Raw genomic sequence first — 115,343 nt, forward strand, 5'->3', positions numbered from 1 at the left:
AAAATAAGCCTGTGAAATCCTTCCAACATTTTTATATTGACGGGATAAAAGGTGATAGGATATAAGGTTCTCTTGCTTAACTAAGGTGGCATGGCCAAGTGGTAAGGCAGAAGCCTGCAAAGCTTCGATCCCCAGTTCGAATCTGGGTGCCACCTTAATTTGTTAAGCTTTCAAGCTCTCTCTTAACTTTAACTCATTTTTAAAATCCCTTTACCTTCTCTCCTCGAGGTATTTAATTTGTTATACCTAGTTGCAACGCCGATCGGTCACCTAAAAGACATTACCTTAAGAGCAATTGAAACGCTGCAAGCCTGCGATTATATCTTATGTGAAGACACACGTCATAGCCTAATTCTACTTAAACATTATGAGATTCATAAGCCTTTAATTAGCTTTCATAAATTTAATGAAGCTTACAAAGAAGAACAAGTTATACAGGATTTAAAAAACAACAAAACCATCTGCTTAATCTCAGATGCCGGTACCCCTGGTATTTCTGATCCAGGCGCTCGCCTGGTTAAAAGATGCCTACAAGAAAATTTAAAAGTTTTCTCCGTTCCCGGCGCCTGTGCAGCCATAAGCGCTATCTGCATTTCAGGATTGGAGACTAGCCACTTTTTATTCTATGGCTTTCTGCCGCGTCCACAAGGCGCCTTAATAAATGCTCTTTCAGAAATTTTAAACCAACCTTTTACCTCCATTTGTTATGAATCACCTGAACGTATTCAGAAGGTATTAGAAGCAATCCATCGTCTAGATGCTCATCGAGAAGTGGTTATCGCCCGAGAGCTGACCAAAAAATTTGAAGAAGTAGTACGCGGAACAGCCCAACAATTAATCGCCCGCCATTTAGAGAAAAAATTCAAAGGTGAAATTGTGTTACTCATTGCTAAAAATTCTGGTCCTTCTTATGAAGAATGGGCCGACATACCGATTGAAGAACATGTCTTTAGGCTTCAGCAAGAAAATGCTATCTCTTTACAAGAAGCCATCAAACAAGTCGCCACCCTGCGTTCTATCCCTAAACGACAAGTTTACAATAAAATTCATCATCCTAAAAAACTTTAGTTTTTATTTGATTTTTTTACCTTTATACTCTACAGTACCCACTAAAAACTGCTTTATTTAATTAAAGCAGTCCAAACATAAAGGAGAAAAAGTGGTAAAGTTTTCATTTAAAAAAATGATAGCCTCTCTGTGCTTCGTGCCCTGTCTTGTTCTAACACCTACAAGTGCCCACGCTGTGATTGCTAGCGTAAAAACCTTTGGTATGGCAGCTACAGGCATTGCTTACCCTCAAGATGCTCAAGCAGCTGTTTTTAATCCCGCCGGGATGGCTGATGTGGGAGATCGCTATGATCTAGGATTTGAAGTAGCCCGCACCTCTCGTCAAGCTACAGTTAGGGGTAATCTTTCGCCTCTTCCAGGTGTAAATGGCAAATTTGATGCCAATCATAAGGCAAAATATGCTTACAACGGCGATTTTGGTATCAACAAAATGTTGGGAAACAACATGTCGTTAGGCTTAGTTGTTTATAACCGCAACTTTAGCAAGACCAAATATAAACATGCATTACCTTTATTTGGCACTTCCAAAGTGGGCATGGAATATGCTCATGAAACCATTTCCCCCACATTCTCCATCAAATTACTAGAAAAACACAATTTTGGTGTGTCTCTTAATTATATGATTCAACGTCTATGGGTTCAGGGATTACAAAATTTTGCTAAAGAAGCATTTGGCGTAGGCATTTTCAGCAAATTTCCAAGATATGTGACGAACCATAAATATAGCTATTCGCAAGGGATAGGCTTTACCTTCGGTTATAGATGCCAAGTGGCAGATAGATTAAGCGTCGGTGTCACCTATCAGCCAAAAACTTACATGAGCAAATTCAAAAAATATAAGGGTTTCCTAGCAGGAAAAGGAAGGCTTAATATCCCTCAAAAAATTGGGGCAGGTTTTGCTTGGCGTTTACTCCCCTATGCAACCTTAGCCTTTGATGTCGAATATATCAATTGGCGAAAAGTAAAAGCCCTTCACAGGCCTTTACAAGACAACTTAACTGCTCATAAGCTTGGTGCCCATAACGGTACCGGTTTTGGTTTCCGAGATCAATGGTTTTACCGTTTAGGCATAGATTACGAACTTACCGAATGGTTGACTGTTCGTGCTGGGTATCGCCATACTAGAGCTCCTATCAAGCGTTCTCAAACAGCTGTCAATGTTTTGACTGTTGACACCATAGAAGATTACCTTACATTAGGTGCAACCGCTTGTCTTGATTCGAGTAATGAAATCTCGATATTTTATGGACATGGTTTTAGCCATAAGATTAAGGGTAAAAACTCTATTCCCCCTTCATTTGGCTTAGGAGAAGCCAATATTAAACAGGCTGACGATGTAGTTGGCATCTCTTGGGGCCATACCTATTAGACAAGTTTAATATTGCAATAAATTAAATACTTAAGGGCTAAAACTTCTGTTTTAGCCCTTTTTTATTTAATGCCCTGTTTTAAATTCTTCTGAGGCAAAAGCTTGCGATCATCTCTAAGAAGGCGCCCCCACACTCCTCTTTTTGATAAAATGAAAGCAAATTCAAAAAAGGAAGGGCATCATGCGTGGAAGCTATCCTGATGATTTAAAGTGATAAAGAGTGGGAAGAAATCAAGTATATTTTCTCTGTTTCCTATGAAAAAGAAGGGAGGCATTGTAAATATTTTAAACGAGACTTAATCTAGATGCTATTTTTTATGTGAACCATACAGGATGCCAATGGAGACATCTTCCTCATGATTTTCCTCTTTGGAAGAGCATGTTTAGCTATTTCTCTAGGTGGAAGCTTGTGAGAAATTTGAAGAGGTGAATGCTACCTAAGGAAGAAGAAAAGATATTAGTGGCTTTTGATAAGCGGGGAAGGTTCTCTACATCCTTGGAATCTTTTAAGCATATGATTTGTTCCTTTAACCTATTAGCTGATGAAGACGCAAGCCATTTTGCTACAAGCGAAAACGCTGCTTTATTTTATCTGGAATATTTTCCAGCGGATTTTCTTTCACCTGAAGATTTTCTAAAGCTGGTAGCTGTTTCATCTCGCCAGGAAGAGAGGTAAGGTGGTTGTTGTTTAAGTAAAGACACTCCAGCTCAGAAAGCTGTCCTATCTCGGCAGGAAGAGAGGTTAGCTGGTTGTTATCTAAGTAGAGCTCTTGCAACTGAGACAGCTGCCCTATTCCGGCAAGAAGGCCAGTAAGCTGATTGTTTTTTAAGTAAAGCACTTTTAGTTGCGATAGCTGCCCTATCTCTGCAGGAAGAGTAGCAAGCTGGTTACCTTCTAAGTGAAGATATTCTAGCTGAGAAAGCTGCCCTATCTCTGCAGGAAGAGTAGCAAGCTGGTTACCTTCTAAGTGAAAATATTCTAGCTGAGAAAGCTGCCCTATCTCTGCAGGAAGAGTAGCAAGCTGGTTGCCTTCTAAGTGAAGATATTCTAGCTGAGAAAGCTGCCCAATTTCCGCAGGAAGAGTGTTTAGCTGGTTGCTGCTTAAGTAAAGCTTTTGCAGCTGCGATAGCTGCCCTACCTCTGCTGGAAGAAAGGTTAGTTGGTTATTACTTAAATTAAGCACTTCAAGCCGAGAAAGCCGTCCTATCTCTGCGGGAAAGGCGGTGCGTTGGTTATTACTTAAGTTAAGCACTTTCAGTTGCGATAGGTGTCCTATCTCTGCTGGAAGGGAAGCAAGCTGGTTGCTGTTTAAGTAAAGCTCTTGCAGCTGAGAAAGCTGCCCTATCTCTACAGGAAGAGTAGCAAGCTGGTTACCTTCTAAGTAAAGCTCTTGCAGCTGAGAAAGCTGCCCAATTTCCGCAGGAAGAGTGTTTAGCTGGTTGTATTCTAAGTTAAGCATTTCCAGTTGCGATAGGTGTCCTATCTCTGCTGGAAGGGAGACAAGCTGGTTGCTGCTTAAGTCAAGTTTTTGCAGCTGCGATAGCTGCCCTAACTCTGCAGGAAGGGAGATAAGCTGGTTGCTGCTTAAGTTAAGCGCTTGCAGTCGAAGCAGATGGCCTATCTCTGCAGGAAGGGAAGTGAGCTGGTTGCTGCTTAAGTAAAGGCCTCTTAGCTGTGATATCTGCCCTATCTCTGGGGGTAAAGAAATCAAGCCAGTTCCTGTTAAATTTAAGCTCGTAATATTTTTGCCATATCTTATGATCCACTCTCTAAACAGCTCTCCTTTCTTTTCTAAAGGCAAATACTTGATTTTTTCTTGGTCTAAGTATTTCTCTCCACCAGGAATTTTTTTCCACACTAACAGGCGATTAATATTCACCAGATAAGAAGAGTAATTAGTCAGAGTAAGATATCTTTTTTCCTCGGTTATCCATTTAAATTCTAATTCTAAAGGTGAAAGAGAGCTAGCTAGAGTGAAGGTTTGTTTAAAGATGGCATTTACCTTTGCTGTTTTGGAAAGCTCTTCTTCTAGCTTATAAATCCTATCTAGAACAATAACCTGCTTAGCAACATCTCCTTGAGGAACATGCACTTTACTTATTTGCCAATAAAGAGAAGGCATGACCTCGTTAGTTAGCAGATGGCGCCATCTTCCACATACGCTAAATAAGGAAGGGCTAGCACAAGCCTTTAAAATAGGGACTAGTATTTCATTAGGTAAATGCTCAATGTTGGCAGAAGAGCTAGGGTTCATTGTATAGCCTCTTTAATTGTCATGCATATTTTCAATCGTTTTTTAGGCAATATATAGAAAAGAACACAAAACATACAAGAAAATATTAGAAACAAGACCCTTAGCCTTTAAGTTTGGAAGTAGTGAAATATCAAATGGGTGTAAGCAGAAGTGTTGGCAAAAACAAGATAAGGAAGGATGAATACATACTAAAAGCGTAGCAAAATGAGATTGCATATGCTCGAATAAGTTAATAATGTAGTTAATCGATTAAAGAAGCATCCTAATCTTTTAGAATCCATTAGAAATTTATTAGGTATTACCGCAGAAGTTAAAGGGATTGAAGGAGCGGATGATGCTGAATTTGCTCTTATTCTCGAGGTTTAGAGGCTTAAGGAAAAAATGCGTTGAGGATTGGGAAAGCATCAAACAAAGGGGCCGGAAGCCAAGGATCGAAAACTACAATTAAGACAATACTCAAAAAAAGCTAAGTTGTTACACAACATTTGGGGTAGTAGCTATGGAAGAGAAATGCTTTTTACAAGCAGGAAAATTGATTAAGCCCTTTTCGCTTTCTTCCCAGATTAGATGTAGAGGGGTATTCTTTACTATTAAAGTGAGCGATAACCGACGTTGGAGCAAATGTAGCATTTGGAAAAGTAAGGGGAAAGATGAAGAAGCATGATGGAGTTGGAGCTTCTTCTATGAGTAGGTTGATCACCCATAAATATGCAAGCAAAATAGCTAAGCTAAAAAAGAAGCGTCGATTCAAAAAGCAATCATTATCAGTAAAACAGATGGGAGTATAGTGCCCATCATTTTTTGAGCTCAAAGAATGGTTAGAAGAGAGTAAAGAGAAGTTAAAAACTGGAAAATGCCGAAATGTTTTCAAAGAGATTGAAAATAAGTTCAACACTCTAGATCAATCCGAGCAGGAGAATGGTTTAATAAGATGTTATAGATAGATGGAAAAAAGATTGGATAGGATGAATTATAAAAGTACTTTAGATAAAGGTTTACCGATTGGTTTAAGGCGAGATAGAAAATAGCCTTAAGGTATGCCAAAAGAGACTGAAAAGAGCGGAAGCGTGGCGAAAGATAGAAAATGCTCATGCAATGCTGAACTTAAGAATAGGTAGATTAGATGGTCTCACTGGGAAGCTTACTGGAATTCTTATAAAGCTGCTGCTTAGAAAAAATTGCCAACAATTTTGTTTATACCTTCCGAGAGACTCCAATAAGCTTTTTACTTGCCACACTACTTATGATTTTGCTATGTTGATTAGACTTTTCAACTGGAGATTCTAGCTATGGCCTTCCATCCACATAAAGACCTTAAATACATTCTACACCCTTATATATTCGTGCTTAAAGAAAACCAGGGAATCCAAAATGACCTTTTCGATTATTCACTTTGGATGATGCGTATTTCTCCTGAAACTATACGTTCTCCAAAAGGCGTTGAAGGGAAAAAAGGAATAGTGGGGGACGATTTTGATGCTTTTCAAGCTCATTTAAATTTTTCTTCTCTTCTATAAGAGATTTAGAAAATTGAATTTTCAAGGATAAACTTTGACAGCTAGCACTCTTTTGATTGAAGTGCTAAAAAATTCTAAAACTCCTTGCAAACTTTTCTCGATTCCTATATCTTTTGGTTTTCAAATCAAGGTAGAAAAATGAATTTAACTTCTGCGATTCATCGCCTAGCAAGCTTACTGGTTGGTAAAAATAGGCGTACAGGCAATTTTTTATTTTCAGCTTTTCTAGCTAGCAAATTTAGCAAAACCTATCTTCGCTCGCCGAGTGAAATTAAAACTAGAAATCTTGGTAATTTACAGGGCTTTTTAAAAACTAGAAAACCCCCTTAGAATAGATCTGCCTTTTGATAAATGGGTCTCTATCCTTAGAAAGCTGAAAAAGCAACCAAAATTTAGGCTAAGCTGACATGAAGGTTACTATAATATCTACCTTACAAGGGTAGGATAAAGTATTTAGGATTGATAGATTAACAAGTGAATGGATTCAGTTTATCTACTCCCCTAACTCTATAATAGACAATTAAAATAAACTTATTTTGTATTTTAAATAACTTGTACAATTCGTTGACAACAAGGAGTAAAGAACAATGTCTTCTGCACCAAAACAAATTATATTTGAAGAAGAAGCTCGCGAAAAGCTACTTGCGGGTATTAAAGAACTTTCCACAATTGTAGCATTCACTCTTGGACCACGGGGTCGAAACGTTGGCTTAGAAAAATCCTGGGGAGCGCCTACCATCACTAACGATGGAAGTACGATTGTCAAAGACATTAGCTTAAAAGATCAGTATAAAAACATGGGTGTTTCCATGGCTAAAGAAGTCGTACAAAAGATGAAGGAAACCTGTGGGGATGGAACTACGCGTGCCACCTTACTTTTAGGAGCGATGGTAGAAAATGGCATTAAATTAATTGCTTCTGGAGCAAGCCCTATTAGTGTGAAACGAGGGATTGACAAAGCTGTTGAAGCAATTGTGAACGAAATAGATAAGCAAGCTATCTCTGTACAAAGTGATCGGGAGATACTTTCTATTGCCAATGTGGCAGCTTCTGGCGATGAAGAAGTGGGCAAAATGATTGCTGAAGCCATAAAAAAAGTAGGTAAGAACGGCGTAATTACCATTGAAGAAGCCAAAGGGACAGATACAACTTTAGAGATGGTAGAGGGAATGCGTTTTGACCGCGGCTACTTGAGCGCTTACTTTTGTACTAACAACGACAAAATGATTGTCGAAATGGAAAATCCTCAGATTCTTCTTATCGATCGTAAAATTAATAGCATTCATGAATTGTTGCCCATCTTGCAGTCAGTAGCTACAACAGGTAAAAATCTACTCATTGTTGCTGAGGATCTGGAAGGAGAAGCTTTATCTACGCTGGTAGTAAACAAACTAAGAGGAACTTTAAAAGTAGCTGCTGTGAAAGCTCCAGGCTTCGGGGATAGACGCAAAGCTATGCTAGAAGATATTGCTATCTTAACTGGCGCAGGAGTAGTGTCGGAAGAGACAGGAATTTCCATGAAAGAAATTCCCGATCATGTTCTAGGGTCTGCCGAAAAAGTTATCATCACTAAAGAGCATACAACTATTATGAATGGTGCTGGCCAGCCCGATGCTATCCAAGCAAGAGTAAAGCAAATTGAAAACGAAATTAATAATACCACTAGTACTTATGACAAAGAAAAACTAGAAGAACGTAAAGCTAAATTAAGTGGCGGAGTAGCAGTCGTTCGTGTAGGAGCAGTGACTGAAGTCGAGCTCAAGCCCAAAAAACAACTTTTTGAAGATAGTTTGAACTCTACCAAAGCTGCTATTGAAGGTGGCATTGTGCCTGGTGGAGGGGTGGCTTTTATTCGTGCTAGCCAAATTGTCCCTACCCTTAAACTGGAAGGTGACGAAGCCCTTGGAGCTAAAATTGTGGCCACTGCCTGCGAAGCACCTCTTAAGCAAATTGTATTTAATGCTGGACATGATGGATTAGTGATGTTAGCAGAAGTACGACAAGCGGACACCAACTTTGGCTTCAACGTAATGAGCGAAAAGATTGAAGATCTAGTAGCTAGTGGCGTAGTAGACCCGGCTAAAGTCATAAAAAATGCATTAACTTATTCGGCTTCCGTAGCAGGTATTGTGCTCATTTCTGAAGCGCTTATCGGGGACGCAGAAGAAGAGGAAGAAAAACAGAAATAATAAGGGTGGAGTGTAAGTCAGATATCATATAGAATGAACTAAAATCTTCTATATCACTATCACCTACACTCCTCTTGTTTTTTCAATTTGAGCCTCCTTTTATCTAAAAATGAAAAAAAAATATCTTCTTGGTCCTTTTGCTTTTTATGCCCTTCCAGTTAGTATCATGCTCATCTGGTGGTCTCTAGCTTTTAAGCAACCTAGTGATCAAGCATCCGACCCCTGTCCCCTTTGTCCTTCCTCTAAGCCTCTACCCTCTATATTTAAATATCTCTCTACTCTCCAACGTGAAACCCTACATCAAGCGTTAAATGGAGATTACTCCATGATGAGTAAACTCATCACTGACTGGGACCATGATGCTCAAATCATGGAGCAGTATGGCTATAGGACTGTCAAACGCTTATTAAGGGATGATTTTCTAAGATGCCAACTTTTGGCAAGACAAATTAACAATAGTTCTAAAGAAGAGCTCGATCTTCTTCATGATTACTACCGCCTTTCCTCTATCCAGGATGATAATGGAAATATATTTGATTTATCGACTTCTTATAAACGCTTTCTTCCACAAACTTTTGTGGCAGCAAGCTTTCTGTTAGCGCTTAGTGAGCCCGAATTGATCGTTGCTCTACCCACTGGAATGCGTAAACAAACCTCTATTTATCCTGTCCAGGCCACCCATCTTATTGCTTTAGATGCAGACCGTTACAACACCGAAAAATTGTACAATGCTCGTCCTGATATTGCTTTTGTAGCAGACTACTCAAACCCCTCCACCCTGGAAGCCCTAAACAAACAAGGGATTCCCCTCTTTACTTTAAAACATGTTAACTCGCCTGAAGAAGTTCAAAATGCCTTGCTTCGTATCGGACACATCATCAATCGCCCCATAGAGGCTGAGCTGCTAAATTATTTTGTTGAAGCGGCTATGCTAGCTATTGATAATCGCTTTAACATGATAAGTAGCACTTTCCCTTCTACTCAACAACCCCCTAAAGTTCTTTTCCTTAAACACCATCTGACCTTTTCAACGCCTTCCTCTCATACCCTTACAGGCAAGTTGCTAAACCGTATGGGCGTTAAGCAATTATTGGGCTCTGCGGGAAATCCATCCAAGCACGCTTGGACACTACCCATTCATCACGAGCATATCAGGCAGATGGATCCGGATTATATCATTATTGCTACCTCTGATAAGGATGATAATAAGCGCAGATTCCTTAAAAAACAAATTTTTCAGCTATTAAAAGAAAAGCCAAATAAACCCATTGCTTTTGTAAATGAAGCCCTTCAAGAAAATCCTTCCCAGTATATGGTTTTGGCTTATTATGATTTGTATACAGCGTTAACGCGAGTCAATTAAAATGAATAAGCATCTGTTGTACATTATCCTTTATTTTATCCTCCTTTTATCTGTCATCCTTACTTTAACGATTGGCGAGACAGAATTTATTCAAGTGTGGAAAGATGCGTTAGCACAATTAGCAGGTTCTTCATTCTATTGGAATCCTCTTTTAGACGAAAGGCTTCCAAGGCTTATTGTATTGTTATGTACAGGAGCTTCTTTAGCTGTAGCAGGAACAGTCACTCAAGCCCTTTTCCAAAATCCTCTCGCCTCTCCTGGTGTTTTAGGGATCCCAGCCGGGGGTAGCCTACTTGTCGTGATAATTTTTATTTGTGAATTACACTACAATTATCCCTACGCCATTCCTATTGCCGCATTTATTGGCTGTTTGGGTACCCTGCTTGTAGTTTATTCTCTTTCTCGCAGGAAAGGGTATGTGGAATTAACCCATATGGTCTTAACAGGTATTGCTGTGTCTACGCTCATAGTTACTATTCAAAGCTCTATTATCTATGCTTTTCGAGATCGCTGGCATATTATACAAACTTTAACCGAATGGGAAGCAGGGTCCACCTCTGATCGTAGCTGGATGCATGTGCATCTGCAACTTCCTCTTACTCTTTTTGGTCTCTCAAGCTGCTGGCTCTATAGCAAAGAAATCAATATGATGGCCTTTGGAGAGGAAGAAGCTAAAAATCTAGGGGTAGAAGTGGATAAAATCCGTTGGCGGCTATTTTTAAGCATCTCTTTATTAATTAGCGGCGCTGTGGCCGCGGTGGGAAATATAGCATTTTTTGGTCTTCTACTCCCTCATCTTATTCGCCGCTTTGCAGGTCCTAATAACCAGCAACTGATCCCTCTGGCTATTCTTGGAGGTGGGGCCATTTTGACTGCTATGGATGTAGGATTGCGCTTTTTTTCCTTACAAGCTTTTTCTATAGGCAATATCTCAGGTATAATGGGAGGGATATTTTTTCTTTGTATTTTAATGGGAAGCCGTTATAGGCACGCTTTGTTGGGAAAAGGAGACTATGCGTGTATGCTTCTGCTAGCTTTCATTCTGACTGCTAACTTACAGGAAATTAATGCTTGAATTAAAGAATTTAACTTATAAAGTAGGCCATAAAACCCTAATCGAGAATGTTTCTTTAAAATTCATACCCGGCTTGATCTATGGTATTATTGGTCCTAATGGTGCAGGAAAAAGTACTTTGCTTAAAACTTTGACAGGTATATGGAAAGCTACGACAGGAAAAGTATACTGGAAGCACCAAGAGCTACTTTCTCAGGATAGGACAACCATTAGCCGGACTTTATCCCTCGTTCTTCAAAATCCTCAGCCCCATTTTGCTTTTAGTGTGGCTGAAATGGTGGAGATGGGCACTTATCCTCGCCACGATCTTAGGAAAAAAGAAAAAAAAGCTAAAGTTCAGTGGGCTTTAGAATTAGTCAATGGTTGGCATTTAAGAGATGAACGTATTACTGAAGTTTCGCAAGGAGAAAGGCAAAGAATTTATATTGCTCGCTCGTTAGTCACGCAATCGCCTATATTGGTACTAGATGAACCTACCTCTAATTTAGATATCAAGCATCAACTAGAAATATGGAATTTGCTGCGTCAATTATCTCAAGAAGGTAAATTAATTATTGTAGCTAACCATGATTTATATGCTACCGAACGTTTTTGTGATCAAGTAGCCGTCTTAAAGCAAGGATGTCTTTTCTATCAAGGAGCATTTGCCGCCATGAAATCCTCCTCCTTGCTTTACGAAGTGTTTGAAATAGCCCACCTATGAGAGAATCTTTAAAGGAGTGGCTTTTTTTCTTGCATGAATACCTTAAATTTTAGCTTATGATTTGATCATGCAAGCAATCTTTTATCTTTAAGGCAATAGGCCTACCATAAAACATTTGATAAAACTATAGGTTTTTAGCTTAGATTTTTAATTGCTTTTTTTTCTTTTCAAGCAATTAATATTTTTCACTTTCTATTTATGTTTTTTTATATTAAAATAACTTAATTAAACTAATATCCCTCTATTTTTTTTATTTATGAACAAGACTTTGCAAGTTACCCAGTTTGATGCTGTGACTAATCGTAACATCAATGCCTGGCTTAAAGAGGCTTATGATGAACACACCAAGCTAGCCATACAGAAGTTACTTAAAGAACATCCTGAGGAAATAGCCGATGCATTTTCTACTAACCTCTCTTTTGGCACAGGAGGCTTACGTGGGATCATAGGGGTAGGAACCAATCGCATTAATCAGTATACCATTAGGGCCTGTACGCAGGGCTTGGCTAATTACTTAAATAGCCAGCCTACCCCTGCTTCTCACCTTTCTGTATTGATTGGATACGATTGCCGCCATTATTCGCGCGAGTTTGCAGAAGAATGCGCTAAAGTTTTAGCAGGCAATAACATTCAGGTGTACATCTATCAAGATATTCGCCCCACTCCTTTAGTCTCCTTTGGATGTCGTTATAAAAAATGTGAGGCTGCTATTATGCTAACAGCTTCGCATAATCCTGCCCAGTATAACGGTTGCAAAGTATATGGAAAGGATGGAGCGCAGGTGTCACCTCCTCATGATCAACTGATTGTTAAAGAAATCAATAAAATTACCGATCTTAAGATGATTAAGTATGAAAAAGAACTCAATCATTCCCTTATAAAATGGATAAAAGATGAGATTGATCAAGCGTATTTAAAAGCTATCATGCCTTTGCAGCTCTATCCGGAAGAAAATAAAAAGGAAGGTAGTACTTTAAAAATTGTTTACACTAGCTTGCATGGAACTGGGATTACAATTGTGCCTACGGCTATGAAAAGCTGGGGATTTTCCACTATACAATTAGTGACTAAACAAGTGACTGTTGATGGAGATTTTCCCACAGTAAAATCACCTAATCCCGAAGAAGAAGAAGCCTTAAAGCTCGGTAAAGACACTCTTAAGCATGTTAAGGGAGAAATTTTAATTGCTACTGATCCGGATGCCGATCGTGTCGGCATCGTGATTAACCATCAAGGCCAAATGTATCCTCTTGATGGTAATCAGCTGGCTTGTTTATTGCTGGATCATATTTTAGAAGCACTTTCTAAGCAAAAACGTCTTCCTAAAAATGCTGCTTTTGTGAAAACTATTGTTACCTCAGAACTTTTTCAAAAAATATGTGAGAGCTATGGCAAAACATGCTTTAATGTGCTCCCAAGCTTTAAATATATAGCGGAAAAAATCCGTGAGTGGGAAAGCTCCTTGGCCTGTTATCAGTATTTGTTCGGTGTTGAAGACTCTTGTGGCTATCTCTATGCAACTTTGGCACGCGATAAAGATGCAGTCCTCACCTCTCTATTAATTTGTGAAATGACTTTACAAGCCAAACTTCAAGGCAAAACATTACTAGATAGGCTCCATGAGCTTTGGCAAAAATATGGCACTTATGTAGAAGAAATTTTTACTTTAAAATTTGAGGGTACTAACGCAGGTAAAGAGCAAATACTAAAAGGAATGAGTGCATTGCAAGAAAATCCTCCCCAAACCATTGGAGGGATTGAAGTGATTAAGATTGAAGATTACTTAACATCCCAACGATTGGATTTGAAAACAGGAAAAAGTGAAGAAATTTTTCTTAATAAATCGGAATTTTTGGTATTTTATTTAGCTGATGAGTCTAAATTAGCCATTCGCCCTTCCGGAACAGAACCCAAGATTAAGGTTTACTGTGGAGTGAGAAGGAAAAATTTTATAAATGTGGAAAAGGCTGCAGCGGAAGGAAAGAAGCATGCTCAATTTCTTCTAGAAGCCTTTCAATGTCAGCTTTATAAGAGTTATATAGCAAGAATAAGTAATGATTAGCCCCTCTTTTTCTTCCCAGCGATGCAATCTTTGTGAAGATGAATAGCAAAGCTAGTAGGAAATAACAAACTTTTCAACAGAATTAAGCTCCTTATTTTAAAGATAGCTTAAGGAAAATTTTTTATGATGTCTATAAATGTGGAAGATCCTTTTAGTTGCTTAAGGCAAAGCTTTTTAGAAATCGATCCTGCTCGAAAAAAACTACTTTTGAATCAACTCTCTTATTCTAAGCGAGAAGATCTTCTTAGAATCATTCGTCAGGGTGCTAAGGCGCAAGTTAGTAAAGAAAGTTTTCTCTTTCTAAAAAGCCAAGTAAAAAGCATTCATCATTTAACGCCTAATTTAACAAGCAGACGCAATTATTCTATTCTTTCTCAAATGCTTGCCAAATGCAAAGCCATGGTAAAGCATCTACTAGCTTTTTTCAATATTATGACTGCTATGGCTACTCACTTAGTGGCTCAAAAGATTTTGTTTAAAAATAAAGCTTCCGTAAAACAAAAACCCTACATTACTGAGCTGGCTTTTCTAAAGCTTCTTCAGGCGGTCCCCAGCTCTCAGGAAGATAGCTATAAAATCAACTTCGCAAAGTTACTAGCCGAGCATGGATATGCGGCCGAGTTTAAAAATATTGAATTTTCTGCTAACTTTCAATTTTTTAAAAATGCTGATTTAGAAGGAATTGTTTTTACCCATTGTACCCTTCGATGGAATCATTTTGGAAAATCAAGATTAGAAAATGTGGTTTTTCAGGGATGTAATTTATCGAATATATCTTTTATGAATACCTCTCTTACAAATTGCTTCTTTAATCACTGTGAAATGCGAGAAGTGATGTTTACAGCAGCCGAGCTGGATAGCACTTCGTTTAAAAGTAGCTCGCTTATTACTTGTAGTTTTGAGGACGCCACTCTACGCCAATGTTCTTTTCATAAAGTTATTATGCCAGCCACACATTTTCTTGAAGCAGTAGTCATTGATACTGCCATCCAAAAAAGCGAATTAAAGAATACCGTATTTTTTGGCAACTTAGATAAGTTTGATTTTCCTGCCAATGATTTGTCTCGTCAAAGTGCTATAATTTCTAAACCCATTACAGCTATTCTGGTCCATCCTGAGAATCGAGGGTTAAGTGTTCCCAAAGTATTCATCAAATTAGATAAGATTGCTGGCTTACTGCCTCTTCGCATCACCCTTCAACCCCAAAAACTTACTAAAGAAGCTACAAATCAAGAAGCTGACATTTTAATCAATAAAGTAGGCTCCTATCACAAAAGTAAAGCTCCTATTCCTCAACGCATCATGCATGCTGTAGCTGAAAATCCTCATCTCTACCCCAGCTGTGCCTCAATTTTAAAAAAAGCTCATACATTAGCCTCTGAAGTAGATTCTTTCTTTTTGCCTGGTGGCGAAGATATCCCCCCTGCCCTTTATGGAAGAAAACAGGAAGAGCTGACAGAATGGGATAGAGATTATCGTCGTTCTTTTCTAGAATTATCCATGATGCATTACGTCCATCATCAAGGGCTTCCTTTAATGGCTAATTGCCGAGGCTTCCAGCTAGCCAATGTTTATTTTGGAGCTCAGCTTGAGCAACATGTGGAGGGACATAACAATGTCTTACAAATATTACCTGGTGCAAAAAAATCTTATCACGGGCTTTCTTATAAAGCTTTAAAAAAGCCTATGATTAGCTTAAGCTCCCACCATCAGGGGGTTCCTACGGAATTAGCAGCCACTGAATTTATTGAGCCTTTAATAGAATATGAGGGCTTAGTAAAGGCTTCAGAAGCTAAATACTCGGGAGCAGCTCCCCTAATATTATTGCAATTTCATCCTGAATTTCTCAAAGCTCAAACTGCTCATACATTTTTTTTAGAGATCATTGATAAAGCCCTAAACTTCATCCTGTCTAAAAGAAACGATCTCTTTTGGAAAATATTTTTCGACAGTGCTAACACCCACCGCTACCGCAAAATTACCTTAGCGGCTTTAAAAAATTCTGCGAAATTTCATTAGCAAATTTTTCTGAGAGCACGCTTAGTTTTTCTTATGAGAGCCATAGAGTTATAGTCTAAAAAACTTAAATCTACTTACCAAGCCCTCTAAAAGCTGTCTTTTTACTTAAGGAGAAAGTTTCATAAAATAGGGGGTGGCATAAGGAGCATCTCAAAAGCTGATCATATGCTTTAAAAAAATTGGCTCCCTAGCCTGAAAAGAGAATCATCTGGCTAACCGTTGTCCCTCTATAAAAGCCTATTTTTTTTAAAATCTAAGATCGATTAGAAAGCTGCTTAAAAAGCCTATGATTTATTATTTTTATGAGCAACCGCCCGTTTTCTAGGGTGATTACGCTCTGGAGGGGGATTCCCTATCCAGATAGGCTTACGTCGAATATGATGGAGGACACGGCTTAAAGACTTTAACTCTTTTTCTGTCACTAAAGTAACGACAACTCCTGCACGCTCTTGGCGCCCCGTACGGCCAGAGCGATGAACATAGACATCCGGGCTATCAGAAAGTTGATAAATAAAAACATGAGTAATATTAGAAAAATCTAAACCTCTTGCCGCAATATCGGTAGCTACTAGATAACGAATTTTACCATGGCGAAACTTGTTTGTAATTATAGAACGCACATCTTGCCCCAATCCCGCATGCAATAAATCGACGTCCGCAATTTTACGTTGCAACGTCCGACAAACTTTTTCGCATTGGATTCTTGAATGGCAAAAGATAATGGTTTGCTTAGGTTTTAATTCTTCTAGTAGGCTAAGTAAAGCTTGATCCCGCTGATCGTAACGGCAATATAAAAAGCGATGCTCTATGGACTCTGGAGAGACTTCATCAGACAACAAAGAGATTTCTTGTGGAGCTTTCATATGTTTTTTTGCCATGCTACGAATCTCTTCTTGCATCGTCGCAGAAAATAATAGCGTCTGATGCTCATGGACCAGGCAATTAATGATAAAGGCCAGGTCATCATAAAAACCCATGCCCAGCATTTCATCAGCTTCATCTAGAACTAGGATATCTACTTGTGTCAAGTCGATTTGCCGGCTATAGATAAAGTCAATCAAACGCCCTGGTGTAGCTACTAACACTTGCACGCCAGATTTTAGTTTAGTTTGCTGCATGGTCGCATCTTCCCCTCCAAAAATAGCAAAAGCTTTCACTTTTTTTTCATAGCCAATTTTTTGAGTTTCAGTTGCATATTGCATGGCAAGTTCACGCGTAGGAACAATGATAAGAGCTTGTACGTGAGGAGAGTCAGGATTTACTTTATTACAAATCGGAATGGCACATGCGGCTGTTTTACCTGAGCCTGTTTTAGACAAGGCGATAAGATCTTTTCCTTGCAGTATCAAAGGGATAGTTTGAACTTGAATAGCAGAAGGTTGTTTGTATTGCATCCTTTCAAGAGATTTAAGAATCAAAGGATCTAAGTTCATATTTTCAAATAATGTCATTGGCACCGTTTTTTAATATTATTCGCAAGAATTTTTATTGATATAAAATTAGGGATAAAATGACGAAATAAAACAGCTAAGCGGTATTTCCAGTTAAAAACATTGATAGTTTTTAAGTTTTTAATTTGCTTCCATATCTGTTCAGCAGCAAATTGAGAAGTCATAATGCCCTTTTTATTAATTGCAGGATTTCCTCCTGCGCGGATTCTAAAATTAGTGTCGACCATACCTGGGCAAGCTACTAGCACCCTTATCCCTTTTGAACGCAGCTCATAATCTAAAGAATAGGACAGCTTATTCACAAAGCTTTTAGAAGCAGCATATACGGAGAGATATGGAAATGTAAAGAATGCAGCCACCGAAGAAACATTCATAATTATTCCTGTTTTATTGGCTTTTTCCATAGCTTTAGCGGCCTCAAGACTTAATTCAAGTAAAGCTACACTGTTAACCTCTAATATTTGCATCTGTTGTTCTGTAGAATAATTAGTAGCTTCATCATATAAAGCAAAACCCGCATTATTGATAATCAGATCCGGGGCTTGCTGACGAATAATCTTTACGAGAGCTTGTCTTCCTTCCGAGGTAGAAAGGTCGGCGGCGACAATTTCTACACTTACTTTTTGTCTTAAGACTTGCGCAGCTTTTTCTAACTGAACAAGATGACGACCACTTATAATTAAACGAATGCCCTCAGCAGCTAAAACCTCACAAAGAGCATAGCCAATTCCCGAGGTGGCGCCGGTCACTAATGCTAAAGAAGGGGTTGGCACTTTACGCCTCACAGGAAGGGATTGTTTCACCATGAGCTGTTTCTTTTTTAAGCTCTTTGGTAGGATATTTGACACGAGAGTGACCTGAAGCCACCAGCGTTTTAATCAATGTTTCTTTCACCATCGCTAATTCTTCAAACGTCAGTAAACAATCATCAAACTGTCCATCATCTGCTTTTTCACGAATCAAGCGGTTAGACAACTCGGATAAAGTATGCTCAGTCACTTTATCTAAAGATCTTGAAGCGGCCTCTAAGGTATCCGCAATCATAATGATGACAGATTCTTTGCTACGCGGCCTGGGTCCTGAATAGCGGAAATCTTTTTCATCCACCAGATTGATATCCCCCTCCATTTTTTCTAATTGCTTACGATAAAAATAATAGACCCGTGTAGTTCCATGATGTTCTTTAATAATATCGATGAATTGTTCAGGCAGACCTGCTTTGCGCCCCATGGCTACACCTTCACTGACGTGAGCTAAAATCACCTGAGCTGATTCTAAAGGCGTTAACAATTGGTGAATATTCATCCCCCCTTGTTGGTTTTCAGTAAAATACTGAGGAGTTGCCAACTTGCCCACATCATGATACAGCGTGGCCACCCTACAAAAAAGTCCATTAGCTCCTATGGCAGAAGCAGCTGACTCTGCTAAATTACCCACGACTACTGAATGTTGATAGGTGCCGGGGGCTTCTATAGTCAAACGGCGTAGCAGATCATTATTAGGATCCATGTACTCCATCAAAGTAACATCGGTCATGATGCGAAAAACGGACTCGAAAAGAGGTAAAAGTCCTACGACTAGGATAGCACTTAAAAGTAGAAAAAAAGCTACGCACATAATATCAGGAAAAAGAGAAAAATTCCATAAAGAATTATTATAGAAAGACATCGCTAATATTAGTCCTACTGCACTAACCCAAGCTTTGCCGCAGACTACAAATATCTCTTTACGTTTGCGCAGCGAATGAGTACTTAAGATAGCCACTAGGGCAGTGGCTAAGTTTAGAATCATAAATCCTTGCCGATCAAACGCCAGGGTCATAGTGAAAATAAAGGTTAAAAGAGCGCTTACAAAAGTGGCAACAGCTGAATTCATCAAACTACAAAGTAAAATAGCTGCAAAGGGAACGAATAGAGGATAACGAACCACTTCAATCAGATTGATTTTAGAGTTAAGTAAAAAAAACTCGGTAATCTTAGTTAATCCTAGCGTAAGGAGCACAATAGTAACAATCAGAAATAGCTTACGGTTGGAGGTCAGTATAGAGGGGCTATTAACATGAAAATAGGCTACGCAAATGCCTGTCAAAAGTAAGGTCATCACAAAGCTACCCAGCAAAGTCAAAGGATGCCATAAGTTGCGGCTTTCCCCTAAAGCTTTTTTCATGGCTTGCAACATGGCAATATGCCGAGCAGTTACTTTATCACCCTGATTTATTATCCGGCTTCCTGCACTTACATGCGTATACTTATCAGGCACTAAAGCTTGAATTTTTCTACTAATGTAGCGATAAGCGGGAAAATCCTCTTGAACTTTCCAGGTCATCGCTTGAAAATAGTCAATAATAAAATTAGCCGTTACACTTGATATAAAAGTGGGAGGAAAAGTAAATTCTTTGACATAATCCCAAACTGCTGAAGGAATGATAACATCCTCCATTTCTTCTGGGGTGTAAGCTAAATAATTTTCCGTTGATAACCCGATGTCTTGCATCTTCTGCATCGTACGGGGATCAGTAAAACGCAGTTTGAGAAGAGCTTTTTCCAGGGCATCTACCCCTTTATACATTTCTTCAAAAGTGCTTTTTTCTGAATATTTGCGCCAATCCTGATTATAGATAAGAAAATTTTCAAATTCTATTCGTCTTTGCCGTACACATTTTTCAGATAAAGCATAAATCTTGCCTACATCTTTAACCACTTCTTGTTTTAAAATGATGGTGGCTTCTTCATCATAAAAGTCAAAATCCACCTGTGTAACAGTATAGTTAGGAGCAATACTATTTAACTCAAGCACTTCTACACGAACTTCTCGAAAGTGGAGAAAAGCAAAAAAGCAAATGAAAAAAATAGTACCAATGAGTAAACGTATTCCAAAACTTTTGTCAAAAAAACCTTGCTCGCGGGAAAACTTTAACTCATTATAGTTGGCAATCTCGCTCGCTTTGTCATTCATATTATTTTATCCTAATCTTCTATAAATTCTTGTTCCCATCCTATAGTATGCTTAGTGAACCAAGAGTTACATCAAATTGCCATCATAACATATTAATTAAAATTAATCCCCATTTTTATTTGTTGCTGCACCCTCAAATCATGAGCCATGCCCTGCTGCAAAGATAAATAAGACAATTTTTTAGAGCCTAGGCCCATTAATTAGATCTGCTAACTTTTTTTCTTTCGTGTTAGCATCTCTCTTGCAGAGCCCCATTCTAGCTAATTTTTTTTTCTCACGGGTCAAGAATATCAGTTTTATTATTTATTTCTTGCAGCATATTGGCTGCTTTCTTCAGAATCAGTTACTCAATTCCTTTAGCTGCCCGATTTACCCATGCATAAGAGTAATAAAAAAAAAGTATTAGTTACCGGTGGAGCTGGCTTCATTGGCTCTACTGTGAACAAGTTACTTCATGAAGCCAGCTACGATACTGTCATTTTGGATAACTTAAGCCAAGGCAAACGCAACCGCGTAAAATGGGGAACTTTTATTGAAGGCGATATGAGTAATCCCCTTCTCTTAAAAAAGCTTTTTGCTAATCATCAGTTTGATGCCGTGATGCACTTTGCTGCCTTTATTAATGTAGGTGAATCTGTACATAGCCCCGAGAAATATTATATTAACAACGTGTCTCATACATTAAATTTATTGGAATGTATTAAAGAATTTAGTGTAAAAGCCTTTATATTTTCTTCCTCTGCAGCTGTTTATGGTTTACCCAAGGCTAACTTCATTTCTGAAGATCATCCCACTCATCCTATTAATCCCTACGGTGAAACCAAGCTTACCATTGAGAAAATTTTAGATGATATGGATAGAGCTTATGGAATTAAATCTGCTAAACTGCGCTACTTTAATGCGGCCGGTGGGGATCCTGAAGGAAAAATCAAAAATGATTTTTCTGCGTCCTCCAATCTTATTCCTATTGTTCTTCAAGCGATCCTAGATAATCGGCCTGTCACTGTCTTTGGAAAAGACTACCCTACTCCCGATGGAACTTGCTTAAGAGACTACATTCATATTTACGACTTAGCTACTGCTCATATAAGGGCCATGGAGAAATTATTAGCTGGGGGCCCCACGGAAATTTATAATTTAGGAAATGGAAAGGGATTTAGTGTACAAGAAGTTCTTCTAGCTGCCGAAAAGGTTACCAAACAAAAAATTCAAGTCATTGAAGGGCCCCGACGTCCTGGAGATCCTCCTTGTCTTTTAGCCAATGCTTATAAAGCTAAACAAGAATTAAACTGGCAGATTAAATATCCTAGCCTTGAAGAGATGATTTACCACGCTTGGACCTCTTTGGAAAAAAAATAAAGAAAATAATCACTTTGTCTTTAGATGAAAAGCGAGCCTTTTAATTTAAAGACAAATTTGATCTATCCATATTTATTTATCTATTCTTTAGGGCTGCTTCTTTCATTGGCTTTCTCCTTGCTAATTTGTATCCGACAGCTTACTCACTCACTGACTATTAAGTTTAAGATAGGCTCCTTAGGTAGTCCTTAATGCAATTCTATACTTAAATAAAACCTATCTTTAAGACAAGGGTTAGCCTCCACATGCTAAATTTTCTTTTTGGAGGATAGAGCGATAGCTTCTTTAGCCAGTAGGTTTGATCTTCTTAAAGTTTTATATTTTCTTTTTCTTAAAAGGATGGCTTAAAAGTGGCCATTTTTCTTCATACAAGAACTACACCTTAGAAGAGCTTAATTAAGTTAACGGCCCATCCTGAGAAGGTTAGTAAGAACTTTTTTTGTTTGGCACAAATTCCTCCTTCCTTAAAATTACTCCAGGCAAGTAAGATAGATAAAAAAACATTCAAACATCTCTTATGACCTCCTATCAAGTCCTGGCTAGAAAATACCGACCTCAAACTTTTGCTGAAGTTCTAAACCAAGATGCTATTGTAACGACGCTTAAAAATGCCATTAAGAATAATCGCCTTGCACAAGCTTACCTATTTTGTGGCTCTAGAGGAACAGGCAAGACTACATTAGCTCGCATTCTTGCCAAAGCATTAAATTGCCACCATCTTACTGAGCAGTTTGAGCCCTGCAATCAATGTAAATCTTGCCAAGAAATCACTTCTGGTCATTCGCTAGACGTTCTAGAAATTGATGGAGCTTCTAATCGGGGGATTGACGATATTCGTCAAATTAATGAAACTGTAGGATATGCTGCCTCAGCGGGCGGATATAAAATCTACATTATCGACGAAGTCCATATGCTCACCAAAGAGGCTTTTAATGCTTTGTTGAAAACCCTTGAGGAGCCGCCTCCTAAAGTTAAGTTTTTATTTGCTACCACAGAGGCTCATAAAGTTCTGCCTACTATTTTAAGTCGCTGTCAACGTTTTAATCTTAAACGCATCTCTCCCCTGCTCATCCAAGCAAAGCTGCGTAAGATTGCAGAAGAGCAAAGTATTCAAGTCGAAGATGAAGCCCTTCGTCTAATAGCTAACCATGCAGAGGGAGGGCTGCGCGATGCCGAATCTCTTTTTGACCAAGTTTTATCTTTTCACAATGGTTTGATTACTGCTTCCACTGTAGCTTGCATGTTAGGTATTGTAGAAAGCGACTACTTTTTCAAGTTAGATAAAGCCAGCCAAGAAAGCAATTTAGCCGTAGCTTTTGAGATCAGCGAAGAGGTATTTACCCAAGGTAAAGATATAGTTTATTTTGTAGAAAAATTAACAGAGCACTTTCGCAATATCTTGGTTGTCAAGCTCTCGGGTAAGCAAGCCCCTTTCTTGCATTTATCGGAGGAAGAGCGCGATAAATATGCAGTTTCTGCTAAAGTGTATTCCCAAGAAGCTTGCTTAATGATTTTAGACTTTTTAGTGGAAGCCCATCATCAAATTCGATTCGCTCCTTCGCCTAAAACAACTCTAGAAGCTTTACTATTACGGATTATTCGCGCTCAATCCCGAATCCCTGTAGACATTCTTGTGCGTCGCTTAGTAGATCTAGAGCAAAGAATAGGCAAAGAAGCATCTTCATTAGAAGGCTCTTCTAAAGCTGCAGCTGCACCACCTAGTGCTACACCAGCTATCTCTTCTGCGCCACCTAGTTCACCTATCAAGCCAGAAGCGCCTTCTCCTGCTCCTAAGTTAGAACCCTTAGCAGATAGAGCTGCAAAAGAAACCCCTTCATTAGCTAAAACTATTGATAAGCTTGCCTCTACTAGTGTTGATCCCACCCCTTCCCCTGCTGACTTAGGAATCGTAGAAATAGCAGAAAAGAAAGGCTTGCTTGCCAATAGCAAAGTAATAAAAGAGAAGCTAGATCCTAGCAAGATAAGTCGCTATGATACGATTATGCAATTTGCAGCCGTAGAATTAGAAGGAACCATTCAAAAAAAATTAAGTTAAGGAAATATATGGGCACAGGTTTTTCAAAGCAAAAGAAACAAGCTAAAATGCTACAGGATCAATTCTCCAAATTGCAGACTCAATTACAAGCCACTGAAGTGGTAGGAAGTGCCGGTAACGGTCTTGTATCGATCACTTTATCGGGCGAGCACGAACTAAAGCAGATTAAAATTAAGCCTGAATGTGTAGATCCTGAAGATATTGAAGGACTTGAAGACCTTATTAAAGCAGCTTATAAAGATGCTTTTTCAAAGCTTAAAGAGCAAAACCCCAAATTACCTAGCCTACCTGGTATGCCTAATTTAGGTGGATTTGGCTTCTAAAGTCATCTATGCTTATAAAATCAAAAAATTCATTTTAGGAATTCTATAAGTCTCTTTCTTACTTGCATGACAGACGAGAAAGGAAAAGGGCAAGAAAAATAAAATAAAAAAATCTAGATAGGCAAGCTATAGGATAGATAGATTTCTACTGTTCTAGATAGCTTTTGCCATCTTTATAGTCTGTTATTTTTTTATCCTGTGTTTCCTAGCAACTTCTTAAGCAATCATATAGATGTAAGGGCTACACCTTTAGAAAAAAGGGGAATACTAAAGAGATGTTTTCCTTTGAAAATAGAGACATAGCGTTAAGGTATATGCATATAAACTAACGAGTGATATTTTTTTGCCGTTTTTCTTGAAAGCAGATAAATTCCCAGGCTTTTCATATCAACTCCTCTAAAGAAGCACGAGCGAAATGTGCATAAAAAGTTTCATCCAAAAGGGCTTGTATTTCAGAAGTACTTGCTAAAGATAGCGCTTTTTCAGCTAACTTACAGCATGAGATAATGCTTGAAGAACGAATTGCCTGCTTGATTAAAGGTATATAGCGGGCAGCCACAGAAACTTCCTGGATCCCTAGTCCCATCAACAAAGGAATATATTTAGGATTAGCAGCCATTTCACCGCAAATGCTTACAGGAACATTATGCCTATTAGCTTCAATGACTACATGCCGTATTAACCTTAAGACACACGGATGCATAGGCTGATATAAATGGCTCATGGTATTGTCACAGCGATCCACGGCTAAAGTATACTGGATAAGATCGTTAGTTCCTATAGAAAGAAAATCTGACTCCCGCGCAAGAAGGTCAGAGATAATAGCTGCTGAGGGCACTTCAATCATGCATCCTAAGTTCACTAAAGAAGTAACTTTTACTTGCCTAGCAGCCTCTTGGGTCATGCGTTTAGCTTCAATTAACTCTGGTAATGAAGAGACCATAGGAAAAAGAATATTAACCTCACCAAATGCACTGGCACGCAGGATAGCACGCAGCTGGGTCATAAAAATATCTTTCTCTCGTTCTAAACTTCCTACAGCTCTAAATCCCAAGAAAGCATTTCCTGTTTGACCTGGGGAAGCTTCTATGCCTGCCTTATCACGTCCCACATCAAAAGTTCGAATAGTAATGGGCAGACCCTGCATATTTTCCACAAGTTCTCGATAAATTTCGAATTGCTCATCCTCGGTAGGTAAACGTTCCCGACCTACTAAAATATTTTCAGAGCGGTATAATCCCACCCCCTCGCCACCATATTCATGGATTTTCTTCACTTCGCTGCTAGTTTCTATATTAGCTAGAAGTCTCATTTTATAGCCGTCATAAGTTTCTATATCATGAGAGTCTGTCTGCCTTAATCGAAGACGCCTAGCATTTAACTCCTCACTTAACCTTTCATATTGGGCTAAGGTCTCGGAAGAAGGATTAAAAATTAGCTCCCCATTTCTTCCGTCGACAATCACTAAATAATCCGAGCAGCTCGACACTTCGTCAAATGCTATGTTGGTCATATAAGGAATTTCTTTAGCCCGTGCAAGGATGGCAGCGTGTGCGGTAGCACTTCCTCTTTCGGATACAATAGCCCTTACACACTTCTGGCTAGCTTCTGCAGTCTCCGCGGGGCTTAGATCTTTTACAAAAAGTATCGAGTCTGGTAAAAGCTCATCAAAAGCATTTCTTGTTTCCTTATGAAGATAGGCCATAATACGGCGGGAGATATCCTGTACGTCTTTAAATCTCTCTCGAAAAAACATATCCTCTAAGGTATCAAATTTTTTCTGATACTCTTGGATCAATTGATGGAGGATATATTCAGGAATTTTTCGCTTGGAATGGATTTGTTTGCTAACTTCTGTAATTAATGAAGGGTCAGACAATAGCTGTAATTGCGCTTCTAAAATGGCAGCCCCTTCATCCATACCATCGAGTTCAAGCTGATTTTTAATTGCCTGTAAATCATTAATGACTGATTGGACAGCCGCTTGGAAGCGTTCGGTTTCAGCCTCGACTTTATAAGCCGGAATATTTTCATCGGGAAAACTTTTTTGCAAAGTTTTTAGAAAAAAAGGCTTTCCAATAGCGATTCCACTGGAAATTACATTGCCAGTTAACCGAATTTCTTCTAGATTAGAGTGTGGCAATTTTACTCCTCAAATTGATTTTCAAATGCTTGGACAAGCCTTTCTAAAGTTTCTTTAGCATCTTCACCCACCACTTCAATAGTGATTTTAGAATTTCTCCTTGCAGCCAACATAAGAATACTAAGAATGCTTTTAGCGTTGATTTCCTCTTTTTTATGTTTAAAGGTTACATCACTTTTACTGTTTTGCAACAGTTTCACAATAACTGTTGCAGGGCGGGTATGAAGGCCCATTTTATTTTTAACTTGCACTTGACTCGACAGCTTCACGGATCCTTTTCCTTGTTTGATTTTTAGAAGAAATCATATCTAACAACTTATTATTAAACTCTTTTGCAGAATTATATCCCATTGCTTTTAGGCGATGATTAAGAGCGATGGTCTCTAATAATAATACTACATCACGACCTGGTTTCACAGGCAGCACATGATAGGGAATATTTAATCCTAGCAGATCACAGTAATTTTCCACCAAACCTACTCGATCATAAAAATGTTGATCATCCCAAGCTTCCAGCTTAACCACAATATCTATACTTTTGTTATCTCTTACACATACGGCCCCATAAAGGTGAGCGACATTAATGATACCTATTCCTCGAATTTCCATATGATGCCGAGTCAATTCTGCTCCAAATCCTTCCACATAAGAGTCTTCTCTTTTTTTAACTTTGACAACATCGTCGGATATAAGGCGATGGCCTCTTTCAATAAGACCTAAAGCCGCTTCACTCTTCCCTACCGATGAATCTCCTTTAATCAAAACCCCTACCCCAAAAACTTCTACCAATGTGCCATGGCAGGTCATACTAGGAGAAAACTCTTCACTTAATAAGAGAGTAAGCTTACTCAGCAAGCTCATCGTACTCATGCTAGATCTAAAAAGAGAAATCCCTTTATTTTGGCATAACGAGACTAGTTCTTTTAAGGGCAATAACCTTCTCGCCACAATGACAGCAGGGGTAGCAGTGGTAAGGATTTCTTTTAAGCGGTTGACACGTATTTCAGGATCTAAGTCTCTCAAATATTCCATTTCGACTCGCCCAAATACAAGGATACGCTTATAAGCATGATTTTTCATAAAACCACATAAACTAAGTCCTGGGCGATGAGACTCAGGTACCTTGATAGAACGCTTGAGTCCTTTATGGCCTGCTACAAGAACCAGGCCTAAATCATGGCCATGTTTTTGGAAAAGTTCCTCTACCTTGTAAATCATATTTGCTAGCTTACTCTTCCATGATAAAATGTTAGCTCCTCTACAAAAAGCGTAATAGCCAACTTAAAGGAGGAAAAATCTTTAAAATTTGATAGCTCTTTTATCTTTTTCAATTGAATAGAAGGATAAAGAGTTCCCATCACTAACCTACTGTTAGCCACCTGGTAGCTAATCCACAAAAAATCGAAAAAGCAGTATTTCAACAGAATCATAAATGATAATAAAGTTATACGGTTAATACTAAATTCCTTCTTTCACTAACAAAAATTTATCCTCATCTCCTACAAAAGCAGGCGAAAAGCTATGTAACGCTTTGGCATTTATCCTTCCCATTCATTCTCCAACTGTTTTTGCTTGATAAAGATTTTAATGGTAGCCGCGCTTCAAAAAAAATCCCCACAATTTTTTAAAAGCCACTAGCAAATTAAATGCTCTAAAAAATTCACAACCACTTAAGATGACCGGTAAGCAAATAATAGGATAATTCATAGCAGAACTTTGAAAATTTAAGTAGGCTAGCTCCTAATATTTTCCAGAAAAAACTTAAACTTTTTTCTAAAAAGAACGCTTGAGGAAAGCTTTCTCGGACACTAGGAACAGATAACTGAGGATGGTAATCTTTAACAGACAAATTCATCGACTTATTCCTTAAAATTGAGAGGTATTAAGGGCTAAAGGCTACATTTAAATGGCTTTCTAAATTTTTATCCTCTTTAATAAGCTGGTAGCATGGGGCTCTAATGATTAGAGAAGTGCTAGCAAATTTTTTATTTTTTTCCTTAAAAACTTTCCAATCATACTTTTACCAAATTTTTGAATTTCTTTGAATTTAATTAAGAAGGGTTTGCATTAATTATGTTAAAAAACTAAGATGAAAAGCAAATGGGTTAATTTTTTGAGCTTATTTTTATTTCCTGATTTTCAAGTACTTAGAGAACAAAGGATGGCCAAACGTGGAGGTAAACAGAGTAAGGCTAGAAAGATTAAATGTCGAATTTAAAGATTTGCAATCGGGAGATATGTCCCAGCATAATTTTGCTGAGCTTATTCTTATTGAGCATATCCCTGGAGGCACAGCCCCCTTATGTTATATTCTTAAAAATGATAAAATTTTTAGTGAAGCTCTACCAGAAAATTTTCACTACCTACTTTCTACCTTAGATAGGACAGCTTTTTACCCCATCGGCGAAGTGCTAGCCATTAATAAGCTTCATAAATATGTCTTATTAAAAGATAATAATTCAATTTCTTATAATTATTTAATTATCACTTTTAGCAACCACTACGCTTTAATTAACTATGCCTTTTTAGCGGGTATCCATACCTTGATGGATGCTCTTCGAGTACGCAAAAAAATCCCTGCGGCTTTCCCTGACCCAATTAAAGCTAGCCAACCCAAAGAACGCACTAAATTAAAAGGAACTAAAACGCTATCTAAGAATTTAAGCTTTCTTCAATCTCTTCAAAGCCTTCAGTCTCGCAAAATAAATAAGTTGAAAGATCGAGGTTTAACTTGCTCCCTTAACAACCCAAACAAGAGATTATACGAAGTTCAAATTTAATATCCTTGGTCCCTTATATTTATTTTGTAAAAGTTATCCCGCTCTTTTCTATGGCCTTTCATTTTTATTAGGAGTCTATGGCGGCTTAGGGATTTCATCTTCTAGCCTCTTTATAAATAGCCTGCTTCTAACCATCCTTTTGCTCGCTTTTGTCTTTCACCAAGAATACAAAGCTGCTGTTTTTAACTTTCTTCTTTTTTTGAGTGCTGCTTTCTATTCTTCCCTAGCCTTCCAACCTCCTCAGCTACCTGAACAAGGAGTTACTGGTACTGCGCTTATTCATATCTCTTCTTTATCCCGAAAGAATACCTTCATGGGTAAAAACTGGAGCTATCAAGGTAAGCTGCTCTCTTTTACTGGGCACGAATCTCTAAATATCTATCCTAATATTTCTATCATCATTTCTTTATTGGATCATGCAGCGCTTAATCGTCCTTTAGCTAATAAAACCTACCTTTTACAAGGTAGGCTTAAACAGTCTAAAAATGGTAAATTTATTTTCAAGCCAACTAAACACCACCCATGGTATCCTTTAGCAAATAGTTGGGGTCTAGCAGAATGGCGCTTTAATGCCAAACAAGCCGTTAATAAATATATTTCTCAAAAAATTTCTAAAAACCCTAATAGCCCTAGTAGCAGCTTTCTTTCAGGCATAACAACGGGCGAATTTGAAAATCGTCTCATGGCTTTTGAATTTTCGCGTTTCGGCTTGCAACATATCATGGCTATTTCGGGCTTTCATTTTGCCATCGTAGCAGGCATGCTGGGTTTTATTTTATCTTGGATAGTAGGACAAAAAACGAGTGTAAGTCTTCTTATGCTTTTTATGACTCTCTACTTTGCTTTTCTAGGGCCTTCTCCCTCTATAATTCGAGCATGGGTCAGCTGCATGCTAGGCTTTGGTGCTACCCTATTAGAGAAACCTCCTTCTGGCCTCAATTCTTTAGGAATAGGATTGTTAATCGTTCTTATTTTTGATCCGGAATTAGCGCTTCATATAGGCTTCCAATTTAGCTTTGCCGTGACAGCAGCCATCCTAGTCTCTTATTTTTCCTTCGACTATTTACTCCAAAAGATTTTTGCTAAGAAAACCTTTAATCAATTAATGGCCATGAATCTTTCCAATCAGCACGGCTTTATCGTTCTCACTCTCTTCCGCCAAGCATTAGCACTATCCATAGCAGTTACTTTAGCAGCCCTTCCTCTCACCCTCTATTATTTTCAAAAATTCCCCTTATGGAGTATAATTTATAATTTCTTTTTTCCTTGGATGGTAAGTCTTGCCCTCATGTTATTATTAGCTGGCTTAATGGTAGGAATTTTAAGCTCTAGCCTAGCCCAGATCATCTATAATTTTAATGAATCCTTTACCAACTTTGTCTTAGATTACGCCTATGGTATGCCCAAAAGCCTGGATTATAATATAAATTTGTTGATGAACCAGGAAATAACTATTTTATGGCTAGGAATATATTTTCTAGCAGGAATTTATGGACGAAATTATTTGAGCAAGCAACAAAAGATTACAAGCCATGAACTCATTTTTTAAAGATTCTGTCTGGTGCTATTGTCTATACCTATTTGCCAATTTTTTTTTAATATTTACCCTACTATCTTATAGCCCATATTCCTCACTGTTTTTTGTAAATATCTGAATATGAGAAGTTTATAAAATTTAAATTTAGGAATTAACTTTTATAAGCCCTTAGCAATCAGTAGCTTAAATTTCAGGGGAGGAATGTGGGTTATAGCGAAAAAGGCAACTCATTAGTGCGTATAAAAAGTTTAAGAGGGAAAAGATGATTTTCTTCCCGCATTTCTTGAAAAAGCTAAATTAAGCTCCTGTAAATTGGCATTTATTGTTACTGTTGTTGAATGATGGATGCCATATAGCCTGATATTAATTCTGAACGCTTCTTTAGTATATTTGATGGCTAGGCTTAAATTACCTTGTTTTTTGTAGGCTTGTCCTAGCCGGTAAGCGAGTCTTATGGCTTTATTGATATGCTCGAATGCCTTTTCTAATTTACCTTGTTTTTGGTAGATTAGACCTAAGTGGTGGTAATAAGTTACTACATGGGGATGATTTTCATCACCAATCTTAATGAAGATATCGACAGCTTGATGGACATACTCTGCCGCTTTCTCTAAATCTCCTTGATCTTGGTAGATTAGCCCTAAATGATGGTAATAAGTTGCTAAAGAGGGATGATTTTCATCACCAATCTTAATGAGGATATCGACAGCTTGATGGACATACTCTGCCGCTTTCTCTAAATCTCCTTGATCTTGGCGGAGGATCATCCCAAGATGATTGTAATTTTCAGCCGCATTACGATGGTTCCCCCCAGAATGTTTAAGATTAATTTTGAGGGCTTTTCGGATATATTCAGCGGCTTGCTTTAAATTCCCTAGCCCTATGAAAATTCCTCCTAGGTTATTGTAATCTGTTGCTACTGTATGATGATTTTTGCCAAAAAATTTACGGTCAATGGCAAGAGCTTTTTTAACATTCTCCATTGCCTTTTCTAATTCCCCTTGTTTTTGATAGATCATTGCCAGGTTGTTGTAATTTGTGACCACATTGGGATGCATCTCACCATAAAAATTAAGATTGATGTTGAGTGCTTGTTTTACAAAATCCATCGCTCTTATTACATCTTCTTGCTCTAGGTAAATCATTGCTAAATTATTATAATCTATGGCTACACTAGCAGGTTTTTCTTTAATAAACTTCTTGTCAATCTTGAGCGCTTTCTTATAATACTCAACCGCTTTTTTTAAATTACCTTGCCCATGGTAGATTAGCCCTAAATTATTGTAAGCTCCTGCTATACATGGATGATCTTCATCCACAAGCTCTCTAAGGATTTTGAGTGCTTGATTTGCATAATCTATTGCGTTTTCAAAATTTACTTCAGTCGGATAAAGCGAGATTAGATTGTTGTAAACTGATGCTACAAAGGACTTATTTTCCCTAGGAGATTTAAGAGCAACCTTACGCGCCTGATTTAAATATTTAGCTGCCAGCTTTAGACTTCCTTCTTGCTCATCTTGCTCATAGATAAGCCCTAACTCATTCAAAGATTCAAAATTTTCTGAATCTTTTTTTAAAGCTTCATGAAACCACTTTTTTGCTTCCTGATTTTGAAAAAGCCTTAAAGCTATGTATCCTTGCGTTTGGGGTGAATCATCATTTAAATCGGAGGATGAAAGATTGTTTTCATGTCCTGCTAAAAAGTCTCGCATAGCGTGGTAGAAAGGAATATAGATACGATAAATTTTTTTTATCTTCTCTAGAGCTTTATGATCTAAAGCCAATTGCTCTTTGATAAGTCTAGGGTCATCAAATCCAAAGGGTTTAATAAGAGGATTCATAGCTTCCTTTTGCGCATTACAATTAAAGTAAGTTCTAAGGCGCATAAATAAAACTATACTCATCCAGTCCTGTAACTTTTCAGCTGCGTTACTTGTTAATATTCCTTGCTTGTTTAGCTGATCAATTCTACCAAATGTATCTAAAGTTACTACTTCTTTAAGAAGGGCTAACCTATCCACCGCCAGATGGGGAAAGCGATAAAAATCAATTTTAACTTTAAAAAGCATTCCCTGCTTTTCTAAACTACCCATTCCTGGATCAAAAGCTATCATATCTTCTTGAACTAAATGTTTCTTGGCTAAATAATGGCGAAGATTAAGGCCTTCTTGATAAGGCGTATTAAGATTTTCTTGAACTTTTTGCCTATATTGCTCTGTTAATTCATTGTTGCCTAGCAAATGAGTAAAATTCAGAAGCTCCATGGGAAGATGAGACTCTTTTTCATGCCACCATTGGTCTTTTTCATCTTTGCTAATGTATTGAGCCATCTTTTCAGGAGTTTGAATAAGCTTAAATGTTTGGCGATTGCCAAAGGGAGTTTTACAACCTTTTCCTTTCGCTCCTTCACCATCAAAAGCAAAACCTGTTGGAGTTATGCTATCAAAAAAATCTATAGCTTTTAAACAAGGAATATTTAAAGCAGGAAGAATCGTCTCCCCTAAGTTAATAACTCTCAAGTGAATTAGAGTAGTCAGGCGCTTAAAGTACTTTCTATTGTCTTTACTATCTTCTTGGATTAGAATGCCAAATTCTAAATCGGAATAAGGAGTCATCTCTTCTCTAGCTAGGGAACCAAAGCCTATCATGGCATATTCGCATGGAGCAGGTTCCAAGGTAGCCATGGCTTGCTCTACAATAAGCTTAAAAAAGACTTTTATTCTTTGTACGACCTCCTGGTAGATTTGTCTTACCTCTTGAGAAGAAGGCGTTTCAGGCAAAGCTTGGATCTTCGCCTTTATGCCCGCCCTAAGCTTTTCCAATGCTTGGCGATTCCCTTCAAGTTGTTTCCTCATTACTGCAGAATCAAGCGATTTTCCTTTACATTCTCTAACCAATAAATTTTGTACGTGAGAAAGTCTATCTCTAATAATTTCTTGCCTTTCTTTAGGAGCTTTGTGCAAGGCATAATTGTAAAGACCCGCGGCTTGCAAGAGCGTTTCCGAATTTTCTTTTCTTAAATAAATATCACCTAATCTTTCTATATAAAGGCTTTCTTGGATGGGATCTTTCTCTTTAACAGCACGTTTTAAAACTTGCGTATAGGATAACTCTAGGTCTTTCATCTCCTCTTCTGGTAAAAGGTCATCGATTCCTAAGCTTTCTAAAGTTTTTTTTAATTCATTTTTAGGTGGAGAGTTAGAAAGGGGGGGATTAGAAGAGTCTCCTACCTTCGAAAAAAGAGGAGATTCTCGTTTTAAATGCTTCTGCGCATACAAAAAGTGCCCCCCTAAGTCCACAATAAAAATGTATTCGTTAGGTCTTTCTTTTTGAGGGATAGCTTTCCATTCCTGCGATCTATTCCCTTCAGGTAAGCCTTGTTCTGAAAAGATCAACCTATCATGAATCCCGCAAATCAAATGCTCTTCATTAACTGTTACTAGCCTGATAGGAATAGATAAGGCCGAGGCTAATAGATCACCTTCACCTAAGCCACTTACCCAAGTAGCTTTTCTTTTTATTTCTTCGGCTCTTTCGCTGCCGATGTGTCTAACAATATCAGCGAGTACTTGCCTTAAATAAGGAATTTTATCTTTACAATCGTCTAATAAAGGAATTTTTCTAGAAAGACAAGCATAGCTTCCTAAAAAAGCGCTAAAAAAGCAGTCTCCATCACTAGCCACCCCTTTTAATTCAAAGCCTTCTTCTTTTAGGTAAGTAGCCGCAGCATTTACTTTTGCTTTTATCGAATTACTGATGATACTAGTAGAATCCTGCCATAGAGCCACGGCTATTTGAGTTTCGTCCCACTGGCAAGAAGAAAGATCTAAAGATTGTACCTTATCACCAGGTTGCTCTTCTTCTTGCAAGCCATCTTCAAAGCTTGCTGAATAAAGCTTTTTCAACAAGTTGGTTTGTTCAGCTAATCGCTTCCATTCTTTGCAGACTAAGCTTGCTTGGCATAAGTCTTGGCATCCCAGTTTTTTAAAAATCTCCAAGCTAATTTCGGCATAAGGGCCTAATTTCAAGTAAGGCTGTTTTCTTTTTTCAATTTTCTTAAATCCAGGAAATATAAAAGGATGAATGCTTAAGGTTGGTAAATTCATAGAAATTATCTTTTTTACTTAATTTTTAATGAAAAGTTAAATAGGTATTTAGCATTATTTATAGTTTCTTGAAACAACTTTTTAGCCTGCTAGGCTGAAAAGCAGCTGTAGCAGCTACTCTTTCTTTTGCTAAGCTAGCTAACTCTCTCGCAGCCCTAATCATTCGGTCATGATTAATCAAATTCAAATACACCCTCTCTTTTAAATCAGGCAAAACACAAGGCAAGCATTTGATAACTTAGTAATTTTAAAAGTTTGTCGTTAGCTCCAACTCAAAAGAGCATTGATAGCTGATTTTCTTTCTCGTTAAGTTATTATCATAGCAGCACCTTTTACACAAAGTTATATTCTTATTCTCCAAGTCAACTCAACGCTTCCCCCTTCCCGTTGACTTACCCCGCCTCTTAAGAAGTGTGGTTGTTTTCACCTCAGATGTTGGAAAAAATGACTTGAGTTTCTGTAGGTTACTATTAATGGTTGCCACCTCAGGATGATGAATGCCATATATAACAATGCCACTTCGAAGAGCCTGCTTAGTATAATTAAGCGCTTTTCCTAACTTCCCTTGCTCTTGATAAACCATTCCCAGATCCTCACAATCTCTTAACGCACGTGGGTGATTTTCACTAAAAAGTTTAATATTAATTTTAAGTGCTTTCTTGATATATTTGCCGGCGGGCCTCAAATTTCCTTGCTCTCGATAGATGAGTCCCAAATTTTTATAATCTTCAGCTACCCGAGGATGATATTCACCGTAATGCTGAATATTAATCTGAAGCCCATGATGGATATACTTAGCTGCTTTTCCTAGTTCTCCCTGAAATCGATAAATTTGCCCTAAATGATGGCAGAGATTTGCTGCCTTTAAATGATTTGCACCATCTACTTTAAGGAAAACACCTAGTGCTTGAGTGAATGACTTAGCAGCTTGCTCAACATTGCCTTGTTCTTGATAAATTGTTCCAAGATTATTGTGAACTCTTGCTACTCTGGGATGATAATTGCCAAAAAGCTCGATACGGATTTTCAATGCTTTTTTGGCATTCTCTATGGCCTGCTCAAAATCTCCTTGTTTTTGAAAGATCGTTCCAAGATGATTGTAACTTGTGGCTACATGAGGGTGATTCTCTCCAAATAATTTAATATTTATTTTAAGGGCTTTGCGGATCAATTTAAAAGCCTCTTTTAAATTGCCTTGGCTTTGATAGATACTTCCTAGATTATTATAACGAGTAGCTATTTTTATATGATTTTTTCCTAATAACTTGAGATCGGTTTTTAAAGCTTGCTTCAAGTGCTTGGCTGCCTGTTCATAATCCTTCTGTGCATGATACATCAGCCCTATAATATTATAATTCTTGCTCATATTAAAATGATGCTCTCCATACAGCTTGAGGTCTATATCAAACGCAAGCTTGATAAGCTCTGCTCCTTTTGCTAGATCCCTCTGTTCCTGGTAGATTCGTCCTAGATTGATATAGTATATAGCTAGGCTAGAATGACTTTTGCCGTAAAGCCTGAAGCCTATCTCGAGCGCTTGCTTGACATACTTAGCTGCCTTTTCCAAGTTACCTTCTTCTAAATAGATGCATCCTAGATTGTTGTAACAATTGGCTGCCCTTAAATTATTTTTGCCATATAGCTTGATAGTCATTTTAAGAGCTAGCTTTACATAGTTAGCAGCTATTCTTAATTTTCCCTGGTTTTGATAGAAAACTCCTAAATTATTATAATCTCTTGCCACTTGAAGGCTATCTTTCCCCTCAAGCTTGAGGTCTATTTCAAGTGCTTGATAGATATGCTCAATCGCCTGCTCGAAATTTCCTTGGATTCCATCAATTATTCCTAAAGTATTTAATAGATCAGACTTTTCTGAAGTTTCTTTTCTTGCTAAGCTATACCACTTTTTAGCTTCTTCATGTTGGAAAAATCTCAGAGCTATATCTCCATGCATTTGAGGAGAGTTTTCATCTAGAAGTGATAATTTCAATCTATCCTCATCCCCTAATAAAAACTCTTTCATAGCCTGATAGAAGGGAATAAAAACATGATAGATTTTCTTTATCTTTGCTAATGTTTCCCCATCTAAGCCAAGCTGCTTTTGAACAAGGGTAGATTCGTCAATATCAAAAACCTTAATGAGAGGATTCATCATTTCCTGTTGGGCTTGATAATAGGAATAGGTTTTAAGACGCATCAGTAACGCTGTAAGCATCCACTCTTTTAACTTTTCAGCTGCTCCCTGATTCAAGGCTCCTTGATTGCTTAATTGATCGATCCTGCTATATGTATCCACGGCTGCCACTTTATTAAAAAGCGCTAGCCTATCTAAGGCTAGATGAAGGAAACGATAAAGGTCATGTTTGGTGTGGAAAAGCATGCCCTGACACTCTAGCTCTCCTATTCGTGGTTCAAAAACCATCATATCCTCTTCAACCAGATGATACCTAGCTAAGTATTGACGAAGAGTAAGGCTTCTTTGATAACAGGTATCAAGGTTTTCTTGTAATTCTTGTTTGTACTGTTCCGTTAATTTAAAAGCACCTAATAGATGAGTGTAAGTCACAAGCTCCAGGGGAAGATGAGGTTCTTGCTGATGCCACCAGTAGCCTTCTTCATCTTTAGCTATATATTGCGCCATCTTTTCAGGAGTTTGAATAAGCTCAAATGTTTCACGATTGCCATAAGGGGTTTTACAGCCTTTTCCTGCTACTCCTGCCCCATCAAAGGCAAAACCCCTTGGAGTTATGCTATCAAAAAAATCTATAGCTTTTAAACAAGGAATATCTAAAGCAGGTAGGATAGTTTCGCCTAAGTTGATAACTTTTAAGTGAATCAAAGTGGTCAGACGCTTAAAATACTCCCTATTTATTAAGGTATCCTCTTTTATAAGAATACCAAATTCTAAATCGGAATAAAGAGTCATCTCTTCTCTAGCTAAGGAGCCAAAGCCTATCATGGCATACTCACAAGGCTCAGCTCCTAAGGTATCAATACTCTGCTTTACAAGAATTTTAAAGAAAGCTTTTATCTGTTGAGAGATCTCACCATAAAGCTCTCTGACCACCTGGGGAGCCGGGGTTTCAGGTAAAGATTGGATTTGTTTCTCTATTTTACTTCTTAAATCCTTTAATTCTTGTCGGTTGCCTTCAAATTGACTCCTTAGTAAATCATAATTTAAAGGTTTTTCCTCATACAGTTGGCTAAGTAAGTTTTGAATTTTAGCAAGCTTTTCTTTAAGAAACTCCTGCCTGTTGGGGAGAGAAAGATGCATAGCATAATTATAAAGCCCTGCAGCTTGAAGAAGCTTTTCGGGGATTTTTTTAGCCAAATAGACATCCCCTAATTTTTCCGCGTAAAAGCTTTGCTGGATAGAATCATTTTCTTGAGCAGCACCTTTTAATGTAAGCGCGTAAGCATTTTCAGCTTCTTCTATTTTATCTTTCGATAAAAAATCCTCTTTTTCTAAGCATTTTTCTTTGATATAGATGAGAGGGGCAAAAGGAAGGGAAATATTTTTATTAATTGCTGTAGGGCGAAAAGCTAAGATGTTAGCCTGGAGATGATTAGAAACCTCATTCTCAAGAAGGCTGATAGAAGATTGCTCTTCAATGCCCTCTCCCTTTATCGCTTGGAAATAAAGCTCTTTCCATGTGCTAGGCTCTTGAGTAAGCTGCTTCCACTGCTTACAAGTAAGGCTTGCTAAACACAAATCTTGCAATTTTAATTCTGCAAAGGTTTTTAATCCAATCTTTGTATTTTCGATCCTGTTTAAGGAGGAAAAGATAGAATTTTTTTGGCTCGTCTTGCATGTTGATGTCGAAGGAAAATTAAGATCGAGATTTACTGCACCCATAAGCTTACCTGCTTGCCATTTATTTTTAGCATTCAATTTTCCTTCTAATACAATGTGTAAGCTTATTTATTATTTATAGTAGCCCTTTTAATTGACCTATCTAAAACCCTAACAAGCTAGATGTAAGGAAAGCCTTTCAGTCATTTGCTATTTTCCTTCTCTAGTTGAAATGTGACTAAATTTTATATTCCGCCAAGTTATTACTAGTTTCAACTACCAGTTCATTTTTTGAAGTAACAACATTTTTCTCGGCGGTTCACTTAGTTTCTTTCACTTCTAACCTTAAGGAAAAAAATCTACACCTCACCAGCTTATCTTTTAAACATTCAACATTTTATTATTTATTTACTAGGAAAGAAAGTTGTGAACCCTCTTCTATCTAAATCATACTGCACATGGACTTACTAAACCTAATGAAAATTGGAGATAAATTCTTTTATATTATGATAAAATACTTTTATTATTAAAGGATGGTTACCGTAGACTTTAAGAGGGCTTTCTAGTGCTTTCATAGCATATTTAGTGGGCTCGTCTATCGTTTATAAAATAGAGGTAAATTTATTATAAAGTCTAGCGATACTGGGATGGTTTTTCTCCAATAGGTGCTGGCTGATTTTAAGCGCTTTGTTGACATACTTAACCGCCTGCTCCAAATTTCCTTGCATTTGATAAAGCTGTCCTAAATTTTCATAGTCCACAGCACTCAGTAAATGATTTTTGTCGTGGAGCTCAAGATTAATTTTAAGGCATTGCTTTACACAAGCAATCGCCTTTTCTAGCTTGCCTTGGCTATGGTAAATTGATGCAAAGTTATTATAACATATTGCTTGCCGAGCATAGTCATGAGCTTTATCAGAAATTATGATGTAAGATTTAAGCATTTTTTTTGGCATATTTAGCTGCCTGCTTTAAATCCCCTTGTGCTTGATAAATCTTTTGCAAATGTTCGTAAACTTCTCCCAGAGAGAAATGATTTTCTCCATAAAGCTCTAGATTAAGGTGGAGGGCTTGCTTCATACAATCGGCCGCCTGTTCTAATTTGCTTTGGCATTGATAGATAATCCCCAGATTTTTATAGAAAATTGCTAACTGAAAGTGTTTTTTACCAAAGCAATTAAGACTAATATTGAGTGCTTTCTCAGTATATCTAGCCGCTTTTTCTAACCTTCCTTGTAATTGATAGATTTGTGCCAAGTTGTTGTAACGGATGGCTACCTTATGATAATCTTTACCATACAACTTAAGATCAATGTCTAGTGCTTGCCTTGCATATTCAACGGCTTTTTCTAACTTTCGTTGACTGAAATAGATCGTACTCAGATTGCTGTAATGACTGGCTATCCTAGGATGAATTTTGCTAAAGAACTTAAGATCTATATCAAGCGCTCGATTCATATATTCAGCCGCCTGTTCCAAATTTCCCTGAGCCTTACAGATTGACCCAAGATTACCATAGCGAATTGCCATTTTGGGATGATTTTCACCAAAAAGCTTAAGATCAAGGGCGAGCGCCTGCTCGGCACAATAAATCGCCTGGATTAATTTTCTATTGGCGTTATACATGCGTGCCAAATTATTGTAACGAATCGCCAGGTGAGGATGATCCATTCCGGAAACCCTAAGATCAATCTCAAGCGCTTTCTTTACACATTTAATAGCTAATTTAAGATTTCCTTGAGCTTCAAAGATATTGCCTAGATTGTTATAGCGAATAGCTATGAGTGGATGATTTTCCCCCACCATGCTATAGCCAATGGCGAGGGCCTGATTAGCACATTCCTCAGCCTTTTCTAATTTCCCTTGGTTAAGATAGATCATTCCTAGGTTATTGTAACTTCTTGTTATATGATAAAGATTTTTTTTATCCTGTTGAAGAGCAGTATTGAGGGCCCTCGTGTTAATCTCAATCGCCTTCTCTAAATCTCCTTGAACGTAGTAAATCGCAGCGAGAGTATTCCACATTTCTACGTCTCCTGAGGTGGCTTGTATGGCTAAGTTATAATACTTTTTTGCTTTTTCATGCTGCAAAAGCCTTAAAGCTATGAGTCCCTGTGTTTGAAGCGCACTATTATCTAAAACAAAAGATTTAAGAACTTCTTCATTACCAGCTAAAAAATCTTGGATAATCTTGTAGAAAGGAATAAATATACCATAAATTTTTTTTATTTTTTTTAAGGTTTTATGATCCAACGCTAAACATTTTTGAACGATTTCAGGCTCGTCAAAACCAAACGGCTTGATAAGAGGATTCATACTATCCTTTTGAGCTTGATAATAAGAATAGGTTTTAAGACGCATAAATAGTGCTATACTCATCCATTCTTTTAGCTTTTTAGCTACCTCGCCTGTTAGAATTTCTTGCTGATTTAGCTGATCAATTCTAGCAAAAGTATCTGAAGGAGCCCCTTTTAGAAGAAGAGCCAGCCGATCTATAGCCAAATGGGGAAAGCGATAAAAGTCATTTTTAGCTTTAAAAAGCATCCCTTGTTTTTCTAACATGTCTACTCCAGGATCAAAATTTTTCATATCTTGTTGTACTAAATGGTGCTTAGCTAGATGCTGGCGAAGGGTAAAGTTCTCTTGGTAGGGAGTTTCTAATATTTCTTGAACTTTTTGGCTATAACGCCCGGTTAGTTCAGGATTGCCTAATAGGTGAGTGAAAGTTAAAAGTTCCATGGGAAGATGCGGCTCTTGATCATGCCACCATCTACCCTCCTCATTTTTAGCGATATATTGCGCCATCTTTTCTGGGGTGTTAATAAGCTCAAATGTATGGCGGTTTCCAAAAGGAGTTTTACACCCCTTTCCTTCCACTCCTTCCCCATCAAAGCAAAACCCTCGAGGAGTCTTACCATCAAAAAAGCTTATAGCCTTTAAACAGGGGATATTTAGAGCAGGCAGGATAGTCTCTCCTAGATTAATAACTAGTAGGTGGAGGAGAAACGTAAGAGATTTGAAATATTTTCTAGTTGTAGGAGTATTTTCTTGCACAAGAATGCCAAATTCTAGATCGGAGTAAGGCGTCATCTCTTCTCTAGCTAAAGAGCCAAATCCTATCATCGCAAACTCACAGGGACTAGTTCCTAAAGCCTCTATCGATTGATTTACCAGATTGCTAAAAAATTCCTTTACGCTTTGAGTAATCTCGCGATAGAGCTCTCTGACCTCTTCAGTAGAAGGGTCTCCAGAGAAAGCTTGTATTTTCTTCTCTATATTATCTCTAAGACCTTTCAATAATTTGCGGTTTTTCATGAAATATGTTTGTCTCGTCTCGAGATCTGAAGATTTACTATTACAGATCTTAATAAGTAAAGTTTCAGCTTGGGATAACTTTTTTCTAGTCATTTCACAGCTTTCTAAAGAAGAAGAACAAGATAAAACGTAATTATAAAGCCCTGCTGCTTGAAGAAGTGCTTCTGCTGTGCCTTTTTCCACATAAATATCACCCAACTTTTCTATACAAAAGATTTCCTGCATAACTTCTTTGTCATAAACAGCAAGCTTTAAAGCTAGCGTATAAAATTCTTCTAATTCTTTTATTTTCTCTTTGGATAAACGCTCCTCTGTGTAATCAATAGAAAGGGTAATCTGTTCTAGATAGTTATTAAGTTTTCGAAGGTAACCATGTAATTGATGAGTTGGGTAATTTTGCAAAAATTTGATCTTGTCGACTTTGGTTTGTTTAAAAATTTGAGTACCGCTTTGAGTATTAAAAATATCCTTTAGTCCCTCATCATTTAAATCATTTCCAGAGCATAGCATACTCTTTAAAGTTCTAGGGGGCAAAGAAGCTAAAAAATCAAAAGGATTAAAAACTTCATTCTTATGGCTAGCCCTAATTTCCTGGTTTTTACCGCCAGGTTTAGCAATAGAGCTTTTTGGATAAAGTTTTTTCCATAAAGAAGCTTCTTGAATGATTTGTTTCCATTCTTTACATACAACTCTTAATCGACATAAATCTTGCTCTTTCAATTCTTTAAAGATCCTTAAGCCAATCTTCCTATATATGGCTGGATATCCTGGAGAATAAGCTAACCCTTCTTCTATTTTTCTAAATACAGGAAATATAAAATGGGGCCTATGTAAGATTTCTATATTCATTAGTTTTATTATTTCTTATAATTAATAGATATTTAAAAACACACCATCGATTATTAATTAATATAAAATAACACATATCTAATTAATCCCAAAAGAATTTAAATAAAAAACAAATAGAGGGAGAGAAATTGAGGATAATTTAATGATATTCTTTTTAGATGATATAGCCAAACTGTTAATCTATAAAGATACGTATGCGTAAGATTGTGCTTTTAAATCTTTAAAGGAAAAAAATGAAAGAAGCAGAGCTTTTAACCTCTTAAAGCTACGATCGATGTCGGCTTTCTTTTTAGGACCCCTAAAGGAAGAGACCTTAAAAGTTGGTGCTATCACTAGCTATATCTTAACATTTTCCTTAAAAAATATGGAAAAACCTGTTGACCTAAATAGCTATTTTAAGTTAAATAACTTGTTTGTTATGCGGCGATCGTAGCTCAGTTGGTTAGAGCGTTGGATTGTGGTTCCAAATGTCGCGGGTTCGAATCCCGTCGATCGCCCTTTTTTACAAGTCAAATAACTGCTGTGTCAACAATTGAAGCAATTTTCTTAGGATTCGTTCAAGGTATTACCGAATTTTTACCTGTCAGCTCTTCTGGGCACCTGATTTTAGCTCAATACCTGTTAGGCATGAATAATTTCAAAGATCTAATTACTTTTGATCTTATCTGTCATTTGGGGACGTTATTAGCCCTCTTTATTGCCTTTTTCAAAAAGATTAAAACACTTTTAACAAGTGAAAAAAAAGTGTTACACCTTCTTTTTATTGCTTTGCTGCCGCTTTTTCCTTTGGTATTTTTTCTTAAGTTCATTAAGGCTTTTTTTGATCACATTGAATATTTAGGCTATTTTTTTCTTTTTACGGCTGCTCTTATGTATTTAGGGGTGTGCTTTAGTAAAAAAACTTCTTCTGTTATAGAAATGTCGAAGCATACTTGGAAAGAGGCTTTAACGATTGGTTTTTTTCAAGCTATGGCTGTGTTCCCGGGAATTTCCCGAAGTGGAGCTACTATTTCGGCAGCACGCTTGCTAGGTTGGAACTATGAGCATGCGATCACTTTTTCCTTTCTTTTAGCTATTCCCACACTTATGGCTAGCATTATAGTCGAATTAGGACAGCTAATTTTAAAAAGAGACGAGTATAGCTTACCCGCTATCTCTTGGGCACAGTATTTAGCAGGCTTTCTCTTTTCCTTCCTATTCGGAATAATTGCCTTGCATTATCTTCAAAAGCTAGCATCTAAACGCCTATTTATGTATTTTATAGGGTATTGCCTGTTGGTAGGCATGGTAACAACTCTGTTTTTTAGAAACTTATAAGGGATCTTATGGCTAAAAAGAAAGCAGCAAAGGCAGCTTCTGAAAAAGCCCCTCCAGTGCCTATGCATAGCAGCATTTATGGAGTCGTTGCTCTTGCTTCTACGCTTTTAATATTTTTAAGCTTGGTAAGCTTTGCTTACAATGAACGCACACATCATTGGGTGGGGTTATTAGGCTATAGCATCGGCATGGTTTTTCATGGAATTTTTGGACTATCAAGCTACATCATCTGTGGCTTTTGTACATGGGCAGGTTGGAGGCTTCTGATAGATAAACCCATCCGCCATATCGGTATTAAACTCTTTTTTACTTTCTTGTTAATCCTTTCCTTCAGCATGATCTTAAACGTCGTCGAAGATCTTTACCCTTTGTTAGGCAATACCCTTAGCCAGTTTTTTTATCCTAATCTATGGATAAAGCGTCAGCGTTATCATCTGGGTGGTGCTCCTTTATTTTACCTCTATAAAGATCTACCTATCTTTAATCTCTATCGGTTTATAGGGGTCTCGGGCGTGATGGTTCTATTCACCAGTACTTTACTAGCGAGCCTGTTTTTCATTTTTAAGATTATGCCTCAAAATTTAATCTTAAGCATCTTACGCCTTTTTTCTAAAATTAAAGCTAAGCTATCCAAAAGTAGTTCAAATGCTTTGAGTGCTTTAGCTCCATTAGAAAAAAAAGAAGTAAAAGTGGAAGTGGAGGCTAAAAAAGATAGTGATTTCATGCGCTATGTTAAATTACGTATTCCTGGATTTTTGGCAAGCACGCATTCAGATAATACCTCTATAGCACAGGATCGCCCTCCTTCCCCAGAATTGTTAGCTATACGTCCAGAAATTAATTTGACTACACGTCCTTCTGTCTCTCGAAAAGAAAAAAATGAAGATCAACTTTCTTTTCAATTACCAGCGCAGCCTTTGCAAACGCCTCCTCTTCCCGCGAAAAAGAAAGAATTGGCAAATGAACAACTAGACAAAAGAGAAGCAGCCCTTAAGGCACAACGCGTGCATAATGGGGATTTTTCCGCTTATAATCTCCCCTCCTTTAATTTATTAACCAACCCAAAGAAATTTGACCAAACTTCTTTAAAGAAAGATTTAAAAAAGCAAGCTGAAGTGTTAGAAGAAACTTTGCTAAGCTTTGGCATTGAAGCTAAAGTAGGTCAAATTAATTGCGGACCTACCATCACCTCGTTCGAGGTTCATCCCGCTATAGGTGTTAAAGTTCAACGTATAAAAACATTAGAGAATGATATTGCTCTTAATATGGAAGCCAGATCGATTAGGATCATTGCTCCTATTCCCGGAAAAGCTGCTGTAGGCATCGAAGTGCCTAACCCCTCTCCTCAAGAAGTCAGCTTTAAAGATATGCTAACCACCTATCAGCAGGGTACAAAAAAGTTTCACATTCCTATCCTTCTTGGTAAAGCTGTGAATGGAGACTACGTAATGAGCGATCTAGCCAAGATGCCTCATTGCATTATCGCAGGCGCTACCGGTTCAGGCAAATCTGTCTGTATTAATACCATTGTCATGTCCATTGTGCTAAATGCTAGACCGGATGAGATTAAGCTTGTCATGGTGGATCCTAAGAAAGTAGAGCTGACCCCCTACACTCGCCTTCCTCACATGTTAGCGCCGGTAATTACCGAGCCCCATGGTGCTTGCGCTGCACTGCGTTGGATGGTAAAAGAGATGGAAAAACGCTACGAAATTTTAAAACAAACCGGTGTAAGAAACATTGAAAGCTTTAATAACCGTGTCATCAATAAAGACTTTGAAGATTCGTTAAATATCGAAGTTCCTGAAAAGATGCCTTATATTGTGGGAATTATCGATGAGCTCGCTGACTTAATGATGGTAGCCAGTAGCGACATTGAAACACCTATTGCTCGTATTGCCCAGATGGCACGAGCCATTGGTATTCATCTTGTCCTCGCCACCCAACGTCCCTCTCGAGAAGTGATTACGGGATTAATAAAAGCTAATTTTCCTACAAGGATTTCTTTTAAGGTTGCTAGCCGCATCAATAGTCAAATTATCCTTGATGAGACAGGCGCTGAGAGCTTATTAGGAAATGGAGATATGCTCTTTCTTCCTCCAGGTACTTCTCATTTAGTAAGAGCTCAAGGGGCTTTTATACGGGATGAAGATATCCACAGTGTTGTTAAATATATCTGCGATCAAGCCCCTCCTCATTATGTCATTGAGTCCTTTGATACCATCGGTTCCATCTCTATTGAAGATTCCGGTGGGTCACTAGCTTCTACGGATGCGCCCCAAGATGCTTTATATGACCAGGCACTAGATATCGTGCTCAGTACCGGCAATGCCTCTACCACTTTTCTGCAACGCAAGCTAAAAATTGGATACGCCCGTGCTGCTAGCTTAATGGACCAACTCGAATCCCAAGGGGTTGTAAGTCCTGCAGAAGGAAGCAAGCCGAGGAAGATCTTAGCAGCTAAGCAAGGCATACCAACAGATGATGATTTATTAGAGGAGGAAGAAAATTTTTAAATATTCAAATAAAAAATTTTCTTCTTACCCCCCTAACTTCCTTGCAAAGTTTAAAAGTTAGAGCTTCTAATTTTTGCTTTATCTTAAATCTTATGCTTTAATTTTTTTAGTTTATTCTTCGTCAGTATTTTCGTGTCGACGATGGGGAAGTCCTGTCTCAAGCATTTCTAGATCACTCTTAGCATAATCCTCCATAAAATTCCCCTCCGTAATATTTTCCACAAAAACAGCATTTAAATGCTGGAAATAACGGAGCTTTTTTGCTATGCGATCGCCTATTTTAGCTAAAACTTCTTCTTGGCCTTCTTTTTCAGAAGCTTCAAAGCTTCCTTCCAAACCATTTAATTGTTCTACCAAAAGTTCTTGCTTTTGTTGTAAAGGAGTAACTGCTTCTTCAGAAAATTCCTCCATCGATAAATCTTTTAAACCTTCGGCATTGCTCACTAGCTGATCTAATACATTTTCCATTTTTTCTAAAACTTGAACGGCTGTTTCCATGAGGTCTCCTCTTTATAATGTATGCATAGTTCTATGTATAATATTTGGTATTTAAATTAAACATTATGTTTTTTTAGAGACTAACCTCTTCATCTTTAGCCTTAAAAAACTTGCCTAAGGAAATGGTTATATGATAAAACGTTCCTCATATTGATTAGGTATGTTACAAATGATTGGTTTCTGTCCTCTAGCTTCAGGCTCGAAAGGCAACTGTGTTTACTTAGGAACGCCGCAACTTAAGCTTCTTATTGATGCAGGTTTAAGTGCAAGAGCCACCAAAGAAAAACTTGCCGAAATTGGGGTAGACTTTCGGGAGTTAGATGCTATTTTAATTACCCACGAACATAGTGATCATATTCAAGGCCTTAAAGTTTTAGCCTTAAAAATGGGCATTCCTGTGTTTGCCAATCATGAAACCGCCAAAGGAATTGTCGAACAATTACATGAATGTCCTAAGTTCAAAATATTTTCGACGGGCGAAAGCTTTGAATTTGGCGACCTTGAAATTCATCCTTTTAATATTCAACACGACACACTTGATCCTGTAGCATTTACCTTAAAGTTGGATGGATTAAAGCTTGGATTTTGTACAGATTTGGGATTTGTTTCCACGTTAGTCCTTCATCAATTACAAGCTTGTGATTACCTTTATGTAGAGGCTAATCATCAACCCTCTATGGTCCATGCCAGTTCACGGCCTATGGTGTATAAACAGCGCGTTTTAAGCAGAAACGGTCATCTCTCTAATGAAGCTTGTGCTGAGCTATTAAGCAAAGTTGCCCATCCTAATTTAAAACATGTCTACCTTGCCCATCTTTCTAGCGAATGCAATACGCCTGAAACAGCTCTTGGCGTGGTTAAAGATAAACTTCAAAGTTATGGAATTACTTTGGAGATGTGCGTAGCTCCCCAAGCTATGGTTAGCCAACCGATCTATTTTTAATTTTCTTTTACATCTAGCAAATAATTTTTTAATAAAATTCTTTAAATTATCTTCATTTTTCTAAAACAATAAAAAGCACCATGAAAGCCATGGGAAAGAGAGTTTAACTTTTTTCATCAGCTCCCTATCCTTTTAATGGCTATAGCTTAAAAAATTACTTCTTCAGCTAACTCTTTGTTTTTCCTTCTCCTCGATAAACAAGCGATACTGAAGCTTGATGAGTAGGATAAACCACCACATCTGCTAAATTGACATGGGGAGGACGCTTAGCCATAAAAAGGACAATCTCGGCCACATCTTCTGCTGTCAACGGTTGAATGTTTTCATAAACGGCATTGGCTTTATCCTTATCACCAGCAAATCTAACCAAGCTAAATTCTGTCTCAGCCATCCCAGGAGAAATCATCGAAACACGAATAGGAGTATTCACCAGCTCTTTCCTTAATGTATCCGTAATAGCTTTGACGGCAAATTTAGTGGCACAATATATTCCTCCTCCAGGGTAGGTATCATGACTTGAGATACTGCCTACATTGATGATATGCCCAGCATTTTTCTTAACCATGTGAGGAATAATCTGAGCACTAACATTGAGTAATCCTTTAATATTTATATCAATCATCTCATTCCAATCCTGCGTAGGCGTCTCCCATACCTTATTTAACCCTCTTACCATGCCAGCGTTGTTAATCAAAAGATCGGGCACTATAGAATCTCTTGCCAACAGACCCAATTTTTCTACCACCGCTTTTTCATCTGAAATATCCAATTCTACAGATAAGATCTCCACCCCGTATTTTTCTCGCAAAGAACTTTCAAGAGCCTGCAAGCGATCCTTGCGCCTAGCAATATTAATTAAGCTAGCTCCTTCACGTGCAAAGGCTTCAGCAAAAGCTGCTCCAAATCCTGAACTTGCCCCGGTAATCATAACTGTCTGGTTCTTAAAATCTTGTTTCATCGCGTTCCTTATGAATGGCAAATTTATTATTGAGCGTCATTTACTTTAATATCGTATTTGATTTATCGTACCCCTAAACGGGGTCTTTATGGAAGCATATCTTTATCTTTTAATGGCCATAGCCGGCGAAGTTGTAGGGACCAGTGCATTAAAAGCCTCTTACGGGATGACTAAGCTCTTTCCTTCACTAGTAGTATTAGTGGGCTATGGGCTTACTTTTTGGTCCCTCTCCATTGCTCTGAAAACCTTACCAGTAGGCATTGTGTATGCCATCTGGTCGGGACTAGGGATTGTAAGCATTATATTGATTGGGGTTTATTTTTTTAATGAAGCCTTTTCCCTGATGCATTTATTAGGGACAGCTCTTATCTTAGCTGGAGTCGCAGTATTAATGCTATTCACAGGCCCTGTCAGCGAATAAACTTAAAAAGCTATCAATCTTTCAATATTAAATAGAAAGATAGCCTAAGCTCCAATGCTAATAGACTTAAAGCAAATTTAATAGAATGCAAAGTTCAATGCATAACACTTATCAACATGAAGCAATAAAGAAAAAAAAGGAATGAAGCCTATTTTAAGCTTTCAAAAAAACATAAGAAAATGGCGCTTATGTTTTAAAGAATTAAAAGCTATCTTTCAAACCACCTAGAATGCCAATAAGGCCCCTTCCCTACAATTTTCCTCTATGGCAAACAGTCCTGCCACATTTATGAGACTGGCAGATGATGGGAGTATGGGAAAATAGCGAATTTATCGCATTAAGGCATCTCAAGAAAGTAGAAAAGAGCTTTTACCGCAGCAATAGGAATTGTCGCTAGCAACCTTGTTAGGCGGGAAAGGCGGCTCAAAAAGGCTATGTTGTAGCAAAAGAAATTAAAGGAAGGGCAAAAGATCTTTCGGCGGATACACAAGATAATCTAAGAAGAGCCCTCTCAATAAAACTCTCTCGAAATCCATCCAATCAACTCTAAACTATAAATTCCTGCGATTAGATTGAACCCTCCCAAAATCTTTTGCGCCTATGTGTTAACGATCGCCTATAATTTTGAATTGTGTTTCCTTTATTTTTATCACAGATGTCAGATTAAGTCCTATCCATTACAAATAACATTAAAGCTGGCAGTCCTAACCACCTGCCAGTTAATCCTTGTCTGTCAGTTCATGCACCGCCAGGGCATATTTAAAACCTTTATCCTTCGCTGACATGCTCTTATCCTCTATTAGAAAAAGAAGCACCACCAACATTTAGCCTGCCAATAGCCCTAGATTGGCGATTAACAAAAAACTAGATAATAGTTTCAGCTTCACCTTCCCTGCTTAGGGGAATTTTATTTTCTCTTAACACATCTTGCAGCTCTCTAAACTTAAATCCAATAGGATAACCACTTAAAGGATCCTCTTGTAGTACTTGCTTCCACTGGGCATATACGTTCCACATGTTTACATCTTCCGCCTCTTTACCCGGCCGAGGAATAGCTCCTTGGCTAATATATGAGACCGTAGAGATACCAGACATTAAAGATTTTTTCTCCTTAACCGCTTGCGTATCACCTTGTTCACCTCCTGATAAATGTTTCCCACACCCTAAAAAAACCGCTCCTAACACTGCCTCCGTTAACACATAATAATCGCCAGATTTTTCTTTCAGCGTATTGCTAATCGTAGCATTTCTTCTAAGTACGATAGGATCCATAACTCGGACACGCGGCAAAGTAATAAAAGAGCCCACCAAATAGATTTGACTTTCTGTCTCTAGCATATTTTCTATGCTGCTCGTTACAGCCCCTAACATGCTAGAGGAGAGAAGACTGGAGGGAGCATCTTGAGAAAACAACTGGGAAACAAACACTTCTATTTTTTTATGCAAATCTGTACCTGCATCTGTCTTTCTAAAAACAAGGTGCGACATTTTTTCTGAAGGGAAAGAACGCTCTTCAATCTTGACTTTAGAATAAGTGGGATCAATAGGAAGCATTTCTTCAATGGAAAAGAAGTGCCGCGACTCATATAATTTACTTATTTCTTTGCACACCTCCGTATAGTCATTTTTAATTTTATTTACCTTGGCGGTTACAATGTTTAACCTTGTTTGTTGCTCTTCTTTACTAGCTTGTTTATAAGAGGGAGAGGTTGTCATCTCAATTTTTTCAATATTTGCCCTCTCAAGTTCTTCTTCTAAGTTTAAACGAACTTTATTCTGCAGAGGCAATAAAAAATCCTTTTTCTTAATAATGCTTCCAAGTGCATAGCCTGGGTGCATAGGCAGTACATCTCTTTGACTCATGATAGCACTCATATAAGACTCCCTTGGTTTCTTTAAATTTTAAGTTAATTTAATGCGGCCAAGTTGGCCGCCAGAAAGATTAAAATTTATTAGGCTTATTTAGGTTCCTTAAGATGCTTGACCTTCCGTTTGCTTTCCTTTTGTATCTTTTTCAGGTTCCTGGGATGCTTGACCTTCATTTGGCTTGCTTTGCTCTGCCTCCTTAGCAGGAGAACTGAGTTCCTCCAAAATCTCTTTAATTTCTTCTTCGGTCAATTTCTGATAGTTAAATCCAATAGGTATTCCACAGTCAGGATCAGTAGTCATTTGGGTAGCAAAATTCTCGTAAGCTTCCATGACACTTTGAGCAGAATGAATATTTTGTTTCTCTTTTGTGGAAGTTAGTCCTCGATAAGTATTCATCACTGCGACCTGGGCATTTTCCATTTTCATACGACGCTTATAGACAACCATAGCTTTTTCTTTTTCCTTACCAGCAGCCATTATTTCTGCATCTCCTTCATCTTTTTTGCTCAATTCAAAGTTCGAAGGATTGAGATCCAAATGTTTCATGATCTCACGTTCAATAATCTCCCGTGCAAAAACAGGCATAGCACCTTGTGAAATAATTTCGATAGTTACTTTTGTGCCTGCTACGTTTCTTAATACATCATCTTCCGTTTGGATTCCATATTGGCTGGCATTGGAGTAGCCTGCCGACACTCCCCAATCCAAGAGTTTTACCCCACCCCTTGCGACAGTACTAATTTCACGCTCATTGGTGTATTTATCTAATCTCCTATTCATTTTTGACTCATTTAAGAAAGTCACAAGAGCTGTAAATGAGCCGCCTAATACCGCTTCTGTTAATAAATAAATTTCCTTGGTAACATTGTCTCTCTTTGAAATTCCATATCTATTAAGCTCTGCATCATCTGGGCTCTTCATAGCATCTAGAATAATTTTTAGCTTTCTTTTGTCATACTGGAGATCAGTAAAACAGCGCACATGGCGAGTGGTAGCAAGAGCGTTGATCACTAACACACCTTCAGCTATATCTTCCTTTTTGATTTGAGCCAAGCGTTCAGAAGCTGCGTTAGACGCAGCAATAGAGGCGCTGCCACCAAACAGCAGCCATCCCCCACCTGCTGAGGCGCTAGTAGCACTAGAGCTATGAGTAATTCTATCATGAATCTCAGAAAGCTCTTCCCTCATGTCGATGTATTGGGAACTGTAGTGAAGGCTGTCAAAACCTCGTGGCTGCACTTCCATCTGAGATCTAGCCATATCTATAGGAGATTCAACGCCCTGATAAAAATTTTCAAATATAGGAATCTCGCCGCTTTCGCTCTTTGCTAGCTTAACACTTAGCGCCGCTATAAGGTTTGTTGCCGCCGTCTTTTGACTTGTCCAACAGGTGATGAGAGGATCCCTAGAGTTACCTTGGCCTACTACATACTGCCTAGCTTTAATCTTAGCATTTAACATTTCAATTCTTTGTTCAGCAGACGTGATTTGCTCCATCATGGCTTCCTCGTTTGCCATTTTTTGAGCATACTCTTCCATTTTTATCAAAGTATCGCACCTAACGACAGAGCCCAGGGCAAGACCTGGTTGGAAGGGGATCTTGCCATTTCCGCCTCCCTTACCACTGACATGGACTAATACATGAGCGTAGCTTCCCTCTACGCCTTTTTCTGCAATTAGATGTGTATTTTCAAAAAAGCGCTTAATTTGGCTAACATCCTTCTGAGCAGTTAGTTCTGCTGGCATGCCTTTTAAGGGAAGCGGTAAGCTTTTACTTATAACATTACCCTGAGAATCTAAAAAATGAATAATAGCTGATAGGCCAGTTTGATTATTGTATAATACCTCAATTTTTTTATCATTTAGCAAAGACTTATACGTCCTAACATTCACTTCATTAAAATCGACTAAAGAAGCTAAGCCAATATTAGTAATGATACTGGCAGTGGAAGGCGCGACATTGTTAGGTCCGTAAGAAACAGGCATGGCTGCCTTGTCAGGTGATGCATTAAAATTAATAAATTGCATACTTAATCCTCCTTAAACTTTTGCATTTTGTTTTTTTATTGAGCAAAGCCTAGATCCTTGTTGCATTGCTCTTCTAATTCTTTAATATGGCTATCATAAGTTTCTATAAACTTTTTACATGTCTCTACCACTGCGCTTTTCTCTTTTCCCCTATGCTGGCCGACAACAAGTCCTGCAAATTTCCTTAAAAGCCCTGCAGTTTCTTTATGGGTTTGGATGATAATAGCAAGGTTCCTTTTTCTTTTTAAGGTCGCTTGAAGTTTCTCTTTTTCTGCTTTTTTTTCTCTTTTAAGAGACGTTGTTTTGGCTTCTATCCCCTTGTTATCTTTTAACTTTTCTATCTCCTGAATTGTATTTTTTAATCCCTCTTGCTGGGCTTTCAGCATCTTGCTTATTTGATCGGAGGCCAAACGATCACGTAATTGTTTTATCTCAGCTTCTGTCAGAGAAAGGTCTGTTTCAGCTTGCTTAATCTCATTTATTAATTGCTTTTCTTGTTGGATTTTCCCGCTGGCTGTTTCCCCGCCGTTTAGATCCAGATTCAGTTGCGCTGTTTTCTGCTCTAAAAGGTTTCTTTCTGCAGCCTTATTAATAATTGTCGCCTCATTATAATCAATATTGGGGAGACTATGAGAAATTTTAAACCAGGGAATTACATCACCCTTCCATTGAGTTTTAAAGCCGTACACAATTTTTTTTCCAGTTGGTGCTGCTTTTCTTCCTAAGTCTAGTTCATACCTATCACCTTCAACGGTGGCTTTATAATTACCGCCTACCCCCGACTGTTCAAATACTCTTCTCAAGTTCGCATCAGTAGGCACAAGTTTAAATTCCTTTTCAATCAGCACGGTATGCACCATCTCGCCTTTGTAATCTTTAGCTTTCACTTGCTCAGTCCTAATAATATCCCCTGGTAGCACCCTACGTATTTCGTTAAATGCCACCTCCCTTGCTCCAATTCTATAATATTCAAGAGTCATATCCTCTTCAGGAGCCCAAGCTACTTTCCACAGCTCTTCTATACGCGAACCTGTTGATAAATCTCGTATATCCTTATTTAGTTGGGCTATCAGATTTTCATTGGTTTGGATTGAGCCTCTAAGGCTTAAAATTTGGCTTTTCACTTCTTGCAAGCTATTTCTAGCCTTGCTAATTTTTTCCACGCAACTCGAAATCTTACTTTCTAAGTTAGATAAACGCTCAGACGAGCATTCCCTCATACGCCTTTGTAGATCAGCTTGCAAGGTAGCGTCCAAGCCGGCAGGATTATTTTGTGCTCTTTTTAAGCGATTAATTATCTCCTCTACCTTTTGTTGATAGGCACCCAATTGTCCTATTTTAGTTTTTCTATCGTTTTTTTCGTCTTGTAACTTTTTTAAACTCTCCTTCTTTTCTTTAATTTTATTATTTGAATCTTGAATGGATTTAGGAAGAATTTGTAAATAGGGCGTAAAGATATGCTGAGTCCAAGTATCGGTAGACATTTCAATGCATTTGCCAAATTTTAACTGCATGTCTCTCCCCTGCATAGCTGGTACATATTCGCTTTTAGCAATCCCTAGAGGGATACGCTTATATTTTTCCAATAATTCTCCTCTCTCATAATCATCCTCTATATCAATAAAATCCACTTGCCTCTTATCTTGCATATGCTTGATTACTTGCCAGATCTTGCCTCTCCTTTGCACCCCTTCAAATTCGAAGTAATCTATTTCCTCTCCAGATCTGTGGCTTTGTATAAGAGACTGAATTCTTCTCTGAGTTTCATTAAAAAGCTCGTTAATTCGAGTGCCATCTTTAAGTTTATTCACTATTTCTAGTGGTACTTGCGCTTGTTTAGTAATTAATAAATAGACGCACGAATTATCTTGAGGCTTATCAGGATTAAAAAGGAGAGGAAATCTCTCTTTTACTGTCTCAATGAGTTCAATGATTGCATTGGTTCGCTCTGTTAAAAAAGCATGGATAGGCACCACTACCACTATGGCTTCAATCTGCCTTGCTCCTTGTACTGCCAGATCCATGCTTAGATTAGAGCACATCTCGTAGTCTCCTCCTCGCGTATCGTTAAATCCTGGACAATCGACAAGTATAAGCGAAGAAGAGTCTTGTAGTGCATAGCCTTGGGCATAAAGAGTTTTAGACTCACTTAAGGATTGTCCAATGATTGGATAATTCTCTTTTCCTTCTTCGCTCTCCTTAATACGTACCACCTTATCACCAACGCGATTTAGAAAGGATTCCATTCCGGCACTCAGAAAATAGCTAACAGCCGTACTTTTGCCCGAGCCTGTACCACCTACAAAAAAGATGGCATCTTTATCTTTTATCTTTTCAATGTGCTGATACGCTTCCTGTAATAATTCCATGGTCTTAGAAACGACTACACTTTTCTCCTTTTCTATAAGAGAGGCATAATTGGCCTCCTCTACTAATTTCTTCAAAATATCTTCGGATCGATAGGTCATTTTTAAATCTTGAGCATATCTTTCAGATATGCTTGTTAAGTGATCGGCTAGATCTTGTTTTTGAGAAGCCAGCAGATTCCAATCGACTTTAGTGAGCTGGTGAGAGACTAAATTATCGATCAATTTCTCTAAAAGGTCAGGTTGCCGTACAAGCTCTGCTCGCAAGGCGTCAGTTTGTTCTTTAAGTTGATTAAGGTGAAATAATTTGAGTTTATTCTCATCTTTTTCATCTTTAATGCGAATCTGCTTATCAGCATTTGTGGGATTAATGCCAGAGATAGTTTTCTCTACCCTTCTTCTCACAAAATACATGGCATTTAACTCTGGAGGCGTATATGTATTCAATTTAATATATCTTTCCTTACGGGAATCCCATCGATAGACTTCAATTTTAGAGATCCATTCTTTCTCATCATAAGTAAGAGCATATTTCTTTTCGTTTGTTTTTCCATCGCTTAGCTCTATGGTTGTAGAGCTACCCGAGGTTGTAGAGCTACCCGAACGCGAAGGGAAAAACGAAAAGAAAAAATCACCAATACTATGCTGGGAAGGGCTTTTATCATGCTTGAAAGAGCTTATGAAATAATATCCTGGCTGAAGGCCAGTTTCTCCTTGTCGTTCAGGTGCACACTCGATTTTAAAAATTTCTTGGCTTGATAAAAGTTTGTTGTATATAGCTGTCCACAATTTATAACGGGGCTTTTCTATTATTTTTACTTTATAAGTATCTGGTGCAATGCGAACTTCGGACTGATCGTGCAAATGAAAAATAAGGCTATGGTCGCTTTCTTCTCGCAAGCATTTTACAATACTCCCGCTGTAAAGCTCTTCTGTATCCGGATTAGTTAAAGAAAAAGTTTTATCAACAAAGAAGTCACGGTCTTTATGCCAGTGGGTTACAATGCCATCTTTTGCTTGAGGTTTTTTCTTAATCACTTGACTTAGCAGTGTTTTAATGTCCTTATATTTACTTTCTTTATTCAATCGCTCGTTAACAACATCTTCTTTTACATGGTTGCTCTCTAACATGCTAATAACTTGGTTTCGTAACTCCTCCGCCCTTCCCTGGTTAATATAATAGATAATTTCCTTAAACTTATCATTTGGCAATTCTCTAATTTCGGGAAGTTTAAATAAAATCTCTAAAGGTTCCCAGATGGGATATTCATTTTCTCTTTTTTGATTAACTAATTGGCTTAAATCATTTTTGACGTGTTGAACGATTGCATCAGTTTGCTCTGGTTGTGATTTGGCCCACTCTATTATCTGCTTACTAAAGTCTTGAAAGTAATCCTTTGTATCTTTAGGTAAAGGCAGATCGGTAAATTGTTCTTCAGTGTATATGCCTTTAGTAGAATCTATGACATCCCGGGAAATTTGCGACAGTTTTTGCATTATATCTTTTAAGAGAAGAGGATTGGCTAAGTCAAGGAGATGAGTTTTAAAGTTTTTTAAGGCTTCTTGGTAAGGATCATAATCATCTAGCATGCCCCCTAACAGTTTACCGCTTACATAAAGCTTATATTCATCTTTGCTTAGCTCAGCAGTTCTTACGCTCACATTTTTAAAAAAACTAAAAAATGTTTCGACACTTTGAATAATTTTTAGCTCTTTAGGAAGGTTCTCTGGATAAATGTAAATAGGCTCACCCCTAACAGGTAAAATGTAAGCCATGACGGTCTTCTGCTTATCACCATACGTAAACTCAACTATCTGGCCATTAGTTGCTGGCAATCTTTGGACCCAATTTTTCCCTTTTATTTTATTTTGCCTACCAGCATTTGGAGTATCTAAACTGCTTTTTGCTAGCTTACCCACTAAAGCCACTTTTTCGTAGCCAAGTGCTGCTTTGACCTTAAGAGTATTTTCCCTAGCTTGCTTTTTACCTACATATGTGTGGTAAAAATCATTTTGACCTATTAAATAATTTTGATTGATTGTCATATGCCATTACCTTTTTGTAAGTTTTTCTTCTAGGCAATATATAATGCTTATTTTTAAGCACACATAAGCCTTGTATAATTTTTTTACTTTTTGAAGGCCACGAGATGATAGAGTGAAAGCATATAGACAAATAAGTACTTTGCCTAATTACTCTCTCATCGCTTGTTTTTAACAACTTTAGCTTAGACACAAGCTTTAGAAAAGCATGTAATGTGCTCCTAGTTTCAATAAGAACTGCCTGAGCAAATAGAAAACTTTTATGCGGGAAATAATAATCTATTGCTTTACAAATAAAATAAAATATAGAAAAGAAAAAACAATAAGGAAAAAGGTAGAAAGCTTTATTTTTTTTCTGGCTATAAGAAAAGTAAGATACTTTGCTATTTTTTTTCTTTTTTATAAAGAGAGAGGAAGGATTTATAAGAAATAGTGGGGATAATGCTTTCTTTCTTTCCGCTAGAAAGAAAGCGGTTTTATCAAGTAAATTTTTAGCAAGGGGCTTTATAAAATAGCTCACATGATTGAAGTCCCTTGCTAGGATAGCCGGAATCATTTTCATGATCTATCTCTTTGATTTCATAAATTAATATTCAGCCTCCATCCAAAAAGTTGTCAACAAAAAATTCGTGTTGATATAAGGACGAAAAAATCATTCAACATACTTTTAATCAACTCCTTACGCAATTGACGTAGAACACAGTTTATAAGTTTTCTATTCTCTTTTCGTTTAACCAAATATTTTTTTAATGTGTTACAGCCTGCTTTTCTAGCTCTGTGTAACGCTGGTAGGAACGATTAGATTAAAAGTGGCTAAGCAAATAAGACCATAAGTTTTTTGACTGATTAAGCTTAAGAGCTATCGAGAGGTAGCGAGAAAGGGTGAATATTAGATGCATTGTTATCTTACTAAGCTTAATGCAACCCCCTACTACCTTTAGATCTTTAGCTTAAAAGATTGATTCTTTAATGCATTGATGACTTTCGAATTTTTTTAAGGTTTTTATATTCCTTTGGATTGGCCTTATAACGCTGAAGACGACGGGTCAAGGGCGTATAGCTAAAGCGGCGTAAAATCCCCCAAACGCCAGGTAAAGTTAAATTTCTACCGAACTCTTCTTTTAAAATGAATTGAAGATCGTTTAAGTGAAATACTCTGAGCGACTCGCAAGTCTCAGGCCCTTTTTCTACTCTTTTTAGAAATGCTTTCTCTTGCTCAGGAGTTAAAGTTCTTTTTCTACCACTGATTATAGGCCTTTTATCTTTTAATCCTTCTAAGCTGTGATGGTTGTATCTTCTTATCCACTTCTGAATAGCACTTGTACAATAACCTAGAGTTTTTCCTATCTGAGAAGCGCTCTCTCCTGCCATCGCCATGGCTACTGCTCTTAATTTAAGGCTATAACTAGCATAAGCTTTCTTTTTTGACAGAGCATTTAATTCTTTGATTGTATGATAAGCAGCTACAAACATAGTTTCCTCCTTTCTCATCACCTTTTCTTACCCTCAATTATCCTCCTTATTTGAATTTAGTAAAGAGCTGTTTGTATTTTCAAACATTACTACGTAAGAAGTTCTTTAAAAAAAACAATAATATTAGTAAAAAAAAATTATTATAGAATAAGTGAATCTGGGGCATAAAAGATTTTTTTTGACGGTAGAAGGTATAGCCTGCCGCTAAGAGCTGCATGTATAGCGTCCACCAGTTAATCTAGAATAGATTTGCTTTGGCAGTAAAGAGTTCTAATACAGTTGTGCAATAATTTTATCCAGTTTTTGCCATATATAAGCTAGCTACCCCAACACGACTTAGGTGTAATGACTAGGTTTTCCAGCTTCTTCGGCGGCATTATTGGTCATAAGAATGGCAGGATCTTTCAAATAAGCACAAAAAGGTGTGATCTCCTTTACAAGCTTGTGTCCAAACTTTCCACCTGCCATGTTGAAAGCTAAGAATTTGGCTTATTGCTTCCATTCTTTGTCGCTCTCAGTCTTCATGACAACTTTCACATACTCTAGCACTTTTTTTAAAGTTTCTAAAAATTTTAGATCCTCCAATGTATAGTTATTTGAATTCTATTTTTCTAAGGATATATGTATAATCAATTGGCATGGTATATTCACACGATTTAAGAAAAAAAGCTTTGAATTATATAGAGAATGGCGGCTCAATGGCCACAGCTAGTGAGGTGTTTGGTGTAACAGTTCGCACGTTAACCAACTGGATTAAGCGGAAAAAACAAGGTTGCCTAGCTCCTAAAAAAAGACGACAGAGCCCCAGTAAAATAGATAGTGAAAAGCTAAAATTATATATAAAACAAAATCCTGATGCCTACCTTAGGGAAATAGCTGAGGCATTCGGAGTGACAATAACTGCAGTCTTTTATGCCTGTAAAAGACTGAAAATCACTTTAAAAAAAAGACACCCTTCTACAAGGAAAGAGATGAGAATAAACGAGAGGAGTTTAGACAAAAGCTAGAAAACATTCCGGAAGAAAATAGGATTTACATAGATGAGAGCGGGATAAATGCCTACTTACAGCGCCAGCATGCAAGATCACCTATAGGAGAAAAGATTTATGGTGCTATAGCAGGTCGTTCATTTGCTAGAGAAAGCTTTATAGCAGCTAAATGCAAGTCTAAAATTTTAGCTCCTTTTTGTTATACAGGTACTTGTAATTCTCTTCTGTTTAACATTTGGCTAGAAAAAATATTGATACCTGAACTTAAAGCAGGACAAGTTCTGATAATGGATAATGCTACCTTCCATAAATCGCAAGCCACTGATGAACTTATTAAAAAGGCAGGGTGTGAGATTTTATTTTTACCGCCTTATTCTCCAGATCTAAACCCTATTGAAACCTTTTGGGCTAATTTTAAGAAGATTGTGGCAGCAAACTTAAGTAAGTTTTCTACTCTTGCTCAAACCATTGATTACTCTTTTTTAAATATATGTTAATGAACAGAAATTTAAAATTCAAACCACTATAATACGACCTTCCTTCACCTAACTAAAATAATCCATTGACAATTTCTTTAGTAAAATTTAGGTTGGCAAAAAAAAGCAAGGATAAGAAAAATGCAGCTTCAAGAATTACCATCTCAACAAAAACTTAGCAGCCAGGAAATAGCCGAGTACGTCACACGTTGGGGAGGCTCCCCTTCTATCGCTTTACTTGATCCGCGCTGCCAAATCTTTACCTCTCGTTATGCTGAAGGGCTTATTGGTTATCGCCTTGCCGCAGGTACCGCTTTTGTGTTTGGCGAGCCTGTATGTGATCCTGCTTTAAAAATTTCATTAGCTCTAGAATTTGAAGAGCAGTGTAAAAACAATAAAAAGAATATCGTTTATACTCAAGTCTCTCAAGAATTTGGAGATTGGGGTGTGCAACACTATAAGGGCGCTCTGATTGAGGTAGGACATGACTTTTTTGTAGATCCTCATCTTGATCCTACGGCAGGACGTGATGCAAGGATGTTGCGTAAAAAAGTTAAGCATGCCTTAACTGAAGGAACGTCTATTCATGAATACACTTCACCACAAGCAGAACTAGAACAAGCCATGGAGCAAGCTAAGCAAACTTGGCTAAAGGGTAGGAAAGGGCCTCAAATCTATCTTTCAAATATTCATCTATTTAACAATCGCTCAGGAAAAAGATGGTTTTATGCTATTAAAGGAAACCGTTTAGTGGGGCAATGCATGTTAAATCAATTAGAAGCAAGAGGTGGCTGGGTCATCAATCTCTTAATGGCCACGCCAGAGGCTTCAGGAGGGACCACTGAGCTCCTTGTCGTCTCCATACTAGAGCAGTTACGTAAGGAAAATTGTCAATATCTTACCTTTGGCATGGTTCCCTTAGACAAAATTAATCAAATAACCGGCTTAAGTGCTTTTTCTAATTGGTTTACCAAAACTGCCTTTAAAGGTGCTAATTGGATGTTTAAGCTGGATGGCAAAAGAAAATATTGGCAAAAATATAAGCCCTATTACGAGAGCAGCCATCTTCTTTTTACCAATAAAAAATTTATGGCGCGCGATATGTTTGGGCTCATGCGTGCCATGAATGCCAGATTTTAAAAGAAGAAAAAATCTCATTCCTTAAGAATTAATCCATTAAACGAGGAGTAGCTAAAGAAAATTCTTTAACTACTTAAAAAAGTGCAGCTTACCGATTTTCATTTTACTTTAGGGATGTTAGGTATAAAAGCAGGTAAGTTAGCTTGGGTGAATAATCCACTTAGCTCCTCCTCATTGACAGGTAACCATATTTGATTTCTACCAAAACATAGTAGTTTACCTCGCACGACTAAATTATCGTCTTGGCGCCATAGTTCTGCTCCATACACTCTACCCTTTTCAGGATCTAAAATTTTTCCATTAGTATATTTGTTACCTTTTTTTTGCAGATTCCAAATAATATCTAAGCCTGCATAATAAGGATTACCTAAGACCGCTGGGGCTCTGTCATGAGGATGATCGATAGTGTCCGCAATTTCGCCTTGCTCATCAAAAGTAGCCACAATACGTCCATAATATTTCCCTTGATATTCGTAAATAGCTATCGTGCACTCAGCCCGGCCGGTTTTCTCATTGATGGTTTTCCAAAAGCCTGTAATTTCCTCCCCAGCAAAACCTTGACAAAGTATCAGTAAAAAAAACGAGGTAAACAAAAGAAAATTTTTCATATTTTTAACTCCCAATGGTTTTTCTATAGTAATTCCGCTAAGCATCTGAAAATATTTGCATAAGTGATAAGCCTAAAATTAAGGATAGTAGAAAATAACATGGGTTGAATACTTAATTTTCAACCAACCTAAAATGTTAGAAAGGGTTCCTCCCTCTTAATAATTGCCTCGTCAAAACTTATTATCAGCACATGCTATCAAAAAGCTTAAATTGCCTTTTTTGATGAGATTTAACATGAAACATTAATTTTAGATAAAAAAATTTTCATGAAAGTTTTTAAGGTAAAGAGAATATGACTCCTTGCTCCTCACGTCTATTTTTACCCTATAGATAAAGCAAAAAGAGAAGAAAAGCAATTTTTTTACTTTTACTTGGATATACAAAAAAAATATGGTATGCAAATATTAGCAACATCTCCCTTTTTAGAAAGCGCTAAGGAAAAAATTTATTATGAAGAGAAAAGGGGCCTTAAAAGGGACGGAAGAAAAATTTACAACGCGCTTTAAAAGAACTAAGTTTGCATATCCAATACCCAGAAAGTTGTCTCTCTACTTAACGAGAGGGGTTTTATAAAGCAGGGGGTTGCATAAGAAGTAGCTCAAAAGCGTATAAGAAGAAAAAAAATAGAAATTTTTCTAATAAATTAAAATTAAAGATAGCTTTTAACTTTTATTTTCTGAGGACCTAGATGATCGGTTTTATACTTTTTGGAATGGCGCTTGTCTTTACCCTTATCCATAAGACATTGGTTAAACAAGCTGAGCTTCGGGAAATCTTACTTTCCTATCTTCTCTTTTTTAATATTGGAATAATGGAGCTTATTGCTTTTAGTGGTCATATTTTCAAGTCTGACCAGATTGCAGCTTTGATTGGATGGCCGCCTGGCAGTCCTTTTCAATTGGAAGTAGGTGTAGCTGATCTAGCTTTTGGGGTTTTGGGCATTTTATCTCTTTATTTTCGTGGTTTATTTTGGGTAGCCACTGTAGTAAGTTCTAGTATTTTTTTGATGGGCAATTTTTGCATCCACATGGCTTCCTATCTCGACCATAATAAAGCTCCTTATAATAGTGGTATTTTAGTATGGTTCGGTAACTTGGTGATACCCCTCTGTCTATTGATTTTGCTGAGAAGCTATCTCAAAAATTTTCATTCCTTCCCTAAATTTTAAAGATCTGAACAGTTAGATAGATGACAGCCAGATAGATGCATGCATGCTTAGGTATTATTATCTACTCAATACTCATGCTTGGAAAAGGTAGTCATAGGGTTTAAGTAAAAAATCTGACTTTCAGTAAAAAAAAATAAGCTTCCTTCTACTGCTTCTTCCCAAGAACTATGGATGATTTCGCTTTTTATCCAAAAAACTCTTATAGCCATAAAGCTTACCCTAAGCTTTCTTTTTTGCCCTCATCCTTGCTTAAAAGAGATAGAAGACCTCTTTAAAGAGTAAAAATGGAGTAAGTGGGGTAAAACAATTAAATAGAGAAGAAACAGGATAAAAAGCTTCTACTCTAGCCTCAATTTAACGAAAATCTACTATTTTTCATCGTTTATGAGGCTTAGCGGAGACGATATTTTATCTTTAACAAAGTTCAACATTCTATATTTGAAAGAGTTAGGAGGGTGACACGCCCCCCCCAATGGATCATTAAAAAGAAAAATTAAAGTTCATCTCGTGGGTTAAGAGCTCCATTATTTTAGCAATATTTCTTTTCCCCTCATCTCCCCAGCGATGTAAAATTACTACCTCAGAAAAAAATTTCTGATCAGCTGTCCAATTGTAAATAGCAGGAAGCGAAGTAAAGGAACCTTGGTTTGAGTTTAAAATATGGGCCATTAATTGCTGATCCGAACAAAACAAATGATTTTGCTCTATGGCAAGAGCTACCCACTCTTTGATTATCATAGAATGCTTAGCAAATGCTATGACTCCCGCGTTGTACATTATTTGACCGGAAGTGATTATTTTTCTGTGTAGATTTAATTCTTGAGAAAATGCATGTTCAGCCGCTACAGCAAAGCCAGCTTCATTTTTACACCATTCAAATAGAGGTTGCAAAGATCCCCGCACCTGGCAATCTAGATCTAGCCATAGGCTTCTTTCAAAAGGTGACAATAACAAAGCAAAAGGTTTTTTATACCAGGTAAAACGTAAATCCCACACGTGAGGCTGCATTGTTTCCCACAGGCAAGCTTGCGTAGGGTCTATCTGTTCCTTTTTGGCCATAAAGCTATCAGTTAACTCTAACTTTATCAACTCCCCACGCTGTTGACACCAGTTTTTTGCTCTTAAAGACATGTCACCATAATCTACGAATAAAACCGGATGCTCATTATGCTGACGAAAATGTATCCACCACCAGGGTAGCATCCATTCTAAGCGATGGGAAGTACCCACAATAACACCATCTTCTGGCTTCGTAATAGGCATATTTGACCCTCAAAAAATTTTAATATAATTTTTATACCTCATATACTAGAGCCTATTTAAAGGAAAGATTAAATAGCTTATTAAGATACAAGTCTACCTCCTTCCTTTATAGAGAGGAAAAGGCTATAAGTCTGTAGGAGGTGAGCCCTACACGCACACACACTCTCTCTCTCTAAAGTCTACATTTGCAAACTTAAGAAAAATTTCTTTAAGGCTTTCTTAGCACATTGGTAAAAAGGGATCTACCCACTAAAAAACTTTTTTAAGAATTGAGAGAAGGAGAAGCTTGGAGCAAGATTAATAAATTATCTTAAAATGCATGAAGGCAAGGTAAAAGCTTAAGTTAACTTAAAAAAACAGACTTCCAATGCTCTTCCTGAAAGCCTACTAAGCCCAAGCCATCCCCTAATAAGAAAGGCCGCTTAACAAGCATTCCTTGCGCATGCAATAAAGATAAAGCTTCATTTTGAGGCATATAAGGTAATTTTTGACTCAATTGAAGTTCCTTATAAAGCCTACCAGAAGAGTTAAAAAGCTTTTTTGTATCCCCTTTATAATAAGAAAGCATCTTATTTAATTCCTCAAGAGAAGGAGGAGATTTCACGATATCTATTGCTGTATAAGAAATATTAGCCTTATCTAAAAATTGTAAAGCTTTCTGGCAGGTAGAACATTTTGTATGCAGATAAACAAGAACAGACATTATAGGACTCCTTAAAAAAATCAAAAATTTTATGGTACATTATTTTTATGATCTTTTAAAGTTAGATTTACGTTTTACGCATAAAAAAATAACCCTAGGAGCTAATGAATAAATTAGCAAAAATTCCCGTGGAAGAATGGGTAAATGCATATTTATCCCATCAAGAATATAAAAGATCGACTACCTTGTGTGCCATCATGACCTCATTTGGCAGTGATAAAGGAAATGAAAGGCACAACTACACCACTCTTTATGCTAAAATATTTGGCCCTTGGAGGCATAATAAAATTAATCTTTTCGAGTTAGGAATTGGGACTAACTATCCAGATATTCCCTATAACATGGGAAGAGACGGCACCCCAGGAGCTTCACTTCATGGATGGGCTCTTTATTTTTCGCAAGCAAACATTTTCGGGGCGGATATAGATCAAAGAATTTTATTTCAAACTCCAACGATTAAAACTTATTATTGCGACCAACGCCAGAAGAGTTCCATTCATCATTTATTTAGCAACACAGAGTTAAATAACCTTCAGTTTGATATTATGCTTGAAGATGGTTTGCATGAATTTGAGGCTAACCTTAATTTTTTGCAACATAGCATTCACAAACTTAAAGAAGGAGGAATATATATCATTGAAGATCTCACTGCTCATTCAAGAGTAGCTTTTATAAAGCTTATTCCTTACCTGAAAAAAGAATATCAACTAAAATATATAGAAGTAATCATCATTCCTTCAAAATTAAATCACTTTGATAATGCTTTATTGGTTATCCAAAAATGAATTTTTTCCAATCTGCTTACCGTTACTTTTATTTTCCTACTCAACCTAAAATTTATCTGGAAAAAAGTTTGCTTGTTGCTTTTTTAATTTTTATTAGCCTAGGAATTTAAGAAGGCTTAACGTAAATGCCTTAATTATTCCAGCTACCTCCTGCTTTTCTCAACTCCATGCTCTAAAACTCCTACCCCTATTTCAAATACAACTAAAAGCACAAGTCTATTTATAAGAAAAAATAAATGGAAAATGGCTACCTCTCTCCTATTGAAGGATGGACCGCATCAAAATAAGTTAGAGATTTATTAAAATATAAAGCTGCCCCCTTTAAGACGATAAATTATTTTTTATTTTTTCTTATTCTCCTCATCTTTTACCATCGATTGGCCTTATGCTTGGAATAAAATATAGAGGAGCAAGAAGTAATATCTCTGCCACTTATGAATTTTTTCTCTCCATTCCCCCACGAAAAACTTTAAATTAAAATTTAATTTTGTCATATTCAACTTAACTTTACAATGTAGACAGTGCCAAGGATTTTTATCATGAGCCTCCCTTCCTATCCCTTTATCGTCTATTCTAGTGCTGAACCACCTTCAAAAATAATCGAAAAGCTAATCAGCATTATTAATGCTAAAAATGTTGCGTTATTTGCGCTTATCGATCATGCAGAAGAAGCTTTAAAAAAAGGATTAAAGTTACCCTATGAACAGCTACTTATTTTTGGAGACCCTAAAACCGGTACTTTACTCATGCAAGAAAACCCTGCTATTGGGATAGAACTTCCTCTAAAAATTCTTGTATGGCAAAACGATGAAGGTCTTACCCAAATTGGTTATAAAGATCCTACCTGTTTAGCAGCAAACTATGGAATAAAAGAGAACCTTCAAATTTTACAAAAAATGAACGATACCCTTAACACGTGGGTAAAAATAGCACTTCAACAAGACAAGGAAATTATATGAGCACAAACAAAATTAATAAGTCTGAAATAGATAAGGCATTGAAAGGCAATTGGAAAGTGATAGGCTGCCAACTTAATGGCCTTTGGTTACCTTCTGCCATATTTGAGAACTTCATCTATAGCTTTTCTGATGTGGAGCATTTTAAATTAGCCTGGGGCGAATTAACTTTTCCCAACTACGTAGGAGGCTTTCCTAAAAGCGATAAAGGTAGGATATCTATTAATATTGATTTTCAACCTTACCAGATAGATTTAATTCCTCATTCAGGGCCTTTTGCCGAAAAAGCCTTTAAAGGTATATTTGAACTCGATCATGACATTCTAAAAGCTAATTTTGCTTTTCCAGAAATAGAGAGACCTCACTTTTTTTCTGCTAAGCAAGGACATGTATATGAAATCTGGCAAAGAATATAAATAAAGGGGATTTTTTTGCCTCACTAGAAAAGATTTCAAAAATTAAAAAATATTTTTTATTACCCTAGCAAATTAAAAATATGACGAATTTTTATCAAGAAGGCTAAAACAAAAAGATATATTAAAAAATATTTGTTTATTTATGAAGATAAAGGAGTAATTTTCCAGCAACGATGAATTTTAGGATCATGAAAATCTAAAGGCAAAGTTTTAGTAGAGATGTCGATAATCGAACAAGTGCTAAAAAGGCTTTTATCAAAAACAAAGGTGCGCGAATTAGTGCTGAAAAATATTATTCCTTTTTTGCAAAGAAGTTTAATAGCTTTAGACAATAAGTCCACATAATCGATTTGGATATCAAACATTTCAAGCATTTTTTTCGAGCGCGAGATGGTAGGAGGATCGATAATAATAATGTCGTATTTAGTGCCTGTACGGCTTTCTTGGTTTAGAAATTTTAAGCAGTCTTCACGAATAATAGGATTTTTTTTCAAAGGAAGAGCATTAAGCTCAAAGTTGTCAGCTCCCCAGGCGGTGTAAGTGTTCGACATATCCACGCTTTTTGTAAAAGTTGCTCCAGCTCTCGCCGCATGTACACTAAAAGCGCAAGTGTAGGCAAACAGATTTAAAACTCTTTTGCCTGGACAGGCTGCCGCCACTATTTGACGAGTCTCCCGATGATCTAAAAAAAGCCCCGTATCTAGGTAATCACGAAGATTAATTTTAAACTTCACCCCATATTCATGCCCGATAAAATACTCTTTAGAGCTCTCCTTCTTTTCATATTGCTCCATTTTTTGTCGCCGCACACGCGTGCGCCAATAGATCAAAGCAGGAGTGACGCCAAAAAGAGATCTTAAGGCTTGCTCAACTTCTTCCTTTAATTCAGCTGAAGGTTCAGGAGCTTCTCTCGTGCGAGAAAAATAATGTACACAAAACCTTCCTGCATAAAAATCGATTGCTAAAGGATAATGCCTTATCTCACGATCATAAATGCGAAAGCAATCAGTAGTCGTGCGCTTTGCCCATTTGCGAATGTGACGGTAATTTTTTCTAAGGCGATTTTTAAAAGAGGAAGTTTTATCTTCTCCATCTGCTATGGACGGAAGATATAAGGCGACTTCATTCATTACCATTATCCTATTCATATTTATTAGAGAAAATTGCTTTAGAAGGTCTACTAAAAATCGATAGACTTCGCAAGAATAGCTTTTGATACTAAATTTTTTTAAAGTTTAAGGAAAGCTTTTTAATAGAAATCTCTTTTCAAACAAGTAATTTTTAAGACGAAGAACCCTATCTAAAATCCTATATGCTGTCGTAAGGGCTTAGAAGAGTCCAGTTACTTGCCTGCCAATCACTAAAAGAGAATGACCTAAGAAATTATCAGTATTTAAAGGCGGAGTATCCATGGAGGGTCGGTAGAAAAGAGAATAGAGGCACAATAATCTACCTTTTAATAAGGTCTTCAGAAACGTTTACTTTATTACCCTAATTTTTAAGAAAAAAACTACTCAGGGGTGCATTAAAGCACCCCTGAACATCGATTCTTAAAGTTTGCTTTCCGATGTCTCGTTTGTGGAAGAGATATCTTTAGCTCCTTCGTTTTTCATGATCTCGTAAGCACGAGTCACTTCCTCGGGCGTATCAGCATGCGCGCTGATTAAAATATTGCCAGCCTTTAAGCCAGCTTCATATTTTTTTGCTTCATTTTCTGGAATTCCTGCACCAACAATGGCTCCTACCAAAAGACCTAAGCCTCCTCCTACAGCCGAACCACTTAAAGCAGCCATAATCGGGCCAGCAGCAATAAGAGCTCCTAGTCCGGGGATAGCTAACGAGCCAATTCCAGCCAGCAATCCCAAAGAACCACCAAGCACTCCACCTGCCGCAGCTCCTACAGCTCCCATTTCAGAAGCTTTAGAGCCCGTGCTGCTAGAAGAGAGGTCCTTATCAGCCGTTCTTGCAGAGTCTCCTTCCATAGCTTCGCCCTGCCTATTAGAGGTAACTTTCGGCTGATTTTGATCAGGAGAAAGGATAGAAATATCCTCATTATGAAATCCGGCAGATAGAAGTTGTGATACAATTCGTTGAGCCTGAGCTTCACTACTAGCTAAGCCAAAAACTACTTTTTTCATAACAGCCTCCATAAATTAATATTTTTTTCCGGTTATTTCTAGTTGATTCTCTATTTTTTTTATTCCAGGAATCTCTTTGGTTTTTCCAATAATAATTTCTCTTTCTTCAAGTGTGGCAATAGGACCCCGTAAAGTCACCACTCCATCAATTGTTATAATTCTAATGTTCTTTGCATTCATAGACAAAGAATCATCTTTCACTATAGCCTGACGAATTTTTTGGGTAATGGTACGATCTGCTTCACTTTCCGATTGATCTAATGGAGTTTTTTCTACTGCATAGCGATCAGCTTTATCCCTTAAATAATCTGAGTGCTCTCCTTTGGGTGAAGAAGGGACAGATTTATCCTTGTTATCACAAGAAATAACAGCTAAAGATAGCAGCGTCATTAAAAAAATTTTTTTCATAGAAACCTCCTAAAAGTTAACCATAATTTGTAAATAGAACCTTATATGCAAATCTTAATTTCAATCTAACGTGGTGGCATTATCTAAAAAGACACCCAGTAGAATAAAAATTTTCCTCGCAAGATCAAATTAACAACAGGGCACACTGTTACCTATCGAACGCCATTTCTCGCCTTAACTTTAGTGTCAGGAAATGGCAGGATAGGAAACACTCAATAAAAAAACTAAACTAACAAAACTCTTTAGAGTAAAGCCTAATTCTTTAGTATTTCAGCTTTTAGTACTCTACTCACTTATTCTTTTAGATTTATAAAAGTATGGTGGTGTCAGCACAGCTTTTTTGTTATTAAAGTCCTTATTTAATTAAGGCTTTTTCCAGTGCTTTAACTTTTAAAATATTTTCTCTTAATTTTTAATTTTATCCATTAGGCTGTATGAGATATACAATCTATCTTAAAGTAATTTTTGTCTACAGTAAATGTTGCTTTCTTGATTGAATAAATGCTTTTTCAAAAAACAAATTAATATATTAAAAAAATCCAGGAAAAGCCTCTAAAAAAAACTTAAACTCAATTTTTTTGAAATATTCATAATAATGAGCCTTTGAGTATTACCATCGCCAAGGTAAAATAGATGACGATTCCTACTACATCTACAATGGTAGCCACTAAGGGAGCTGAAGAGGTAGCGGGATCAAATCCTAGACGGCGTAAAACAAAAGGCAACATAGCTCCTGAAAGTGATCCCCATAGTACCACTCCTATTAAAGAAAAAAAGATAGTAACGGCCATTAAAAACCAATGTTCACCATATGCATGCCCTAAAGTCCCCCATAGCGATACCCGAATAAACCCTACCACCCCTAATACTAAGCCTAAGGAGGCGCCTAAAAGAAATTCTCCCCGCATAATATTCCACCAATCTTTGAGCTTCACTTCACCTAAAGCCATTGCGCGAATAATAAGGGTAGAAGATTGTGAGCCCGCATTTCCCCCACTGGAAATTATCAAAGGAAGAAATAAAGCTAAAACGACAGCTCTTGAAATTTGATTTTCGAAGAAACTCATGGCTGTAGCTGTAAACATTTCGCCTACAAATAGTATGACCAGCCAACGAGCTCTTTTTTTTATCAATTCAAAAAAAGGAGTCTCCAAATAAGGCTCATCTAGAGCATCACTTCCACCAATTTTATGCACTTCGTTAGTATTTTCTTCAGAAGCTAATCGCAAAATATCATCAATGGTGACGATACCTAGCAAAACTCCTTCATCATTTATAACTGGTAAAGCAACGCGATTATATTCTTTAAATATATTAATAGCTTCTTCAGCTGCATCATGAACGGATAAAGCTAAAAATTTTTGATCCATAATTTGGGCGATTTTATACTCTTTTGGATGAAAAAGTATCTCTTTAAGCCTTAAATCATCAATCAAGATACCTGCATCATCCACCACGTAAATTACATCAATTGTTTCACTATCTTTTCCATACTCTCTAATATAATCAAATACCTGTTCTATACTCCAATTCATCTTGACTGCTATATAATCCGTAGTGATCAGCCGTCCTACGCTATCTTCCGGATAGCCTAGCAAGGTTAAAGTTTCAAGGCGTTGCTCCGGGGGCAAAAGTTTTAAATAATCTTCCACTACCTGCTGAGGTAATTCTTCTAAAAGAGCAGTACGATCATCAGATCGCATAGCTGTTAGCATGCTTGCAATTTGCGTAGAAGATAATGAGTGCAAAATTTGCTTTTTTTGCTTATCAGAAAGATAATCAAATGTTTCAGCTGCTTGTTGAGGAGATAACAAAGTAAAAACAAATAATCGATCAGGCATAGTTTTTTTTTCTATCAGATCGGCTATTTCAAATCCTGAGAGAGATTTTAAACTCTCCTGCAATTCTTGATCTTTTTTATCTTTAATTAAATGATTGAGGGAGGTCAAAGGGGAGACTTTCATGAAAAAACCTTCTTCTACTCTTTTGTAAGCTTTTATTCATAGCCGATGTGCGATTATCTTCACAATTTATTTCTTGGCCTTGCCCCCCTAAGGTCCCCCAAGATAAAAAGCTTTTTATTTGCTAAAACTCCCTTACAAAAAAGTTATAAGCTTGCTCCTGTTTATATGTAAGCGGTCTTGATAAAAACAATTAAATTTCCAATCAATTAGACATACAACATACAAAAACGAATAAGAAAAAACTTCTTACAGCTTACTCCTCAAAGCTAACTTAAAGGATATAAATCAAAGAAGAAGTTGTAGATGAAAATTTCTTGAAAACTACTCAAATGATTAATAAAAAGAATACTTTTTATTTTTCAGCAAGCCCAGAAAAAAGGATTTTTGGATGAAGGAACACTAACAGTGTGCCTCTCCTATTTTTTCTATTTCATGAGCCCTCAAGTGATTACATAAAAAATTTAAACAAACCTAAACGGTGCCAATTATATTTATATATATATAAAATAAATTTTAAGATATTTTGAGGTTAGCATACATAGTTTATTTTAGGAGGTTTTATGAATATAAGCTTTACTCGTTGTTGTGGTTTTTCTCTTTTCATTTTAGGAGGGATTTTATTACCTCTTCAGGCTGATCCTAGTAATCAAGGCAAGCCTGCTCCTTCGCAATATCCTCAACCCAGTCCTAAGAAAACGCAAGCTTATATGCCCTCGCCTGCAGATCAAAATTATAATAACCTTACTGACCCTTCTGCTAATCCTAGCAATATTCCCCCTTCTAATCCTCCTGGCTTTTATGGCGGGTTTTATGGGTCACCGCCACCCCCTACAGCTAAACAGTCATTTCCCGATAAAGCTGCAGCGGATGAGCTTTATAAGCATATTCAAAGCAGGTGAGCCTTAATTAAGGCTAATCTGCGATTTTATCCTTAAAGTGGATAGAAACCGGCAAGGGGTAAGAGCCAGATATAAGGATTTTTATCGCACTTAAGATAAAACTGGATTATGCCTAATAGCCAATCCACAGAATTTTTTTCCTATCGTGTCATCTTTTTTGCAGAAAACGGATTTAAGACGCCACTTCCATGAAGAAAAAAGCAGCGTAGGGAACTAAAATTATTTCAGGAGCAGCTGAGTATGCTTAAAATTACTCAGCCTGCTGCCTTAGCTATATTATAAGACTTTGGTGAAGTAGAAGGTAATAGGTTTTTTACCCTCTTCTCACTGCTTTTTTATTTTTCGCTTTTCACAGAGATCCGTTTAGCTTCGGAAGATTTTGCTTTTTGAAAGCTAATCTGTAAAACACCATCTTTATAAGAGGCTTGAGGTTCTTCACGATCGTTAACTTGTTCGGGGAGAGCTACGCTATAAGAAAATGAACGCATCGATCTTCTATAAAATTTCTTATCTCTATCACTTTCTTCTTCTTTTTTTTCTCCTTTAATCCACAGAACACCTTTATTTAAATTAATTTCAATTTCCTCCGGATTTAAACCAGGCATAGCGGCTTCTACGACAATGTTGTTATTTTTGTCCTCATAAATAGTAAGCCCTTGATCTCTTTCCTCACCATAAAATTGCTCAAGCTCACGCATGAGATTTTTTGGAAAACGAAATAAGGGGTCACGATTGAAAATGGAAGGGAATAGGTTAAAAGACATTTTATACCTCCTTAAAATCAGTTATAGGATTAAACGAACGATATAAATTAATACCTTTTTATCATATCTAATGATTAACTGTCAAAAGGATAGGCGTCACTAATAATTTAAAAAGTGATTCGGCAGATTGCCGGCAATTTTTCGGGCTTGCTGTGTAAATAACCTAATCGCTTGTCGTTTATGAGCTCCCTTATACTAGCTCTTATTCCCTTTATTGGTCCCTCTTAAGCTTTGAAAACTTTAATCTCTTTCATTTTATTTATAGTTAAAGGCTTAATGGAGAGTCCTGCTTGCTGATAGGCTAGTTTTGCAGAACTAAAATTTCCTCCAAAGCCCCGCTTCATGCAAACCATAGCTATGCCAGCAAGAAAGCTTCTCTAATACTTGCCAGTCTTCTGCCAAAACTTCCTAGCGCTATTATCTTCCCCCAGCCTTTAGCAAATTTTGAGGCATCTTTTCTCTTTTTCTCCATGAATGGATTGCCTCTTCACTTAACCTGACTTCTCGTCGCATTCTTGGTATTTGTGGATGATTTGTCACCCTGTTTTTCCTATTATCTATCGATTTATCTATCGATCGATAAGCTATTATCCCTCTCCTGGCACAAATTCTGTTTGCCTTCAGGCCATGGTCTAATTGTCTATAGAAATAGATCCTAAGCAAAAGGAGTAAGGATTTCTCTGGCTCTCAAGTCTCGTATACAACAGGACAGCTTGATCCCTAATGCCTAGGATTATAGAGTTAAATACAATTTTTGAGAAAAACCTGCCAAAGAAAAGCCCATAACTTTGTAAGTTTCAAAAGCTTTCGAATAAAATGTTAACTTCTTTTTATTAAAATAAATTTTTACCTCCCAAATCTTCAGAAAACCTAAGTCATCTACCCGTGTAAAAAATTATATTTATGAAGCTTGGTTTTTTGGTAAAATCAGGCTTTGAAGCCTTTTTTACCCAACTACAAGCAAGCTAAATAAGCAAATAAAAAATATAATTAATATTTTTTTTCATCAACTTGGATGACACAAAAAAGACAAAAATGTAAAAGGAGTAAGCCAAGCGTTTGACATAAACAAAGCACTTATTTAGCATAAGTGTCATTTTTACTGTAATCTCTCGAGTACTAGGCTATACTACGAGAGCATTATTAAAATTGCCCATTTTTATTTCATAAGCTGACCCTTACACGAGAAGCTGAAAACTTAATCTACAAGCCTTAAGGAAACATTACTATGCTAATTCACAACTTTTTTCTCCAGCTTGTCATTATTCTATTTATGGCTAGAGTGTTAGGAGAATTTTTCGCTAGGTTTAATATTCCCTCTGTTATTGGTGAACTTTTTGCCGGCGTTCTCATTGGACCTAGCCTGTTTAACTTAATAGAGCCTAACGAGATGATTAAGTTATTGGCAGAAATAGGAATTATTCTTCTTCTTTTTGAAGTAGGACTTGAAACGGATATGGGAAGGTTAGCAAAGACAGGCAGCAAGCCTCTTATAGTAGCAGTAGGAGGGGTTATCATTCCCTTTACGCTCGGTTTTCTTGTCAGCTACCAACTATTTGACTTAAGCCTACTCGTATCTTTATTTATTGCAAGCACATTAACAGCGACTAGCATTGGAATAACAATTCGAGTGCTTACTGATCTTAAAAAACAGAGTAGCGATGAAGCCCAAATTGTACTTGGCGCCGCTGTCATCGACGATATCATAGGTATTATTTTGTTATCTATCCTTTATGAATTCTCTCAAGGAGGAGGGATTAGCTTTATAAATATTGGCAAAGTGCTCCTATTCATCTGTTTATTTCTTATTTTAGCCCCTATAGCTGCTAAATTTATCTCTAATATCATCAAACATTATGAAGAGAAAAGTGAGATTCCTGGACTTCTTCCCACCACTATCGTTTCTCTAATATTATTGTTTGCTTGGCTAGCTCATCAGATGGGAGCTCCTGCACTTTTAGGAGGATTTGCAGCAGGCCTTGCTCTTTCTCGACAATTCTTTCTACCTTGGGGAACTTATTCTCCTCTTAACGAAGAGTTTTCTCATAAAGTGGAAACCCAAATGAAGCCAATCGTTCATCTATTTACGCCTCTATTTTTTGTCACGATAGGTTTATCTTTAAACCTTAGCGAAATCAATTGGGGATCAACCTTCATTTGGCTACTCTCTATTTCTATACTTATCGTCGCAATAGTGGGTAAGCTATCATCAGGCTTCCTTCTTTTTAAAGAAAATAAATGGATCAAATGGGCTGTGGGTATTGCGATGGTTCCAAGAGGAGAAGTGGGGCTAATTTTTGCAGAAGTGGGGAAAGATAGCAAAATTTTTGATAACGATTTGTATGCTTCTATGATCATTGTGATTGCCATTACTACGGTCTTTACCCCGTTCTTTATGCGATTCTTCTACAATCTTCAAGCTCAGGCAGAAAATGAAGTAAAAAGCTAATCGATAGGTAACATTAATGATAATAAAAAAAGGGCTCTAAATCCTGCTATTTAAAGCAAAATTTTTTGTTAGCTTGCATAGTGTACCTTTCGTAGCCTTCTACCCCTAGCTTTGCTAAGAGTCTAAAGTACCAAATTGCATAGGGAAATTTAATAAGAAGATATGAAAAACTTATCTCAGATGGCCTTAAGTTCTTATTTGTAAGAAACGCTTTAAGGGGGCTTTTCTTACAAAAAATTATAAGGGATCAAGGAGATACTAGTATTGCTTGGCATGTAAAACAATTTCTAGGCTTTTGATTTTCCCATCCCCTGATGGCTTATAAGTTTTTTTTATACAAGCATTTTTATATCAAAATGCTGCACAGGCCTGTTGGTTGATTCTAGGAGCAACGGTTATTACCTCTTGCATAAAGCCAGGCATGGTGCTAGCTTGAAGTCTTAGGCTCGCTTAAGAATTAAAGAATAGCTAATAAGCTTTAAAAAACTAAGCCTGCATACCCAGCCCTCTGAAAGCTGTCTCTTTACCTAAGGAGATTCATTTATAAAACATGCGATTGCATAAATGGTAGCTCAAACGCTTGGAAAAAGCTATTTCTGCCGATCGAAAGGCCAAGCCTTCATCTGCTTGTTAGCGCAGAGGGTTGACCTCATTAGCTTTAGGGTAACCATTAAAAGGCTCACAGCTAGGTAGAAATATTTAGTTTATCATTTGCAAAAACACTTATGGGAGTAGCCTAGGAGCATACAGCATTGCAAATAGGAAAATTCCATCATTTATACTATTTAATGCAAACTCTTCTAAAGTCTAAATTTTGCTTAATCCCCGAATCAACAGGCTTGACATTACGAGGTTTTTCTTATATAAAACCCTTAAATATTAGGGGATTTATGAAAACTCCAGAGTCGGAACTTTTTGAAATAGCAGAAACCCAGCAAGGGTATTTTACCTTTCAACAAGCGACAGCTGCTGGATTCAGTGATAAAAATCATGCGTATCATATCAAAACCGGTGATTGGGTTAAAGCTTTTAGGGTATATACCGTCTCGCCAAATATCCGGTAGGCGAAAGAGAAGAACTCGTTCTTTGGTTCCTATGGTCTAGAAATCGATCAAATGTCCCACAAGGAGTATATTCTCATTATACAGCTCTTGATCTGTATGAGCTATAGGATAACATGCCATCAAAATTACACATGACTGTTCCTTTGGGATTTAGAAGAATGGCAAAAATTCCAGAGATTCTGATTTTGCATAGAGATAATTTACACACCGATGAAATTGTGATGAAGCAAGGCTATAAAGTCACAACGCCGTTGCGAACCTTGATTGATGTTTTAGAAGATAGTGTGCTCTCTGAAGATTTATTAATGCAGGCTGTTCAGGATGCTAAGAAAAAGGGGCTAATCACAAAATATGCCATTGAAGCCAATCAAAGATATCCTGCTAAAGTCGCTGAAAGGCTCCTAAAAATGATGGAAGAAGCATATGGGTAAAATATTTAAAACGGTAACAGCTTTTCGGAAAAGCTTGGAGAGCCGGCTAATGAATATCTCTCACCATCATCCACTAAGGACACTCGAAAAGAATTTGAAAAAATTCTTGTGCAAATTCGAAAATCCACAGAAACCATCGCTTTAGTTGATGACACTATTGACAGAGTCCAGCGTAGTTTCAAAGAGTCGGTAGTTTCGAAAGAACTAAGTAAAGAAGGAAAGGTCGAGATGCACTTCATGCGTTAGGGACTCGTATTGAACCTCAAATCCAATTCCTCCGATATTCTTCGTTGAGATATGGGAGTTATGTTTGCTCGTAACTATGTCCTTCAGTCGAGGGACAACGTTAAGCGAAGTAAAAAGCAAGCTGTTAAAAGTGGAAATTGGATAGGCTTAGCACCTATTGGGTATCTTCATCTGTCGGATGAACAAGGCGAAAAGAACGTGATACCCGATTCAGAACGATCACCCTTTATCGTTAAATTGTTTGAATTATATGCAACAGGCAATTATTCGCTCCTTAAACTGGCAGAAGAAGCCGAAAAAGTCGGTTTTCGAACTAAAAAAGGTAAAAGGGTTGCAAGATCTCAAATCGATTCTATTCTTAAAAACCCATTTTATTGCGGAATGATGAGGACGAAGTATGGTTTGACGGAACACCATTATAAGCCTCTCATTTCTTCTTCACTTTATCAACAAGCACAAGATGTTTCAGCAGCGTATTACAAGAAGCCTCATAAAAAGATTTCTGAACCATTTATCCTTCGAGGCATGATTACTTGCGCTCATTGTGGCTGTACGGTCACTCCCGAGATTCATAAGAAGCGTTACATCTACTATAGCTGTACGAATGCCAAGGGAGTTTGCAAAAAAGTATATATCCGTGAAGAGTCCTTGGTTGAGTCTCTTTCTCAATACTTTGACCACATTGCCTTAAGCAACCAGCAAATTGCTGATGTCACAAGCTATCTAAAGAAAATCCATGAATCCGAGAACCTTTTCCTTACTGAAAGTTTAACTGCCCTGCGAAACGAGCAGGGCCGTATCCCAAAGCGAATCGGTCAGATGTACGATGATAAGTTAGATAGACTGATTGATGAGAAGATGTATCTTGAAAAAGTGAGAGATTGCAAAGCTCGACAAGTTAAGATCATTGAGCAGATGGCTCGCCATGAGCAAGCAGATTAAAACTTTTATATAACCGCCAGCATGGTGATGAATTTAACCGCTCGTGCTAGGGAGATCTTTGAGAGTTCTGAAGTGGATGAAAAAAGTCAACTGCTAAACTTTATGTTTCAGAACATAAAATTGGATAAAAACCTGTCTATACAGGCATGTGATCTATTTACAAAACTAGTGGACGGTAAGAAGCGTCCAAAAAAATGGGGGCGGTTGGACTCGAACCAACGCAGACCGAAGTCGAGAGATTTACAGTCTCTTGCCATTGCCACTAGGCGACACCCCCAGAGGGATGCTGACAGTAGGAATTGAACCCACAACCGTCCGATTACAAGTCGGGTGCTCTACCAATTGAGCTATGTCAGCTTACACAATACTCGTTTAAAAGATAGCGTTTAATTATGCGTAACTTATAGCAAAAATGCATGATTAGCGGCAAGTCATTTTATAAAAAAATAACGGGATATTCTAATTTTTTAGTGTTCAAGAAGTTAGTGCATTTTTTTCACGAATCGTTTGGCTTAATAATCTTACGCAGGCTATAGGCAAGCTTAAGAGAAGCCTTAAACTTGCGCTATAAAAAGCTCTTAATCAATCACTCTGTTTTCTCTAAAGGGGGGGCTTCTACAGAAGAGACTTCCTTTTCCGCATGGAGTAGGGGCGGCGCCTGCTTAAAAGTTTTAGCAATAGAATCTCCGAAAGTGCGTTCCATAAGATTAGGCATAGCAGGCTGATTTAACCATTTAGCAGTAAGTTTCTTTTTAGTGTACTTTTTTCCCCAGCAACAATTTTTATATTTCTTTCCTGATCCGCAGGGGCAGGGATCATTACGACTCACTTTTTCTGTCATATCCATATCCTTTAGGCTATATTGGTAAGATTTAGAGCAAATTATAGAAATGCCTTGACTCCGCCTCTAAGGGTACTATAAAGTATTTGGTAATTATTTTAAATAAAAGTTAATTTTTTATGACTATCTCTCTACCTATTGCTCAACCGCCCTGGTCGCGCTTAGGTAAAAAATTAGAAAGCACTTTTCGCCGAGCTCTTTATGACTATCAAATGCTAGAGAGCAATAATAAGATAGCGATAGCCCTATCGGGAGGAAAAGATAGCTTGACGCTATTATTTTTACTAAAAGCTATATCAGGTAAGGGCTTTCCTGAATTAGATATATATGCCATCCTTGTTAATGGCGAATTTTCTTGCGGGGCAGGCGTAAATGTCACCTACTTAAAAGCTATTTGCGATCAGCTAGGCGTCCATTTTATTGTTAAAGAATCTAAGCAAAAACTCGAAACACTTGAATGCTACAGTTGTTCTCGCGAAAGAAGATCCCTTCTTTTTGAAGCTGCCAAAAGTGTAGGAGCCACTACTATTGCTTTTGGCCATCATCGTGATGATAACATTCAGACCCTGTTAATGAATTTGTTGCATAAAGGTGAATTTGCAGGAAATTTACCCAAAATTTATATGCAAAAATATGGGATAACGATTATACGCCCTCTTATTTACATTCAAGAAGAAGATATTCGTGCTTTTGCAGAACAGTATGGATTCATAAGAATTACGTGCCGATGTCCTGTAGGACAAAATTCCATGCGCAAGAAAGTAAAGGGACTAATTAAAGAAATAGAAATTCTTTACCCTTATGCTAGCGAAAATATTGCCCGAGCCTCTCTTTTATATGGCTCGCATAAAGCTGCTAAGCCCTAATACATAGTGTTGAAATGATCGATAAAAACTTCCAGGATGCTTTTTATAAAACGCTCAGTTAGTTAGAAACATAAGCTTAAACTTACCTATAAAAAGCGATCGATTTTCCTTATCAAAACAAATCTTTCCTTAAAGATTTATTTTGATTTTTTTTTAATTCTCTCAAAAAGCTAATCACTTTTATTTTTACTGTTTACATTTGTTGTGGATCTTCATACACTTTTTATCAAAAAGGAGATCAATATGGTTTATTCCAGGTCCAATGAGCATGAAAATCATATCACTATTCAAGGAGTGGAAATTGCTTTAGGATTTCCTGACCAATTCAATTTTCAATGGATAGGTCAAAAAGATGTATTGGATCAACTTCTGGCAGCTTGGTTGGTCATTGATGAAAAAGATATACCTTTAAACCCTCGCTTAATTGGCAAGCCAGGAGTCGGCAAAACTACCCTTGCCTATGCAGCAGCAAAAAAGCTAAATAAAGAGGTTTATATTTTTCAATGCACGATGGATACACGTCCAGAAGATTTACTTATTAGCCCTGTTATAGATAAAGCAGGCGGAATCCGGTATGTAGCTTCCGCTTTAGTTACTGCCATGCTACGAGGGGGCGTCTGTATTCTTGATGAAGCTAATCGCATGAGTGAAAAGTCATGGGCTTCACTAGCTCCCCTTCTCGACACAAGACGCTATATTGAATCCATTGTAGCTGGCCTTAAAGTATCGGCAGACCCTGGCTTTCGCATCTGTATTACCATGAACGATGATACTTCGACGTTTGAGATTCCGGAATATATTCACAGTCGTTTACAGCCTCAGATCTATCTGGATTTTCCCGAAGCCGAGGAAGAAAAACGCATTCTTAAAGAAAATCTACCTTTTATTGATGAGTATATTGTTGAGTACGTTATTAATTTTTTACAAAAAGCCCATACTAACGCTGAAAATTACACGATCAGGGACGGAATCAATATTGCACGTTATGCAGCGAAGAGGTTAAAAACTTTAGAAAACAGTAAAATTAATATTGATAATTTGCTACGTCAAGCCGTTCTCATGACGCTTGGCGATGAAGCACTTACCCACCTCATGTAAATTTTATGAACAATCTACAAGCATTTTATATTCAGAAGGGAGCTGTTTTTGCGGTACCCATTCTCCATTATAAAATGGAAATGGCAGCTCAGGTACGCATGGCTTTTGAGGCCATTCAACCTGATTGCGTTGCCGTGGAACTTGCGGAAACTATGCAGCTACAATTATTGCATGCCGCCTCTCGTCTACCGGATATTAGTGTGGTGATGTGCTATAATAAAAATCATACGCCTATCTATTATATGAGTGAACCTTGCGATCCTGCTTTTGAAGGTCTGCGCAGTGCCATGGAAGCTCAAATTCCTGCCTATTGTATCGACCTTGATGTCGATGATTATCCTGATAGTACAGAATATATGCCTGACACTTATGCTATACACAAAATAGGGTTAGAGAACTATTATAAAGCATATAAAGATTTTTTTTTAGAAAAATCAATCAAAAGTACTATGGATCAACAGCGTGAGATGTTCATGGCAAGACGCTTAAAAGAACTCTCTTTTAGCTATGAAAGAATACTTTTTATAGCCGGCATGTCGCACATAGAAAATATTCTTACATTGATGGATAAAGCTTCTTTTGCTCCTTTGAAGCATGCCTCAAGAGAGCATATTGAGCTGCTCACCTTATCGGAATTATCTACCCAAGAAGTTATGGCAGAATATGGATGGATCACTAAAAATTATGAACAAGCCAGGTGTGCCTATCCTTTAAAAAATAGAGAAGAGTCTGCTTTTTCTTCTTTTCCTCCTGATCGTCAAAAGCTCATCTATAATCTCTTTAAGTTGGCCGCTGAAAATTATACTAAGAATACGGGAAACAGCTTTCCAGGCTATAATTTTCGCAATATCATGAAATTCTCTCGCAACTATGCATGGCTCCATCAGCAACTTTTACCCGACTTGTATCAGCTAATCAGCGCTGCCAAAGGATGTGTAGATCACAATTATGCCTATGAAGTATGGGCTTTGGCAACAGAATATCCCTATAGACGTAATGTAGATCAGCTTACTGAAATTGATTTATCTATTGAAGATATCTGGGGAGCTAGTAAAAGCATTCGTTTTCATAGGAAAGAAAAAAGCAGAAAAGATTTATCTTTTCATAAGCAACGCAAGAACCGAGCTCAGCTTCATTTTAGACCACCTCCCCTGTTTAGTATTTGCTCGTATCCTCCCGAAGACCTAGTGATTGAAAAATTTGGGGATTTCTTAAAGAAGAAGGGCACTCAGCTCATGCGCGAAGAAGCTGCTCGCATCGTTCCTTTTTCTTCAAGTCTAGAGGATGGAGTCGATACTAGAGAAACGATTCGCCATTGGCATGAAAAAAAATTATATGTCAAAGTTTCAGGGAAGCCTCCAGGCGGAGTAGGGTCAATAGTAGTAATATTTGATGAAGATACTCCTAAAGAAAATGAATTTTACTTAGAAAAGTTTCCTTGGCGTACGACTTGGCTAGGAGAACATAGTCAGGAATCCGATATGGCTTTTTATGCTACCGATCTCCATGCTAATGTGGTCGGGCCCGGCATCTCGCGTTGTCAGTATGGAGGTTTTATGATGTCATATCCTCCCCGTAGAATGTTTGATATATGGTCTGACGCTGATTATCAAAATTGTATTTCTAAAGCTGAGGTGCTTCTTATGGCAGCTATCGATTATGCTGTCCAATCGCTAGTGGTCTATGTTGCCAATCAACCACCTCGCTCCCTATTGAAAAGTTTTGCACGCCGCTATGGCAAAAAGATAGTTTACATCCCTTCAGGGCAACTATCTCCTCTTACCCTTAATAAGTTGCGTACATTTCATGTATTAGATGGGCAAAGCAAGAGAGAAATTGCTGGCGACTATATTTTTTAAAATTTTACCAGCAAACAACTTTTACAAGCTTAAAGATAAAAAGATTTATTAGCTGGACGAGTATTTTTTTAAGACATCAGTTTATGCTGAGCATAATGAATGATTTCATTAAGAGTTTTAAGGCGCTCAATTAGCTCAGGAGTTAAACGTAGATCTAAGTTCAAACGATGGATTTTTTGTTCCCATAATTCAAGTTGGGATTTAAAATCAGCTTTCTGAGTAAAAGTTAGAGTTTCGGCTAGGTTAATTTCATCATACCAAGGAGGAATGTGTTTTTCTAAGTAGGCAATCTGGATAAGCGCATCTTTCAAATCCTCATTTTCTTCCTCATCGCGTAAGTCAGGTAATGACTGATTAACAATTTTATCAATTGCATGAAGAGCTGCATCGAAATATTTTTCGCGGCGCTTATCAACTTGAGCTTTCCATACAGCAATTTCTTTTAAAGGAAGGTTTTCTGGTTTTACCCTTAAGGCGTTAAGAGCATGAAGATAAGATTGTAAACGAACCTCAAGACGTTGGGCTAAATCTATCTTTTCCTCTTCATCTATCGAAAGAGCCTCTAGCATATGTTCTTGATAATCAGTGATTACTTGTACATCCCTGTCTATCACTTCAAGAAATTCATCGATCGTATAGCGGATAACAGCCTTAAAAAGAGCTTCTTTGTCGGTAGTCTTTGAGCAAATTTGAATCCATAACTTAGCTTTTTCTACCCATTGGCTATAACGCTGATAAGTTTTTGCTTGATGTAAAACCGAGCGCGGCTGCTCTATAGATTTATGTAAACGAGAAACCTCCTTAATAAGCGGATCTATTACTGCTTCAATGTAAACAAAAGCTTCAGCATCAATTTCTTTATGAAGCTCATTCTTAATAGCTTGTAATTGAATTAGTACCGCGCTGGCTTTAGATTGCAAATCTTGGATTCTCCCCACCAGAGGATGCTCTTGCAGAGGTTTACTTTGGAACCTTTGAAACGTTGAACGTATTCTATCTACAAAGCGAGCCAAAATGGTCAAACGTTTTTTTGCTGGCTCTTTTATAAAGGAATCTTGAGCATTTGAAGGTTTAGGTTTCTTTGGTGCCATAAAATTATATCACTATCCGGTAAAGACGCACTTTACCGTATAGTTTTATTTTTGTCAGGCGATAATTCTTAAAGAAGTTAATGTGATTATTATGATTGACTTATCATTAAAAAACATTTATATTTGCTCTTCAACTGCTATGGATTTAACATGTCTAAACGGCCTCATTTACTTATAACAAACGATGATGGCATTTATGCCCCGGGTATTCGACATCTCTGGAATGCTTTAAAAGATTTTGCAGATATAACGATCGTTGCGCCTGCAACCGAGCAATCAGCAGTCGGTGTTAGCATTACCGTACGTAACCCTCTTCGTTTACATCAGGTTGAATGGGCTGGCCAAACCCAAGCCTGGAGTCTTACAGGCACTCCTGCCGATTGCGTAAAGATGGGGCTCAAAGTAATCCTTGACAGGAAACCAGATTTGATTGTCTCGGGGATTAATCGTGGATCGAACGCAGGCCGCAACTTAATGTATAGTGGCACCGTAGGAGGTACTATTGAAGGTATTATTCAAGGTGTGCCTGGCATTGCTTTTTCTTGTGTAGATTACTTCAATACTGACTATCAAAAGGTAGAACACTATGTACCTCTTTTAGTGGATTATGTGGTGAAGCATCCCCTGCCCTCGGGTAGCTTGCTAAATGTTAACTTTCCCACTTATCAACATGAGATTAAAGGATTCAAACTGACCCGCCAAGGGAAAGAATTTTGGGCTGAAGATCCGTTAGAGCGTAATCATCCTGCTGAAGGACATTCTTATTACTGGCTAGGTGCTAAATTGCAGCAATTCGAAGAACATGAGGATAGCGACATTTCTTGGCTTGCCCGTGGATATATCGCGGCAGTACCTGTGCATGTAGGAGAATTAACAGATTTAGCTCATTTCAATGAGGCAAAAAGCCATTTTGAAGATCATCTAAATTTGCAAGCTGAGCCTTAAGAAAAACAAGAAAAGAAGTTAAAAATAAAACTTTTATTATCTAAGGAATTAGATCGATTCCAATAAAAGCCCTCCTGCTTGGCTATCAATTCCAGCAGCTCTTGCTTTTACTCTCAATTTTTAAGATTTTATAATGTCTGGTAAAAGATCTTTGGCTTGTATCCTTCCTTCTTTATTTTTAAAGGCTAACTTGAGTAAGCAAAGATAATAGTTATACACTTTGAAAAAAGTCGAGTAGCGCGAGGGGATCACACCCTCACGCTCTCACAGTTCCGTACGTGAGCCTCTCAGCTCATACGGCTCCTATTGTCTAGTCGCAGGTATGGCGCCCATTTTCCAGTGAGCAAATAGCTGAGGTTCTCGTTTTGCGATCCCTCCCAACCAATGCATTGCCCTTCTGCTGTGGCCTCTTAACTTCTTGTATTTCCTTTCCGCCCACCTTGCTAATGTACGGTTTGCAACATTGAAAATTTGATAGAGTTCTGATTTGTAATATTTACCATAGTAGTTGATCCAACCTCTTATCATGGGGTTAAACATTCTTGATAAATCTACAATCTTCTTGTCACTGCGCAGATGCATTTTCCAACTTCTCATCGTACTCGTTATTGCTTTCTTTGCTTTATTGCTTACTGCGGGACTAAAGTTGATGAAGAGCTTTCCATACCGATTCTTTGATCTTCTGGCTCTAAAAGTATATCCCAAAAAATCAAATTTCTCGTTTAGGTATCTTTTTCTTCGTTCATCATCTTTGCAATAGACGATTTTTGTCTTTGCAGGATGCAACTCCAGTTTGCATTGAGCTAAGCGTTCTGCAATAGCTTTCTTTATTTCGTTGGCTTGCGCTTCCGTTTGACAGTGAACCACTATATCATCAGCATAACGCTCGAATGGATTACCTGGATAGCATTTCCTCATCCATTCGTCTAAGGCATAATGAAGAAATAGATTGGCTAGTAAAGGGCTGATTACACCCCCTTGTGGAGTCCCTCTATCTCTTTTTATAAGTTTCCCGTCTGCATCTTGCTCTGGCGCTTTTAGCCAGCGTTCTATATACAGAAGAATCCATTGGCTTTCGGTGTGTTTCCTTACGGCTCTCATCACGAGCTCGTGGTCTAAATTATCGAAAAATCCTTTGATATCAAGGTCAATAACATAGTCGTTGCGCCAACATCTCTGTCTAGCGACTCCTACGGCTTCTAACGCTGATTTTCCAGGTCTGTACCCATAAGAATCAGGATGAAAATGTGGGTCAATCTCTGGCTCTAGATACAGCTTAACGACCATCTGTGCGATTCTGTCTGATACTGTGGGTATTCCCAGCTTTCTCAGCTTTCCATCACTTTTTGGTATGGCAACTATCTTTACGGGAGGCGGAAAGTAGCTCCCCGACGATAGGCGATTCCAAAGTTTATACAGATTGTCTTTAAGATTCTTTTCAAATTCTTCTATAGACTCTTCGTCAACACCTGCTGCTCCTTTGTTAGCTTTTACTCTCTTGTATGCTTCCCATACAATGGATTTAGAAATACAATACGACTTTGCTGTATTCATCGATTCCTCCTGTTTCCAGTTGTTCGATTAATCTTAAGCTAAACAATATAGTCCCCTTCGCTCCACCTCCATTACAGAGGTCTCCTCACTACTACGGGCTATTCCGCCCCTGTTCCTTGCATCGGTACTCTGGTTCTTATGGGGCTTCCATTTGAACTTCTCCCTTTTCATCAAGGCGACAGGTTCCCACGTTCCGTATAAGAGCCTGTAGTTAAGTTCACGTCACCTTTATGCCGGATGCCATCTAAGCAGTTAATATTAGGTTTCCCTTAGATTTGTCCTGGGTTAACTAAGACCCCCCAGTTTTGACATCATCCCTATGCTTTCGACACGTCATCAGTGATTCATTTGCATTCGTCTCCTTAACTCTCACCTGATATAGTCTTGCTATACCTTTTCCTTAACGCTCACCACATGGGCTCTTTACCCATGCAGCTTAAGGTGGTTTGTAACCTATGCCTAAGTCATCGGTTACTAGGGGCCTTCCCTAATCTCTTGTACAGCATCTTTGACCCGCCGTTGGCTTGTCAAAGTTCGTGGCGCACCTTAGTCTGCATAACCAACCCTTTGAAACATGTCTCTCTACTTAGTTCGAGAGATTTTTATAAAATACGGGGCTGCATAAGGAGTATTTCAAAGGCGTATTAAGAGCTCTTTAGAGCTATCACTCCCCCCCCCCTTTTTTTTGGAAAAGCGTTGAGGAAAATCTCTAAATTAATAAAGGGGATATTTTAAGAATGTTAAGATTAAGGTAAGCCAATCTTCTCTAAGAAAAAAAAGTGAAATGATTAAAAAGAAACGCGGGAGACGGGACTCGAACCCGCAACTTCCGGCGTGACAAGCCGGTGCTCTAACCAATTGAACTACTCCCGCGTGTGCATAGTTGGGCGCAACAGGACTCGAACCTATGACCACCTGTGTGTAAGACAGGAGCTCTACCAACTGAGCTATACGCCCTCAAAAGGAAGCATTCAATATACATTTTACAGCTATTTATCTCAAGCATTTTCATTTTTTCTTAGGAAAAAATAGTGCTCTTCTCTAATAACCAGCTCATTATAAAAAATTTATCTTTTTTAATGAGCTAAGCAAAGAGCTTAAAAAAATCCTTAAGAGCAGTAAATAATCCGCAAAGCAGCCTCATCTTTTTCTTTACATTTAATTGAATTTTATTTATACTGTTTTCTTTGACAAACCCCTAACTAATTTTAGATTATGCACCATCCTACCTCAGCTAGCACTAAATCCATCGGTTCAGAGCTTATTATTTATCTCTTTTTAATTGCAGGTGCTTTTTTAGCTGCTTTTGCGATTCAAGTTTTTCTGATCCCCAACCGTTTAATCGATGGTGGAATTGTAGGAATAGCCATGGTATGCGCTAATATTTTTGGCACTCAATATTTAGGATATTTTACTTTTGCTTTAAACTTGCCCTTTGTTTTTCTGGCTTACAGGTATATAGGCAAAGTTTTTGTCCTTCATATGTTTTTTGCTCTTCTTTTCTTTACCGGCTTTATTTTTTTTATTGAGCATTATATGCCCTGGGCAGAATTTAAAGGAGAAACGCTTGAGGTAGTAGTGATTGGCGGAGCGCTTTTGGGAATAGGCATAGGCTTAATCATTCGCTATGGTGGCTGTCTTGATGGCACAGAAATTCTAGGGATTATCAGTAATCGTCTCACGGGCTTTACCGTTGGACAGGTTGTTTTGGTTATTAATATTTTTGTATTTAGTGCTGCTGGAATCGCCTTTAAAGATTGGCATCCTCCTCTTCTCTCTTTGATTACCTACATGGTAGTTAGCAAAATTATGGATACTGTCATTGTAGGTTTAGATGAGACTAAATCGGTCATTATTATTTCTTCCAAATCAGAAATTATTGCCAATGCGATCGTACATGAACTAGGCTTAGGGCTAACCATTATGTATGGACGAGGCGGCTTTTCAGGAGATGAGCGAGAGATTCTTTATGTAATCGCCGAACGCCTTCAGCTTGCTGATCTTAAAGAGCTTATTTATAGAGAGGATCCTGCTGCTTTTATTGCTATTGAAAATCTTCATGAAGTGGCCAATGGCAATCAAACGGGAAAATACAAAAAAACAAGTCTGAAAGAGCTATTTTCGCGGATGTTAAGTATAAAAAAATGACTTTATCCTTTGATGAGATCAAAGTAAAAGCATTAGAATTAGGTTGGGATGATGTAGGAATTACCCCAGCAAATGTTCGCCAAGAAGATATTCAAGCCTACAAAGAATGGCTCGCCGAAGGAAAGCATGCAGATCTGGCCTACATGGAAAAGGAAATACGTTGTTATCCTCAGCAATATTTTCCCCAGGCAAAGACGGCACTTATTTTTCTTAGCTACTATAAGCAACCTAAAGAAAATCTCCTGGCAGGCCAAGGGTTGATAGCCTCCTATGCTAGAGGAAGAGACTATCATCATGTCCATCGTAAACGACTAAAAAACTTCATTCAATGGCTAGAAGAGCGCGTAGGTGAACAGGGAATAGCTAAAGGATTCAGCGATTCTAGCCCCCTTTTAGAAAAAGCTTTGGCCGTACAGGCTGGGTTGGGTTGGTTTGGCAAAAACACTTTACTTATTCACCGACGTTTTGGCACTTACACTCTGCTTTCAGGCATATTGACCTCGTTAGAGATACCAGGAGCTGTGATTTCTCTACGGCTACCGCGTTGTGGCAGTTGTACACGTTGTATAGATGCTTGTCCTACTCAGGCCTTAACTTCCCCCTATAAGTTAGACGCTGCTAAATGCTTATCTTATCACCTAATCGAATCTAAAAAACCCATTCCTCTAGAAATACAACAAAAAAATCCTGGTTATATTTTTGGCTGTGACATTTGTCAAGATGCCTGTCCTCATAATCAAAGAACTTTACCCTCTCTCACCGCAGCTTTTTCTCCTGCGAGCGGCAATGGAACTTATTTAGATTTGGAAAAATTAGAAGAATGTGAGAAAAATCCTGAGAAGCTATTTGGTACACCTTTGCAACGCCGAGGGATTACAGGATTAAAATATACCGCCGAAACCTTAAAACTAAAGTAAATGAATAGCCCTTATACTTTCACTTTCCTTCATCACTAAGTTATACCTTTTAAAATAACTGCAGCTGTATAGCCAAAAAGAAATCAATCTTTTTCAAGCTGACTCTTTCCCTAAACACAAGCTTTTCACTAAGTATATGATTACATAAAGAGCTATTCAAGAGCGTATTGCTTTTGCAGTAAATAAAATTTAATTTTCATTCCTTTGATTCATAATGGCTGCTCATTTTTTAAGCGACTTTTCTATAAAATTTCTAGCAGCTTCTTTAAGATAAATGCCTGTTGTAAATTTTTTTATTGAAAATTATCTCTATATACATACACTCACGAACAGCTGAACGCACGCCTAATTTTATTGAGGAGCTACATGCTATATAATAATGTCGAAGATGAAGCTCATTTGTTTAAAACTGATTCATGGCGCTTATTTAGAATTATCTCTGAATTTGTAGAAGGCTTCGAAAATATGACCACCCTCGGGCCTTCGGTATCTATCTTTGGCTCTGCTAGATTACAAGCTAGCCATCCTTATTACAAGTTAGGCATTGATGTGGCAGGACATATTGCCAAAAAAGGTTTTGCTATTATTACCGGTGGCGGGCCAGGCCTCATGGAAGCGGCTAATAAGGGAGCTCAAATGACGCAGGGCAAATCTTGCGGATTAGGAGTAGACCTGCCTTTTGAAGCAGAGTTAAATCCTTATATTGATAGAAAGTATCGCCTGAATTTTCGCTACTTTTTTATACGTAAGGTCATGTTTATTCGTTATGCTCAAGGGTTTGTCTTTTTGCCCGGAGGTTATGGCACATTGGACGAATTATTTGAAGCTCTTACCCTTATTCAAACTCATAAGATCCACCCCTTCCCTATCTATCTAATGGGTAAGGATTACTGGAAGGGAATAATAGATTGGATTAAATCTACCATGCTTACTCAACAATGTATCTCAGAAAATGATTTGAAGTTAATTTCTTTGACGGATGATCCAGAAGAAGTAGCTAATGGTATTGAACGCCATTACCAGCGCAACCACACGCAAAAAAATTTTTAAAAACCCTATTAGCTTGAGGGTTATGTTTATTTATTTGATAGTTAAAAGAGAGTCTCTCTGCCCCAGGCCTGCTAGATAATCAATTTGCTTTGTCCTCCTCAAAATAGGGTACATCAGGCATCCTCGATGATTACCTTATAAATCAAAATATAGTCAGCCTCCTCATTCATTTACTTCTTTGAGCCTATCCCGATAATCTGCCTATCCAAAACATTATAAGACTAAAATTTAACAACCCTTTCCAATATTTCACTTGTCTTTCCCATCGCACAACGATTCTTCTAAACTTTCGTTGTAGCCAAGATATGGCTCTTTCAACTTGCCACCTCCATTTCTTGAGCTGGCAGACAATCACCTCAGCTTTCTTGATAGCCCCTATTCTTCGCCTAGGTATAAATGGATATATTTTCCTTTTTAGCAACTTCTCCCTAAGTTCCTCAGAGTCGTATCCTTTATCAGCTTCTAAAATAGGTATGACTTGGCTAAATTCATAAAGCCTTTGCAGCTTATCCATATGCGGATCAATCAACTTTTCCACCTGTTTCCTTTCATCTCCTTTAGCACTGGTTACTTCAAAGCTTAATGGACTGCCATTGCCGTCTACCAGAAGATGGGTAGTCATGCCTTTACCCTTGTAACCATAGTCTATTAACTCACCGCCTCCCTTTCCCCCTGAAAAAAAAACCATCAATGGCTAGTCTTTCCCAATTAATCATTCCTGCCACATCTGCGCATTCCTTTAATGCCGATAGCAAGCTATCTAAAGTTCCATCTTCTTGCCATTTACCTAGCCACCGATGAGTGGCAGATCTTGATCCCCAATTCGGTCCTTTAGGAAGATCACACCAACGCGAACCGGTAATCAAAATCCAAAATAAGCTATTACAAATCTTTCTCCACGGAGTATGAGGCTTTCCCTTTAATTTTTTTGGAGAGCTCTGTGGCAAAAGTGGTTTTAAGATTATCCATTGGGTATCTGTAAGTCCTTCAAATCTTCCTGGCATACATCTTCTCCTTCTTAAAAAAGAAGAGTATACACCACAAATTTAAATTTTTCAATATTATCGGGATAGGTTCTTATTCTATTTCAACATTTCTTTCATTTATTTTTATAATTATTTCTTAAATAGTTTTTTTTAATTATTATCTGTACTATTAGATCTATTATGAAAAATTTGCTGGAAAAAATTAATAGATAGCCTTCAGCTTATCATACCATAAAACTTTTTGCATTTCTTACCCCCGTAGTCACCGATTGGCGAAAATCCATCTTTCCTCTCTCTTAAAAAGCATGTTATACGCTTTCGAGCAACTCCTTATGCAAACCCCTACTTTATAAAACCATTCGCTTAAGTAGAGAAGCAACTTGTAAAGAGTGGGCATGCAGACGTTGTTTTTTTTTAAGCATATTAACTATAAAGCAAATTTGAAATTATCTATTCTTTAAGTTTTTGAGCCTCACTCTGCTATTTTATTTCTCGTTAGCATTTTTTTACAGTGGCAGCCCTATAAATTTCTTCAAAATTTTTGATTTCTTAAAAAAATCCTTTTTTACAAGTTATTTTTTATCTAAGGTTTTAATTTGAAAACATTAAAGCACCAACTTAAAACATTAATGTTAAAAACATTTTCAAACATTAATAATTCAATTAATTAAAACTATTATTATATTAGTTCTATACTTTATAATAAAAATATAGTTAAAATTTAAATAGGATAGTTATTATGGAAAGGCCCTCCAATGATTACTCATCTAGTCATTTAACTAATCGTGCTTTATTCAATGAAAGCCAAATATCCAAGCCTAGGGATAAAATAGAAGCTATTTTCCAAATTATTAAAGATATGAAGGGTAAGGATAACGGCTTGGCTACTGTTCAATCACCCGAAGTCTTAATCGATAGATTGTCTGTAAAGCATAAAATTTGGCAAATTAAAACCAATTTACTTCCCCTTATTTTGAGTCAGAGCTCATCCCACGTTTCTATTAAACAAGCCACTTCCGGTACGAATGGTTGCTATTTTGTTAAATATAACTTTGAAAACCAAAAGATTGAAGGAGTGTTTAAACCTATTAATGAAACAGAAAAAACGCGAGCAGGCATTCCTGAAAACGAACAAGCGGTAAGAGAATATTTAGGATATATGTTAAGCCAATATCTTACAGCCCATTTAATCAGAAACAATATAAGAATAAACATTCAAAATTTTGGAGTACCTCCCACGAGTATTGCTAGCTTTGATAAAATCTCCTTCTCAAGCGAAGAGGGGCAAATAGGCTCCTTCCAAAAATATAAAGAAGGTGTTCCCTTGACAGACTTACCAGAAATTAAATTACAGAACATTTCTAGAGATGAACTAATGAAGATGCTTGTCATGGATATCATTATGTTAAATACTGACCGTCACTTAGGAAATGCTTTTCTCGCCCCCAAAGATAGTATCATTTTAATTGATCAAGGAAGTACTTTTCCTGGCTTAGCTTCATTAAAAAAAGGCAACACACATGACAATTTAGGATTTGAGTGGATGTTCATAAATTTCACTCAGGACAAAATTCCCCCTGCCTGGCAAGAGTTAATTTTAAGTATTCCTCCTAAAGAGCTTTATACAACTTTAGTAGAAAAGCTAGAGGAACTTCAATCTATTTATCCGGATACACCTTCTTTAACCATTGGGGGAAACGTTCTTTTTAATTCACTGGTTTCATTGACTTTCCTTCAACATTGGGTAAAGAACGTGGGCCAACAGTTACCTAGTCGCGAGCTACTGCGTTGTTTCATTCCCGAAACTATTCCTTACATTTATGCCGTTAAAAAGGATTCTTCAAAAGAGATTACAATGCTTCAAGAACAATCTGTGCATAACTTCAATCGTGACAGAAATTCATTAGCTAATAATTTAGATACTGATATGCAAGAAGGGAAAAGTGGCTATTTTACAACCAATCCTATATTTTTAAGCCTTGTCAAAGATGCTTACAAGGACTTTGAAAATGCGCTAGCTCTTAAGAATTCTGAGCCCATTAACGTTCAAATGTTTCTTAAAAACTGGGATGTTGCTGAACAAACTATAATGAAACGAGTAATAGGCCTGACCTTTAAAGAAACAAACCTGCTAGCAAGAGAGTATTTTTCTCATAAATGAACATTTTCTAAAGCTTTTTAAGTTCGGCTTTATACTCATATTGATCAGGCGGAAATCGATGGGGAGCAAGAATTTCAAAAAAAGCAATAGGAAAAAGGTTATCTTCCATAGTAATCACCTTGCGATCCTGAAAAAAACTTCTTTTGTCTTTAGGGACAGCAATTCCCTTCTGGTAGAAACTTTGATAAAGAGCAGAATTAGCACACGTCATTTCCCATTGATCATCGAAATAAGTAAAAGTAATCACAGCTACCTGCGTTTTTTTACTAACTAAAGATTCATATTTAAACAAGCCTTTATTATTAATTCTATCTTGTAAAGAAATAGTTTCATTATGGGATACATTCATAATTACCTCTTATTTAGAGAATAATAATTGAAAAAGCTTAAATTTGTCTATCAAAAATAACGTATGCATTTAAGGGTTAATTAAAATTCAGCTCATTAAACAGGATTTGCTGGGGATTTATAACTTAACCCTACACAACACTTGACCTGACAAATATGAGTTACCTGGCTGATACTATTTTTGTCAGTTGTAACTTATCTAACATCCTTTCTTGCGCAAGATGTTTTGCATCTAAGAATGTTTGTAAAGGCGTGTTGTCAAAACAATACTTTCCTGTATGTATTCTCTCGTTATTATACTCATTCATCCATTTATCCACATCCTCTTGTAATTCTTCAACATTTTTAAACACTTTCTTCCTAAAAGCTGTGGCATAAAATTTGTTCTGAATGGTCTGATGAAACCTTTCGCAGATTCCATTCGTTTGAGGGTGCCAAGCTTTAGTACGAGAATGGTCCATGCCTTCAATGGCCAGATATAGCATCATACTCATGATGCTCTCTTGCTCCACAGTACTCTGTACCACAATCGGTCAATATTCTTAAACCATGAATATTTTGCTCTTTAAACCAGGGAATGACTTGATCATTTAAGCAGATCTTGGCGCTACCAATGCATTTTTCCTATCATACAGCTTGACGAGAGCTACCTTAGAATAAGTCTCGATCTCTGTCTGTTAATAAATGCGTCCCACACCTTTAATAATGCCTACATAATAGGTATCTTTGAGATAGTAGATAACCTGTATGCTCAGTTTCAATTTCTCTATGCACTTCTTTTTCTTCCTTGGCTTTTTCAAGAGCTTTTAGTTGATTCTCTGTTAATATCATTTCTTCCTGAGCCATTTTAGCTTCTGATAGTTTCAAGACATTTTTGAAAAGTCTTAAAGATTGTATCTAATCCAAACAGAACGCCCCCCTTGGCGAAATGAAAACGCCTTGTTTCTTAAGCTCGTTACATACTCTTAGTTGCCCACAAGCAGGCTTTCGAAGAGTAAAACCAACCACAGCTTTTTCGATAGACTCGTCTACTCTGTTTTTAATACAGGGTTTTTTACGTGTCATATCTTGAAAAGCTGTCTCTTCCCCTTATTTCATAAAGTTCTTTGAATCTATAAGAGCTATCTCTAGAATATCCTATCATTTTACACGCCTAGATACAGGAGTTTATTTTTTATAGCTTTTTGATGAGTTGCTAAATTTGGTATTTGACACTCCTTGTGGGTCTTGGGGCTGCTCACTTTAACTTCAGCCCTATCACTAAATAAGCAACAGGACTTTGAGCTTCGCATTTTTTAAACCGTATTTCCTTTATTTTTATCGCTAATTTAAGATTAAATCTTCTCTATTACAAATTCTCCATAAAGCATTAGATTGATGATAAACGCTTTATGAATATACTCTTCCGCCTTATCTAAATTGCCTTGAGCTTGGTAGATTTGTCCTAGGGTGTTGTAAAGAATTGCCACCTGGAGATGATATTCACCAAAAAGCTTAAGATCGATGGCAAGTGCTTTGTTAATAGACTCTATCGCCTGGACTAAATTGCCTTGCTTTTGGTAGATTATTCCTAAGTTGCTGTAATCGATTGCCACATCGGGATGATGTTCACCAAAAAGCTTAAGGTCAATGGTAAGCGCTTTTTTTACATACTCTGCCGCTTTATCTAGATTGCCTTGCTTTTGGTAGATTTGCCCTAGATTGTTGTAACAGGTTGCCACGTTGGGATGATTTTCACCAAGAAACTTAAGGTTAATGGCGAGCGCTTTGTTAGTATACTCTTCCGCTTGGCCTAGATTGCCTTGCTCTTGACAGATTACCCCTAAGCTGCTGTAGTTGATTGCCACTGTGGGATGATTTTCACCAAGAAACTCAAGGTTAATGGCGAGCGCTTTATTGCTATGCTCTGCTGCTTTGTCTAGCTTGTTTTGTTCTTTGTAGATCATTCCCAAGTTGTGGTAACAAGTTGCCATCAAGGGATGATTTTCACCAAAAAGCTTAAGGTTGATGGCAAGCGCTTTGCTAGTATACTCTTCGGCTTGGCCTATATTGCCTTGAGTTTCGTAGATTTGTGCTAAGTTATTGTAATAACTTGCCACATTAGAATTATTTTCCCCAAAAAGCTTAAGGTTAATGGCGAGCGCTTTGCCAATAGACTCTAAAGCTCTATCTAAATGGCCTTGCTCTCGGTAGATTGTCCCCAGATTGTTGTAATCGATTGCAACCTTGGGATGATTTTCACCAAAAAGCTTAAGGTTGATGGCAAGCGCTTTGCTAATATACTCTTCTGCTTTGTCTAGATTACCTTGCTTTCGGTAGATTATCCCTAGATTGTTGTAATCGATTGCAACCTGGGGATGATTTTCACCAAAAAGCTTAAGGTTGATGGCAAGCGCTTTGCTAATATACTCTTTCGCTTTGTCTAAATGGCCTTGCTCTAGGTAGATTACTCCTAGGTTATTGTAACAATTTGCCACCATAGGACGATATTCCTCAGAAAGCTTAAGGTTGATGGCAAGCGCTTTGTGAATATACTCTTCTGCTTTGTCTAAAATGCCTCGCTCTTTGCAGATTAGTCCTAGGTTGTTGTAATCCCTTGCAATCACAGGATTATGTTCTCCAAACAGCTTAAAATCAATGATAAGCGCTTTATTGCTATACTTTGCCGCCTGGTTTAAATTGCCTTGTTCTAGATAGATTTGTCCTAGGTTGTTGTAACAATTTGCCACAGTGGGGCAATATTCATCAGAAAGCTTAAGGTCAATGGCAAGCGCTTTGTTAATATATTTTTCTGCTTTGCCTAAATTGCCTTGTTCTTGGTAGATTAGTCCTAGGTTATTGTAGAAATTTGCCATATGGGGATGATATTCATCAAAAAGCTCACTACCCATGGCAAGCGCTTTTTTAACATGCTCTTCCGCTTTGTCTAAATTGCCTCGTTCTCGGTAGATTGCCCCTAGATTGTTGTAATCGGTTGCAAGGCTGGGATAATTTTTACCAAAAAGCTCAAGATTGATGGCAAGCGCTTGGTTGCTATACTTTTCCGCCTGGTCTAAATTGCCTTGCTCTTGATAGATGTATCCTAGGTTGTTGTAACGAATTGCTACGGTAGGATGATTTCCGCCAAAAAGCTTAAGGTCAATGGCAAGCGCTTTTTTAACATACTCTTCCGCTTCGCCTAAATTGCCTTTCTCTTTGTAGATCATTCCCAGGTTGTTGTAACAAGTTGCCACTACGCAATGGTATTCACCAAAACGCTTAAGGTTGATGGCAAGCGCTTTGGTACTATACTTTGCCGCCTTATCTAATTTGCCTTGCTTTTGGGAGATTTGTCCTAGGTTATTGTAATGGTTTGCCACGGTAGGATGATTTTCACCAAAAAGTTTAAGGTCAATGGTAAGCGCTTTTTTAACATACTCTTTCGCTTTGCCTAAATTGCCTTGGCTCTGGTAGATTCCCCCCAGCTCGTGGTAATTGACTGCCACGGAGAGACGATTTTCACCAAAAAAATTAAGGTTGATGGCAAGCGCTTTGTTAATATACTCTTCTGCCTGAGCTAAACTGCCTTTCTCTTTGTATATTAGTCCTAGGGTGTTGTACTCTCTTGCCATCCCGGGGTGATATTCACCAAAAAGCTTGATGGTAATGGCAAGCGCTTTGTTGCTATAATCTATTGCTTTATCTAAATTGCCTTGCTCGTGGTAAATGATTGCAAGAGCACTTAAAACTTCTGTATTTTGTGGATTTTCTTGTTCTGCTAAAAGATAACATTTTTCTGCTTCTTTATGCTGAAAAAGCCTCCGGTATATATCGCCTTGCGTCTCTAGTGAGTTATCCTCCAAATCAGAAGATTTAAGTTTATCTTCATTGCCTGCTAAAAATTCGTGAATAGATTGATAGAAAGGAATAAAGAGGTGGTAGATTTTTTTTATCTTCTTTAGAGTTGTATGATCTAGGGCAAACTGCTGTTGAATAAGACCTGGATCCTCAAAGCCAAAAGGTTTAAGGAGAGGATTCATCATCTCTTTTTGCGCCTGATAATGAGAATAAGTCTTAAGGCGCATGAATAAGGCTAGGCTCATCCAATCCTTTAACTTTTCAGTAGCCTCTTTCGTTATAATCTTTAATTCACTTAGCTTATCCATCCTAGTAAAAGTGTCGGAAGCCTCTATTTTTTTAAGCAGCGCTAACCGGTCAAAAGCTAAATGAGGAAACCTATAAAAATCATTTTTAACTTGAAAAAGCATGCCATGCCTGTGTAAATCCATTCGCGGGTTAAAAGCTATCATATCAGCTAGCACAAGGTGCTGCTTGGCTAAATAATGGCGCAGATCAAGGTTTTCTTGATAAGACGTATTGAGTATTTCTTGAATTTTTTCATCATAGGCTTTAGTTAGCTCCTCGTTGCCTAACAAATGAGTAAAGTTTAGCAATTCCATAGGAAGATGGGGCTCTTTTTTATGCCACCACTGGCCTTTTTCATCTTTACCCACATATTGGGCCATCTGTTCAGGAGTTTGAATAAGCTCAAATGTCTTACCATTCCCCAGAGGAGTTTTACAGCCTTTTCCTTCTACTCCTGCTCCATCAAAGGCAAAGCCCCGCGACGTAATGCCATCGAAAAAGCCTATTGCTTTTAAGCAAGGGATGTTCAAAGCAGGAAGAATAGTTTCCCCTAAATTGATAACCTGTAAATGAATTAAATTGGTCAGATTTCTAAAGTACTTCCTATTTACAGGAGTATCTTCTTGTATAAGAATGCCAAATTCTAAGTCGGAATAAGGAGTCATCTCTTCTCTAGCTAATGAGCCAAAGCCTATCATGGCATACTCACAAGGCGCAGTATCTAATTGATGCATGGCTTGTATTACAAGCTGTCCGAAGAAAATTTTTATCTCGTGAGCTATCTCGCCATAAAGCTCTCTCACCTCTTGGGAAGGAGGATTCTCTGACAGGGTTTGAATTTTCTTCTCTATTTCTTCTCTAAATTTTTTTAATTTGTTACGATTGCGTTCAAATTGTTTCTCTATTAACACAGAATCAAAAGGTTTACCTTTACATTCTCTAACAAGTAAATTCTGTGCTTGAGCAAGTCTAGCTTTAAGAGCTTTTTGACGCTCTTGAGGAGCTAGGCGTAAGGCATAATTATAAAGCCCTGCCGCTTGCAGAAGCGTTTCAGACGTTTGTTTTCTTAGATAAATATCGCCTAGTTTTTCTATGCAAAAGCTTTCTTGAAGAGGATCTTTTTCTTGAACAGCCATTTGTAAAGCTTGCGTATAGGCTTGTTCTAATTCTTTTATCTCCTTGTCTGATAAAAGTTCCTGGCTCTCCAATGTTTTGAGGGTGTTTTTTAATGCATTTGTAGATAGAGAATTAGAAAAAAGAAAATTAGTGGGGGTTTTCGACTTTGAAAGAAGGATTTTATCTTGCTTTAAGGGCTTTTGAGCGTAGATAAAATGACCACCTAAATCCACAATAAAAATATAGTCTTGAGGCCTTTCTTCTTGAGGAATAGTTTCCCATTCCTGGGATCTATCTTTTTTAGATGTTAAGCCTACTTTTGAAGAGATAAGCATATCATTAATGCCACATCCCAAAGAGTCTTCATTCACTGTAACTAATCTTATAGGAATAGATAAAGCCCGGGCTAATAAATCTCCTTCGTCCAAGCCACTTACCCGACTTCCTTTTTTAATTATTTCTTTCGCCCTTTTACTGTCAGTGTGCTTAACAATGTCTGAAAGCACTTGCCTTAAATAGGAGATTTTATTACTTTGCTCTTCTAGCAATGGAATCTTCCTAGAAAGCCCTTTATAGCTTCCTAAAAAAGCACTGAAAAAGCAATCGCCGTCACCTGCAACCCCTTTTAATTCAAAACCTTCTTTATGTAGATAGGCAGCTACAGCATTTACTTTTATTTCTACTGCATCACTAATAATAGTTGAAGGATCATACCATAAAGATTTAGCTATTTGAGATGAGTTCCAGTGAGCTGGGAAAGGATTCAAGGAATTTGCTTCATTAGCAGCAAGCTGATTAGATGTGGGTAAATTACTTTTAATTTTCTTTAAATGGAGCCTTTTCCATCCATCCATTTGCTCAATTAATTGCTTCCACTCTTTACAAACACCTCGTGCGTTAGTTAGTTCTTGCTGACTCAGCTCCAGGAAAATCTTTAAGCTAATTTCTGCATACGGGCCTAGCCCTAGATAAGGCTTTTCTTTTGCTAGTTCCTTAAATGGAGTAAATATAAAAGAGTTAATAGAGAAACTTCCTAAGTTCATAAGCTTACCCTCCTTTTATCTAGCTTTATTTTCACCTGCCTTTCAAAGCATCAACTGCTTTATCAACAATTTTTTAAAGAAGCGTTATAATTTGTCAATCTAAATCTAAATTTTTTTTATTGGTATTAGGGCGGACGAGCTGTAGCTAAGTAAGAAGAGAGAGCAAAAAACTTTAGATGTAAGAGGATATCTTAAAACCGCTCTTTTAACTTATTAATCCGACTTAATATGAGCTTAATCATTGATAAATAAATCCAATTTTCCCTTACAGAGATTAAGCTACGGACTTTAGAATTTCTTTAATAATGTGCAAAAAGATAAGAGTAAAACAAGGGTTTTAAGATATCCTCTTATAAGGGGTTTTAGAAAAATTACTTGCAGACTCTAGCTTAACCTCTATCAGCTATCTCTCTAATTTTTTAACTCACCTAGTTGTAAAGTAGATTATTAGAAAGCAATAAAAAGGCAAGGGCAGGATTAAAGAATAAGCAATCCACGGCTAATATCATAAAACTTATAAACTTAAGGTTTTAAACTTGAGATGCTAATGCATTTCTTCATGCTATTCCCCTGCCATGTCCTACGAACAGATATCTTTTTATCTTACTCTTCTAAACTAAAAGAACACCCTTCTGCAATCAAGCCATCAATATAGCTTAGATGAAAATCGGAATGAAGAAATTTTTTATCATGAAGCATATAGAGATGAAAAGGAATGGTTGAGTCTACGCCGCCAATATGAAACTCTCGTAAGGCTCGTTTTCCTATAGCTATCGCTTCTAAACGATCTTTGCCATGGACAATTAATTTAGCAATCATGGAGTCGTAATTGGGAGGAATTTGATAGCCTGAATAACAAGCACTATCCACACGAACATGGGGGCCACCAGGAGGTAAATAATATTCAAGTCGTCCAGGAGAAGGTGAAAAATTTGCTGCAGGGTTTTCGGCATTGATGCGAAATTGGATAACATGCCCCTTAAAGCTAATCTCTTCTTGGGCATACCGCAGTTTATTACCCATTGCTACACTCAGCTGCTCTCCAAGAAGATCCACTCCTGTTAGCTCCTCTGTCACCGTATGTTCTACCTGAATCCTTGTATTTACTTCCATAAAATAGAAATGATGATCAGCATCCAATAAAAATTCAACGGTAGCTACTGAATAATAATTAGCCTCTTTAACAACATTAATCGCTGCTTGGCCAATTTTTTGCCTCAATTTGCTATTTAGCAGCGGACTAGGGGCCTCTTCAATAAGTTTTTGACGACGCCTTTGGATGGAACAATCTCTCTCTCCAAGGTGAATGTAGTTGCCATATTTATCTCCAATAACTTGGACTTCAATATGCCGAGGATCAACAATCATCTTCTCTAGGTAGACATCAGGATTACTAAAGCTTGCATCTGCCTCAGCACGTGCAGCAGGAAAAAGACGTATGAATTCTTCTTCACTATAAGCAATGCGTATTCCTTTCCCCCCTCCCCCTGATACGGCTTTAATGAAAATCGGGTATCCAATCTCCTTGGCTACTTCTAGGCCCTCTTTTAGATCGCTTACGATTCCCTCGGAGCCAGGGATGACAGGACAGCCGGCCTTTTTTGCCGTGGCCTTAGCCTTAGCTTTATCTCCTAGCAACGTGATCGAGGCAGGAGCAGGCCCGATGAAATTTAAGCCGCAACTTTCGCAAATGGAAGCAAAATTAGCATTTTCGCTTAAAAAACCATAGCCTGGATGTATGGCATCTGCTCCTGTTATTTCACAGGCAGAGAGGATGTTAGAGATCTTAAGATAAGATTTAGCAGCAGGAGCTTCGCCGATACAAATGGCTTCATCGGCATGCAACACATGAAGAGCCTCGGCATCTGCTTGTGAATAAACTGCTACTGTTTGTAAGCCTAAATCGTGACAAGCACGGATAATCCTAACGGCAATTTCACCACGGTTAGCAATAAGAACTTTTTGCATATTTCAATACTACGTAATTCGAAAGAGTTTTGTTCCAAATTCTACAGGATGTCCGTTTTCTACTAGCACTTCAGCCACCGTCCCTGTTGCTCCAGCTTTGATTTCATTCATTACTTTCATAGCTTCTATAATGCAAACAACGCTATTTTTATCAATTTTACTACCTACTTTAACAAAAGGAGGTTCTTCAGGAGAAGGCGTATTATAAAATGTTCCTACCATGGGCGAAGTGACAAAAAATGTATTTGCATCTTCCTTATGCTCTACCGCTTGACCAGGTGGCACTGCCAAAGAAGCCACACTAATATTTGCCCGCCGCAAGGCCTCGTCTGTTTTATTAAAAGTCTCTTCTGGCGACTCAAACATTGACTCGGGAACCTTTATGGTTCCCCCATCGTATCTTTCGATCTCAATTTCAAAGCCTTCTTTTTTAATAGTTACGCGTTTGGTTCCCGTACGTCCCATCGCCCCCATCAATTCCTTTATCTGCTTTAGCTCCACGCAACAATCCTCCCTATACCCTCTGTATGTATTCGTACGAACGCGTGTCTATTTTTATGATATCACCTGCTTCGATAAATGGTGGAACCTCAATTTTAGCCCCGGTCTCTAATAGAGCAGCTTTGGAAGCATTAGCTAATATAGATTTATTTTCTCCTCCTTCCACTTTTGCAACCATCAATTCTAAAAACTGAGGTAGCTCTACAGCAAAAATAGTTTCACCAAAAAAAGAAGCTTTAACTTCTACGCCTTCTTTCAAGTAGTTGATGCTATTGCCTATAATATGTTGAGGAATTAAAATTTGATTAAGGTTTTCAATGTCTAAAAAAAGGTAATCTTTTCCTTCTAAATAAAGAAATTCTAGACGACGTTCTGCTAGATTAACATCTTTAATTGACTGATTTAATTTAAAATTCTTTTCAATCAGTTCATTAGATGTTAAATCACGTAATTTTGTTTTTATAAAAGGTGTACCCTTGGGTACCATCACTTTTACCGTAGTTTCCACGCGATAAAGTTTGTTATTGATAGAAATTGTCATTCCAGGAGTTAGCTGGTTACTCATAACCATAGACGTTTCTGTCCTTCAGTAAAAAATTTAAGCTATCCTTGACATATTAAGAAACTAGGGCTCAAATGTCAAAGAGAAAAATAGGAACAAAATTTCAAAAAATTTCTTTTTTCTGGCTCTATAAAACAGTCTCTTTATAGAAACATTAAAAGGTAAGCTGCTTATGTTTCCAAGCGCAATAAAAAAGAGAGGGTAAAAATTTTTTTATCTGCTAAGGATGGACTTACGGATTTCCAAGAGTAAAAAAGTTTATTAGGTTCTCTCAAAGGCAGCGTAAGCTTTCTACTCCTTCATGCATGTTAGGGCTCTTAAATAAAAATGTTCCCGCCACTAAGATGTTAGCCCCTGCTTTTACACATAACCTAGCAGTTTCTGGAGTAATTCCTCCATCGACTTGAATATCAAAAGGAGGTAGCTTTTCAGGAGAATCTTCCTTAGCAGTCATCCCCCCTTGGCAAATATCAAGTTTAGTCAAGCATTCACGCGTAAAGCTTATTTTTTCTAGGACCTCAGGCATAAATTTTTGTCCTCCAAAACCTGGATGAACAGTCATAAGCAAGATAAGATCACACTTATTTAAATATTTAGGAATCATAGAGGCCGACGTCTCAGGGCAAAAAGCTAGGCCTGCTTTAATGTTGCACTTACGAATATATTCCAAAGTTTCATCTACCTCTTCGGTAGCCTCAAAGTGGATAGTAATGTTGTCTGCACCTGCTTCAACAAAACGTTCGATATAATCAAAGGGATGATAAACCATTAAATGAACATCTAAAAACATATTCGTAGCACGATTAATAGCAGCAACAGCTTGTGGCCCCATCGTTAAATTGGGCACAAAATTTCCATCCATGATATCAATATGCAAAGAGTCTGCCCCCGAGTCCTCAATTTTCTTAGCCGTATCTGCCAAATAGCCAAAGTCACCTGCTAAAATAGAGGTAGCCACTTTTATAGGGTGTGTTTTTATCATTGTTAATGCCTGGTCAAAATTATGTTCAGGGAGGTTAGCTTAAGCAACCCGAGCTTGTCAAGTAATACAATCCATAAGTGATTAATGGTTGTTAAACAAGCAGGTAATTAAAGCCCTCTACTTAAATCTCTTCTCGCTGTCCCTTTAACCTTAAGCTAAAAAATGCTAACTAAGCCTATAAATTTTCTTCTTGGCGGCTTCTCTTTTTTTCCAGTCTCACCTCCTTCGACATTAAGAAAAACTTTTAAGCATTTACACAAACTTTATTTAAAAATTTTAAAGCCAAAGCTTGCTATGTCTCCGTGTGAAACTCAAAACAAGAGATTAAACTTAAAGCTTAGGAGACTTTATTATCAAACATGTTGATTACTGCCTTTTGAATAATTGAGCCAAATAATTTTTGCCGTTTTCCATCCAAGCAGCGGTATAGATAACAATTATAATTGACCTCATGCACCTGCATATAGGCAGTGGCAATTTCTGAGGATTTAGCTTGCAAAACATCTAAAGCTTGAGCTAAGTCCTCGCGGTTTAAACGTTCTTCAGATTTCACTATTACATATATATAAGGCGTCTTGGCTAATGTTTTCACGTGATAAGATAGGGGCGGCACCATTTCTTCCTCAATTGTTTCTCTTAACAAGCTAAAAAACATTTTCAAAGTTTCTGCTTCTAAAACGGTGCGCATGACTATAGGGGTAATGGAAAAGAAGAAATTTTCTAATAACAATTCATTAAAATCAGTCTCTTCTCCAAGGAGCACTTTTAGCTCGGCTAAAAGTTCATTTTGTTTTGAGATCATTCCTCCGTTAAAATCTCTAAATTCCCCTAGAATTCTTAGCAATTCAAAAACTACACTTTGACGGGCTTTATTTAGATCGATAGAATTATCTCGTCTAATGAAATCATCTTTTGAAATCTTTACAGTGAATACCGTGGCTTCTTTACTATGCTTTCCTCGCAAGTATCCTAGAGTTTTACAACGATCATGCGTATAGTCTAGAAAAGTTTCACTTTTATCAAAAAGTTCTTTTATAGAGGCGCCACTAGGTTCAACCACTCTAACCACAATGATGGTAAATACCAACTTAGAATAGGTTTGCTCGTCAAAATTAATGATGACTTGAGGTAAATCCCGTACAAACTTAACTTGGCTGCTTAAGCTAAAGATGTTACGCATAATCTCTTCTTCGTTGCGTGGCATGAAGATAGGGTGCACAATATGTTCAATGCTATCTAGCAAATCTACAGGTAAAGTTTTACGCAGCTGAGAGACTTCTTGTGAGGTAAATTTCTCTCCCATACTTTTTTCTATTTCTATATAGAGAGTACAAAAGTTTTCTGGAGAACGTCGATTGTCAATAAAAGAATTTTCTACCATCAGCGCATTGGGAATATGATTTTGAATCGCTCGAATTAAATGCCGTTTATCAAAAATTTCTTTTTCCCTTAAAAAATTGAAGCCAACAATGATCCCTAGCACCTCCTTATTTTGCTCTTGGTCGCGCAAATAGGTTTTAAATATTTTCAAGAAGAAGTGCCTTTTATTTTGAACTTGAAGCCGATCGAAAAGATATCTTCTAAAAAGATATTGAATGCAGATAATGCGACTAAGATGGCGGCTACTTCGTTGTGATTTAAAATCATCGTGGCATATTACCAACACATGTTGCATCTCTGTTAACAAATCATAGTCAAAAAACTGAGGTTTACGCTCAATCAAATAGGCGATATTTTCTTGGATAAGAGCCGTTTTTGCATCAATGCTTAAGCCTTTAATTTCTAAAATTCTTTTAGCATAGTAAGAAGAATCCATTCCTAAGCGTATTTCTGCTTCGATAATAGGTAAATTAGCTTTGATCTGCTCTACATCGGAAATTAAATCCAGATGGATAACCACTTTGAACAATCGGTAAATTAGTGGGCTTAGAGAAGGAATGCAAAACTCAGAAGAAAATATCATCGATTGATTTAAACGTCGCCCTGGCACTAGCCAATTCGAAAGCATTTCGATAAAAAACTTTAGAGTATGTTTCTGAGATTTGCCAAAATAATAAAAGGTTAGATAGCCAGGAGCCTGGTTTGAAACTAAAGTCTTAAGGATAGGAAATTCACTTTCATAACTCTTATTTTTGAAAAAATTTAGAGGAACCATTTTCTTCAATGTGCTATGGATAGCTTCCTTGAATAAATGTATACTTATGTCATTATCTTGATCCTCAACAAGAATCTTTATTTCGGGAAAACACTCATTTTCTTGCATGGTTTAAGCTACTTATAGGCATATATTGTTAAATTTCATCTTCAAACAAATGCTTATCCGGCTGGCAAGAGTCTTCAAAAATTATTGTGCACCTTTCATTTTCTCCCATACCATATGTCTTAAAAGATCTTATCTTTAAGGGCAAATAATTCTTATAGGCCAATTCTATACAACGAGGATGTAATATCTTTCCACCTTTACCAACTACCTCTAAAGCTTGCTTATAAGTAAGCTTTGAATAAAAAGCTGCGTGAGGATTTTTTTTAGGGTCTTCTGCATAAACTCCCGGAACATCTTTAAAAAACTCTACGACCGAGGCCTTTAAAATCACTCCTAAAGCTACTGCTGTAGTATCTGAGCCACCTCGCCCTAAAGTAGTAATTTCTCCTAATCTGCTTACCCCTTGGAATCCTGCTACAATAACGATTTTACCAGAATCTAGCAAGGGCAAAACACGAGTAGGCCGCACATCGATAATTCTTGCTTCCGTATGCTTTGAACAAGTAATAATTCCTGATTGGCTACCTGTAAAGCTTAAAGCCTCGTATCCTTTAGCGGCCAAGGCCATTGCAAGCAAAGAACAGCTGATTCTTTCTCCTACGGTCACTAGCATATCATATTCTCGGCGAGGAGGGTCAGGGTTAACTTGCTTAGCTAATGCAATCAAATGATCTGTGGTTTTTCCCATCGCACTTACTACGACTACAAGACGTTGAAAATCTTTTTTTCGTGAAATAATAAGATCGGCTATATAGGAAAAATGCTCAGCAGTAGCTACTGCTGCCCCTCCAAATTTCATTACAAGTGTCTGCATAGGAATAGTTTTTTACTTTTTTATTATTTTTTTTCTGATAAGCTTGAGTTACTTATAAAAAAAAGCCCTCCCATCTGTCAATTTAAATCCTTATATTCCAAAGGCAAATGAAGCAAGATGTATGAATTGGAAAAAATTTTTTGTTTCGAAGCAGCTCACTTTTTAAACCATCATGATGGTAAGTGCAAAAGTATGCATGGCCACTCCTATAGTCTCCATGTCATTATCCGAAAGGAATCTTTACAAAAAGAGGGGCCCAAGAAAAACATGGTGATAGATTTTCAAGATCTCGCTGATCTTATCCAGCCTATGCTAAAAAAATATTTAGATCATCAGTGCTTGAATGAGACCCTACAGTCGGATTCTACGACGGTAGAATTTGTGTGCAAATGGATTTATGATTATCTTAAGCCCATGCTACCCGAACTGTATGCTATCACCCTTTATGAAACAGCCTCTTCAAAAGCGACTTACTGGATGTAAGGTTTTCTTCAAACAATCTAGATAGCTATGGGTTAATTTTCATTTCAACCCCTCATCGATGAGGAGAATATTTAATAAAAAAATTTATTAAATTAAATAAGCATTTTTTATATTCTTCTAGATTCGGTTTTATCCTTATTTCCTTTCCTGCCCTCTCCTGTTTTCACTTTAGTTTTATATATTGCTATTTTTCTTTCACATCTGATATCTTTACTCCATTAGTATGAAAAATAGGAGTAACCTTTAAATGTCTAAAAACCCCCAACACACCTGGAATGAGAGCAAGATCGTCGATGATGTCTCTTACCAGCAAACAGATGCAGAACTTTTTAAAGCTTTATTAGAAGGCCAGTCATCCAATAATAACATTGAAGACAGCACTGCATTGATCCCAGGAACTATCCTCAAGGGAAGGATTGTCGAAATTACAAAAGATCATGTTGTCGTAGATGTAGGCTTAAAATCAGAAGGTCTAGTCCCTATTGAAGAATTCTCTGATCCTTCAAATGTGGTATTAGATGGGGAAGTCGAAGTGCTTCTTGACCAAGCAGAAGATGATAATGGGCAGATTGTTCTCTCTCGTGAAAAAGCCGAAAGAATGCGTCAATGGGAATATATTCTTGAACATTGCGAAGAAGGCTCTATTGTCAAAGGCCGTGTCCTCCGTAAAGTTAAAGGTGGCTTAATGGTTGATATCGGAATGGAAGCATTCTTACCTGGCTCTCAAATCGATAATAAGCGCATTAAAAACCTCGATGAATATCTCGGCAAGACATATGAATTTAAAATCCTTAAAATTAATATTGAACGTAAGAACGTGGTCGTCTCCAGACGTGAGCTTTTAGAAGCAGAAAGAATTTCTAAGAAGGCTGAGCTTTTGGAAAATATTAAAGAAGGTGATGTACGTGATGGGATTGTTAAAAACATTACCGATTTCGGTGTTTTCCTTGACCTCGATGGTATTGATGGCTTATTACATATTACGGATATGACTTGGAAACGTATTAAGCATCCTTCTGAAATGGTTCAACTTGGACAAAAACTAGAAGTGATGATTCTAAGCGTCGATCGCGAAAAAGGTCGTGTGGCTTTAGGTTTAAAACAAAAAGAATCTAACCCTTGGGATCAAATCGAGCAAAAATACCCACCTGGAACGCGTGTGAAAGGTAAGATTGTTAACTTGCTCCCTTATGGTGCCTTTATTGAAATTGAGCCAGGTATTGAAGGCCTTATTCATGTATCAGAAATGTCATGGGTAAAAAATGTCACCGATCCTAGCGAAGTAGTCAAAAAAGGTGATGATGTGGAAGCTGTAGTCCTTTCGGTACAAAAAGAGGAAGGGAAAATTTCTTTAGGAATTAAACAAGCGGAACATAACCCTTGGGATGATGTAGAAAAAAGATATCCAGTAGGTACTAACGTTAAAGCAGAGATTCGCAGTTTAACTAATTATGGCGCTTTTGTCGAATTAGAGCCAGGAGTAGAAGGCTTAATACATATTTCGGATCTAAGCTGGATTAAAAAAGTCTCTCACCCTTCTGAAGTTCTCCGTAAAGGCGATGTCGTAGATGCCTGCATCTTATCCGTCGATCGAGATAGCAAGAAAATCACTTTAGGTGTTAAGCAATTAAGCAATAACCCTTGGGAAAGCATTGAGAAAACGATGCCGGTGGGATCTTTAGTTAAAGGAAAAGTAACTAAAATAACTGCATTTGGAGCTTTTGTAGAACTCGATAGCGGTATTGAAGGACTTATCCATGTCACTGAATTATCTGATCAGGCCTTTGGTAAAGTTGAAGATGTTGTTTCTAAAGGAGACGACGTAACAGCTAAGGTGATTAAATTAGATCCTGAGCATAAAAAGATTGCTCTTTCTATTAAGGAATATTTAATTGATCAAAATCACACCAGTCATGATGACATCATTTTAACTTCCAATAAACGCAAAAAGAAATCTTCTGAAAAAGATAGAGAAGATAGCGAAGATTAGAATACGTTCTGAATCGCATCCAATCGGTAGAAAAGCTAGCTTTTCTACCGATTAACGCACCTTACATAGATAAATACCCTCTTGTAAGTTGCTTTACAAATCTTCTTTAATATATAATTCCTATCTTAAGAATTTGAGGCAAAAAAAACGATGAATAAAGATCTCATAGCTATTTTTGAGTACCTAGAAAGAGAAAAAGGCATTAAGCGAGAAATCGTAATCAGCGCCATAGAAGAATCTCTTCGTGCCGCCGCCCGTAAAAGTATTAGCGGAGCCTCAAATGTTACTGTGACTATTCATCCCAAAACAGGTAATATTGACGTTTACTGTGAAAAAGAAATTGTAGATGAAGTGGAAGTACCTGCTCAAGAAATTTCATTAGAAGAAGCTCGCGAAATTGATCCTGAGAGCCAAGTGGGCCAATTTATTGATGTAATAGCCACTCCTAGAGATTTTGGTCGCATTGCGGCTCAAAAAGCACGCCAAATTATTACTCAAAAGTTGCGTGGGGCGGAGCGCGATGTAATTTATGAAGAGTATCGCCATCGTGTAAATGAATTAATTTCTGGTACTGTCAAACGCTTTGTCCGAGGAGCTAATTTAATTATTGATTTAGGTAAAGTAGAAGCGTTAATGCCAATGAAGCACTATCCTAAAACTGAAAAATATAATCTTGGAGATAAAGTTTTAGCCTTGCTGCTAGAAGTTAATGATACGGAGAATGGCGGCGCAGAAGTTATTCTCTCGCGTAGCCATCCAGAATTTGTTCGTCAATTGCTCATCCAGGAAGTACCTGAAATTAATGATAATATTGTGATTATCGACAAAATCGCTCGTGATCCCGGCTATCGAACTAAATTGACTGTCCGTTCTACAGATCCTAAAGTTGATCCAGTAGGTGCTTGTGTAGGCATGCGTGGGGTACGTGTTAAAAATGTAGTCAGAGAATTACATAATGAGAAAATTGATATTATTCCTTTCTCCGCCGACCCTATTGAACTTTTGCAGAATGCTCTATCGCCAATCGAGATTCGTAAAATCAATATTAGCGAAGACGATCAGACGATCTCTATCGTCGTGGACGACGAAGATTTTGCCGCTGTGATTGGTAAAAAAGGAATGAATGCAAGGCTTAACAGCGAATTGATTGGTTATGAGCTAGAAGTGCAACGGATGACGGATTACAATCGCACCATGGCTTTACAGCGCACAGAGCTAGCCGAATCCGATGATCCTTCTCTCAACGAGCCTTTAGAAGGGATCGATGGTCTTAACAATCTGATTTTCCAACATCTGATTGCCGAAGGCTACACTACTCTCAAATCTCTCTTGATTGCAACTCCAGAAGAATTGGCAAAAATTCCTGGCATAAGCCTAGATACCGCCGATAAGATTATAGAACAAATTAGAAAACAAAGGATAGAAAGCCTTGGCAAAAAACCTGAAGCTAACAATTAAAAACACTCAAATTGCTGAAGCCATCAATTTAGGTAAACTTAAAAGCAAAATCGCAGCAAATAAGGCTTTAGAAGATAAAGAAGAAAAGCCTGTAAAAAAAAGTGCGCTGACTAAAGCACCTAAAGCAGAATTAAATGAATCTACGAAAAACGCTTCAGTTCATTCTCCAGCTAAGGAAGAAGCTACGCCTCGAATCCGCGCGCGTTCTAAATCTGCTTTTGCTGAAGGCTCTGCCCCTGAAGCTAAGCCTAAGGTAGAAGTTGCCGAAACTTCACGAGCAGGTGAAGCTGAAGATACCGAGGAAGAAGGCATTAAAGTTAAAAAATCTAGTGAAGAGCTACGTAAAGAAATTTTTGCTGAAGAACTGGTAGAGCTATCTGAGAAAAAGATTCTTGAAGAAAAGCCAGCGGCGGAAGAAGCTTTTTCTGAAGCGGGTAAAAATGAAAAACCTCCTGCTCCTGCTGAGAAGCCCCCTCTTATAGCAAAGGAATTAATTCCTTCTCGAGAAGAAAAACCTGTAGCAGTATCTCGCCAAGAAGTCCCTATACCTGCAATTAAGCCTATGCCAGAATATGTCAAGCTAGGGCCTACAGGTCGGCATGTTAAGGATCTTTTACCTCGAAAGCCTGCTCCACGGCCTGCTTATGTTCCTCCTCAGGCACCTCACAAACATAAAGGAGAAGCAGCATCTGCCCTCGATAAAGAAGCAGCAGCTAAAGCTACGAAAGACAAATTTAAGCCCAAAGAGGGTGAAGAAGTTGCTGTTAGCGATGAAAATCTTCCTAAAAAAACTTTTCCAGGCAAAGCTAAAGAGTTTCGTGATCTAAAACCTACCCGGCGTCTTGAACCCACTCGAGCATTTGATGCACGTGATCGACAAGGCTTGCGAGCAGACGATGATACTTCTCAATGGAGAAAAAAACGCAACAGACAGATCAAGCAAGTTCAGGAAGATACCACTATTCGGCCTACTGCGCTCAAAATTAGAACGCCTATTAGCATTAAAGATTTGGCTGCTGAAATGAAGTTAAAGTCCTCCCAGCTAATCTCTAAATTGTTCATGCAAGGGCTTGTCGTTACCCTTAATGATCTGCTAGAAGATGAGACCACTATTCAACTACTAGGTCATGAATTTGGATGTGAAATTAGCATTGACACCTCGGAAGAAAAAAGGATCCGCATTACTGACCAAAGTGCTAGCGAAGAGATCAAACAAACATCTCCAGAAAAGCTACACATCAGGGCACCTGTGGTTGCCTTTATGGGACATGTAGACCATGGCAAAACCAGCTTAATTGACGCAATAAGAAGCAGCAACCGTGCAGCTGGCGAAGCAGGAGCTATTACTCAACATATCGGAGCGTTTAAATGTCAAACGGCGGTTGGAGAGATTTGCATCCTTGATACCCCAGGACACGAAGCCTTTTCAGCTATGCGTGCCCGCGGTGCGGATGTCACTGATATCGTCGTGTTAGTCGTAGCAGGTGACGAAGGCCTTCGCCAACAAACAGTGGAAGCCATCCAGCATGCTCGTGAAGCAAAAGTCACCATCGTAGTAGCTATTAACAAATGTGATAAGCCTAATTTTAATGTTGAAAATGTCTACCGCCAACTTGCAGAGCAAGAACTTCTCCCAGAAGCATGGGGCGGGCAAACTATTACTGTTAATTGCTCCGCAGTCACTAAAGAAGGAATTAACACGCTGCTAGAAATGTTGGCCTTGCAAGCAGAAGTGTTGGAACTGCGTGCAGATCCTACTAACCGGGCGCGAGGGCGTGTCCTAGAATCTGAAATGCATAAAGGCATGGGCGCTATGGCTACTATGCTGATTCAGAATGGAACTTTAAAAATAGGCGACTCTCTTGTATTTGATCAATACTGGGGACGTGTTAAAACTATGCAAGATGAATACGGCCATAATATTCAGCAAGCGGGACCTTCAACGCCTGTAGCCATTACAGGTCTTTCGGGTCTTCCAGAAGCAGGCCAAGAGTTTATTGTAGTTAAAAATGAAAAAGAAGCTCGTGAGATTGCTGAAGCTCGTATGGTGGGTATGCGCCAAAATAACTTGCTTAAAAAGAAGCTCTCCATGGAAAACTTGATGATGCAAGCTTCAGAGCCTTCTAAGAAAATTCTCAATATTATCTTACGTGCTGACGTACAAGGCTCTCTTGAAGCCCTAAAAGTAGGGCTGTTAAAGATCTACTCGAAAAAAGCCGAGGTTAATATTATTTCTGCAGGAGTAGGAGAAGTTTCGGAGTCAGACGTACAAATGGCTGCGACCTCCAAAGCGGTCATTATAGGCTTCCACACCCAGATTGAAAGCCATGCGGATGCCCTTATTAGACAACATGGAGTACAGGTTAAAATGCATGACATCATTTACCATGCTATTGATGATGTTAAAGCCATGCTCGTAGATCTGTTAGATAAGATTGCTATTGAAACAGAAAAAGGCAAGTTCCAGGTGAAAGCGCTCTTTAAGTCCTCCCATTATGGACAAATAGCCGGAGGAATTGTTACTGAAGGAGCGATTAATCGTAATAACCAGATGCGCATTATACGCAATGGTCAGCTGATTGGAAAATCATCGATTTCCTCAATAAAACGCGTAAAAGACGATGTACGAGAAGTCCAAAAAGGCCTTGAATGTGGTATAGTTCTTTCCAATTTTGATACCGCACAAGAAGGCGATGTATTTGAAGCGTACGAAGTTACTTACATTACCCAAGAATTATAAAATTCTTTATAGAGGCAGGTAAATCATGGCAAAACAACGCACGGATAGACTGAATTCCCTACTTAAAGAAGTTATCTCAGATGTTATTCGTAAAGACGTGCGCAACCCGCACGTCAATGAGCTTATGACGGTCACAAGGGTAGAGATTACTAAAGACTTACACCATGCCAAAGTATTTGTCAGCGTGATTGGCAATCAAGAGGAAAAAGACCAGACTATCCATGCTCTTGAAACAGCAGCAGGGTTTGTCGCGGTCACCGCCTCAAAAAAAGTGGTCATGCGTTATTTTCCAGAGCTTCACTTTAAGCTTGATGATAGCGTAGATAAGCATATGCGTATCGAGCAGCTCCTCGAAAAAATTAGTAGCGAGCGTGAGTCGCGAGGCAATGATTAATCGTTCAGCAGACTCGATAACTCCTGACCCTCAAGGTATTTTGCTTATAGATAAGCCTATAGGCAAAACATCTTTTAGCCTCGTAGCGGCATTAAGACGTATTCTAGGAGTACGTAAAATCGGTCACGCCGGTACGCTCGACCCTTTTGCCACAGGCGTCATGGTTTTGCTCATCGGACGCAACATGACTAAGCTTTCCGATCGATTTCTATGCGAGGATAAAGAATACCTTGCTCAAGTGCATTTGGGAGAAGCTACTGATACCTACGATTGTGAAGGAACTATCACTTTCCAATCCCCTCTTGTTCCTACTCCCTCTGAAATTAAGGCTATTATCCAAGAATTTCAAGGAGAAATACAACAAATTCCCCCTATGCATTCTGCCAAAAAAGTTAATGGAAAAAAACTTTATGAACTGGCTAGACAAGGAAAAGTTATAGAACGCCAACCTGCCAAAGTGACTCTGCAAGTAGAGATATTAGATTATCACTATCCTTATCTAAATCTTCGG

At 37.7% G+C, this 115,343-nt stretch carries 86 protein-coding genes, 6 tRNA genes and 3 pseudogenes (1 of these 95 only partly in view); 48 read left to right on the forward strand and 47 right to left on the reverse strand.

Translation table 11 applies throughout. From position 1 onward, the window contains the following. Positions 1–84 precede the first annotated feature (84 nt). The 4 genes and pseudogenes from TY21_RS10205 to TY21_RS10220 form a co-directional block, all read left to right on the forward strand. Positions 85–155 (forward strand) — tRNA-Cys (locus TY21_RS10205). Between the two features lie 82 nt (positions 156–237). Beyond that, positions 238–1,068 carry a 16S rRNA (cytidine(1402)-2'-O)-methyltransferase gene (rsmI, locus tag TY21_RS10210; RefSeq protein WP_042243366.1) on the forward strand — a complete coding sequence of 277 codons (831 nt, stop codon included), beginning with the start codon at positions 238–240 and terminating at the stop codon, positions 1,066–1,068. 91 nt (positions 1,069–1,159) lie between these two features. Beyond that, positions 1,160–2,437: an OmpP1/FadL family transporter gene (locus TY21_RS10215; protein WP_052354631.1), complete on the forward strand. Its 1,278-nt coding sequence runs from the start codon at positions 1,160–1,162 to the stop codon at positions 2,435–2,437. Between the two features lie 310 nt (positions 2,438–2,747). Then, a pseudogene (locus TY21_RS10220) lies at positions 2,748–2,840 on the forward strand (transposase); the annotation flags it as partial. A 160-nt stretch (positions 2,841–3,000) separates the two neighbouring features. Here the strand turns inward: TY21_RS10220 and TY21_RS10225 are convergent. Next, the gene (locus tag TY21_RS10225; protein WP_052354632.1) at positions 3,001–4,692 is read right to left on the reverse strand and encodes a leucine-rich repeat domain-containing protein; all 1,692 of its coding nucleotides are present in this window, start codon (positions 4,690–4,692) and stop codon (positions 3,001–3,003) included. A gap of 1,289 nt (positions 4,693–5,981) precedes the next feature. Between TY21_RS10225 and TY21_RS10230 the strand changes: the two genes are divergently transcribed. From TY21_RS10230 to TY21_RS10260, 8 genes are all read left to right on the forward strand, one after another. Then, positions 5,982–6,209: a hypothetical protein gene (locus TY21_RS10230; RefSeq protein WP_042243368.1), complete on the forward strand. Its 228-nt coding sequence runs from the start codon at positions 5,982–5,984 to the stop codon at positions 6,207–6,209. Positions 6,210–6,347: 138 nt separating this feature from the next. Continuing rightward, a complete protein-coding gene (locus TY21_RS10880; RefSeq protein WP_039384045.1) occupies positions 6,348–6,539 on the forward strand; it encodes a hypothetical protein in 192 nt (63 codons plus the stop codon). Between the two features lie 257 nt (positions 6,540–6,796). Next, complete coding sequence (groL, locus tag TY21_RS10235) at positions 6,797–8,398, forward strand: chaperonin GroEL (RefSeq protein ID WP_042243370.1); 1,602 nt, start codon at positions 6,797–6,799, stop codon at positions 8,396–8,398. Between the two features lie 166 nt (positions 8,399–8,564). Further along, on the forward strand, positions 8,565–9,761 hold the full coding sequence (locus tag TY21_RS10240) for an ABC transporter substrate-binding protein (RefSeq protein ID WP_232044431.1): 1,197 nt from the start codon (positions 8,565–8,567) through the stop codon (positions 9,759–9,761). Between the two features lies 1 nt (position 9,762). After that, the gene (locus tag TY21_RS10245; protein WP_052354633.1) at positions 9,763–10,836 is read left to right on the forward strand and encodes an iron ABC transporter permease; all 1,074 of its coding nucleotides are present in this window, start codon (positions 9,763–9,765) and stop codon (positions 10,834–10,836) included. Then, positions 10,829–11,539 (forward strand): ABC transporter ATP-binding protein, encoded by a 711-nt coding sequence (locus tag TY21_RS10250; protein ID WP_042243373.1) that lies wholly within the window; start codon positions 10,829–10,831, stop codon positions 11,537–11,539. The genes TY21_RS10245 and TY21_RS10250 overlap by 8 nt, the downstream gene beginning before the upstream one ends. Before the next feature lie 256 nt (positions 11,540–11,795). After that, positions 11,796–13,601, forward strand: coding sequence for a phospho-sugar mutase (locus TY21_RS10255; protein ID WP_042243374.1), 1,806 nt, complete (start codon positions 11,796–11,798; stop codon positions 13,599–13,601). A 123-nt stretch (positions 13,602–13,724) separates the two neighbouring features. Beyond that, a complete protein-coding gene (locus TY21_RS10260) occupies positions 13,725–15,620 on the forward strand; it encodes a gamma-glutamyl-gamma-aminobutyrate hydrolase family protein (protein WP_042243377.1) in 1,896 nt (631 codons plus the stop codon). 284 nt (positions 15,621–15,904) lie between these two features. Here the strand turns inward: TY21_RS10260 and TY21_RS10265 are convergent, their stop codons facing one another. The 3 genes from TY21_RS10265 to TY21_RS10275 are packed head-to-tail and all read right to left on the reverse strand — an operon-like array spanning position 15,905 to position 20,026. Next, entirely contained in the window at positions 15,905–17,071 is a 1,167-nt protein-coding gene (locus TY21_RS10265; protein ID WP_042243390.1) for a DEAD/DEAH box helicase, read from the reverse strand. Further along, a complete protein-coding gene (locus TY21_RS10270) occupies positions 17,068–17,877 on the reverse strand; it encodes an SDR family oxidoreductase (RefSeq protein WP_042243396.1) in 810 nt (269 codons plus the stop codon). The genes TY21_RS10265 and TY21_RS10270 overlap by 4 nt, the downstream gene beginning before the upstream one ends. Then, complete coding sequence (locus TY21_RS10275) at positions 17,846–20,026, reverse strand: HD family phosphohydrolase (protein WP_042243397.1); 2,181 nt, start codon at positions 20,024–20,026, stop codon at positions 17,846–17,848. The genes TY21_RS10270 and TY21_RS10275 overlap by 32 nt, the downstream gene beginning before the upstream one ends. Positions 20,027–20,401: 375 nt before the next feature. Between TY21_RS10275 and galE the strand changes: the two genes are divergently transcribed. The 3 genes from galE (at position 20,402) to TY21_RS10290 (ending at position 23,764) form a co-directional block, all read left to right on the forward strand. Further along, the gene (gene galE / locus TY21_RS10280; protein ID WP_042243400.1) at positions 20,402–21,385 is read left to right on the forward strand and encodes a UDP-glucose 4-epimerase GalE; all 984 of its coding nucleotides are present in this window, start codon (positions 20,402–20,404) and stop codon (positions 21,383–21,385) included. Positions 21,386–21,902: 517 nt separating this feature from the next. After that, the gene (dnaX, locus tag TY21_RS10285) at positions 21,903–23,441 is read left to right on the forward strand and encodes a DNA polymerase III subunit gamma/tau (protein ID WP_042243401.1); all 1,539 of its coding nucleotides are present in this window, start codon (positions 21,903–21,905) and stop codon (positions 23,439–23,441) included. Between the two features lie 8 nt (positions 23,442–23,449). Next, positions 23,450–23,764 carry a YbaB/EbfC family nucleoid-associated protein gene (locus TY21_RS10290; RefSeq protein WP_042243405.1) on the forward strand — a complete coding sequence of 105 codons (315 nt, stop codon included), beginning with the start codon at positions 23,450–23,452 and terminating at the stop codon, positions 23,762–23,764. Positions 23,765–24,146: 382 nt separating this feature from the next. On the opposite strand, the gene ptsP is transcribed toward TY21_RS10290, so the two are convergent. The 4 genes from ptsP to TY21_RS10310 all read right to left on the reverse strand — a co-directional run bounded on the left by ptsP (position 24,147) and on the right by TY21_RS10310 (position 27,762). Beyond that, complete coding sequence (ptsP, locus tag TY21_RS10295) at positions 24,147–25,907, reverse strand: phosphoenolpyruvate--protein phosphotransferase (RefSeq protein ID WP_042243415.1); 1,761 nt, start codon at positions 25,905–25,907, stop codon at positions 24,147–24,149. A 2-nt stretch (positions 25,908–25,909) separates the two neighbouring features. Further along, the gene (locus TY21_RS10300) at positions 25,910–26,176 is read right to left on the reverse strand and encodes an HPr family phosphocarrier protein (protein WP_039384027.1); all 267 of its coding nucleotides are present in this window, start codon (positions 26,174–26,176) and stop codon (positions 25,910–25,912) included. Then, a complete protein-coding gene (gene hprK, locus TY21_RS10305) occupies positions 26,148–27,125 on the reverse strand; it encodes an HPr(Ser) kinase/phosphatase (protein ID WP_042243418.1) in 978 nt (325 codons plus the stop codon). Before hprK ends, TY21_RS10300 begins: the two co-directional genes overlap by 29 nt. A 442-nt stretch (positions 27,126–27,567) precedes the next feature. Next, complete coding sequence (locus tag TY21_RS10310; protein WP_042243421.1) at positions 27,568–27,762, reverse strand: hypothetical protein; 195 nt, start codon at positions 27,760–27,762, stop codon at positions 27,568–27,570. Between the two features lie 316 nt (positions 27,763–28,078). Here TY21_RS10310 and TY21_RS10315 point away from each other — a divergent pair, with 316 nt between their 5' ends. Further along, positions 28,079–28,687 carry a hypothetical protein gene (locus TY21_RS10315; protein ID WP_042243425.1) on the forward strand — a complete coding sequence of 203 codons (609 nt, stop codon included), beginning with the start codon at positions 28,079–28,081 and terminating at the stop codon, positions 28,685–28,687. A 139-nt stretch (positions 28,688–28,826) separates the two neighbouring features. After that, positions 28,827–30,236 carry a ComEC/Rec2 family competence protein gene (locus tag TY21_RS10320; protein WP_042243427.1) on the forward strand — a complete coding sequence of 470 codons (1,410 nt, stop codon included), beginning with the start codon at positions 28,827–28,829 and terminating at the stop codon, positions 30,234–30,236. Between the two features lie 236 nt (positions 30,237–30,472). On the opposite strand, the gene TY21_RS10325 is transcribed toward TY21_RS10320, so the two are convergent. The 4 genes from TY21_RS10325 to TY21_RS10340 form a co-directional block, all read right to left on the reverse strand. Continuing rightward, positions 30,473–34,330 carry a tetratricopeptide repeat protein gene (locus TY21_RS10325; protein WP_042243428.1) on the reverse strand — a complete coding sequence of 1,286 codons (3,858 nt, stop codon included), beginning with the start codon at positions 34,328–34,330 and terminating at the stop codon, positions 30,473–30,475. 367 nt (positions 34,331–34,697) lie between these two features. Then, the gene (locus tag TY21_RS10330; protein WP_145987376.1) at positions 34,698–38,186 is read right to left on the reverse strand and encodes a tetratricopeptide repeat protein; all 3,489 of its coding nucleotides are present in this window, start codon (positions 38,184–38,186) and stop codon (positions 34,698–34,700) included. A 539-nt stretch (positions 38,187–38,725) separates the two neighbouring features. Then, positions 38,726–39,079, reverse strand: a complete 354-nt coding sequence (locus TY21_RS10335) for a tetratricopeptide repeat protein (RefSeq protein WP_042243432.1) — start codon at positions 39,077–39,079, stop codon at positions 38,726–38,728. After that, positions 39,060–42,287 carry a tetratricopeptide repeat protein gene (locus TY21_RS10340; RefSeq protein ID WP_042243437.1) on the reverse strand — a complete coding sequence of 1,076 codons (3,228 nt, stop codon included), beginning with the start codon at positions 42,285–42,287 and terminating at the stop codon, positions 39,060–39,062. The genes TY21_RS10335 and TY21_RS10340 overlap by 20 nt, the downstream gene beginning before the upstream one ends. 423 nt (positions 42,288–42,710) lie before the next feature. On the opposite strand from TY21_RS10340, the gene TY21_RS10345 reads away from it, so the two are divergent. From TY21_RS10345 to TY21_RS10355, 3 genes are all read left to right on the forward strand, one after another. Then, a tRNA-His gene (locus TY21_RS10345) sits at positions 42,711–42,784 on the forward strand. A gap of 25 nt (positions 42,785–42,809) precedes the next feature. Next, complete coding sequence (locus tag TY21_RS10350; RefSeq protein ID WP_042243487.1) at positions 42,810–43,604, forward strand: undecaprenyl-diphosphate phosphatase; 795 nt, start codon at positions 42,810–42,812, stop codon at positions 43,602–43,604. Between the two features lie 8 nt (positions 43,605–43,612). Beyond that, positions 43,613–46,120, forward strand: coding sequence for a DNA translocase FtsK (locus tag TY21_RS10355; RefSeq protein ID WP_042243439.1), 2,508 nt, complete (start codon positions 43,613–43,615; stop codon positions 46,118–46,120). Between the two features lie 111 nt (positions 46,121–46,231). Here the strand turns inward: TY21_RS10355 and TY21_RS10360 are convergent, their stop codons facing one another. Beyond that, positions 46,232–46,618: a hypothetical protein gene (locus TY21_RS10360; RefSeq protein ID WP_039383996.1), complete on the reverse strand. Its 387-nt coding sequence runs from the start codon at positions 46,616–46,618 to the stop codon at positions 46,232–46,234. Positions 46,619–46,787: 169 nt separating this feature from the next. On the opposite strand from TY21_RS10360, the gene TY21_RS10365 reads away from it, so the two are divergent. Continuing rightward, the gene (locus tag TY21_RS10365) at positions 46,788–47,561 is read left to right on the forward strand and encodes an MBL fold metallo-hydrolase (RefSeq protein ID WP_042243442.1); all 774 of its coding nucleotides are present in this window, start codon (positions 46,788–46,790) and stop codon (positions 47,559–47,561) included. Between the two features lie 166 nt (positions 47,562–47,727). Here TY21_RS10365 and TY21_RS10370 read toward each other — a convergent pair whose 3' ends face one another. Then, on the reverse strand, positions 47,728–48,519 hold the full coding sequence (locus TY21_RS10370) for an SDR family NAD(P)-dependent oxidoreductase (RefSeq protein WP_042243443.1): 792 nt from the start codon (positions 48,517–48,519) through the stop codon (positions 47,728–47,730). Between the two features lie 88 nt (positions 48,520–48,607). On the opposite strand from TY21_RS10370, the gene TY21_RS10375 reads away from it, so the two are divergent. Beyond that, a complete protein-coding gene (locus TY21_RS10375; RefSeq protein WP_042243449.1) occupies positions 48,608–48,940 on the forward strand; it encodes a multidrug efflux SMR transporter in 333 nt (110 codons plus the stop codon). Between the two features lie 864 nt (positions 48,941–49,804). On the opposite strand, the gene TY21_RS10380 is transcribed toward TY21_RS10375, so the two are convergent. The 6 genes from TY21_RS10380 to TY21_RS11730 all read right to left on the reverse strand — a co-directional run bounded on the left by TY21_RS10380 (position 49,805) and on the right by TY21_RS11730 (position 59,187). Further along, complete coding sequence (locus tag TY21_RS10380) at positions 49,805–50,815, reverse strand: hypothetical protein (RefSeq protein ID WP_042243453.1); 1,011 nt, start codon at positions 50,813–50,815, stop codon at positions 49,805–49,807. 96 nt (positions 50,816–50,911) lie between these two features. Further along, positions 50,912–52,837 (reverse strand): hypothetical protein, encoded by a 1,926-nt coding sequence (locus TY21_RS10385; RefSeq protein WP_042243456.1) that lies wholly within the window; start codon positions 52,835–52,837, stop codon positions 50,912–50,914. Positions 52,838–52,872: 35 nt separating this feature from the next. After that, positions 52,873–57,249, reverse strand: coding sequence for a hypothetical protein (locus TY21_RS10390; RefSeq protein WP_042243459.1), 4,377 nt, complete (start codon positions 57,247–57,249; stop codon positions 52,873–52,875). Next, positions 57,212–57,808, reverse strand: a complete 597-nt coding sequence (locus TY21_RS11590) for a hypothetical protein (RefSeq protein WP_042243462.1) — start codon at positions 57,806–57,808, stop codon at positions 57,212–57,214. Before TY21_RS11590 ends, TY21_RS10390 begins: the two co-directional genes overlap by 38 nt. A gap of 404 nt (positions 57,809–58,212) precedes the next feature. Beyond that, positions 58,213–58,719 carry a helix-turn-helix domain-containing protein gene (locus tag TY21_RS10400; RefSeq protein WP_052354634.1) on the reverse strand — a complete coding sequence of 169 codons (507 nt, stop codon included), beginning with the start codon at positions 58,717–58,719 and terminating at the stop codon, positions 58,213–58,215. 336 nt (positions 58,720–59,055) lie between these two features. Continuing rightward, positions 59,056–59,187 carry a hypothetical protein gene (locus TY21_RS11730; RefSeq protein WP_255501542.1) on the reverse strand — a complete coding sequence of 44 codons (132 nt, stop codon included), beginning with the start codon at positions 59,185–59,187 and terminating at the stop codon, positions 59,056–59,058. A gap of 170 nt (positions 59,188–59,357) precedes the next feature. Between TY21_RS11730 and TY21_RS10405 the strand changes: the two genes are divergently transcribed. The 3 genes and pseudogenes from TY21_RS10405 to TY21_RS10415 all read left to right on the forward strand — a co-directional run bounded on the left by TY21_RS10405 (position 59,358) and on the right by TY21_RS10415 (position 61,324). Then, positions 59,358–59,726 (forward strand): IS630 transposase-related protein, encoded by a 369-nt coding sequence (locus TY21_RS10405; protein WP_042243465.1) that lies wholly within the window; start codon positions 59,358–59,360, stop codon positions 59,724–59,726. Further along, a pseudogene (locus TY21_RS11175) lies at positions 59,717–60,205 on the forward strand (IS630 family transposase); the annotation flags it as partial. The gene TY21_RS10405 and the pseudogene TY21_RS11175, both read left to right, overlap by 10 nt. A 120-nt stretch (positions 60,206–60,325) precedes the next feature. Further along, the gene (locus TY21_RS10415; RefSeq protein ID WP_042242366.1) at positions 60,326–61,324 is read left to right on the forward strand and encodes a phosphatidylglycerol lysyltransferase domain-containing protein; all 999 of its coding nucleotides are present in this window, start codon (positions 60,326–60,328) and stop codon (positions 61,322–61,324) included. Between the two features lie 98 nt (positions 61,325–61,422). Here the strand turns inward: TY21_RS10415 and TY21_RS10420 are convergent, their stop codons facing one another. Next, positions 61,423–61,932 (reverse strand): DUF2147 domain-containing protein, encoded by a 510-nt coding sequence (locus tag TY21_RS10420; protein ID WP_042242364.1) that lies wholly within the window; start codon positions 61,930–61,932, stop codon positions 61,423–61,425. 689 nt (positions 61,933–62,621) lie between these two features. On the opposite strand from TY21_RS10420, the gene TY21_RS10425 reads away from it, so the two are divergent. Beyond that, positions 62,622–63,101 carry a DUF6790 family protein gene (locus TY21_RS10425; protein WP_042242361.1) on the forward strand — a complete coding sequence of 160 codons (480 nt, stop codon included), beginning with the start codon at positions 62,622–62,624 and terminating at the stop codon, positions 63,099–63,101. 65 nt (positions 63,102–63,166) lie between these two features. Here the strand turns inward: TY21_RS10425 and TY21_RS11180 are convergent, their stop codons facing one another. The 3 genes from TY21_RS11180 to TY21_RS10435 all read right to left on the reverse strand — a co-directional run bounded on the left by TY21_RS11180 (position 63,167) and on the right by TY21_RS10435 (position 65,067). After that, positions 63,167–63,310: a hypothetical protein gene (locus TY21_RS11180; RefSeq protein WP_158623079.1), complete on the reverse strand. Its 144-nt coding sequence runs from the start codon at positions 63,308–63,310 to the stop codon at positions 63,167–63,169. A 271-nt stretch (positions 63,311–63,581) separates the two neighbouring features. After that, positions 63,582–64,364 (reverse strand): hypothetical protein, encoded by a 783-nt coding sequence (locus TY21_RS10430; RefSeq protein ID WP_042242358.1) that lies wholly within the window; start codon positions 64,362–64,364, stop codon positions 63,582–63,584. 343 nt (positions 64,365–64,707) lie between these two features. Beyond that, positions 64,708–65,067 carry a Spx/MgsR family RNA polymerase-binding regulatory protein gene (locus tag TY21_RS10435; protein WP_042242355.1) on the reverse strand — a complete coding sequence of 120 codons (360 nt, stop codon included), beginning with the start codon at positions 65,065–65,067 and terminating at the stop codon, positions 64,708–64,710. Between the two features lie 104 nt (positions 65,068–65,171). Between TY21_RS10435 and TY21_RS10440 the strand changes: the two genes are divergently transcribed. From TY21_RS10440 to TY21_RS10450, 3 genes are all read left to right on the forward strand, one after another. After that, positions 65,172–65,852 (forward strand): hypothetical protein, encoded by a 681-nt coding sequence (locus tag TY21_RS10440; protein ID WP_052354580.1) that lies wholly within the window; start codon positions 65,172–65,174, stop codon positions 65,850–65,852. A 539-nt stretch (positions 65,853–66,391) separates the two neighbouring features. Continuing rightward, the gene (locus TY21_RS10445; protein ID WP_042242352.1) at positions 66,392–66,811 is read left to right on the forward strand and encodes a DUF302 domain-containing protein; all 420 of its coding nucleotides are present in this window, start codon (positions 66,392–66,394) and stop codon (positions 66,809–66,811) included. After that, positions 66,808–67,224: a hypothetical protein gene (locus tag TY21_RS10450; protein ID WP_042242350.1), complete on the forward strand. Its 417-nt coding sequence runs from the start codon at positions 66,808–66,810 to the stop codon at positions 67,222–67,224. Before TY21_RS10445 ends, TY21_RS10450 begins: the two co-directional genes overlap by 4 nt. Before the next feature lie 140 nt (positions 67,225–67,364). On the opposite strand, the gene TY21_RS10455 is transcribed toward TY21_RS10450, so the two are convergent. The 4 genes from TY21_RS10455 to mgtE form a co-directional block, all read right to left on the reverse strand. Beyond that, entirely contained in the window at positions 67,365–68,354 is a 990-nt protein-coding gene (locus TY21_RS10455) for a class I SAM-dependent methyltransferase (protein ID WP_042242347.1), read from the reverse strand. 420 nt (positions 68,355–68,774) lie between these two features. After that, entirely contained in the window at positions 68,775–69,362 is a 588-nt protein-coding gene (locus tag TY21_RS10460; protein WP_042242344.1) for a hypothetical protein, read from the reverse strand. 15 nt (positions 69,363–69,377) lie between these two features. Beyond that, entirely contained in the window at positions 69,378–69,770 is a 393-nt protein-coding gene (locus tag TY21_RS10465) for a BON domain-containing protein (RefSeq protein ID WP_042242341.1), read from the reverse strand. 587 nt (positions 69,771–70,357) lie between these two features. After that, positions 70,358–71,734 carry a magnesium transporter gene (gene mgtE, locus TY21_RS10470; protein WP_042242338.1) on the reverse strand — a complete coding sequence of 459 codons (1,377 nt, stop codon included), beginning with the start codon at positions 71,732–71,734 and terminating at the stop codon, positions 70,358–70,360. A gap of 560 nt (positions 71,735–72,294) precedes the next feature. Between mgtE and TY21_RS10475 the strand changes: the two genes are divergently transcribed. Beyond that, on the forward strand, positions 72,295–72,633 hold the full coding sequence (locus TY21_RS10475) for a hypothetical protein (protein WP_042242336.1): 339 nt from the start codon (positions 72,295–72,297) through the stop codon (positions 72,631–72,633). A gap of 335 nt (positions 72,634–72,968) precedes the next feature. Here the strand turns inward: TY21_RS10475 and TY21_RS10480 are convergent, their stop codons facing one another. Beyond that, on the reverse strand, positions 72,969–73,397 hold the full coding sequence (locus TY21_RS10480) for an Hsp20/alpha crystallin family protein (RefSeq protein WP_042242333.1): 429 nt from the start codon (positions 73,395–73,397) through the stop codon (positions 72,969–72,971). A 1,228-nt stretch (positions 73,398–74,625) separates the two neighbouring features. Here TY21_RS10480 and TY21_RS10485 point away from each other — a divergent pair. The 4 genes from TY21_RS10485 (at position 74,626) to TY21_RS10500 (ending at position 78,529) form a co-directional block, all read left to right on the forward strand. Then, the gene (locus TY21_RS10485) at positions 74,626–75,846 is read left to right on the forward strand and encodes a cation:proton antiporter (RefSeq protein ID WP_042242330.1); all 1,221 of its coding nucleotides are present in this window, start codon (positions 74,626–74,628) and stop codon (positions 75,844–75,846) included. Positions 75,847–76,598: 752 nt separating this feature from the next. Further along, positions 76,599–76,910: a type IV toxin-antitoxin system AbiEi family antitoxin domain-containing protein gene (locus TY21_RS10490; RefSeq protein WP_042242327.1), complete on the forward strand. Its 312-nt coding sequence runs from the start codon at positions 76,599–76,601 to the stop codon at positions 76,908–76,910. Positions 76,911–77,023: 113 nt separating this feature from the next. Continuing rightward, positions 77,024–77,341 carry a hypothetical protein gene (locus tag TY21_RS10495; protein WP_130589761.1) on the forward strand — a complete coding sequence of 106 codons (318 nt, stop codon included), beginning with the start codon at positions 77,024–77,026 and terminating at the stop codon, positions 77,339–77,341. A 306-nt stretch (positions 77,342–77,647) separates the two neighbouring features. Beyond that, positions 77,648–78,529 (forward strand): recombinase family protein, encoded by an 882-nt coding sequence (locus TY21_RS10500; protein ID WP_042242321.1) that lies wholly within the window; start codon positions 77,648–77,650, stop codon positions 78,527–78,529. Positions 78,530–78,724: 195 nt separating this feature from the next. Here the strand turns inward: TY21_RS10500 and TY21_RS10505 are convergent. From TY21_RS10505 to TY21_RS10515, 3 genes are all read right to left on the reverse strand, one after another. Beyond that, a tRNA-Tyr gene (locus tag TY21_RS10505) sits at positions 78,725–78,806 on the reverse strand. A gap of 7 nt (positions 78,807–78,813) precedes the next feature. Next, positions 78,814–78,886 (reverse strand) — tRNA-Thr (locus tag TY21_RS10510). A gap of 229 nt (positions 78,887–79,115) precedes the next feature. Next, complete coding sequence (locus TY21_RS10515) at positions 79,116–79,370, reverse strand: SEC-C metal-binding domain-containing protein (protein ID WP_042242318.1); 255 nt, start codon at positions 79,368–79,370, stop codon at positions 79,116–79,118. 119 nt (positions 79,371–79,489) lie between these two features. Here TY21_RS10515 and TY21_RS10520 point away from each other — a divergent pair, with 119 nt between their 5' ends. The 3 genes from TY21_RS10520 (at position 79,490) to TY21_RS10530 (ending at position 83,193) form a co-directional block, all read left to right on the forward strand. Then, a complete protein-coding gene (locus tag TY21_RS10520) occupies positions 79,490–80,236 on the forward strand; it encodes a tRNA 2-thiocytidine biosynthesis TtcA family protein (RefSeq protein WP_042242315.1) in 747 nt (248 codons plus the stop codon). 243 nt (positions 80,237–80,479) lie between these two features. Continuing rightward, positions 80,480–81,334 (forward strand): AAA family ATPase, encoded by an 855-nt coding sequence (locus TY21_RS10525; RefSeq protein WP_042242312.1) that lies wholly within the window; start codon positions 80,480–80,482, stop codon positions 81,332–81,334. A 5-nt stretch (positions 81,335–81,339) separates the two neighbouring features. Continuing rightward, positions 81,340–83,193 (forward strand): hypothetical protein, encoded by a 1,854-nt coding sequence (locus TY21_RS10530; RefSeq protein ID WP_042242311.1) that lies wholly within the window; start codon positions 81,340–81,342, stop codon positions 83,191–83,193. 68 nt (positions 83,194–83,261) lie between these two features. On the opposite strand, the gene TY21_RS10535 is transcribed toward TY21_RS10530, so the two are convergent. Beyond that, on the reverse strand, positions 83,262–84,284 hold the full coding sequence (locus TY21_RS10535) for a hypothetical protein (RefSeq protein WP_042242308.1): 1,023 nt from the start codon (positions 84,282–84,284) through the stop codon (positions 83,262–83,264). Positions 84,285–84,434: 150 nt separating this feature from the next. Between TY21_RS10535 and surE the strand changes: the two genes are divergently transcribed. Next, complete coding sequence (gene surE, locus TY21_RS10540) at positions 84,435–85,229, forward strand: 5'/3'-nucleotidase SurE (protein WP_039383940.1); 795 nt, start codon at positions 84,435–84,437, stop codon at positions 85,227–85,229. Positions 85,230–85,532: 303 nt separating this feature from the next. Here surE and ltrA read toward each other — a convergent pair whose 3' ends face one another. From ltrA to TY21_RS10555, 3 genes are all read right to left on the reverse strand, one after another. Further along, positions 85,533–86,783: a group II intron reverse transcriptase/maturase gene (gene ltrA / locus TY21_RS10545; protein ID WP_174232785.1), complete on the reverse strand. Its 1,251-nt coding sequence runs from the start codon at positions 86,781–86,783 to the stop codon at positions 85,533–85,535. Between the two features lie 799 nt (positions 86,784–87,582). Beyond that, a tRNA-Asp gene (locus TY21_RS10550) sits at positions 87,583–87,656 on the reverse strand. Between the two features lie 11 nt (positions 87,657–87,667). Continuing rightward, positions 87,668–87,740 (reverse strand) — tRNA-Val (locus TY21_RS10555). A gap of 258 nt (positions 87,741–87,998) precedes the next feature. Here TY21_RS10555 and TY21_RS10560 point away from each other — a divergent pair. The 3 genes from TY21_RS10560 to TY21_RS10570 all read left to right on the forward strand — a co-directional run bounded on the left by TY21_RS10560 (position 87,999) and on the right by TY21_RS10570 (position 90,898). Then, entirely contained in the window at positions 87,999–88,931 is a 933-nt protein-coding gene (locus tag TY21_RS10560) for a YitT family protein (RefSeq protein WP_042243550.1), read from the forward strand. Next, a complete protein-coding gene (gene queG, locus TY21_RS10565) occupies positions 88,928–89,848 on the forward strand; it encodes a tRNA epoxyqueuosine(34) reductase QueG (RefSeq protein ID WP_042243548.1) in 921 nt (306 codons plus the stop codon). Before TY21_RS10560 ends, queG begins: the two co-directional genes overlap by 4 nt. Before the next feature lie 366 nt (positions 89,849–90,214). After that, entirely contained in the window at positions 90,215–90,898 is a 684-nt protein-coding gene (locus tag TY21_RS10570) for a TIGR00730 family Rossman fold protein (RefSeq protein WP_042243545.1), read from the forward strand. A 184-nt stretch (positions 90,899–91,082) separates the two neighbouring features. Here TY21_RS10570 and TY21_RS10575 read toward each other — a convergent pair whose 3' ends face one another. After that, positions 91,083–91,520 (reverse strand): transposase, encoded by a 438-nt coding sequence (locus TY21_RS10575; RefSeq protein WP_052354636.1) that lies wholly within the window; start codon positions 91,518–91,520, stop codon positions 91,083–91,085. A gap of 31 nt (positions 91,521–91,551) precedes the next feature. Then, a complete protein-coding gene (locus tag TY21_RS10580; RefSeq protein ID WP_042243539.1) occupies positions 91,552–91,902 on the reverse strand; it encodes a transposase in 351 nt (116 codons plus the stop codon). Between the two features lie 721 nt (positions 91,903–92,623). Here TY21_RS10580 and TY21_RS10585 point away from each other — a divergent pair. Continuing rightward, positions 92,624–94,045, forward strand: coding sequence for a hypothetical protein (locus tag TY21_RS10585; RefSeq protein WP_042243537.1), 1,422 nt, complete (start codon positions 92,624–92,626; stop codon positions 94,043–94,045). Positions 94,046–94,052: 7 nt separating this feature from the next. On the opposite strand, the gene TY21_RS10590 is transcribed toward TY21_RS10585, so the two are convergent. From TY21_RS10590 to TY21_RS10630, 9 genes and pseudogenes are all read right to left on the reverse strand, one after another. Then, positions 94,053–94,394 (reverse strand): hypothetical protein, encoded by a 342-nt coding sequence (locus TY21_RS10590; RefSeq protein ID WP_042243534.1) that lies wholly within the window; start codon positions 94,392–94,394, stop codon positions 94,053–94,055. Positions 94,395–94,554: 160 nt separating this feature from the next. After that, positions 94,555–95,537: pseudogene (locus TY21_RS10595) on the reverse strand (integrase core domain-containing protein). Positions 95,538–95,727: 190 nt separating this feature from the next. Further along, a complete protein-coding gene (locus TY21_RS10600; RefSeq protein WP_052354635.1) occupies positions 95,728–100,677 on the reverse strand; it encodes a tetratricopeptide repeat protein in 4,950 nt (1,649 codons plus the stop codon). A gap of 603 nt (positions 100,678–101,280) precedes the next feature. Beyond that, complete coding sequence (accC, locus tag TY21_RS10605) at positions 101,281–102,645, reverse strand: acetyl-CoA carboxylase biotin carboxylase subunit (protein ID WP_042243531.1); 1,365 nt, start codon at positions 102,643–102,645, stop codon at positions 101,281–101,283. Positions 102,646–102,654: 9 nt separating this feature from the next. Further along, positions 102,655–103,146, reverse strand: coding sequence for an acetyl-CoA carboxylase biotin carboxyl carrier protein (gene accB / locus TY21_RS10610; protein WP_039383904.1), 492 nt, complete (start codon positions 103,144–103,146; stop codon positions 102,655–102,657). A gap of 13 nt (positions 103,147–103,159) precedes the next feature. Then, on the reverse strand, positions 103,160–103,717 hold the full coding sequence (locus tag TY21_RS10615) for an elongation factor P (protein WP_039383902.1): 558 nt from the start codon (positions 103,715–103,717) through the stop codon (positions 103,160–103,162). 262 nt (positions 103,718–103,979) lie between these two features. Further along, a complete protein-coding gene (rpe, locus tag TY21_RS10620; protein WP_042243528.1) occupies positions 103,980–104,690 on the reverse strand; it encodes a ribulose-phosphate 3-epimerase in 711 nt (236 codons plus the stop codon). A gap of 337 nt (positions 104,691–105,027) precedes the next feature. Then, complete coding sequence (locus TY21_RS10625; RefSeq protein WP_042243522.1) at positions 105,028–106,953, reverse strand: hypothetical protein; 1,926 nt, start codon at positions 106,951–106,953, stop codon at positions 105,028–105,030. A gap of 28 nt (positions 106,954–106,981) precedes the next feature. Continuing rightward, on the reverse strand, positions 106,982–107,767 hold the full coding sequence (locus tag TY21_RS10630) for an aspartate kinase (protein WP_042243520.1): 786 nt from the start codon (positions 107,765–107,767) through the stop codon (positions 106,982–106,984). Positions 107,768–107,884: 117 nt separating this feature from the next. On the opposite strand from TY21_RS10630, the gene queD reads away from it, so the two are divergent. The 6 genes from queD to truB form a co-directional block, all read left to right on the forward strand. Further along, complete coding sequence (gene queD, locus TY21_RS10635) at positions 107,885–108,250, forward strand: 6-carboxytetrahydropterin synthase QueD (RefSeq protein WP_042243517.1); 366 nt, start codon at positions 107,885–107,887, stop codon at positions 108,248–108,250. A 247-nt stretch (positions 108,251–108,497) separates the two neighbouring features. Further along, entirely contained in the window at positions 108,498–110,240 is a 1,743-nt protein-coding gene (rpsA, locus tag TY21_RS10640; RefSeq protein WP_042243514.1) for a 30S ribosomal protein S1, read from the forward strand. A gap of 150 nt (positions 110,241–110,390) precedes the next feature. Further along, positions 110,391–111,698 carry a transcription termination factor NusA gene (gene nusA, locus TY21_RS10645; protein WP_042243512.1) on the forward strand — a complete coding sequence of 436 codons (1,308 nt, stop codon included), beginning with the start codon at positions 110,391–110,393 and terminating at the stop codon, positions 111,696–111,698. Then, entirely contained in the window at positions 111,670–114,438 is a 2,769-nt protein-coding gene (gene infB, locus TY21_RS10650; protein WP_042243509.1) for a translation initiation factor IF-2, read from the forward strand. The genes nusA and infB overlap by 29 nt, the downstream gene beginning before the upstream one ends. 25 nt (positions 114,439–114,463) lie before the next feature. Further along, on the forward strand, positions 114,464–114,832 hold the full coding sequence (rbfA, locus tag TY21_RS10655; protein ID WP_042243506.1) for a 30S ribosome-binding factor RbfA: 369 nt from the start codon (positions 114,464–114,466) through the stop codon (positions 114,830–114,832). Then, on the forward strand, positions 114,825–115,343 hold the 5' portion of the coding sequence (truB, locus tag TY21_RS10660; protein ID WP_042243503.1) for a tRNA pseudouridine(55) synthase TruB. The gene runs 204 nt beyond the window's last position; the window shows 519 of its 723 coding nt (coding positions 1–519); the start codon lies at positions 114,825–114,827; the stop codon falls past the right edge of the window. The genes rbfA and truB overlap by 8 nt, the downstream gene beginning before the upstream one ends.

This window comes from Neochlamydia sp. S13 (assembly GCF_000648235.2).
Taxonomy (GTDB): Bacteria; Chlamydiota; Chlamydiia; order Chlamydiales; family Parachlamydiaceae; genus Neochlamydia.

Excerpts from the sequence above, each read along its gene's own strand:
- TY21_RS10580 (WP_042243539.1), bottom strand. The coding sequence starts at position 91,902 with ATGCCAGGAAGATTTGAAGGACTTACAGATACCCAATGGATAATCTTA.
- TY21_RS10530 (WP_042242311.1), top strand. The coding sequence starts at position 81,340 with ATGAACAATCTACAAGCATTTTATATTCAGAAGGGAGCTGTTTTTGCG.
- TY21_RS10445 (WP_042242352.1), top strand. The coding sequence starts at position 66,392 with ATGAGCCTCCCTTCCTATCCCTTTATCGTCTATTCTAGTGCTGAACCA.
- dnaX (WP_042243401.1), top strand. The coding sequence starts at position 21,903 with ATGACCTCCTATCAAGTCCTGGCTAGAAAATACCGACCTCAAACTTTT.
- hprK (WP_042243418.1), bottom strand. The coding sequence starts at position 27,125 with ATGATTTACAAGGTAGAGGAACTTTTCCAAAAACATGGCCATGATTTA.
- TY21_RS10440 (WP_052354580.1), top strand. The coding sequence starts at position 65,172 with ATGAATAAATTAGCAAAAATTCCCGTGGAAGAATGGGTAAATGCATAT.
- TY21_RS10355 (WP_042243439.1), top strand. The coding sequence starts at position 43,613 with ATGGCTAAAAAGAAAGCAGCAAAGGCAGCTTCTGAAAAAGCCCCTCCA.
- TY21_RS10225 (WP_052354632.1), bottom strand. The coding sequence starts at position 4,692 with ATGAACCCTAGCTCTTCTGCCAACATTGAGCATTTACCTAATGAAATA.
- TY21_RS10570 (WP_042243545.1), top strand. The coding sequence starts at position 90,215 with ATGCTATATAATAATGTCGAAGATGAAGCTCATTTGTTTAAAACTGAT.
- TY21_RS10500 (WP_042242321.1), top strand. The coding sequence starts at position 77,648 with ATGTTTGCTCGTAACTATGTCCTTCAGTCGAGGGACAACGTTAAGCGA.
- TY21_RS10335 (WP_042243432.1), bottom strand. The coding sequence starts at position 39,079 with ATGCCAAAAAAAATGCTTAAATCTTACATCATAATTTCTGATAAAGCT.
- TY21_RS10240 (WP_232044431.1), top strand. The coding sequence starts at position 8,565 with ATGCTCATCTGGTGGTCTCTAGCTTTTAAGCAACCTAGTGATCAAGCA.
- TY21_RS10535 (WP_042242308.1), bottom strand. The coding sequence starts at position 84,284 with ATGGCACCAAAGAAACCTAAACCTTCAAATGCTCAAGATTCCTTTATA.
- TY21_RS10585 (WP_042243537.1), top strand. The coding sequence starts at position 92,624 with ATGGAAAGGCCCTCCAATGATTACTCATCTAGTCATTTAACTAATCGT.
- TY21_RS10265 (WP_042243390.1), bottom strand. The coding sequence starts at position 17,071 with ATGACATTATTTGAAAATATGAACTTAGATCCTTTGATTCTTAAATCT.
- TY21_RS10365 (WP_042243442.1), top strand. The coding sequence starts at position 46,788 with ATGATTGGTTTCTGTCCTCTAGCTTCAGGCTCGAAAGGCAACTGTGTT.
- TY21_RS10380 (WP_042243453.1), bottom strand. The coding sequence starts at position 50,815 with ATGAGTGCTATCATGAGTCAAAGAGATGTACTGCCTATGCACCCAGGC.
- surE (WP_039383940.1), top strand. The coding sequence starts at position 84,435 with ATGTCTAAACGGCCTCATTTACTTATAACAAACGATGATGGCATTTAT.
- groL (WP_042243370.1), top strand. The coding sequence starts at position 6,797 with ATGTCTTCTGCACCAAAACAAATTATATTTGAAGAAGAAGCTCGCGAA.
- TY21_RS10425 (WP_042242361.1), top strand. The coding sequence starts at position 62,622 with ATGATCGGTTTTATACTTTTTGGAATGGCGCTTGTCTTTACCCTTATC.
- TY21_RS10310 (WP_042243421.1), bottom strand. The coding sequence starts at position 27,762 with ATGAATTTGTCTGTTAAAGATTACCATCCTCAGTTATCTGTTCCTAGT.
- TY21_RS10520 (WP_042242315.1), top strand. The coding sequence starts at position 79,490 with ATGACTATCTCTCTACCTATTGCTCAACCGCCCTGGTCGCGCTTAGGT.
- TY21_RS10270 (WP_042243396.1), bottom strand. The coding sequence starts at position 17,877 with ATGGTGAAACAATCCCTTCCTGTGAGGCGTAAAGTGCCAACCCCTTCT.
- TY21_RS10435 (WP_042242355.1), bottom strand. The coding sequence starts at position 65,067 with ATGTCTGTTCTTGTTTATCTGCATACAAAATGTTCTACCTGCCAGAAA.
- rbfA (WP_042243506.1), top strand. The coding sequence starts at position 114,464 with ATGGCAAAACAACGCACGGATAGACTGAATTCCCTACTTAAAGAAGTT.
- TY21_RS10495 (WP_130589761.1), top strand. The coding sequence starts at position 77,024 with ATGCCATCAAAATTACACATGACTGTTCCTTTGGGATTTAGAAGAATG.
- TY21_RS10455 (WP_042242347.1), bottom strand. The coding sequence starts at position 68,354 with ATGAATGAAGTCGCCTTATATCTTCCGTCCATAGCAGATGGAGAAGAT.
- queD (WP_042243517.1), top strand. The coding sequence starts at position 107,885 with ATGTATGAATTGGAAAAAATTTTTTGTTTCGAAGCAGCTCACTTTTTA.
- TY21_RS10370 (WP_042243443.1), bottom strand. The coding sequence starts at position 48,519 with ATGAAACAAGATTTTAAGAACCAGACAGTTATGATTACCGGGGCAAGT.
- TY21_RS10615 (WP_039383902.1), bottom strand. The coding sequence starts at position 103,717 with ATGGTTATGAGTAACCAGCTAACTCCTGGAATGACAATTTCTATCAAT.
- TY21_RS10255 (WP_042243374.1), top strand. The coding sequence starts at position 11,796 with ATGAACAAGACTTTGCAAGTTACCCAGTTTGATGCTGTGACTAATCGT.
- TY21_RS10600 (WP_052354635.1), bottom strand. The coding sequence starts at position 100,677 with ATGAACTTAGGAAGTTTCTCTATTAACTCTTTTATATTTACTCCATTT.
- TY21_RS10415 (WP_042242366.1), top strand. The coding sequence starts at position 60,326 with ATGCAGCTTCAAGAATTACCATCTCAACAAAAACTTAGCAGCCAGGAA.
- TY21_RS10275 (WP_042243397.1), bottom strand. The coding sequence starts at position 20,026 with ATGAATGACAAAGCGAGCGAGATTGCCAACTATAATGAGTTAAAGTTT.
- nusA (WP_042243512.1), top strand. The coding sequence starts at position 110,391 with ATGAATAAAGATCTCATAGCTATTTTTGAGTACCTAGAAAGAGAAAAA.
- TY21_RS10260 (WP_042243377.1), top strand. The coding sequence starts at position 13,725 with ATGATGTCTATAAATGTGGAAGATCCTTTTAGTTGCTTAAGGCAAAGC.
- TY21_RS10525 (WP_042242312.1), top strand. The coding sequence starts at position 80,480 with ATGGTTTATTCCAGGTCCAATGAGCATGAAAATCATATCACTATTCAA.
- TY21_RS10575 (WP_052354636.1), bottom strand. The coding sequence starts at position 91,520 with ATGACTACCCATCTTCTGGTAGACGGCAATGGCAGTCCATTAAGCTTT.
- TY21_RS11180 (WP_158623079.1), bottom strand. The coding sequence starts at position 63,310 with ATGGCTATAAGAGTTTTTTGGATAAAAAGCGAAATCATCCATAGTTCT.
- TY21_RS10480 (WP_042242333.1), bottom strand. The coding sequence starts at position 73,397 with ATGTCTTTTAACCTATTCCCTTCCATTTTCAATCGTGACCCCTTATTT.
- TY21_RS10880 (WP_039384045.1), top strand. The coding sequence starts at position 6,348 with ATGAATTTAACTTCTGCGATTCATCGCCTAGCAAGCTTACTGGTTGGT.
- queG (WP_042243548.1), top strand. The coding sequence starts at position 88,928 with ATGACTTTATCCTTTGATGAGATCAAAGTAAAAGCATTAGAATTAGGT.
- TY21_RS11590 (WP_042243462.1), bottom strand. The coding sequence starts at position 57,808 with ATGAAAATGATTCCGGCTATCCTAGCAAGGGACTTCAATCATGTGAGC.
- TY21_RS10515 (WP_042242318.1), bottom strand. The coding sequence starts at position 79,370 with ATGACAGAAAAAGTGAGTCGTAATGATCCCTGCCCCTGCGGATCAGGA.
- rpe (WP_042243528.1), bottom strand. The coding sequence starts at position 104,690 with ATGATAAAAACACACCCTATAAAAGTGGCTACCTCTATTTTAGCAGGT.
- TY21_RS10385 (WP_042243456.1), bottom strand. The coding sequence starts at position 52,837 with ATGCAATTTATTAATTTTAATGCATCACCTGACAAGGCAGCCATGCCT.
- rpsA (WP_042243514.1), top strand. The coding sequence starts at position 108,498 with ATGTCTAAAAACCCCCAACACACCTGGAATGAGAGCAAGATCGTCGAT.
- TY21_RS10560 (WP_042243550.1), top strand. The coding sequence starts at position 87,999 with ATGCACCATCCTACCTCAGCTAGCACTAAATCCATCGGTTCAGAGCTT.
- TY21_RS10405 (WP_042243465.1), top strand. The coding sequence starts at position 59,358 with ATGGTATATTCACACGATTTAAGAAAAAAAGCTTTGAATTATATAGAG.
- TY21_RS10250 (WP_042243373.1), top strand. The coding sequence starts at position 10,829 with ATGCTTGAATTAAAGAATTTAACTTATAAAGTAGGCCATAAAACCCTA.
- TY21_RS10475 (WP_042242336.1), top strand. The coding sequence starts at position 72,295 with ATGAATATAAGCTTTACTCGTTGTTGTGGTTTTTCTCTTTTCATTTTA.
- accC (WP_042243531.1), bottom strand. The coding sequence starts at position 102,645 with ATGCAAAAAGTTCTTATTGCTAACCGTGGTGAAATTGCCGTTAGGATT.
- TY21_RS10625 (WP_042243522.1), bottom strand. The coding sequence starts at position 106,953 with ATGCAAGAAAATGAGTGTTTTCCCGAAATAAAGATTCTTGTTGAGGAT.
- TY21_RS10375 (WP_042243449.1), top strand. The coding sequence starts at position 48,608 with ATGGAAGCATATCTTTATCTTTTAATGGCCATAGCCGGCGAAGTTGTA.
- TY21_RS10325 (WP_042243428.1), bottom strand. The coding sequence starts at position 34,330 with ATGAATTTACCAACCTTAAGCATTCATCCTTTTATATTTCCTGGATTT.
- mgtE (WP_042242338.1), bottom strand. The coding sequence starts at position 71,734 with ATGAAAGTCTCCCCTTTGACCTCCCTCAATCATTTAATTAAAGATAAA.
- TY21_RS10360 (WP_039383996.1), bottom strand. The coding sequence starts at position 46,618 with ATGGAAACAGCCGTTCAAGTTTTAGAAAAAATGGAAAATGTATTAGAT.
- TY21_RS10420 (WP_042242364.1), bottom strand. The coding sequence starts at position 61,932 with ATGAAAAATTTTCTTTTGTTTACCTCGTTTTTTTTACTGATACTTTGT.
- TY21_RS10460 (WP_042242344.1), bottom strand. The coding sequence starts at position 69,362 with ATGAAAAAAGTAGTTTTTGGCTTAGCTAGTAGTGAAGCTCAGGCTCAA.
- TY21_RS10230 (WP_042243368.1), top strand. The coding sequence starts at position 5,982 with ATGGCCTTCCATCCACATAAAGACCTTAAATACATTCTACACCCTTAT.
- TY21_RS11730 (WP_255501542.1), bottom strand. The coding sequence starts at position 59,187 with ATGGCAGGTGGAAAGTTTGGACACAAGCTTGTAAAGGAGATCACACCT.
- ltrA (WP_174232785.1), bottom strand. The coding sequence starts at position 86,783 with ATGAATACAGCAAAGTCGTATTGTATTTCTAAATCCATTGTATGGGAA.
- TY21_RS10450 (WP_042242350.1), top strand. The coding sequence starts at position 66,808 with ATGAGCACAAACAAAATTAATAAGTCTGAAATAGATAAGGCATTGAAA.
- TY21_RS10340 (WP_042243437.1), bottom strand. The coding sequence starts at position 42,287 with ATGAATATAGAAATCTTACATAGGCCCCATTTTATATTTCCTGTATTT.
- TY21_RS10245 (WP_052354633.1), top strand. The coding sequence starts at position 9,763 with ATGAATAAGCATCTGTTGTACATTATCCTTTATTTTATCCTCCTTTTA.
- TY21_RS10630 (WP_042243520.1), bottom strand. The coding sequence starts at position 107,767 with ATGCAGACACTTGTAATGAAATTTGGAGGGGCAGCAGTAGCTACTGCT.
- TY21_RS10290 (WP_042243405.1), top strand. The coding sequence starts at position 23,450 with ATGGGCACAGGTTTTTCAAAGCAAAAGAAACAAGCTAAAATGCTACAG.
- TY21_RS10390 (WP_042243459.1), bottom strand. The coding sequence starts at position 57,249 with ATGACAATCAATCAAAATTATTTAATAGGTCAAAATGATTTTTACCAC.
- TY21_RS10485 (WP_042242330.1), top strand. The coding sequence starts at position 74,626 with ATGCTAATTCACAACTTTTTTCTCCAGCTTGTCATTATTCTATTTATG.
- TY21_RS10465 (WP_042242341.1), bottom strand. The coding sequence starts at position 69,770 with ATGAAAAAAATTTTTTTAATGACGCTGCTATCTTTAGCTGTTATTTCT.
- TY21_RS10330 (WP_145987376.1), bottom strand. The coding sequence starts at position 38,186 with ATGGGTGCAGTAAATCTCGATCTTAATTTTCCTTCGACATCAACATGC.
- galE (WP_042243400.1), top strand. The coding sequence starts at position 20,402 with ATGCATAAGAGTAATAAAAAAAAAGTATTAGTTACCGGTGGAGCTGGC.
- TY21_RS10590 (WP_042243534.1), bottom strand. The coding sequence starts at position 94,394 with ATGAATGTATCCCATAATGAAACTATTTCTTTACAAGATAGAATTAAT.
- TY21_RS10400 (WP_052354634.1), bottom strand. The coding sequence starts at position 58,719 with ATGTTTGTAGCTGCTTATCATACAATCAAAGAATTAAATGCTCTGTCA.
- TY21_RS10430 (WP_042242358.1), bottom strand. The coding sequence starts at position 64,364 with ATGCCTATTACGAAGCCAGAAGATGGTGTTATTGTGGGTACTTCCCAT.